Annotated in this window: 108 protein-coding genes, 2 tRNA genes, 1 other RNA gene and 1 pseudogene (1 of these 112 cut by a window edge); 64 read left to right on the top strand and 48 right to left on the bottom strand. The window is 65.4% G+C overall.

The annotated features are described in order from the left end of the window. Positions 1–149: 149 nt before the first annotated feature. Together CH273_RS06010 and CH273_RS06005 are read left to right on the top strand one after the other, a co-directional pair. On the top strand, positions 150–818 hold the full coding sequence (locus CH273_RS06010) for a TVP38/TMEM64 family protein (protein WP_230596763.1): 669 nt from the start codon (positions 150–152) through the stop codon (positions 816–818). Next, on the top strand, positions 815–1,426 hold the full coding sequence (locus CH273_RS06005) for a CDP-alcohol phosphatidyltransferase family protein (protein WP_032395323.1): 612 nt from the start codon (positions 815–817) through the stop codon (positions 1,424–1,426). Before CH273_RS06010 ends, CH273_RS06005 begins: the two co-directional genes overlap by 4 nt. On the opposite strand, the gene CH273_RS06000 is transcribed toward CH273_RS06005, so the two are convergent. Next, positions 1,380–2,834: a dihydrolipoyl dehydrogenase family protein gene (locus CH273_RS06000; protein WP_032395322.1), complete on the bottom strand. Its 1,455-nt coding sequence runs from the start codon at positions 2,832–2,834 to the stop codon at positions 1,380–1,382. The two genes, CH273_RS06005 and CH273_RS06000, sit on opposite strands and share 47 nt — an antisense overlap. Before the next feature lie 63 nt (positions 2,835–2,897). On the opposite strand from CH273_RS06000, the gene CH273_RS05995 reads away from it, so the two are divergent. Continuing rightward, the gene (locus tag CH273_RS05995) at positions 2,898–3,548 is read left to right on the top strand and encodes a class I SAM-dependent methyltransferase (RefSeq protein WP_032395580.1); all 651 of its coding nucleotides are present in this window, start codon (positions 2,898–2,900) and stop codon (positions 3,546–3,548) included. 116 nt (positions 3,549–3,664) lie between these two features. After that, complete coding sequence (gene arr / locus CH273_RS05990; protein ID WP_032395579.1) at positions 3,665–4,093, top strand: NAD(+)--rifampin ADP-ribosyltransferase; 429 nt, start codon at positions 3,665–3,667, stop codon at positions 4,091–4,093. A 149-nt stretch (positions 4,094–4,242) separates the two neighbouring features. Here the strand turns inward: arr and CH273_RS05985 are convergent, their stop codons facing one another. Both CH273_RS05985 and CH273_RS05980 read right to left on the bottom strand, forming a co-directional pair. Further along, positions 4,243–4,965, bottom strand: coding sequence for a mycothiol-dependent nitroreductase Rv2466c family protein (locus CH273_RS05985; RefSeq protein ID WP_032395321.1), 723 nt, complete (start codon positions 4,963–4,965; stop codon positions 4,243–4,245). 64 nt (positions 4,966–5,029) lie between these two features. Beyond that, the gene (locus CH273_RS05980; protein ID WP_179273014.1) at positions 5,030–5,938 is read right to left on the bottom strand and encodes a LysR family transcriptional regulator; all 909 of its coding nucleotides are present in this window, start codon (positions 5,936–5,938) and stop codon (positions 5,030–5,032) included. A gap of 137 nt (positions 5,939–6,075) precedes the next feature. Here CH273_RS05980 and CH273_RS05975 point away from each other — a divergent pair, with 137 nt between their 5' ends. Both CH273_RS05975 and CH273_RS05970 read left to right on the top strand, forming a co-directional pair. Continuing rightward, positions 6,076–7,491 carry an MFS transporter gene (locus CH273_RS05975; protein WP_032395319.1) on the top strand — a complete coding sequence of 472 codons (1,416 nt, stop codon included), beginning with the start codon at positions 6,076–6,078 and terminating at the stop codon, positions 7,489–7,491. Next, the gene (locus tag CH273_RS05970; protein ID WP_032395318.1) at positions 7,488–8,234 is read left to right on the top strand and encodes a 3-hydroxybutyrate dehydrogenase; all 747 of its coding nucleotides are present in this window, start codon (positions 7,488–7,490) and stop codon (positions 8,232–8,234) included. The genes CH273_RS05975 and CH273_RS05970 overlap by 4 nt, the downstream gene beginning before the upstream one ends. 199 nt (positions 8,235–8,433) lie before the next feature. Here CH273_RS05970 and CH273_RS05965 read toward each other — a convergent pair. Next, positions 8,434–8,521 (bottom strand) — tRNA-Ser (locus CH273_RS05965). Positions 8,522–8,616: 95 nt separating this feature from the next. On the opposite strand from CH273_RS05965, the gene ffs reads away from it, so the two are divergent. Next, positions 8,617–8,711: signal recognition particle sRNA small type (gene ffs / locus CH273_RS05960), an RNA gene on the top strand. 53 nt (positions 8,712–8,764) lie between these two features. Then, positions 8,765–10,051, top strand: a complete 1,287-nt coding sequence (locus CH273_RS05955) for an aminotransferase class I/II-fold pyridoxal phosphate-dependent enzyme (protein ID WP_032395317.1) — start codon at positions 8,765–8,767, stop codon at positions 10,049–10,051. 54 nt (positions 10,052–10,105) lie between these two features. Here CH273_RS05955 and CH273_RS05950 read toward each other — a convergent pair whose 3' ends face one another. Beyond that, complete coding sequence (locus CH273_RS05950; protein ID WP_032395316.1) at positions 10,106–11,623, bottom strand: DHA2 family efflux MFS transporter permease subunit; 1,518 nt, start codon at positions 11,621–11,623, stop codon at positions 10,106–10,108. Positions 11,624–11,727: 104 nt separating this feature from the next. Between CH273_RS05950 and CH273_RS05945 the strand changes: the two genes are divergently transcribed. Together CH273_RS05945 and CH273_RS05940 are read left to right on the top strand one after the other, a co-directional pair. After that, complete coding sequence (locus CH273_RS05945; protein WP_032395315.1) at positions 11,728–12,399, top strand: TetR/AcrR family transcriptional regulator; 672 nt, start codon at positions 11,728–11,730, stop codon at positions 12,397–12,399. A gap of 185 nt (positions 12,400–12,584) precedes the next feature. Continuing rightward, the gene (locus tag CH273_RS05940) at positions 12,585–13,835 is read left to right on the top strand and encodes a lipase family protein (RefSeq protein ID WP_032395578.1); all 1,251 of its coding nucleotides are present in this window, start codon (positions 12,585–12,587) and stop codon (positions 13,833–13,835) included. Positions 13,836–13,860: 25 nt separating this feature from the next. On the opposite strand, the gene CH273_RS05935 is transcribed toward CH273_RS05940, so the two are convergent. Further along, entirely contained in the window at positions 13,861–14,190 is a 330-nt protein-coding gene (locus CH273_RS05935; RefSeq protein WP_032395314.1) for a YnfA family protein, read from the bottom strand. Positions 14,191–14,295: 105 nt separating this feature from the next. Here CH273_RS05935 and phoU point away from each other — a divergent pair, with 105 nt between their 5' ends. From phoU to CH273_RS05910, 5 genes are read left to right on the top strand one after another with little or no spacing between them, the layout of a single operon-like run. Continuing rightward, positions 14,296–14,949: a phosphate signaling complex protein PhoU gene (gene phoU, locus CH273_RS05930; protein ID WP_032395313.1), complete on the top strand. Its 654-nt coding sequence runs from the start codon at positions 14,296–14,298 to the stop codon at positions 14,947–14,949. A 37-nt stretch (positions 14,950–14,986) separates the two neighbouring features. Beyond that, the gene (locus tag CH273_RS05925) at positions 14,987–15,790 is read left to right on the top strand and encodes a transglutaminase-like domain-containing protein (RefSeq protein WP_052049483.1); all 804 of its coding nucleotides are present in this window, start codon (positions 14,987–14,989) and stop codon (positions 15,788–15,790) included. A 35-nt stretch (positions 15,791–15,825) separates the two neighbouring features. Further along, the gene (locus CH273_RS05920; protein ID WP_032395311.1) at positions 15,826–16,401 is read left to right on the top strand and encodes an HhH-GPD-type base excision DNA repair protein; all 576 of its coding nucleotides are present in this window, start codon (positions 15,826–15,828) and stop codon (positions 16,399–16,401) included. A gap of 51 nt (positions 16,402–16,452) precedes the next feature. Further along, a complete protein-coding gene (locus tag CH273_RS05915) occupies positions 16,453–18,846 on the top strand; it encodes a helicase-associated domain-containing protein (protein WP_032395310.1) in 2,394 nt (797 codons plus the stop codon). 44 nt (positions 18,847–18,890) lie between these two features. After that, a complete protein-coding gene (locus CH273_RS05910; protein WP_032395577.1) occupies positions 18,891–21,191 on the top strand; it encodes a DNA polymerase III subunit gamma and tau in 2,301 nt (766 codons plus the stop codon). Positions 21,192–21,203: 12 nt separating this feature from the next. On the opposite strand, the gene CH273_RS05905 is transcribed toward CH273_RS05910, so the two are convergent. Further along, complete coding sequence (locus tag CH273_RS05905; protein WP_032395309.1) at positions 21,204–21,440, bottom strand: hypothetical protein; 237 nt, start codon at positions 21,438–21,440, stop codon at positions 21,204–21,206. A gap of 232 nt (positions 21,441–21,672) precedes the next feature. Between CH273_RS05905 and CH273_RS05900 the strand changes: the two genes are divergently transcribed. Further along, positions 21,673–22,884 (top strand): acetyl-CoA C-acetyltransferase, encoded by a 1,212-nt coding sequence (locus tag CH273_RS05900; protein ID WP_032395308.1) that lies wholly within the window; start codon positions 21,673–21,675, stop codon positions 22,882–22,884. A gap of 9 nt (positions 22,885–22,893) precedes the next feature. After that, entirely contained in the window at positions 22,894–25,029 is a 2,136-nt protein-coding gene (locus CH273_RS05895) for a 3-hydroxyacyl-CoA dehydrogenase NAD-binding domain-containing protein (protein WP_032395307.1), read from the top strand. Between the two features lie 64 nt (positions 25,030–25,093). On the opposite strand, the gene CH273_RS05890 is transcribed toward CH273_RS05895, so the two are convergent. The 5 genes from CH273_RS05890 to fadD5 form a co-directional block, all read right to left on the bottom strand. Continuing rightward, positions 25,094–25,756: a GntR family transcriptional regulator gene (locus CH273_RS05890; RefSeq protein WP_045198309.1), complete on the bottom strand. Its 663-nt coding sequence runs from the start codon at positions 25,754–25,756 to the stop codon at positions 25,094–25,096. Between the two features lie 12 nt (positions 25,757–25,768). Then, positions 25,769–26,941 (bottom strand): cation:proton antiporter, encoded by a 1,173-nt coding sequence (locus CH273_RS05885; protein WP_032395306.1) that lies wholly within the window; start codon positions 26,939–26,941, stop codon positions 25,769–25,771. Between the two features lie 19 nt (positions 26,942–26,960). Next, complete coding sequence (locus tag CH273_RS05880; RefSeq protein ID WP_032395305.1) at positions 26,961–27,443, bottom strand: cation:proton antiporter regulatory subunit; 483 nt, start codon at positions 27,441–27,443, stop codon at positions 26,961–26,963. A 68-nt stretch (positions 27,444–27,511) separates the two neighbouring features. Then, complete coding sequence (mihF, locus tag CH273_RS05875) at positions 27,512–27,826, bottom strand: integration host factor, actinobacterial type (protein WP_008712632.1); 315 nt, start codon at positions 27,824–27,826, stop codon at positions 27,512–27,514. A gap of 246 nt (positions 27,827–28,072) precedes the next feature. Then, a complete protein-coding gene (fadD5, locus tag CH273_RS05870; RefSeq protein WP_032395304.1) occupies positions 28,073–29,629 on the bottom strand; it encodes a fatty-acid--CoA ligase FadD5 in 1,557 nt (518 codons plus the stop codon). A 183-nt stretch (positions 29,630–29,812) separates the two neighbouring features. On the opposite strand from fadD5, the gene CH273_RS05865 reads away from it, so the two are divergent. Next, on the top strand, positions 29,813–31,015 hold the full coding sequence (locus CH273_RS05865) for a TetR/AcrR family transcriptional regulator (protein WP_032395575.1): 1,203 nt from the start codon (positions 29,813–29,815) through the stop codon (positions 31,013–31,015). 11 nt (positions 31,016–31,026) lie between these two features. Here the strand turns inward: CH273_RS05865 and CH273_RS05860 are convergent, their stop codons facing one another. Both CH273_RS05860 and CH273_RS05855 read right to left on the bottom strand, forming a co-directional pair. Then, complete coding sequence (locus CH273_RS05860) at positions 31,027–31,923, bottom strand: oxygenase MpaB family protein (RefSeq protein ID WP_032395303.1); 897 nt, start codon at positions 31,921–31,923, stop codon at positions 31,027–31,029. Between the two features lie 2 nt (positions 31,924–31,925). Continuing rightward, positions 31,926–33,422, bottom strand: coding sequence for an aldehyde dehydrogenase family protein (locus CH273_RS05855; RefSeq protein ID WP_032395302.1), 1,497 nt, complete (start codon positions 33,420–33,422; stop codon positions 31,926–31,928). A gap of 122 nt (positions 33,423–33,544) precedes the next feature. Between CH273_RS05855 and CH273_RS05850 the strand changes: the two genes are divergently transcribed. Then, entirely contained in the window at positions 33,545–34,687 is a 1,143-nt protein-coding gene (locus CH273_RS05850) for an acyl-CoA dehydrogenase family protein (RefSeq protein WP_032395301.1), read from the top strand. Positions 34,688–34,693: 6 nt separating this feature from the next. Then, complete coding sequence (locus tag CH273_RS05845; RefSeq protein WP_032395300.1) at positions 34,694–35,332, top strand: GntR family transcriptional regulator; 639 nt, start codon at positions 34,694–34,696, stop codon at positions 35,330–35,332. On the opposite strand, the gene CH273_RS05840 is transcribed toward CH273_RS05845, so the two are convergent. Next, the gene (locus tag CH273_RS05840) at positions 35,321–35,929 is read right to left on the bottom strand and encodes a TetR/AcrR family transcriptional regulator (protein WP_032395574.1); all 609 of its coding nucleotides are present in this window, start codon (positions 35,927–35,929) and stop codon (positions 35,321–35,323) included. The genes CH273_RS05845 and CH273_RS05840 overlap by 12 nt on opposite strands. Positions 35,930–36,021: 92 nt before the next feature. On the opposite strand from CH273_RS05840, the gene CH273_RS05835 reads away from it, so the two are divergent. Next, positions 36,022–36,840: an oxygenase MpaB family protein gene (locus tag CH273_RS05835; protein WP_032395299.1), complete on the top strand. Its 819-nt coding sequence runs from the start codon at positions 36,022–36,024 to the stop codon at positions 36,838–36,840. Positions 36,841–36,849: 9 nt separating this feature from the next. Here CH273_RS05835 and CH273_RS05830 read toward each other — a convergent pair whose 3' ends face one another. Genes CH273_RS05830 through CH273_RS05820 form a run of 3 tightly spaced genes read right to left on the bottom strand, consistent with a single transcriptional unit; the run spans position 36,850 to position 40,126 of the window. Then, the gene (locus tag CH273_RS05830; protein ID WP_032395298.1) at positions 36,850–39,216 is read right to left on the bottom strand and encodes an FdhF/YdeP family oxidoreductase; all 2,367 of its coding nucleotides are present in this window, start codon (positions 39,214–39,216) and stop codon (positions 36,850–36,852) included. Between the two features lie 48 nt (positions 39,217–39,264). Further along, a complete protein-coding gene (locus CH273_RS05825; protein ID WP_032395297.1) occupies positions 39,265–39,525 on the bottom strand; it encodes an acyl-CoA-binding protein in 261 nt (86 codons plus the stop codon). 16 nt (positions 39,526–39,541) lie between these two features. After that, positions 39,542–40,126, bottom strand: a complete 585-nt coding sequence (locus tag CH273_RS05820; RefSeq protein ID WP_032395296.1) for a TetR/AcrR family transcriptional regulator — start codon at positions 40,124–40,126, stop codon at positions 39,542–39,544. A gap of 23 nt (positions 40,127–40,149) precedes the next feature. Between CH273_RS05820 and CH273_RS05815 the strand changes: the two genes are divergently transcribed. Then, positions 40,150–41,082: an oxygenase MpaB family protein gene (locus CH273_RS05815; protein ID WP_032395295.1), complete on the top strand. Its 933-nt coding sequence runs from the start codon at positions 40,150–40,152 to the stop codon at positions 41,080–41,082. A gap of 29 nt (positions 41,083–41,111) precedes the next feature. Further along, positions 41,112–41,894: an alpha/beta fold hydrolase gene (locus tag CH273_RS05810; protein WP_032395573.1), complete on the top strand. Its 783-nt coding sequence runs from the start codon at positions 41,112–41,114 to the stop codon at positions 41,892–41,894. Between the two features lie 52 nt (positions 41,895–41,946). Here CH273_RS05810 and CH273_RS05805 read toward each other — a convergent pair whose 3' ends face one another. Beyond that, positions 41,947–43,263: a class I SAM-dependent methyltransferase gene (locus CH273_RS05805; protein WP_032395294.1), complete on the bottom strand. Its 1,317-nt coding sequence runs from the start codon at positions 43,261–43,263 to the stop codon at positions 41,947–41,949. Beyond that, a complete protein-coding gene (locus tag CH273_RS05800) occupies positions 43,260–44,705 on the bottom strand; it encodes an FAD-binding oxidoreductase (protein WP_052049479.1) in 1,446 nt (481 codons plus the stop codon). The genes CH273_RS05805 and CH273_RS05800 overlap by 4 nt, the downstream gene beginning before the upstream one ends. A gap of 256 nt (positions 44,706–44,961) precedes the next feature. Here CH273_RS05800 and CH273_RS05795 point away from each other — a divergent pair, with 256 nt between their 5' ends. Further along, positions 44,962–45,396: an SRPBCC family protein gene (locus CH273_RS05795; RefSeq protein ID WP_032395571.1), complete on the top strand. Its 435-nt coding sequence runs from the start codon at positions 44,962–44,964 to the stop codon at positions 45,394–45,396. Here CH273_RS05795 and CH273_RS05790 read toward each other — a convergent pair. Further along, a complete protein-coding gene (locus CH273_RS05790) occupies positions 45,393–46,055 on the bottom strand; it encodes a hypothetical protein (RefSeq protein WP_230596761.1) in 663 nt (220 codons plus the stop codon). The two genes, CH273_RS05795 and CH273_RS05790, sit on opposite strands and share 4 nt — an antisense overlap. 110 nt (positions 46,056–46,165) lie before the next feature. Here CH273_RS05790 and CH273_RS05785 point away from each other — a divergent pair, with 110 nt between their 5' ends. The 3 genes from CH273_RS05785 (at position 46,166) to CH273_RS05775 (ending at position 48,257) form a co-directional block, all read left to right on the top strand. Beyond that, entirely contained in the window at positions 46,166–46,504 is a 339-nt protein-coding gene (locus tag CH273_RS05785; RefSeq protein WP_032395293.1) for a YbaB/EbfC family nucleoid-associated protein, read from the top strand. A gap of 9 nt (positions 46,505–46,513) precedes the next feature. Continuing rightward, positions 46,514–47,122, top strand: a complete 609-nt coding sequence (gene recR, locus CH273_RS05780) for a recombination mediator RecR (protein ID WP_032395292.1) — start codon at positions 46,514–46,516, stop codon at positions 47,120–47,122. A gap of 97 nt (positions 47,123–47,219) precedes the next feature. Continuing rightward, positions 47,220–48,257 (top strand): hypothetical protein, encoded by a 1,038-nt coding sequence (locus tag CH273_RS05775; RefSeq protein ID WP_052049475.1) that lies wholly within the window; start codon positions 47,220–47,222, stop codon positions 48,255–48,257. Between the two features lie 20 nt (positions 48,258–48,277). Here CH273_RS05775 and CH273_RS05770 read toward each other — a convergent pair whose 3' ends face one another. From CH273_RS05770 to CH273_RS05760, 3 genes are all read right to left on the bottom strand, one after another. Beyond that, positions 48,278–48,982, bottom strand: coding sequence for a type 1 glutamine amidotransferase (locus CH273_RS05770; RefSeq protein WP_032395291.1), 705 nt, complete (start codon positions 48,980–48,982; stop codon positions 48,278–48,280). Continuing rightward, on the bottom strand, positions 48,975–50,237 hold the full coding sequence (locus tag CH273_RS05765) for a Mur ligase family protein (RefSeq protein WP_032395568.1): 1,263 nt from the start codon (positions 50,235–50,237) through the stop codon (positions 48,975–48,977). The genes CH273_RS05770 and CH273_RS05765 overlap by 8 nt, the downstream gene beginning before the upstream one ends. Positions 50,238–50,321: 84 nt before the next feature. Beyond that, positions 50,322–51,218: an EamA family transporter gene (locus CH273_RS05760; protein WP_032395567.1), complete on the bottom strand. Its 897-nt coding sequence runs from the start codon at positions 51,216–51,218 to the stop codon at positions 50,322–50,324. A gap of 72 nt (positions 51,219–51,290) precedes the next feature. Here CH273_RS05760 and CH273_RS05755 point away from each other — a divergent pair, with 72 nt between their 5' ends. After that, complete coding sequence (locus tag CH273_RS05755; protein ID WP_032395290.1) at positions 51,291–52,202, top strand: LysR family transcriptional regulator; 912 nt, start codon at positions 51,291–51,293, stop codon at positions 52,200–52,202. Here CH273_RS05755 and CH273_RS05750 read toward each other — a convergent pair. From CH273_RS05750 to CH273_RS05740, 3 genes are all read right to left on the bottom strand, one after another. Next, positions 52,171–52,548, bottom strand: coding sequence for an SHOCT domain-containing protein (locus CH273_RS05750; protein WP_032395289.1), 378 nt, complete (start codon positions 52,546–52,548; stop codon positions 52,171–52,173). The two genes, CH273_RS05755 and CH273_RS05750, sit on opposite strands and share 32 nt — an antisense overlap. 134 nt (positions 52,549–52,682) lie before the next feature. Beyond that, positions 52,683–54,494 (bottom strand): 2-isopropylmalate synthase, encoded by a 1,812-nt coding sequence (gene leuA / locus CH273_RS05745; protein WP_032395288.1) that lies wholly within the window; start codon positions 54,492–54,494, stop codon positions 52,683–52,685. A 151-nt stretch (positions 54,495–54,645) separates the two neighbouring features. After that, positions 54,646–56,322, bottom strand: coding sequence for an FUSC family protein (locus CH273_RS05740; RefSeq protein WP_143546178.1), 1,677 nt, complete (start codon positions 56,320–56,322; stop codon positions 54,646–54,648). Between the two features lie 149 nt (positions 56,323–56,471). Between CH273_RS05740 and CH273_RS05735 the strand changes: the two genes are divergently transcribed. Together CH273_RS05735 and CH273_RS05730 are read left to right on the top strand one after the other, a co-directional pair. Further along, positions 56,472–57,737: an aspartate kinase gene (locus CH273_RS05735; protein ID WP_032395287.1), complete on the top strand. Its 1,266-nt coding sequence runs from the start codon at positions 56,472–56,474 to the stop codon at positions 57,735–57,737. 3 nt (positions 57,738–57,740) lie between these two features. Next, complete coding sequence (locus tag CH273_RS05730) at positions 57,741–58,763, top strand: aspartate-semialdehyde dehydrogenase (RefSeq protein ID WP_032395286.1); 1,023 nt, start codon at positions 57,741–57,743, stop codon at positions 58,761–58,763. Between the two features lie 54 nt (positions 58,764–58,817). On the opposite strand, the gene CH273_RS05725 is transcribed toward CH273_RS05730, so the two are convergent. Further along, positions 58,818–59,888, bottom strand: coding sequence for an ABC transporter ATP-binding protein (locus CH273_RS05725; RefSeq protein ID WP_032395285.1), 1,071 nt, complete (start codon positions 59,886–59,888; stop codon positions 58,818–58,820). Positions 59,889–60,005: 117 nt separating this feature from the next. Between CH273_RS05725 and CH273_RS05720 the strand changes: the two genes are divergently transcribed. The 3 genes from CH273_RS05720 (at position 60,006) to CH273_RS28100 (ending at position 64,104) form a co-directional block, all read left to right on the top strand. After that, a complete protein-coding gene (locus CH273_RS05720; protein WP_032395284.1) occupies positions 60,006–61,817 on the top strand; it encodes a multicopper oxidase family protein in 1,812 nt (603 codons plus the stop codon). Between the two features lie 107 nt (positions 61,818–61,924). Then, positions 61,925–62,326 (top strand): DUF6855 family protein, encoded by a 402-nt coding sequence (locus CH273_RS05715; RefSeq protein ID WP_032395565.1) that lies wholly within the window; start codon positions 61,925–61,927, stop codon positions 62,324–62,326. Positions 62,327–62,373: 47 nt separating this feature from the next. After that, positions 62,374–64,104 (top strand): HNH endonuclease signature motif containing protein, encoded by a 1,731-nt coding sequence (locus CH273_RS28100; RefSeq protein ID WP_032395283.1) that lies wholly within the window; start codon positions 62,374–62,376, stop codon positions 64,102–64,104. Between the two features lie 30 nt (positions 64,105–64,134). Here CH273_RS28100 and CH273_RS05700 read toward each other — a convergent pair whose 3' ends face one another. Then, positions 64,135–65,055: a polysaccharide deacetylase family protein gene (locus CH273_RS05700; RefSeq protein WP_230596759.1), complete on the bottom strand. Its 921-nt coding sequence runs from the start codon at positions 65,053–65,055 to the stop codon at positions 64,135–64,137. 200 nt (positions 65,056–65,255) lie between these two features. After that, positions 65,256–65,468 (bottom strand): annotated as a pseudogene (locus tag CH273_RS05695) (CGNR zinc finger domain-containing protein); the annotation flags it as partial. A 127-nt stretch (positions 65,469–65,595) separates the two neighbouring features. Between CH273_RS05695 and CH273_RS05690 the strand changes: the two are divergent. The 11 genes from CH273_RS05690 (at position 65,596) to CH273_RS05640 (ending at position 77,150) form a co-directional block, all read left to right on the top strand. After that, complete coding sequence (locus CH273_RS05690; protein ID WP_032395282.1) at positions 65,596–66,192, top strand: TetR/AcrR family transcriptional regulator; 597 nt, start codon at positions 65,596–65,598, stop codon at positions 66,190–66,192. Further along, on the top strand, positions 66,189–67,697 hold the full coding sequence (locus CH273_RS05685; protein ID WP_032395281.1) for a flavin-containing monooxygenase: 1,509 nt from the start codon (positions 66,189–66,191) through the stop codon (positions 67,695–67,697). Before CH273_RS05690 ends, CH273_RS05685 begins: the two co-directional genes overlap by 4 nt. Continuing rightward, positions 67,694–69,385 carry a GMC oxidoreductase gene (locus tag CH273_RS05680; protein WP_032395280.1) on the top strand — a complete coding sequence of 564 codons (1,692 nt, stop codon included), beginning with the start codon at positions 67,694–67,696 and terminating at the stop codon, positions 69,383–69,385. Before CH273_RS05685 ends, CH273_RS05680 begins: the two co-directional genes overlap by 4 nt. Further along, positions 69,385–70,020, top strand: a complete 636-nt coding sequence (locus CH273_RS05675; protein ID WP_032395279.1) for an acetoacetate decarboxylase family protein — start codon at positions 69,385–69,387, stop codon at positions 70,018–70,020. The genes CH273_RS05680 and CH273_RS05675 overlap by 1 nt, the downstream gene beginning before the upstream one ends. A 52-nt stretch (positions 70,021–70,072) precedes the next feature. Beyond that, positions 70,073–70,507: a Fur family transcriptional regulator gene (locus CH273_RS05670; RefSeq protein ID WP_032395278.1), complete on the top strand. Its 435-nt coding sequence runs from the start codon at positions 70,073–70,075 to the stop codon at positions 70,505–70,507. A 91-nt stretch (positions 70,508–70,598) separates the two neighbouring features. Further along, positions 70,599–72,131, top strand: a complete 1,533-nt coding sequence (locus tag CH273_RS05665) for a catalase (RefSeq protein ID WP_082322454.1) — start codon at positions 70,599–70,601, stop codon at positions 72,129–72,131. A 144-nt stretch (positions 72,132–72,275) separates the two neighbouring features. Beyond that, positions 72,276–72,749, top strand: a complete 474-nt coding sequence (locus CH273_RS05660; RefSeq protein WP_032380678.1) for a Dps family protein — start codon at positions 72,276–72,278, stop codon at positions 72,747–72,749. Positions 72,750–72,853: 104 nt separating this feature from the next. Further along, positions 72,854–73,543, top strand: a complete 690-nt coding sequence (locus CH273_RS05655) for an HAD family hydrolase (protein WP_032395277.1) — start codon at positions 72,854–72,856, stop codon at positions 73,541–73,543. Beyond that, positions 73,540–75,339 carry a glycoside hydrolase family 15 protein gene (locus CH273_RS05650; protein ID WP_032395276.1) on the top strand — a complete coding sequence of 600 codons (1,800 nt, stop codon included), beginning with the start codon at positions 73,540–73,542 and terminating at the stop codon, positions 75,337–75,339. Before CH273_RS05655 ends, CH273_RS05650 begins: the two co-directional genes overlap by 4 nt. Positions 75,340–75,368: 29 nt before the next feature. Then, positions 75,369–76,169 carry an SDR family NAD(P)-dependent oxidoreductase gene (locus CH273_RS05645; protein ID WP_032395275.1) on the top strand — a complete coding sequence of 267 codons (801 nt, stop codon included), beginning with the start codon at positions 75,369–75,371 and terminating at the stop codon, positions 76,167–76,169. A gap of 9 nt (positions 76,170–76,178) precedes the next feature. Continuing rightward, the gene (locus CH273_RS05640; RefSeq protein WP_032395274.1) at positions 76,179–77,150 is read left to right on the top strand and encodes an LLM class F420-dependent oxidoreductase; all 972 of its coding nucleotides are present in this window, start codon (positions 76,179–76,181) and stop codon (positions 77,148–77,150) included. Positions 77,151–77,200: 50 nt separating this feature from the next. Here the strand turns inward: CH273_RS05640 and CH273_RS05635 are convergent, their stop codons facing one another. The 5 genes from CH273_RS05635 to CH273_RS05615 form a co-directional block, all read right to left on the bottom strand. Continuing rightward, entirely contained in the window at positions 77,201–77,956 is a 756-nt protein-coding gene (locus CH273_RS05635; RefSeq protein WP_032395273.1) for an ABC transporter permease, read from the bottom strand. Continuing rightward, positions 77,953–78,699 (bottom strand): ABC transporter permease, encoded by a 747-nt coding sequence (locus CH273_RS05630; protein WP_032395272.1) that lies wholly within the window; start codon positions 78,697–78,699, stop codon positions 77,953–77,955. Before CH273_RS05630 ends, CH273_RS05635 begins: the two co-directional genes overlap by 4 nt. Beyond that, positions 78,696–79,598 carry an ABC transporter ATP-binding protein gene (locus tag CH273_RS05625; protein ID WP_032395271.1) on the bottom strand — a complete coding sequence of 301 codons (903 nt, stop codon included), beginning with the start codon at positions 79,596–79,598 and terminating at the stop codon, positions 78,696–78,698. The genes CH273_RS05630 and CH273_RS05625 overlap by 4 nt, the downstream gene beginning before the upstream one ends. A gap of 86 nt (positions 79,599–79,684) precedes the next feature. Beyond that, positions 79,685–80,125 (bottom strand): SRPBCC family protein, encoded by a 441-nt coding sequence (locus CH273_RS05620; RefSeq protein WP_032395270.1) that lies wholly within the window; start codon positions 80,123–80,125, stop codon positions 79,685–79,687. Positions 80,126–80,148: 23 nt separating this feature from the next. Beyond that, a complete protein-coding gene (locus tag CH273_RS05615; RefSeq protein WP_032395269.1) occupies positions 80,149–81,075 on the bottom strand; it encodes a LysR family transcriptional regulator in 927 nt (308 codons plus the stop codon). A 139-nt stretch (positions 81,076–81,214) separates the two neighbouring features. Between CH273_RS05615 and CH273_RS05610 the strand changes: the two genes are divergently transcribed. Continuing rightward, positions 81,215–82,180, top strand: a complete 966-nt coding sequence (locus CH273_RS05610; RefSeq protein WP_032395268.1) for an NADP-dependent oxidoreductase — start codon at positions 81,215–81,217, stop codon at positions 82,178–82,180. Between the two features lie 129 nt (positions 82,181–82,309). Here the strand turns inward: CH273_RS05610 and CH273_RS05605 are convergent. Then, a tRNA-Pro gene (locus CH273_RS05605) sits at positions 82,310–82,383 on the bottom strand. A 17-nt stretch (positions 82,384–82,400) separates the two neighbouring features. Continuing rightward, positions 82,401–83,369, bottom strand: coding sequence for a metallophosphoesterase (locus tag CH273_RS05600; protein WP_032395561.1), 969 nt, complete (start codon positions 83,367–83,369; stop codon positions 82,401–82,403). 155 nt (positions 83,370–83,524) lie between these two features. Here CH273_RS05600 and CH273_RS05595 point away from each other — a divergent pair, with 155 nt between their 5' ends. Continuing rightward, positions 83,525–83,989 (top strand): GatB/YqeY domain-containing protein, encoded by a 465-nt coding sequence (locus CH273_RS05595; RefSeq protein WP_032395267.1) that lies wholly within the window; start codon positions 83,525–83,527, stop codon positions 83,987–83,989. A gap of 66 nt (positions 83,990–84,055) precedes the next feature. On the opposite strand, the gene CH273_RS05590 is transcribed toward CH273_RS05595, so the two are convergent. Beyond that, on the bottom strand, positions 84,056–86,404 hold the full coding sequence (locus CH273_RS05590; protein WP_032395266.1) for a penicillin-binding protein: 2,349 nt from the start codon (positions 86,402–86,404) through the stop codon (positions 84,056–84,058). 294 nt (positions 86,405–86,698) lie between these two features. On the opposite strand from CH273_RS05590, the gene CH273_RS05585 reads away from it, so the two are divergent. Continuing rightward, positions 86,699–87,022 carry a WhiB family transcriptional regulator gene (locus CH273_RS05585; RefSeq protein WP_008712729.1) on the top strand — a complete coding sequence of 108 codons (324 nt, stop codon included), beginning with the start codon at positions 86,699–86,701 and terminating at the stop codon, positions 87,020–87,022. A gap of 44 nt (positions 87,023–87,066) precedes the next feature. Here CH273_RS05585 and CH273_RS05580 read toward each other — a convergent pair whose 3' ends face one another. From CH273_RS05580 to CH273_RS05570, 3 genes are read right to left on the bottom strand one after another with little or no spacing between them, the layout of a single operon-like run. Further along, a complete protein-coding gene (locus CH273_RS05580) occupies positions 87,067–88,197 on the bottom strand; it encodes an ArsA family ATPase (protein WP_032395265.1) in 1,131 nt (376 codons plus the stop codon). Beyond that, on the bottom strand, positions 88,194–89,201 hold the full coding sequence (locus CH273_RS05575; protein WP_032395264.1) for an ArsA family ATPase: 1,008 nt from the start codon (positions 89,199–89,201) through the stop codon (positions 88,194–88,196). The genes CH273_RS05580 and CH273_RS05575 overlap by 4 nt, the downstream gene beginning before the upstream one ends. A gap of 45 nt (positions 89,202–89,246) precedes the next feature. Further along, a complete protein-coding gene (locus CH273_RS05570; protein WP_052049470.1) occupies positions 89,247–90,602 on the bottom strand; it encodes a wax ester/triacylglycerol synthase domain-containing protein in 1,356 nt (451 codons plus the stop codon). A gap of 47 nt (positions 90,603–90,649) precedes the next feature. Here CH273_RS05570 and CH273_RS05565 point away from each other — a divergent pair, with 47 nt between their 5' ends. Then, a complete protein-coding gene (locus tag CH273_RS05565) occupies positions 90,650–90,817 on the top strand; it encodes a DUF4177 domain-containing protein (protein WP_094609297.1) in 168 nt (55 codons plus the stop codon). Between the two features lie 4 nt (positions 90,818–90,821). Further along, a complete protein-coding gene (locus tag CH273_RS05560) occupies positions 90,822–91,280 on the top strand; it encodes a RidA family protein (RefSeq protein ID WP_032395261.1) in 459 nt (152 codons plus the stop codon). Positions 91,281–91,347: 67 nt separating this feature from the next. Here CH273_RS05560 and CH273_RS05555 read toward each other — a convergent pair whose 3' ends face one another. Then, entirely contained in the window at positions 91,348–92,202 is an 855-nt protein-coding gene (locus tag CH273_RS05555) for a Gfo/Idh/MocA family protein (RefSeq protein ID WP_032395260.1), read from the bottom strand. Positions 92,203–92,260: 58 nt separating this feature from the next. Here CH273_RS05555 and CH273_RS05550 point away from each other — a divergent pair, with 58 nt between their 5' ends. After that, the gene (locus tag CH273_RS05550) at positions 92,261–93,052 is read left to right on the top strand and encodes an MBL fold metallo-hydrolase (RefSeq protein ID WP_032395259.1); all 792 of its coding nucleotides are present in this window, start codon (positions 92,261–92,263) and stop codon (positions 93,050–93,052) included. Here CH273_RS05550 and CH273_RS05545 read toward each other — a convergent pair. Beyond that, complete coding sequence (locus CH273_RS05545; RefSeq protein ID WP_027494494.1) at positions 93,049–93,723, bottom strand: Crp/Fnr family transcriptional regulator; 675 nt, start codon at positions 93,721–93,723, stop codon at positions 93,049–93,051. The genes CH273_RS05550 and CH273_RS05545 overlap by 4 nt on opposite strands. Before the next feature lie 267 nt (positions 93,724–93,990). Beyond that, the gene (locus CH273_RS05540; protein WP_032395258.1) at positions 93,991–94,260 is read right to left on the bottom strand and encodes a hypothetical protein; all 270 of its coding nucleotides are present in this window, start codon (positions 94,258–94,260) and stop codon (positions 93,991–93,993) included. Positions 94,261–94,352: 92 nt separating this feature from the next. Between CH273_RS05540 and nth the strand changes: the two genes are divergently transcribed. The 4 genes from nth to marP are packed head-to-tail and all read left to right on the top strand — an operon-like array spanning position 94,353 to position 97,676. Next, on the top strand, positions 94,353–95,120 hold the full coding sequence (gene nth, locus CH273_RS05535) for an endonuclease III (protein WP_032395257.1): 768 nt from the start codon (positions 94,353–94,355) through the stop codon (positions 95,118–95,120). A gap of 50 nt (positions 95,121–95,170) precedes the next feature. Then, on the top strand, positions 95,171–95,779 hold the full coding sequence (locus CH273_RS05530; RefSeq protein ID WP_052049547.1) for a TlpA family protein disulfide reductase: 609 nt from the start codon (positions 95,171–95,173) through the stop codon (positions 95,777–95,779). A 23-nt stretch (positions 95,780–95,802) separates the two neighbouring features. Beyond that, positions 95,803–96,489, top strand: coding sequence for an NUDIX hydrolase (locus tag CH273_RS05525; RefSeq protein ID WP_032395560.1), 687 nt, complete (start codon positions 95,803–95,805; stop codon positions 96,487–96,489). Then, entirely contained in the window at positions 96,486–97,676 is a 1,191-nt protein-coding gene (gene marP / locus CH273_RS05520; protein ID WP_032395255.1) for an acid resistance serine protease MarP, read from the top strand. The genes CH273_RS05525 and marP overlap by 4 nt, the downstream gene beginning before the upstream one ends. Here marP and CH273_RS05515 read toward each other — a convergent pair. Both CH273_RS05515 and CH273_RS05510 read right to left on the bottom strand, forming a co-directional pair. Beyond that, entirely contained in the window at positions 97,673–98,605 is a 933-nt protein-coding gene (locus CH273_RS05515; RefSeq protein WP_032395254.1) for an alpha/beta fold hydrolase, read from the bottom strand. The genes marP and CH273_RS05515 overlap by 4 nt on opposite strands. Positions 98,606–98,626: 21 nt before the next feature. Beyond that, the gene (locus tag CH273_RS05510; protein WP_032395253.1) at positions 98,627–99,121 is read right to left on the bottom strand and encodes a phage holin family protein; all 495 of its coding nucleotides are present in this window, start codon (positions 99,119–99,121) and stop codon (positions 98,627–98,629) included. Positions 99,122–99,368: 247 nt separating this feature from the next. On the opposite strand from CH273_RS05510, the gene CH273_RS05505 reads away from it, so the two are divergent. Together CH273_RS05505 and CH273_RS05500 are read left to right on the top strand one after the other, a co-directional pair. After that, the gene (locus CH273_RS05505; protein ID WP_045200857.1) at positions 99,369–100,739 is read left to right on the top strand and encodes an MFS transporter; all 1,371 of its coding nucleotides are present in this window, start codon (positions 99,369–99,371) and stop codon (positions 100,737–100,739) included. Between the two features lie 152 nt (positions 100,740–100,891). After that, entirely contained in the window at positions 100,892–102,736 is a 1,845-nt protein-coding gene (locus CH273_RS05500; RefSeq protein WP_032395252.1) for a glycosyltransferase family 39 protein, read from the top strand. Positions 102,737–102,777: 41 nt separating this feature from the next. On the opposite strand, the gene acs is transcribed toward CH273_RS05500, so the two are convergent. Further along, entirely contained in the window at positions 102,778–104,721 is a 1,944-nt protein-coding gene (gene acs / locus CH273_RS05495; protein WP_032395558.1) for an acetate--CoA ligase, read from the bottom strand. A 444-nt stretch (positions 104,722–105,165) separates the two neighbouring features. On the opposite strand from acs, the gene CH273_RS05490 reads away from it, so the two are divergent. The 5 genes from CH273_RS05490 to CH273_RS05470 all read left to right on the top strand — a co-directional run bounded on the left by CH273_RS05490 (position 105,166) and on the right by CH273_RS05470 (position 111,252). Then, positions 105,166–106,788 carry a peptide ABC transporter substrate-binding protein gene (locus CH273_RS05490; RefSeq protein ID WP_032395251.1) on the top strand — a complete coding sequence of 541 codons (1,623 nt, stop codon included), beginning with the start codon at positions 105,166–105,168 and terminating at the stop codon, positions 106,786–106,788. Between the two features lie 147 nt (positions 106,789–106,935). Beyond that, positions 106,936–107,859 (top strand): ABC transporter permease, encoded by a 924-nt coding sequence (locus CH273_RS05485; protein ID WP_032395250.1) that lies wholly within the window; start codon positions 106,936–106,938, stop codon positions 107,857–107,859. Continuing rightward, on the top strand, positions 107,852–108,790 hold the full coding sequence (locus CH273_RS05480) for an ABC transporter permease (protein WP_094637965.1): 939 nt from the start codon (positions 107,852–107,854) through the stop codon (positions 108,788–108,790). The genes CH273_RS05485 and CH273_RS05480 overlap by 8 nt, the downstream gene beginning before the upstream one ends. A gap of 1 nt (position 108,791) precedes the next feature. Beyond that, positions 108,792–110,465, top strand: a complete 1,674-nt coding sequence (locus CH273_RS05475; RefSeq protein WP_032395249.1) for an ABC transporter ATP-binding protein — start codon at positions 108,792–108,794, stop codon at positions 110,463–110,465. Positions 110,466–110,505: 40 nt separating this feature from the next. Continuing rightward, positions 110,506–111,252: a hypothetical protein gene (locus CH273_RS05470; RefSeq protein WP_032395248.1), complete on the top strand. Its 747-nt coding sequence runs from the start codon at positions 110,506–110,508 to the stop codon at positions 111,250–111,252. A 441-nt stretch (positions 111,253–111,693) separates the two neighbouring features. Here the strand turns inward: CH273_RS05470 and CH273_RS05465 are convergent, their stop codons facing one another. Next, on the bottom strand, positions 111,694–112,539 hold the full coding sequence (locus CH273_RS05465; protein WP_230596757.1) for an HAD family hydrolase: 846 nt from the start codon (positions 112,537–112,539) through the stop codon (positions 111,694–111,696). 335 nt (positions 112,540–112,874) lie between these two features. Here CH273_RS05465 and ssd point away from each other — a divergent pair, with 335 nt between their 5' ends. The 3 genes in view from ssd to CH273_RS05450 are tightly spaced (each overlapping or abutting the next) and all read left to right on the top strand, a layout consistent with a single transcriptional unit that may run on beyond the window. Next, positions 112,875–113,990, top strand: a complete 1,116-nt coding sequence (ssd, locus tag CH273_RS05460; protein ID WP_082322453.1) for a septum site-determining protein Ssd — start codon at positions 112,875–112,877, stop codon at positions 113,988–113,990. Beyond that, the gene (locus tag CH273_RS05455; protein ID WP_032395247.1) at positions 113,987–115,171 is read left to right on the top strand and encodes a TadA family conjugal transfer-associated ATPase; all 1,185 of its coding nucleotides are present in this window, start codon (positions 113,987–113,989) and stop codon (positions 115,169–115,171) included. Before ssd ends, CH273_RS05455 begins: the two co-directional genes overlap by 4 nt. Continuing rightward, positions 115,168–115,343: the beginning of a type II secretion system F family protein gene (locus CH273_RS05450; RefSeq protein ID WP_032395246.1), read on the top strand. 604 nt of this gene lie beyond the right edge of the window; the window shows 176 of its 780 coding nt (coding positions 1–176); its start codon is at positions 115,168–115,170; its stop codon lies beyond the right edge, outside the window. Before CH273_RS05455 ends, CH273_RS05450 begins: the two co-directional genes overlap by 4 nt.

The raw sequence follows: 115,343 nt of genomic DNA, 5'->3' as shown, positions 1-115,343 counted from the left end.
ATCACCGTGGGCCTCCAGATCAACCGAAGCAGCCGTCGACGACGCTGCCCTCACCACCGTAATCGGTCGAATGAGACAACCGCTGAACACGCGGGCAGACCGGCCGTGTGCACAATGGAGCGTGAACCGTCGGACGAGAGGCACACACCGTGACGCAGGACCGCCCGACGCGTCGCCGGCGAGGCACGACCCTGAAGTTGCTCGGGGCCGCCGTGGTCGTCGTCGCTCTGGTGATCGTGCTCGGCACCGTCGACCTGCCCGATCCGTCGTACATCCGAGACCGAGTGGCGTCGGCCGGGCCCTGGGGCATCGCGTTGTTCGTCGTGCTCTACGCCGTCCTGTCTGCTACTCCGTTCCCTGCCAGCACGTTGACCATCGCGTCGGGACTGCTGTTCGGATTGGCGGTGGGTGCAACCGTTGTGGTGTTCGCCGCCACGATGGGGGCGTATCTCGGGTATTGGGGAGCGCGGGCGCTGGGCCGAGGGCAGGTGGCCCGCACCGAATGGGACAGGCTCCGCCGGCTCGACGCCATGCTCGGCCGTCGGGGATTGCTGTCGGTTCTGCTCGTGCGTCTGGTGCCGCTGCCGTTCTCGCTGGTCAACTACGCGGCCGGAGTCAGTGCGGTGGGTCAGCGCGACTACGTGGTGGGCACCATGATCGGCATCGTGCCCGCGACCGTCGCCTACACGGCACTCGGGGCCTACGGAACGTCTCCGCTGTCGTGGCCGTTCGCCATCGCACTGCTCGCGGTACTGGCGATCGCGGCCGGTTCGGCCCTGTTGGCGCGACGTCTGGGACTCACCGGAGCTGCCGAATGATCGACAGCTTTCTGCGCCGCCATCTCGAAGGCCCGCTCGATCGCTGTGCCCGCACGCTCGACCGCCCGTCGATCACGCCCGACCGCATCACCGCCGCCGGACTGGTGCTCGGCCTCGGTAGTGCACTGGCGGCCGGCCTGCAGTTCTGGTTGCTCGCGTTGGCATTGTGGATCGTCTCCCGCATCGCCGACGGTCTTGACGGACCCTTGGCCCGTAGGCGCGCGACGGGCTCAGGTGCAGGCGGATTCTTCGACATCACCGCCGATTTCGTGGTCTACGGAACCACCGTGGTGGGCGTCGCGGTCGGTGCCTCGGCCGCATACGACGCCCCGTGGTGGCCGTTCCTGCTGGTGCTGTTGGCGTACTACATCAACGGCACCGCGTTTCTCGCGTTCTCCTCGATCGCCGAACGCAACGGCCGCACCATCGACGACGGCCGCTCGCTGTCGTTCCTCGGAGGCCTGGCCGAGGGTGCGGAAACGATTGCGGTGCATTGCCTCTGGCTGCTGCTGCCCGGTATCTCATGGCAGATCGCGGTAGTCTGGGCGGCAGTGGTTGCAGTCAGTTCCGGCCAGCGAATCCTCGCCGGCTATCGCGCCCTCTCCTGATCCATCTGCTCCGCCCTTTCGCCAGCACGGCCGTTGCCCGCGAGATGACGGGAGAACTCAACTGCGCCTTCACGTCTGCGATCGCCGCGTTCCACGGACCGTCGTTGTACGTCGGATACGGGTGGGTGGCTCCGGCGAGGTCTCGGGTCCTCAGCCCCTGCTCGATGGCGATGATCAGCTCCCCGATGGTCTCGCCCGCTCGCGGTCCGACCACGCAGGCCCCGACGATACGACGCTTGGCGTCGAGCACCAGCGTCGTCGATCCGTTCGTTGCCCCCTCGGTGACGGCGCGGTCGACGTGGTGGTGGTCGAGGGTCTGCAGTCGCAACCCGCACTGCCTGGCGGTGCGCACATCGATTCCGGCCGAGGCGATCTCGGGATCGGTGAACGTCACTCGTGGAGTTCCCGTGGTACTCACCTTTCGCCGAAGGCCGAGGACTGCATTGCTCGCGGCCAGACTGCCGTGCACGCCTGCGGTGTGCGTGAACTGCGGATGACCGGTGAGATCCCCGGCCGCCCAGATGCGAGGATTGGTGGTCCGCAGATTCTCGTCGACCTGTACGAATCCGTTGTCGCTCAGAGCCACTCCGGCCGTGTCCAAGCCGAGTGCCGCGGTGCGCGGCGTTCGTCCGGTGGCGATCAGAACCCGGTCGAATCCGAGTTCGACGCCCGTGTCGGTGGTGGCCGAGCCGTCGTCGATGCGGACGACGGCGGTGGAGGTCAGGACCCGCACGCCCTCGTCCGTGAGGGTCTGAGTCAGTACGGACGAGGCCGACCGGTCCTCGCGGGGAAGGATCGTGGCCGACCGCCCGACGAGGGTCACGTCCGACCCGAGACGCGAGAATGCCTGCGCCATTTCGCAACCCACCGATCCGGCTCCCACGATCAGGAGTCTCTGCGGTAAGTCCGTCAGATCCCAGAGGGTGTCGCTGGTCAGGTAGTCCACGTGCTCGATGTCGTCGATTGCCGGCACCGTGGGATGCGCGCCGGTGGTCACGATCGCCTGACCGAAATGCAGTATCCGCGTTCCGACTCTCACAGTGTTCGGACCGGTGAAGACCGCGTCGCCGCTGATCACGTGTACTCCGGCCTCGGTGAGGGCCGCCGGTGAATCGATCGGCGCGATCTCGGCGATCGCACCGTGCACGTGCCGCATCACGCGCGCGAAATCGACGCGCGGCGGTTCGGTGTCGATGCCGAAGCGAGGCGCGGATCGAACCGTCGCGGCCACCGAGGCCGCCGCGAGCAATGCTTTGGACGGAACGCATCCGGTCCACAGGCAGTCGCCGCCGGTGCGGTCACGCTCGATCAGTACGACACGTACACCGAAGCCCGCCGCGGTCTTCGCTGCCACGATGCCGGCGGTACCGCCGCCCACGACAACCACGTCGGCACGGTTCTCGGGCACACTCGAAGACGAACGACGGATTCCCATACCTCCCACTATGCCTGCGCCTTGGAGAGACCCGAGATGAGACGACCGACCAAGTACACCGTCTCGGCGCGCCTGTACGACGTGATCTCCTTCGAATGGCCGGTGTATCGCGCCGGGCGGGAGGCGGCGCTCGAGTTGCTGAATCTGCCTGCGGGGAGCCATGTTCTGGACCTCGGCTGCGGGACGGGGCTGAATTTCGCGGGGCTGCAGCGAATGGTCGGCCCGACCGGCTCGATCACCGGAGTCGACGCCAGCCCGCAGATGCTCGAACAGGCCCGACGGCGAGCCGACCGGTTCGGTTGGGGCAACGTCACGCTCGTCGCAGCCGACGCCACCGCCCTGACGTCCGCGGATCTGGGGGAACAGGCCCCGTTCGATGCGGCCCTGAGCACCTACGCGCTGTCGCTGATGACGCCATGGCAGGCGGCCCTCGAGGCGATGATCGCGGCGACGAGAGTGGGCGGCGTCGTGGCTGTCGTCGACATGCAGCGTCCCGTCGGATGGTCGGCGGGGTGGACCCCGCTGGCGAAACTCGCGTGTCGACTCGGTGGGTCGGACATCGAGGCTCATCCGTGGACGGCGATGACGCCACTGCTGCAGGATCTTTCGGCCCGCGCTGTCCGCGGAGGCCACATCCAGATTCGCGTCGGGACTGTCGGCTCCCGTCTCGCAGAGCCGAATTACTGAAGGTCGCACAACTGTCGTTGCCTTCAGTGTATCGCCGGGTAGGGGGCTTGCGGCAAGACCCCGTCGGCGGTGCACACTCTTCCGGCTACCGACACGGAGGAGTTGTGATGGCAGACATGGCCGATACACCGGAGCGATTTCGCGTACACGAGTCCGGTGCCTACTTTCATGGCACGAAGGCCGATCTCGAGGCCGGTGACTTCTTGGTCCCCGGCTATCGCTCGAATTACCGTCCCGAGCACATCTCGAACTACGTCTACATGACCAAGGTGCTGGACGGCGCTGTGCTCGCGGCGGAGATGGCCGTCGGCGAGGGGAATCCGCGGGTCTACATCGTGCAGCCGACCGGCAGTGTCGAGGACGACCCGAACGTCACGGACAAGAAGTTTCCCGGCAACCCGACCCACTCCTATCGCAGTGCAGAACCGGTACGCATCGTCGCGGAGATGACCGACTGGGTCGGTCATTCGCCCGAATACCTGCAGCGTTTCCGAGACGGTCTGGAGGCGTTGCGGCGAACGGGAACTGCCGTTCTCTACGACTAGGCGACACTCTCCGGTGATTTTTCGCCCGGGCCGAGGTTCACCCGATCACGACGGCACGGGCGTTGCGGTCACCTGATCGGAGCCGATTCGCCGAGAGTCTGCGAAAAGCGTTGGGGTGAAAACAAACAACGAGCAAGCCGGCCGCACCATCACTTCTTCTGGCGTCGGCTCCCGCCGTGCCAGTCCTGGACCACGCCCGCTTCGTCGTCCTGCACCCCGAGGGCCTTCAACTGAGGAAGCTCACGCAGACTGCGCTTCATCTCGGCGAAGCCGGGGAACCGAGCGAGGCCGATCACGTTGTCCCACAGTGCTACTGCCTCTTCGTCGCTGGGGAGTCGGCTGATCACCGGGCCGAAGAAGGCAACTCCGTCCGGCGGCTCGAAGGCGATGATGGGTGTGCCGACGTCCTTGCCGGTCAGTGACAGTGCATGATCGGTTTCGGCTCGGATCTCCTCGTCCAGAGACGAGTCATCCAGTGCTGCGGTGTGACGGGTGGGTAGCCCGAGTTCTTCGAGGATCGGCCCGAGGAATTCCGCGGTGCCGCGATGTCCGTGGCTCGCAGCGTCGTCGGGCACCACCTCGGTGTCGAAGATGTGCGTGCCGAGGGCCTCGTACAGTGGCCCGATCGCGTCCGACCCGTGCTCGCGACGAATGTCGGCGGCAGCCCGCAACAGTCGCAGACCTGCGGTGTGACCGGCCTCGTACTCGGGTGGAAAGTGCGCGTCGTAATCGATGTGCGAATTGAGCAGCCGCAGCGAGATGAACCGCCAGTCGACGGTGTAGTCGCGTTGGGCTTGGACCTTGCGGACCCATTTGCTGGTCATCCAGGCGAACGGGCACACCGGATCGAAGTAGAAGTCGATATCGGCCATCGAGGGGACGCTCCTTCTGGGACGGAAGTTCCGTGTGGTCGACGGTATACCCGCGCCGACGCTGTCAGTTCTCGCCCAACAGAGCCGCGCGCTGCTCGTTCACCACCGCGCGGATGGCGTCGACCACCGCCGACACCTCCGGCCGTCGCAATGTTTCGCTTCGGGTGACGAGCCAGTAGGTCAGTTTCACCGCGATGGCGTCGGGCAGGATTCGTTGTAGGTCGGAGTGGCGGTCGGCCATGAAGCACGGCAGCAGTCCGATGCCGGCCGAGGCGCGGGTCGCCTCGACGTGGACGAAGACGTTGGTGGAGGTGACCGATTCGCGCATCGTCGGGGTGAAGTTGGGGGCCAGATCGAGATCGTCGACGTGCAACATGGAGTCGATGAAGTAGATGAACGGGTGCGCGGAGAGGTCGGCCGGCACCTGCGGAGTTCCGTGGTCCTTCAGATAGGCCTCGGAGGCATAGAGGCCGAGTAGATAGTCCCCCAGCCGGATGGCCTCCGCGCGGTGCACCTGCGGTTGGCCGACGACGATCTCGATGTCCAGGCCCGATCGCTGCTGCGATGCCCGTCGGGTGACCGCGACGATCTCGACGCTCACCCGCGGGTGAGCGCGCTGCACCCGCGCCGCGGCCGGGGCCGCGATGTAGGCACTGAATCCGTCGGTGGCCGAGATGCGTACGACGCCCTCCAACGCACCCGCGTCGCTCGAGACGAGGGTGCGCAGCGCGTCCTCGACGGCCTCGGCAGCGGCCAGCGCGCCGCGGCCCAACTGCGTCAGCTCCCAGCCACCGGCACCCCGCGTCAGGACCCGGCCACCGAGGGTGTCCTCGAGCGCGGCGATGCGTCGGGAAATGGTCGTGTGGTTGATGCCCAGGTCGTCGGCCGCAGAACTGTAGCGACCTGTTCGACTGACAGCGAGCAGCACCAGCAGGTCGTCTGCACTGGGGATCTTCGCGCCACCGAGCGTCATGTCTGCAGTTTTGCAGATCCGACCTGCGTTCATGGCTCTTGCGCCGAGAAACATCTGCACCAATACTCAGAGCAACCCGCCAATGTGTGGTCTGTCACAACAGTGACCATCGAGTGCCGAGTAACACAGGAGAGTCAATGAGCGTCGATCAGCCGCTGGCAGAACGGTCCGAACCGGACCCCGATGCCACCCCCGCAGGCCTCAAGAAGGTCGTCGGGGCATCGATGGCAGGCACCATCGTCGAGTGGTACGAGTTCTTCCTCTACGGAACCGCCGCGACACTGGTGTTCAGCAAGATCTTCTTCGCCGCCGGAACCAGCGAGCTCGACGCCATCCTCGCTGCCTTCGTCACCTACGCCGTCGGCTTCGTCGCACGACCATTGGGTGGCATCGTCTTCGGCCACTACGGCGACAAGTACGGCCGCAAGAAGTTGCTGCAGTTCAGCCTCGTCCTCGTCGGCGGAGCCACGTTCCTCATGGGCTGCCTGCCGACCTTCGAGGCGATCGGCTACTGGGCACCGGCCCTGCTGGTGACCCTGCGATTCATCCAGGGCTTCGCCGTCGGCGGCGAATGGGGCGGCGCGGTTCTCCTTGTCGCAGAACACAGCCCCAACAAGTCCCGCGGATTCTGGGCCAGCTGGCCGCAGGCAGGCGTGCCCGCAGGCAACCTGCTCGCCACCGTCGCTCTGCTCGTCCTGACGACCACCCTGTCCGACGAGGCCTTCCTCAGCTGGGGCTGGCGCGTCGCGTTCTGGCTCTCTGCCGTCATCGTTTTCGTCGGCTACTACATCCGCACCAAGGTCTCCGACGCTCCGATCTTCCTCGAGGCCCACAAGCAGGCCGAGGTCATCAAGGCCGCGTCGTACGGCGTCTTCGAGGTCGTCAAGCGTTACCCCCGTGGCGTGTTCACCGCGATGGGCCTGCGCTTCGGTGAGAACGTCATGTACTACCTCGTGGTCACCTTCTCGATCACGTACCTCTCGGTGGAAGTGGGAACGGATACCTCCACGATTCTGTGGTGGATGCTCATCGCCCACGCGATCCACTTCTGCACGATTCCGTTGGTGGGCAAGCTCGCCGACCGCGTCGGGCGTCGCCCCGTCTACTTCGCCGGTGCCATCACCGCCGCGACGTGGGGCTTCTTCGCCTTCCCGATGATGAACAGCGGACACAACGTCGTCATCATGCTGGCCATCATCATCGGCCTGATGTTCCACGCCTTCATGTACGCCACGCAGCCGGCCATCATGGCCGAGATGTTCCCGACGCGGATGCGCTACTCCGGTGTGTCCCTCGGCTACCAGGTCACCTCGATCGTCGCCGGTTCGCTGGCCCCGATCATCGCGGTGAAGCTGCTCGACGTCTACGGCTCGTCCGTGCCGATCGCGGTGTACCTCGCCGTGGCCTGCGCGATCACCGTGGTTGCCGTCGTCATCGCAAGGGAAACAAAGGGACTGGCGCTCGAAAGCATCGACATCGCCGACGCCAAGAACCTGGCCACCGAGGCCGAGCTGGCCAAGGCTGGTCTGCTCGATCAGAATGTGAAGCAGTGACCGACCTGACCGGACGCTCCGCCCTCGTCACCGGGGGAGCGTCCGGCATCGGGGCCGCGTGTGCACGCGAGCTCGCCGGCCGGGGCGCACGCGTCACCGTCGCCGATGTGAACGACGTTGCCGCAAAGGAATTGGCGTCGGAGATCGGCGGTGACGTCTGGTCGGTGGATCTGCTCGACACCACCGCTCTCGACGACCTCCGATTGGACGTCGACATCCTGGTCAACAATGCGGGCATTCAAACCGTCGCACCGATCGTCGACTTCGACCCAGGCGCGTTCCGCAGAATTCAGACCCTGATGGTCGAGGCTCCGTTCCTGCTCATCCGAGCTGCCCTGCCGCACATGTACTCTCGCGGCTTCGGTCGAGTGGTCAACCTGTCTTCGGTACACGGACTACGGGCATCGGAATTCAAGGTCGCCTACGTCACCGCCAAACATGCACTCGAAGGCATGTCGAAAGTGACGGCCCTCGAAGGTGCCGCCCACGGTGTGACGAGCAACTGCGTCAACCCGGGATACGTGCGCACGCCGCTGGTCGAGAAGCAGATCGCCGACCAGGCCAAGGCACACGACATCCCCGAGGACGAAGTACTCGAAAAGGTCCTGTTGACCGAGGCTGCCATCAAGCGACTCGTCGAACCCGCCGAAGTCGCCTCACTGGTGGGCTGGTTGACCTCCGAGCACGCAGGCATGGTCACCGGAGCGTCGTACACGATGGACGGTGGTTGGTCGGCTCGATAGTCCGCGCCCCGCGTCAATGGACCACTGCACACGTCTGAGCGTGTCAATGTGCCATCGACGCGGAATCGTGAACTGGGTGGATGGACCCTTGCACACGTCTGACCGGTGCAAGGGTCCATTGACGCGAACCAGGGCGGGCGGGTGAACGGACCCATCCCGAACAGCAAGAAGCCCCCGTGACGTGTCACGGGGGCTTCTCTGGCGGAGGATAGGGGATTTGAACCCCTGAGGGCGTTAACCCAACCCGCGTTCCAGGCGAGCGCCATAGGCCACTAGGCGAATCCTCCGTGGGGAAGCTTACCCGGTTACCCCCACCATCTCCCAAATCGGGAGGCGCGAAGGGTGGTGATGTGTTGCCCGACGGGAGGCGGCTACACTTCCTAACGGATCCCGCGCGGCGCGCATCCTGTGAACTCCCCCAGGGCCGGAAGGCAGCAAGGGTCAATGGGCTCTGCCGGGTGCGCGGGGTCCCCTTTATTCAGTGGCAGCAACACTGTCCGGGGAACCCAGTCACCGAGAGGCCGCTCCGCATGTCAGCGCAAACCCAGTTGGGTCTGATGAACCATGAGGAGCTTGCCTCCGAGCACGAGCGGCAGAGCGCGAAGTACACGCAGCTCAAGACCGAGAATCTGAAGCTGGATCTCACCCGCGGCAAGCCGTCACCCGAGCAGCTCGATCTCGCTGCCGAGCTGTTGACGCTCCCGGGCGCGGACTACAAGGACGGCAACGGCACCGATTGCCGCAACTACGGTGGGCTCGCGGGCCTGCCGGAACTGCGCGCCATCTTCGGTGAACTGCTCGGCATCCCGGTGAAGAACCTGCTGGCCGGCAACAATGCCAGCCTCGAGATCATGCAGGACCTCGTGGTCTGGGCGCTGCTGCACGGTCTGCCCGACTCGCCGCGAGCCTGGTCGGCCGAGCCGAACGTGCGCTTTCTGTGCCCGGCTCCCGGCTACGACCGGCACTTCGCGATCACCGAGAGCTTCGGCATCGAGATGATCTCTGTTCCCATGGGACCCGACGGCCCCGATGTGCACGAGATCGCCAACCTGGTGGCGTCGGACCCGCAGATAAAGGGCATGTGGGTGGTGCCGAACTACGCGAACCCCACCGGCGCGGTCTACTCCGAGGAAGTTGTGCGAGCGCTGGCCACGATGCCCACGGCTGCACCGGACTTCCGACTGTTCTGGGACAACGCCTACGCGGTCCATCCGTTGACCGAGGAGTTCGCGCCGTCGTACGACGTGCTCGGCATGGCGGCCGAGGCAGGCTTCCCCAACCGCGCGTTCGTGTTCGCGTCGACGTCGAAGGTCACGTTCGCCGGTGCGGGCGTCAGCTTCTTCGGCAGTTCCGAGGAGAACCTGGCCTGGTACCAGAAGCATCTCGGCAAGAAGAGCATCGGGCCGGACAAGCTGAACCAGCTGCGGCACCTGCGTTTCTTCGGTGACGCCGCCGGCGTGCGGGCCCACATGGCCAAGCATCGCGAGATCCTGGCCCCGAAGTTCGCTCTGGTGCAGCAGATCCTCGAAGACCGTCTCGGTGCGTCGAAGATCGCGTCGTGGACCGAACCCAAGGGCGGCTACTTCATCAGCCTCGACGTGCTCGAGGGCACGGCCGCTCGGTCGATCGCGCTGGCCAAGGACGCCGGAATCGCGCTGACGGCCGCCGGCTCGGCCTTTCCGTACGGTAAAGATCCGGAAGACAAGAACATTCGCCTCGCCCCGAGCTTCCCGTCGCTCGGTGAGCTGGAGAAGTCGATGGACGGAGTCGCGACCTGCGTACTGCTGGCCGCGACCGAGAAGCTCCTCGAAAGCTAGTGGTGTGGTTATGCGCCCCCTGAGGCGCATAACCACACCACTGCGCGTAGCGCACTAGTGCCCGACGACTACCGCACCTTCGGGAGCCGACGGTAGCGGTCCCTTCTTCAGCAGCGTGGCCGACAGCACTGCGCCGAGCAGGAAGATTCCCGACGCCCACCAGAACGTGGTGGTGTAGCTGGCGATCTCGGCGTTGGCCTGCAGCAGAGCCGCGTCGGTTGCCGTCGCCATGTTGGAGCTGACGTAGCTGGTGGCGGCGTTGGCAGCCACTGTGCTCAGGAGCGCCGTGCCGATCGAGCCGCCCACCTGCTGCATCGTGTTCACCGTTGCCGATGCGACGCCGGAGTCGTCCGGGTCGACGCCCGAGATCGCGCCCTGCATGGCCGGTGCCATGGTGGCACCGAGTCCGAGGCCCATGATGACCAGGCCGGGCAGGATGTGCGTGACGTAGCTGCTGTCGATGTCGATCTGCGTCAGCAGTCCCATTCCGACCGAGGCCACGATCAGGCCGGTCGTCATCAGGATGCGCGGCCCGAAGCGGGGGAGTATCAGCGCCGTCGACAGTGTCGCGGTGAGGATCAGCGACGCGATCATCGGCATGAACGCGAACCCGGTGGTGATGGGTGTGTACTTCAGGGTGTTCTGCAGGTAGTAGGTCAGGAACAGGAATACCGCGAACATGCCTGCGCCGGTGACGAATACGGCCAGGAACGATCCCGCACGGGTGCGATCGAGGACGATGCGCAGCGGCAACAGGGGGTGCTCGACGCGCATCTGGATGGTCACGAACACCGCGAGCAGAACGACACCAGCGGCGAGGAATCCGAGGGTGACCGAGTTGCTCCAGCCGTCGGACTCGGCGTGTGCGAAGCCGTAGACGATCGAGAACAGTGCAGCCGAGACCGCGAGGGTGCCGGGGATGTCGAGCTTCGGCCGGACGTCGACCTTGTGCTTGGCCAGGAAGAGGAACCCGCCGACGAAGGCGAGTGCAGCGAAGATCAGGTTGACGTACAGGCTCCAGCGCCAGTTGGCCCATTCGGTGAGCATGCCGCCGAGCAGCAGGCCGAGTGCGCCGCCGCCGCCTGCGATGGCACCGAAGATGCCGAATGCCTTGGCGCGTTCCTTGGTGTCGGTGAAGGTGGTGGCCAACAACGACAGGGCCGCGGGGGCCAGTAGTGCGCCGAAGAGACCCTGACCGGCGCGAGCCGCGACGAGCATGCCGAAGTTGACGGCCGCGCCGCCCACCGCCGACATCAACGCGAAGCCGACGAGGCCGATGAGGAAGGTGTTGCGGCGACCGAAGAGGTCGCTGAGCCGTCCGCCGAGCAGCAGCAGGCTGCCGAACGCGAGGGCGTATGCGGTGACGACCCAGGAGCGATCGGCGTTGTCGAACCCCAGGTCGAGCTGGGCAGCGGGGAGTGCGATGTTCACGATGGTCGCGTCGAGCACGACCATGAGCTGGGCCAGGCCGAGCGTGGCGAGAATCAGCCATCGATTCCTATGCGCACGTTCGTCCGCCGGTGTCGTGGTCGACGTCGCGTCGCCCACGTTCTCCGATGAAAGGGTGGTCATGGTGTCCTCGGTTCGACTATGCGGAGGTGTATCCTCCGGTTGTAGAACAAGGTAGCAGCGAAGTGGAGGACTGTCCTCCGCTTATCGGGTGAAACGGACATCGAATGAGTGTGAGAGCCGACACATCGGCAGCGAAGCCCCTCCGTGCGGACGCCGAACGCAACCGTCGACGCATCGTGGACGCGGCGCGCGAACTGTTCGCCTCACGCGGAATCGACATCACACTCGACGACGTCGCTGCCCACGCCAAAGTGGGTGTCGGAACCGTCTACCGACGGTTCTCCTGCAAGGAAGAGTTGATCGACGGCGTCTTCGAGCAGCGACTCGAAGACATGCTCGCGACCGCGGAGCGCGCACTCGAGGCCGAGGATCCGTGGGAGGGGCTGGTGCAGTTCCTGGCCGAGGTGTGCGAGGGGATGTCCTCCGACAGGGGACTCGGTGAGGTCGTCCTCGGCTCGGACGAAGGCTGTCGCGGCATCGCTCGGGTTCGTTCGCGTATCGATCCGTTCTTCGAGAAGATCGTCGAGCGAGCGCTCGCGTCCGGGCAGCTCAGGTCCGATATCGCGGTCAACGACTTCTATCCGGTGCTCGGCATGATCGGCGCGAGCGTCGAATTCTCCAGCGCCGTCGATGCGACCAACTGGCGTCGCTACTTCACCGTCCTGCTCGACGGTCTGCGGGGCGACGGTGTCCCGCGCTCGGCGCTTCCAGGGCGTCCCTTCACCAGCGACGAGGTCGACATGGCCAAGACGGCGATGCATCGTCGTCGACGCTGAGTGAACTGGGTCCACGTCACGAAACCCTTTGCGTTGTGCGATCGATCACGTAGGGTCCCTAACGGAATTGAGTGCTACCCGATGTACCGCTTACTCGGGGGCTGGGGATCGACGTTGGGGGATTCGAGTTGCGTTCGACGCGTGTCATTTTTTCGGCAGTAGCGGTATCCGCGGTGCTCATCGGTATGACCACTCCGATTGCATCTGCAGCCCCGGGCTCCGGATCGTCGACGGGTTCCACCGTCGAATCGGACTTCTACGTACCGCCGAGCCCGCTGCCCGCAGGCTCCCCGGGTGATGTGATCCGGTCCGAGCCGTCGCATCTCGCTCTGTCGGTCCCCGGAATCGGTGGCCCTCTGCCCGGCGCGGCAACGCGAATCATGTACCGCAGCACCGACTCCAACGATGCGGCCAATGCCGTCACGGGCACGTACATCGATCCTGCCGCACCGTGGACCGGGCCGGGCCCGCGTCCGCTCGTCGTCCTCGCTCCAGGAACCCAGGGCCAGGGCGATCAGTGCGCGCCATCGAAGATGCTCAACAACGTCATCACCTACACCCCGCCGCTCGGCTTCATGGTCGAGTACGAGGTACTCGCCGCATACTCCCTGCTGTCGCAGGGATACGGCGTCGTCATCACCGACTACGAAGGCCTCGGCACTCCCGGTGCGCACACCTACGTCAACCGCGCCTCGGAAGCGCACGCTGTGCTCGACGCCGCCCGCGCAGCGCAGAACCTGCAGGGCACCAAGATCTCCGCGGACGGTCCGGTCGCGGCGTACGGCTACTCGCAGGGCGGCGGAGCAGCGGCTGCTGCTGCGGAGATCGCCGGAGAGTACGCACCGGAGATCGACCTCGTCGGCACCTATGCGGGCGCACCCCCGGCGGATCTGAAGGCGACCCTCGAGCAGGTCGACGGCACCATCCTGACCGGCGTGATCGGCTACACCCTCAACGGTCTGCTCAATTCCGATCCCGGTCTGCAGCCGATCGTCGACGAGAACATCAACGACGCAGGCAAGGCCATGCTGAACCTGGTGGCGAATCAGTGTGTGGGAGAAACGATTCTGAACGTCGGGCTGCACCGCACCAACGAGTACACCAAGACCGGCGAGCCGCTCTCGGTTGTACTGGACCGGCTGCCCATCGCCGCGGACATCCTGGCCAAGAACAAGATCGGTGAACGCACGCCCAACGCTCCGGTGCTGATCCAGTCCGGTACGTCCGACGACATCGTGCCTCACGGACAGGCCGTCGGGCTGGCCGGCGACTGGTGCGGCAAGGGTGCCACCGTGCAGCTGAGTGCCGCGCAGGTTCCGGCAATCGTGCCGGGTTCCGGTGCCGGACACCTGATTCCGGACCTCCTCGGTCTCGGCGAGGCGCAGAACTGGATCAAGGATCGGTTCTACGGAGTGCCCGCGCCGTCCAACTGCTGATCTGCCGAAGTACGGCCCGCGCGGGTCAGCGCGGGCCGTACATGATCACCGCCACGCCGATCAGTGCGATCGACGATCCGGCGATGTCCCAGCGATCGGGTCGGAAGCCGTCGGCCACCATTGCCCACAGCAGTGACCCTGCAACGAACACACCGCCGTATGCCGCCAGGATCCGACCGAAATTGGCGTCGGGCTGCAGCGTCGCCACGAAACCGTAGGCACCGAGGGCGATCACGCCCGCTCCCGCCCAGAGCCATCCGCGATGTTCGCGGACCCCCTGCCACACCAGCCACGCCCCGCCGATCTCGAACACGGCCGCAACCGCGAACAGCATGACCGACTTCACAATGTTCATGCGACAAAGGCTCCCACAGCCCCGACCTGGTGTAGAAAGATGCCTTTGGGGGTACAGGCCTATAGGCCCCGCGTCGAGGGCCGAGTCGGTAGAGGTGAGTTTCACATGCGGGACAGTTACACGGAGACGCTCGATTCCTTGGCGTCGAACCTGTCCGAAATGTCGAGAATCGCCGAAAAGGCAATGGTCGACGCCACCCGTGCACTGCTGACCGCCGATATCGTCATGGCCGAGCAGACCATCGAATACCGCGAGGAGATCGATACCCTCGCCGCCGAGTGGGAGCACGGAGCATTCGGCTTCCTGGCCCTGCAGGCACCGGTCGCCCACGATCTACGACGCGTCGTCTCCGGGATCAACATCGTCGCCGACCTACAGCGGATGGGCGGACTCGCCGTCCACGTCGCAGAGCTGGCTCGCCGCCGCCATCCCGCGCACGTACTTCCGCCCGAGGTCGAGGGAGTGTTCGAGGAGATGGGCCGGGTTGCCGTCGCCCAGGCAGCGGCCACCCAACGCGTGCTGGAAACCCGAGACGCCGAACTCGCAGCCGACCTCCGGATTCAGGACGAGGAGATGGACGCGCTGCACCGCAGCCTGTTCATGCTGACCTCCGCACCCGATTGGCCGCACGGTGTGCCGGCCGCAGTGGACATCACGCTGCTCGGACGCTTCTACGAGCGATACTCGGACCACACTGTCGAGGTCGCCAAACGCGTCATCTTCCTGGTGACCGGCGATCGCCCCACCGACGAGTCATAGTCTGCGCGAACGGCTCGAAGATGGCAGGATCGGCACGATGAAACGTGACGTCTCTGCGTACCTCGATGTCGACGTGACCGAGGCCAGCACCCTCGAGTTCCAGATCGCAATCGCACCTCATCCGGGAACCGATGTGTGGGAAGCACTCTCGTTCACACTCGACGGTCAACCGATCGAGGCGCAGGAGATCAGCGGCGCTCACGGCACCCGCATCCACAAGATCCACGCCGACGTCGGCAAGCTCGAGGCGTCGTATTCGGCAACCATCTACGGCAACACCGAGCCTGCTCCGGTCTCCGACTACGACCTCTCGCTCTACCTGCGGCCGAGTCGATACTCCGAAGCGGACAAGTTCTTCGGTTTCGCGGCAACGGAATTCGGTTCCTACCCGCCGTCGGAGAAGCTGCTCGCGGAGGTCTCGTCCTGGGTCGGTGCCCGTCTGAGCTACGTCCCGGGTAGCAGCGACCCCATCGACGGCGCGGTCGACACCCTCCTCGCCGGAGCCGGAGTCTGCCGCGACTACACCCACCTCGTGGTGGCCCTGCTGCGTGCGGTCAATGTCCCCGCTCGCCTGGTCGCGGTGTACGCACCGGGCTGCGATCCCATGGACTTCCACGCGGTCGCCGAAGCATTCGTCGAAGGCCAATGGCGAGTGGTGGACGCGACGTGCCTCGCACCTCGATCGACCCTGGTGCGCATCGCCACCGGACGCGACGCATCCGACACCGCCTTCCTCGACAACCACGGCGGATCGATCATCCTCAACAGCGCCGTCGTCGGAGCCGTCGTCGACGGACCACTGCCCTTCGACGACATCACCCAGCTGGTCTCGATCACCTGATCGCACGAGTACACGCGCGTGGCAGGATCGAGGCCATGTCTCGCACACTGCACCTCGTCGGCGATCCCGAGGCCGATGCACTGCTCGCCGAGGATCCGTTCGCGCTGTTGATCGGCATGTTGCTCGATCAACAGGTACCGATGGAGTCGGCGTTCGCAGGCCCCAAGAAGCTCGTCGACCGTCTCGGTGACCTGAAAGTCGACACCGTCGCCGACGCCGATCCCGAGGAATTCGCGGCCCTGTGCGCGCAGACCCCGGCCGTCCATCGGTTCCCGGGTTCGATGGCCAAGCGCATCCAAGGGCTGGCGGCGTTCCTGGTCGAGAACTACGACGGAAAGCCGCAGGAGATCTGGACCCGCGACGATCCCAACGGTGCCGAAGTGCTGAAACGACTAAAGGCCCTCCCCGGCTACGGCGATCAGAAGGCCCGCATCTTTCTCGCGCTGCTCGGTAAGCAGATGGGCGTCACGCCCGACGGCTGGCGCAAGGCCGCCGGACCGTACGGCGACGACGGAGCGCGTCGATCCATCGCCGACGTGGTGGACGAGAAGTCGTTGCTCGAGGTGCGCGAGTTCAAGAAGGCGGCGAAAGCGGCAGCCAAGAACAAATAAGTCTGTCGGTGCCGGTCGTTACAGTGACCAGAACTTTCACCGGGGGGCGAGATGACCGACAGTATCGGGACGTACGAGGGCTGGCTGGCGTCTCTCGACGAGGACGCACTGACCGATCTGCTGCACCGTCGGCCGGACGTGGCGACCGACCCACCACCGCGCTCGTTCGGCTTGCTCGCGCAGTTGCTCGAAGCCCCGTCTCGGGTGTCGATGCTGCCGCGTCGACTCGACAGCGGTGCGCTCGCTCTCCTCGAATTGTTCGCGCTGATGGGCGATCTGAGCCGCGCGGAGATCGGGCACTGGGCGAGTGAGGGGTCGATCAACGAGACACCACACATCGATGCAGCTCTGGCCACACTGACGGCCCACGGGTTGATCTGGCCGAATTCCTCACTCGGCGCAGGCACTGTCGAATACTCACCCGTCGACCTGTCCGGGGTGTTCTCGCATCCGTTCGGACTGGCCCGCAGGCAGCGAAAGCTGTTCCTGCACTGCGCAGTCGAGCAGGACAGGGTGGCTGTGCTTGCGCTCCTCGGTATCGACCCGACGCTCGAGCGAGCGGCGCGCGCGGACTCCGTTGCCACTGCCATGACACCCGAACGTATTCGGGCACTGTTCGACGGCGGGCCCGAGGAGATGCGAGCGATGTTGTCTCGCTTCGTCGATGGCAAGCCGGTGTCACTGATCTTCGATGTTCCTCCGACTGCAGGCGCGGCCGCATTCGAGCGGGGATTGTTGTATCGACTCGACGGGCATCGCGTCGAGATGCCGTTGGAGGTGAGCATCGCCCTGCGAGGGGAGCGGTGGCGTCTGCCCATCGAACTCACGCCGCCGACATTCGACACCCGAGTGCTCTCGCACGACGACGTGCGGCGCTCACGTTCGATCGCCCTGCTGCAGTTCTGCGAACACACGCAGGCGTTGCTGACGGCCATCGACGCCGACGGCCTGACGACGATGAAGACCGGTGGCGTCAGTGCCAAGGGGATTCGGTCGCTGACGAGCAGGCTGGGATTCGCCGACGAACACGACACCGCGTTGATGCTGATGCTGGCCCGCGAAGCCGGACTGCTGGCCGAACGCGGGAAGACCGGAATCGCGTTGACCTCGGCGTACGAGACGTGGTCCACGAGCACGCGGGCCGAACAGGCGGCCACATTGCTGACGGCATGGTGGAGTTCGCCCTTCACGCCCACCCACCGAGTGCCCCGTGCGTCCCAGAAGACCGTTCCCGTTCTCAAGAAGATGCTCGACGACCCGGCGGCAGCGGACCTGCGTGCGACGGCGCTGACGGCTCTGCTGCGATACGAGGACGCCGACGCGCCGGCGACGGTTCTGCATGGTTCGGAGGATTTTGCCCGGTATCTGGATTGGCACATCCCGGTCGTCTCGACCAGCGCCGGGGCCGGTCACGTGCACGCGCTGTGGCTCGAGGCCGGTCGACTCGGGGTACTGGCCGACGGTGCGCCGACCGATCTGTGCCGCACCCTCACCGAGTTCCCTGCGGGTCGAGACGGCGACCCTCGCGAGATCCGCGCGGCTCTGACAGCACAGTTGCAGGACATGGCCGGGTGGGTTCCGTTCTCCGTTCGGCTGTTGCCCGATTCCACGGCGGTGGTGACCGGACCACCCAGTACCGAGGTGGCGTCGATACTCGGCTCGGCGGCGCAGCCCGAGTCGAGGGACGTCGCATCGGTCTGGCGTTTCACCCCGGCGACCATCCGGGGTTTCTTCGACACCGGCGGCACCGGCGAGGAGTTGATCGATGCGTTGACCGCGATGGCCGACACCGAGTTGCCTCAGGCACTGGACTACACGATCCGAGACTGCTGGCGCAGCTACGGCGCACTGGCCGTGAGGCGGATCCCGTGCGCGATCGTCTCCGAGGACGTCGTGCTGCTGACGAACATCGAGACCGACGAGTCACTGGCCGTGCTGCAGTTCCAGCGCCTCGCTCCCACCGTCCTGGTCAGTTCGGCCACGCCCATCGACACCATCGCCGTGCTTCGCAGGCACGGATACTCCCCGGTCCGGCACTCCGACACCGGGCAACTCCAACTCGACTGCGCGCCTCGAATCCGCGCGGGGGAGACTCGGGAGATCCATCGTGCCGTCCACCCGGCACGGCACCGCCGCGAACCACGCGAGCTCGCGCGGCTCCTGCTGGCCGGCGGCGACGGAGCCGTCGACGAGGCACGAGTGCGGTCTGCACTCGATTCACACAGCCGGTTGCTGCCGCGTGAGCTGGATCTGTTGACCGACGCCGCAGCGCGCGGCACACCCGTCTCTATCGACTACCAGAACTCCAGAGGAGCCATCGTTCGGCACGCGATCTCGGATGCGCTGCAGGACGGCCACTGGCTGCACGCGCTCTCGGAATCGACCGGCAGCCGCGAGAGCTTCGCCATCATGAACATCAGAGCGGTGTCCACCGGTCCACAATGACCGGCGATGCAACTGTGTCCGTGGTCGCCGGTACCCTTTCGGGCGTGGCCCTCTACCGGAAGTACCGTCCCGCGACGTTCGCCGAGGTCGTCGGTCAGGAGCACGTCACCGAGCCGATCAGCGTGGCGTTGGACAGCAACAGAATCAATCACGCGTACCTGTTCTCCGGGCCGCGTGGCTGCGGAAAGACCTCCTCGGCGCGCATCCTCGCTCGATCGCTGAACTGCGCCGAGGGTCCGACGTCGACCCCCTGCGGGGTGTGCAACTCCTGCGTCGCCCTCGCACCGGGCGGACCCGGCAACTTCGACGTCGTCGAGATGGACGCGGCCAGCCACGGTGGCGTCGACGATGCGCGAGATCTGCGAGACAAGGCCGTGTACGCCCCGGCCGAATCGCGCTACGTCATCTTCATCATCGACGAGGCACACATGGTGACCCCGGCGGGCTTCAACGCGCTGCTCAAGGTCGTCGAGGAGCCACCAGAGCACCTCGTCTTCATCTTCGCCACCACCGAGCCCGAGAAGGTGCTCCCCACCATCCGCTCGCGTACCCACCACTACCCGTTCCGGCTGCTCGCGCCGTCGACGATGCGCGGTCTGCTCGAGAAGATCTGTGGCCAGGAACAGGTTCCGGTCGAGGATGCGGTCTACCCGCTGGTCATCCGCGCCGGCGGAGGTTCGCCCCGTGACTCGCTCAGCGTCATGGATCAGCTCCTGGCCGGAGCCGGACCCGAGGGCGTCACGTACCCGCGCGCACTCTCGCTTCTCGGCGTCACCGACGTCGCACTGATCGACGAAGCGGTCGACGCGTTGGCCGCGGGCGACGGCGGCGCACTGTTCGGCACCGTCGACAAGGTGATGGACGCGGGCCATGACCCACGCCGCTTCGCCATCGACCTCCTCGATCGCATGCGAGATCTGATCCTGATGAAGGCCGTGCCTGACGCCGGAGAACGCGGTCTGGTCGACGTTCCCGGCGACGTCCTCGAGCGACTGCGTGACGAGGCCGATCTGCTCGGTTCGGCGACACTGACTCGGTACGCCGAGATCGTGCACTCGGGCCTCGGCGAGATGCGCGGTGCCACGGCCCCGCGTCTGCTGCTCGAAGTGATGTGTGCCCGAATGCTGCTGCCCTCGGCGTCCGACGCGGAATCGGCGGTGCTGCAACGACTCGAACGCGTCGAGCGCCGCCTGGACGTCACCCTTCCGGCGGGGGAGCAAGCAGCCGTCGCCCAGGCAGCCGCAGATCCGACGCGACCGCAACTGCAACCCACCGAGGAACCCGCGCCCTCGGGTCCGGCACCGGTGAGCAAGTTCGAACGACCGTCGCAACGTCCACCGGCCGCAGAGCCGGCAGCGCCCGCACCGGCACCTGCTCCAGTGGCGCCCGCACCCGCTGCCTCGATTCCCACACCGGCACCGGAGCCTGCACGACCCGAGCCGGCCCCGATACCCGAGCCCGCTCCGACACCCGAGCCCGCTCCCACACCCGAGCCCGCTCCGAACCCCGAGCCCGCTCCCACACCCGAGCCCGCTCCGAACCCCGAGCCCGCTCCCACACCCGAGCCGACTCCGGAACCGGTTTCGGCATCACAGGAACCGGCCCCCGCTGCCTCGGTTTCCCACGAAGATTTTCCGCCGGAGCCCGAGGACGATTACGGCCCCGAGCCGGATCCGGTGTTCGAGTCGGAACCGGAACCCGTGGCGGCGCCCGCCGCCGTGTCGAGCGAGCCCGACGCAGCCGCGGTTCGAGCTGTGTGGTCCGAGGTGCGCACGAAGGTACGAGACCGCAGCCGGACCGTCGAGGTGATGCTCTCCGGTGCCTCGGTGCGCACCGTCGAGAACGGCACCATCACGCTCGGTCACGACTCGGCACCGCTGGCCAAGCGGCTGGAGGAACCGCGCAACGCCGACGTCATTCGCGACGCTCTGCGTGACGTATTCGGGGTCGAATGGTCGGTGGTGTGCCTGGTCGGTGCGGCGGCACCGCCGGAACAGTCATCAGCAAAAAAAGATGAACCGGCAGCGAAACCCGCGTCGCTGCCGAAGTTCTCGAGGCCGAGCCAGGCAGGGGCTTCCCGTCCCACGTCGGACGGGTTCGGATCAGCGGGCGATGGATCCTCGGCCGGCATCGGGGCGGACGACATTCCGATGCCCGAAGCGCCGGACTATCCCGACGAGCCCGAGCCGGTAGGGCCACCGCCACCGGAGACCCCGGAGGACGAGGAAGAGCTGCTCAAGGCCGCGGCCGAGCCTGCCGATCCGACGGTTCGACGCGATCCGGAGACCGTCGCGATGGAGCTGCTGGTCAGCGAACTGGGAGCGGTACCGCTCAAGGAGACCTGATCGACGGGTGATTCAGCCGACGGTGAGGTCCTCGTTGTCGGCGAACACCAGGCGTCCGCTGTCGAGGGCCACGGCCCAACGCCGTGCCACCGCCCAGTCCCGTGAGGTGGTCTCGGGTGTCTGGACACCGAAGTCCTCGACGATCGCCCCGGTCTCGCACGTGTCCTGAGCAGCTTCGTCGTCGGTGCCGGTGGTGTGAATGCGTACTTTGACGCGAGCGCCCACGGTCAATTCGTTGTTGGTTTCCATGGAGGTCTTCTTCCGCGCTCGGTAGATCTGATCTATCGGAGTGTCCCACGCTCAGGTCGTTCAAACCTGAACCTTCGCGTCGGTCATGTACAACGCTCGTTTCGGTCCTTACGCCGGATCCATCGCCCGCCCTACTGTGGCATGAGCTGAGGTCTGTCATGGCCTCGCACCGACGCGGTCGGCCGGCACGGCGACCGCAAGAAGATCGAGTATCTGGAAGGAACTGCGCGCTGTGACTACAGAGGCATTCATTTACGAGGCCATCAGGACTCCCCGAGGCAAGGGAAAGAACGGCTCCCTGCATTCGGTGAAGCCGATTTCCCTGGTGACCGGTCTGATCGACGAGCTTCGTCGACGGTTCCCCGACATGGACGAGAACCGGATCTCCGACCTCATCCTCGGCGTGGTCTCACCCGTCGGAGATCAGGGTGCCGATATAGCGCGCACGGCGGTGCTCGCAGCGAAGATGCCCGACACCGTCGGCGGCTTCCAGCTCAACCGCTTCTGCGCGTCCGGTCTCGAGGCCGTCAACCTGGCTGCACAGAAGGTGCGCTCGGGCTGGGACGAGCTCGTCATCGCCGGTGGCGTCGAGTCGATGTCGCGTGTGCCGATGGGCAGTGACGGCGGCGCGTGGGCCATGGACCCCGTCACCAACTACGACACCTACTTCGCCCCGCAGGGCATCGGTGCCGACCTCATCGCGACGATCGAGGGGTTCAGCCGCGAGGACGTCGACGCATATGCCGTCCAGTCGCAGGAGCGCGCCGCCGCAGCGTGGTCGGGTGGCTACTTCGCCAAGTCCGTCGTTCCGGTCACCGACCAGAACGGCCTGCTCATCCTCGACCAGGACGAGCACATGCGTCCGGGTAGCACCGTGGAATCGCTCGGCAAGCTGAACCCGGCCTTCACCGGTATCGCGGCCATGGGCGGATTCGACGATGTGGCGCTGCAGAAGTACCACTGGGTCGAGAAGATCGATCACGTGCACACCGGCGGAAACAGCTCCGGCATCGTCGACGGCGCAGCACTCGTCCTCGTCGGCAGCGAGCAGGCCGGTAAGGATCTGAACCTGGTTCCGAGGGCGCGCATCGTCGCCACCGCAACCAGTGGTGCCGATACGACCATCATGCTGACCGGACCCACCCCGGCGTCGAAGAAGGTTCTCGCGACCGCGGGCCTGACCGTCGACGACATCGATCTCTTCGAGCTCAACGAGGCGTTCGCCTCCGTGGTGCTGCGCTTCCAGAAGGATCTCAACATCCCGAACGAGAAGCTCAACGTCAACGGCGGTGCCATCGCCATGGGCCACCCGCTGGGAGCGACCGGAGCGATGATCACCGGCACCGTGCTCGACGAGCTCGAGCGCCGCGGCGGCCGGTACGCCTTGATCACCCTGTGCATCGGCGGCGGCATGGGCGTCGCCACCATCATCGAGCGAGTCTGAGGTATTACGATGTCTGACAACATGATTCAGTGGGACCAGGACGCCGACGGTATCGTCGTTCTGACGATGGACGACCCCAACCAGGGCGCCAACACGATGAACCAGCTGTACAAGGATTCGATGGGAGCGACCGTCGACCGCCTCGAGGCCGAGGTCGACTCCATCACCGGCGTCGTGATCACCTCCGCCAAGAAGACGTTCTTCGCCGGCGGCGATCTGCACACGCTCATCGCTGCCAAGCCCGAGGACGCTCAGCAGGTGTTCGACGAGGTGCAGGAAGTCAAGGGCCAGCTGCGTCGTATCGAGAAGCTCGGCAAGCCGGTCGTGTCCGCCATCAACGGCGCAGCACTCGGCGGCGGACTCGAGATCGCGCTCGCGACTCATCACCGCATCGCGGCCGATGTTCCCGGCGTCCAGATCGGTCTTCCCGAGGTTTCCCTCGGCCTGCTGCCCGGCGGCGGCGGCGTCGCCCGCATCACGCGACTTCTCGGCATCCAGACCGGCTTCATGACCGTGCTCGCGCAGGGCACCCGGTTCCGTCCGGCGAAGGCACTCGAGATCGGTCTGATTCACGAGTTGGTCGGCAGCATCGACGAATTGGTGCCCACCGCCAAGGCCTGGATCAAGGCCAACCCCGAGGGTGGCGTCGCACCGTGGGATGTCAAGGGCTACAAGATCCCCGGCGGCACGCCGTCCAATCCGAAGCTCGCACAGATCCTGCCCGCATTCCCGTCCAACCTGCGCAAGCAGATCAAGGGCGCTCCGATGCCTGCACCGCGTGCGATTCTCGCGGCGGCGGTCGAAGGTGCGCAGGTCGACTTCGACAACGCGTGCACCATCGAGTCGCGGTACTTCACCGAGTTGGTCACCGGCCTGGTGTCCAAGAACATGATTCAGGCGTTCTTCTTCGATCTGCAGGCGATCAACGCCGGCAAGTCCCGTCCCGACGGCATCGAGAAGACCACCTTCACCAAGGTTGCGGTTCTCGGCGCAGGCATGATGGGCGCGGGCATCGCGTACGTGTGTGCCAAGGCCGGAATCGACGTGGTGCTCAAGGACGTTGCTCTCGAGGCGGCGCAGAAGGGCAAGGCGTACTCCGAGGCCATCGAAGCCAAGGCACTCTCGCGTGGCAAGACCACCCAGGAGAAGTCCGACGCTCTGCTCGCGCGGATCCACCCGACGGCCGACGCCAAGGACGTCGAAGGCGCAGACCTCGTCATCGAGGCTGTCTTCGAGTCGGAAGAGTTGAAGCAGAAGGTGTTCCAGGAGATCGAGGACCTCGTCGATCCGACGGCGTTGCTCGGTTCCAACACCTCGACGCTGCCCATCACGAGCCTCGCTCAGGGCATCAAGCGTCAGGAAGACTTCATCGGAATCCACTTCTTCTCACCCGTCGACAAGATGCCGCTGGTGGAGATCATTCGCGGCGAGAAGACGTCGGATGCGGCCTTGGCCAAGGCATTCGACCTGGTGCAGATCATCAAGAAGACCCCGATCGTCGTCAACGACAGTCGCGGCTTCTTCACCTCGCGTGTGATCGGCACGTTCATCAACGAGGCCATTGCGATGCTGGGCGAGGGCGTCGAGCCGTCGACCATCGAGCAGGCCGGTCTGCAGGCCGGTTACCCGGCTGCGCCGCTTCAGCTCTCGGACGAACTGACGCTCAACCTGATGCAGAAGATCCGCAAGGAAACCTACGACGCCCTCATCGCCGCGGGTCAGACTCCTCCCGAGGATCCGGCCGGTGCCGTCATCGACAAGATGGTCGACGAGTTCGAGCGTCCGTCGAAGGCCAAGGGTGCGGGCTTCTACGAGTACGAGGACGGCAAGCGCACCGGACTGTGGCCCGGACTGCGTGATGCGTTCAAGTCGGGTTCGGCGGACATCCCGTTCGAGGACCTCAAGGAACGCATGCTGTTCATCGAGGCCATCGAGACGCAGAAGTGCTTCGACGAGGGTGTGCTGAACACCACCGCCGACGCCAACATCGGCTCGATCTTCGGCATCGGCTTCCCCGCCTGGACCGGAGGCGTGCACCAGTACGTCGTCGGCTACCCGGGAGGTCAGGCCGGATTCGTCACTCGTGCAGACGAATTGGCGAAGAAGTACGGCGATCGCTTCCAGGTTCCTGCCTCGCTGCGCTAGTGCCGAGGCAGTGGTGCGATCGAGTGCCCCCGGTGGCACATAACCGCACCACTGCCGAAGGCATCTACCCGCGATGCGCGATCAACCTCTCGGCGCCGTCTGTGAATTGTTGCTTCATCAATTCGCAGGCGGCGTCGATGTCGTTTCGAACGAGTGCCTCGATGAGTTCCTCGTGGTTGCGGACGGCCGCTCGGCCCCAGTCACGATCGGTGGCATAGAGGCGGGTGGGTGTGTAGCGGGTGGCGTTGTTGAGAAACCACGCCAGTTTCGCCGAGTCGGCGAGTCGGTTGAGGACGCGGTGGAACTCGAACTCGCAGTTCTCCACATCCTCCGGCCTGCCGTTCTCGACGGCCACGGACAGCAGTGCGGTGAGTTCGGCGAGTCGGTCGAGTTCGGCCTCGGTGATCTTCGGTGCTGCGCGGCGCACCAGTTCGACGGCGATCTGGCCCTGCAACCAGAAGATGTCGACGATGTCGTTCGGCGTCAGCGGCGAAACCTTGTAGCCGCGATGCGGGACGAGTTCGACGATGCCCTCACCCCGCAGCGTCAGCAGTGCCTCGCGGACGGGAGTGACGCTGACACCGAGTTCTGCGGCGGTCTCGTCGAGTCGGATGAAGTCGCCCGGACTCACTTCGCCGGACATGACGAGGTGCCGGACGTGGCTGGCCACCTCCTCCGACAGCTGCGGCCGTCGGCGCAGAACCGATGCTCGACGCTTGTCCACCATTCCGAAAGCCAATCACACGGCGGGCTTCGCGCGAAGGAGGACCTGCGCGACCGGTTCGACGACTCGGGCCGCAATGGGCCCCAGGATTGCCATCAGCAGCACGTATGCCGTCGCCAGAGCCGCGAGTTCGCCCTCCACCGCGCCTGCGGCCACGGCCAGTCCGGCGATGACGATGGAGAACTCGCCCCGCGCCACCAGTGCCGCACCGGTGCGCAACCGGCCAGGTCGTCCGATTCCCTGACGGCCCGCCGCCCACCAGCCGGTCGCGACCTTCGTGGCTGTCGTCGTGACCGCGAGCACGACGGCCCAGCCGAGCACGGGTGGGATGGTCGCCGGGTCGGTGGCGAGTCCGAACACCACGAAGAACATCGCGGCGAAGAGATCGCGCAGTGGCTCGAGCACGCGGGTGGCGTTGTCGGCCGTCGACCCCGAGATGGCGATACCGAGCAGGAACGCGCCGACGGCGGCCGAGACCTGCAGTTCCGACGCGATGCCGGCCACCAGCAACGCGGATCCGAGGACCTTGAGCAGCACCACTTCGCGGTCGGGGCTGTCGAGTACTGCGGAGACGAGGTTGCCGTAGCGCAGTGCGACGACCAGCACGACGGTGAGGACGAACAGTGAGATGCCGAGCGCTTCGAGTCCGCCCAGGAAGCTCACCCCGCTGAGGACCGCGGTCAGGATCGGCAGATAGATGGCCATCGCCAGGTCTTCGAACACCAGAATCGACAGCACAACGGGGGTTTCGCGGTTTCCCAGTCGGCCCAGATCGGTGAGGACCTTGGCGATGATGCCCGAGGACGAGATGTACGTGACACCGCCCATCACCAGCGCTCCGACTCCGCCCCAGCCGAGCAGAAACGCGACCACTGCACCCGGTGCGAAGTTCAGCACGATGTCGACCAGACCGGCCATCCAGGATCGGCGCAGACCGGTGACGAGTTCGGCGGCGGTGTATTCGAGTCCGAGCAGGAGCAGCAGCAGAACGACGCCGATCTCGCTCGCGATCTCGCTGAACTCGTCGATGCCGCTGAGATTGACGATGCCGCCGTTTCCGAACGCGAGACCGCCGAGCAGATAGAACGGGATGGGGGAGACACCTATTCGACCCGCCAGACGAGCGAGTAGTCCGAGAACGAAGAACACTGCACCCAGCTCGGTGAGGGCAAGTGCGCTCTCGGCCACTGTTCAGCCCCGACTGATCTCAGGCATTGCCGAGCAACTTGGCCGCTGCGTCCAGTCCGTCCGCGGTACCGACGGCGACCAGTAGGTCACCTGCGGCCAGCGTGAAGTCGGGGGTGGGGGACGGTTGAACCTGACCGGCGCGCATGACAGCGACGACCGATACCCCGGTTTTGGTGCGCATGGCGGTGTCGCCGAGTGTGCGGCTGACGAACCGAGAGTCGGCGCGAATGGGAAGCCGACGGGTGTTGATTCCGGGAAGGTCACGATGCTCTTCCCCGAGCTGAGCGATGAGTTGCGGCGACCCGAGCAGATTGCCCAGGGCCGCCGCTTCCTCATTGCTCAACGTGATGGATTCCTGCGTCGCATCGGGGTCGTCCTTGCGCGAGACGATCAACTCGTTCACGCCGTCCTTGCGGGTGATGACGCCTATGCGACGCCCGGAAGCGAGTGCGAAATCCTTTCGCACTCCGATTCCCGGCAGCAGGGTCACTTCGACGTTCATGGTCGAAATGCTAGCCCTGCAGGCAGCGCATTATCGAAGGATCGGGCGTGCAGCCCGACCCGTCTCGATCAGGATGCGACGGCAGCCAGGAGGGCTTCGCGCTGGTTTGCGCCGAGGCCACCGATACGGCGGGTATCGGCGATGGACAGCTGCTCGAGCAGCTGTGCGGCGCGCACGGAACCAACACCCGGCAGGGCCTTGATCAGGGCGGACACCTTGGTCTTCTTGACGATCTCGTCGTTCTCCGCCTTGGCGAGAACGTCAGCGACGCTGAGTTCGCCGGACTTGACGGATGCGAGCAGCTTCGACCGCGCAGTGCGTGCCTCGGCCGCCTTGGCCAGCGCCGCGGTGCGCTGTTCCGGTGTCAATACTGGTAAAGCCATGGCCTGTTCTCCTCGATTGTGGTGACCCGTCGCTCGTTGACAGGTCTCGACCCTCTTGCATCGTGCCTGGTGGCTCTTCCAATCTAACCGAACAACACGGCTGTCATTCCGGTCGAGCCACCGAACCTTCCCAGCCAGGCTACGTCCTATCCGATTCGGGGTGTGCCCCGACCAGCACTTCGGCCCCGTGTCGGCTCTCGAAGGGCGTCGTGTACCGGACATGTCCGACGCCTCCCTGCCGGCCTCTCAGGCAGGTGCAGGCGAGTAGGTCTTCCTGAGTGCGACCTTGACCACCTTGCCGCTCGCGTTGCGTGGGAGGGCGTCGACGACGACCAATTCCTTGGGGTGCTTGAACCGCGCGAGATGGTCGCCGAGCCACACGAGAAGCTCGTCGAGAGTCAGGTCGGGGGTGTCGGGGGAATCGTGCAGTGCGACCACCGCGACGGGCACCTCGCCCCACCTGTCGTCGGGTCGGCCGATCACTGCGGCCTCGAGGATTCGGGGGTGGGAGAACAGGACGTTCTCGACTTCGGCGCAGTAGATGTTCTCACCGCCGGAGATGATCATGTCCTTCTTGCGGTCGACGACGAACACGAAGCCTTCCTCGTCCTGGCGTACGAGGTCGCCGGAGTGGAACCAGCCGCCGTGGAACGCGTCCGCCGTCGCGTCGGGGTTCTCCCAGTATTCGCGCATCAATGTGGGCCCTCGATAGACGATTTCGCCGATCTCGCCCTGCGCCACGTCGTTCATCTCGTCGTCGACGACGCGTGCTGCGACGGTCGGGACGACGCGTCCTACCGAGCCGAGTTTGCGAAGGGCGTCGACGCCGTCGAGCACACAGGTGATGGGCGACATCTCGGTCTGCCCGAACACCGCGACGTTCATCGCACCCGGGAACGTGTCCGACATCGCGCGCAGAACGGTGTCCGATGCCGGGGCGGCGCCCCAGGAAATGACCCGCAGGGCAAGTTCTCTCGGGTTGGCGGCCTGCTCGGCGCACATCGCCTGCCACTGCACGGGAACGAGAAAGAGGTTGGTGACACGTTCGGCGGCGAGTACGTCGAGCAGGGTGCCCGGATCGAATGCCCCGACCGGGTGGACGACGGTGGGAATCCCGAGCAGCAGGCTCGGCGCGAGGCTGCCGAGTGCGGCGATGTGGAACATCGGTGAGGCGCAGAAGCCGACCTCGTCGGTGGCGCTCATCTGCAGTGCCCGGACACAGGTGAACGCCTGCGCCTGCATGTTCGCGTGTGTCAGTACCGCGCCCTTGGGCCTTCCGGTGGTGCCCGAGGTGTACATGATCAGTGCCGGGGCGTCGTCCGGCACGTCGACGGGGTCCGCCGGTTCGGCGGTGGACAGCAACGTCTCGTACGCGTCTCCGGCGACGATGATTCCGGTCAGTGAATCACTCTGCGCTACAACTGCTTCGGCCAGTGGAGCGAGCGTCTCGTCGGAGATCACCAGGGACGAGCCGCTGTTCTGCGCGAGAAAGGTCACCTCCGGCGGAGTCATCCGGAAGTTCACCGGGACGGCGAGTGCGCCGAGCGCGTTGATCGCCAGGACCGCCTCGAGATATTCGGGGCGGTTGAGCATCACGATCAATACCCGGTCACCGAATCCGATTCCGCGGCTCTGCAGCGCGCCCGCGAGCCGCGCGACGCGGTCGTCGAGTTCGCGCCAGCCGATCGATCGCCCCTGAAACCGAAGCGCCACTGCCTCGGGCTGCATGAGGGCGTGCCGTCGAACGTGGTTGTTCCAGTTGTTTCGGTTGGACAATCCGGGTTCGTTGGGGTGAGCGGCCATCGCCGGTTCCTCTCGTCAGCCGTATGAGCGGGGGATCGAATGTGATGCAGCTTACAGACTGCGGGCCGCTTTGTCCGGAACTCTGTTGACTGCATTTCAGCAGGTCAATGACGTATTAAGTTTGTGATCATTCGCATCGATCCCGCTACTATGAGCACTCGAGACGACCGGCGAGGTGAGGCGATGAGCGAGACGAGTGCCACGGAGCCGCGGCGTCGGCCACGGAATCGGAAGTCGCAGATTCTGGTGGCCGCGGCCGAGGCATTCAGCGAGAGCGGCTATCACCCCGTCGGAATCGAGGACATCGCTGCCACCGTCGGTATTTCCGGGCCCGCGCTGTACCGGCACTTCCCGACCAAATACTCCCTGTTCGTCGACACCGTCATGCGGATGACCGACTCCTTGGTCGCGGCAACGGATCCGGCCGTCATCGATCCGGTCGTCGACGATGTGGAGGATCCACAGTCCCGGATCGACGCGGTCATCGGTGCCATCATCGCCACCACCATCGACAATCGCCGCACCGGTGGGTTGTATCGATGGGAGGGACGCTATCTCGTCGGTTCGGACCGCGAACACCTACGGCGAGCGTTGCGCACGGTGCACGAGCGAGTGACGGTGCCGTTGCGACAGCTTCGCCCCGATCTGTCCGAGGCGGACGCCGCTCTGCTGGCCACGGCGTCGATCAGTGTGGTCGCCAGCATCACCGCGCATCGATCGGCATTGTCGGCCAAGCAGATCGAGGAGTCGATGCTCGCTGCCGCACGGTCGGTCCTGCGGACCGAACTTCCGCAGCAGGGCAGCGAATCGCCCCACCGCGACTGCGTGCTCGAGCATGCATCGAAACGGGAAGAGCTGCTGCACCATTCGATTCGGCTGTTCTATCTGCACGGGTACCACGAGGTGGGCCTCGACGACATCGGCGCAGCAGCGTCCATCACCGCCTCGAGCGTGTACCGCCACTTCCCCAGCAAGGCCGAGCTGCTCGAGGCCGCGTTGCATCGTGCCAACGCCCAGCTCACCGACACCCTCGCCGGCGCGCTCGAGCACTCGAACTCCCCGGTCGACGCCGTGCGGACCTTCGCCAGGCTGTACACCGAATTGACCTTCCGGCAGGGCGAACTGGTGGCCGTGTACTTCGCCGAGATCGGAAATCTACCGGCCGATCGGCGCGCGACACTACGCCGGATTCAGCGCCACAACGTCGACGGCTGGGCGCAACTGCTGCGTGAGGCCCGCCCGAACACGAGCGTGGTGGTCTCACGATTTCTGATCCACGCCGCTCTCGGGTTGGTCTTCGACGTGGGTCGGACGGTGCGGTTCGAGCGGTCCGACCGAACAATGGCGCGGGTACAGCAGACGATGACGGCGGTACTTCTGGGATGAACCCTCCGCGTTCAGGCCGGATTCGGCACAGCGGAGTACGGGCATGCTTCGGTGCCCAGATCTCGGGGGCGGTAGCCGACGGGATAGCCGGGGTAGGTCCTGTTCGACGCGTCGGCGGTGGCCCGAGATCGCGTTCGCTTGGGTAGGAACCGCTCGACGCGGGCCCTGGCGCGCAGAGCCCGCACGGCCACCCGCTCGACCGTCGGTGAGCCTGCAGGGAACCCGAAGGCACCGGCCATCCGGTCGTCCAACAGTGCGAACACTCCCTGCTTCACTGCGGGGGTCAGTGCAGCGGGGTACCAGGAGCAGTACAGATCCAGGGTGTACGTGCCGATCCGACGATTGTCCTCGGTGAAGCGGAACGTCCGCTCCTCGTAGTCGAGCTTGAACTGCGCGAACTCGGTGTATGACTCGGGAATGTTCCTGATCCCCATTCGCTTTCCCACTTCGCGGTAGAAGTGGAACGTCGCGAGTCTTTCCTTGGGGTGCAGGCGACGCCATCCGTAGGTGTCGATCCACTCGATCGGCTCGTAGACGAACGTCGTCAACACGTAGAGCATGTCGTCGTTGGAGATGTCGTACTGCCCGTGCATTCGGTTGACCATCCGAAGCGACTCGCGCCCCCGCTCGGAGTCGTATCCGTGCTCGAGAAGTTCGGCCATCAACAGCGAGGTGTCGTCGTATCGCTTCTGCGGTCGGTTCTCGAATTCGCCGGTCTCGGCCAACAGCGCCGAGATGGTCGGCACGCAGTAGGTACGGAACAGCGCGAACTCGAGTGAACGCTGGTAGTCCCACGGGAACTCGTAGCCGGCCGTGATGCGGTGGATGGTGTGACAATCCCGCACCGGGTCGAGTTCCTCGATGCGTCGAAGCCAGCCGAAGCGCCCCTTCTTCGGCGTGATGTCCATGGTCAGCCCCGTCCGTGCCGAAGCTTCAGTGCCAGCACGGAGAGCTTCATGTTTCGCGCTTTGCGCTTCATCGTCAGCAGATTGATCGGAGCTGCGAAACTCTGCACGGTCAACGATTTGACGGTGCTGAACTCGCGCAGGCCGTCGGCCCCATGGATGCGGCCGAATCCCGAGTCGCCCGTGCCGCCGAACGGCAGCGCCGGAACACCGGCGAATCCGAGGACCGAATTGACCGTCACGACACCACAATCGAGCTTCTCGGCGGCGCGCCTGCCCACCGCTCCGTCCTGGGTGAACACCGATGCGCCGAGTCCGTACTTGGACGCGTTGGCCCGCTCGATGGCCTCGTCCAGATCGCGAACCTTGTTGACCACCACGGTCGGACCGAAGGTCTCCTCGGTGATCGCCGTCGAATCCTCGGGTACGTCGGTGAGAACCACCGGGTCGATGTACGGCCCGTGCAGCGACTCGAGGCCGCCGACGACGGCCTTGCCGCCCTTGGCCAGAGCGTCCTCGATCTGGCCTCGCACGATCTCGCTCTGTTTGCCCAGTGTCATCGGGCCGTAGGACGAGGTCTTCGTTCCGCCGGGCTTCAGCGCTTTCACCGCGGCGGTGAATTCACCGACGAACCGGTCGTACACCGGAGCCGCGACGTAGATGCGTTCGACGCCTGCGCAGGTCTGCCCGGCGTTGCCCATCGCCCCGAACGTCGCGAATTCCACTGCGGCAGCGATGTCCGCGTCTGCGTCGACGAGCATCGCGTCCTTGCCGCCGCACTCGGCGACGAGTGGGGTCAGCGACTTCGCGCAGGTTGCCATGACCTTCTTGGCGGTGGCGGTGGAGCCGGTGAACGCGATCTTGTCCACGCCGGATTCGACGAGGGCGGTACCGGTGGATCCGTCGCCGGTGATGGTCTGGAACACCGGGTGCGGAGCGGCCAGTGACTGCCACTTCTCGGCCAACCAGGTGCCGACGCCCGGCGTCAGTTCGCTCGGTTTGAACACGACGGTGTTGCCTGCGGCGAGGGCGTACGCGATGGAACCCATCGGTGTGTAGAGCGGGTAGTTCCAGGGGCCGATGACTCCGACGACGCCGAACGGTCGGTATCCGACGTAGGCCTTCTGGTTCACCGCGAGCAGGCCCGATCCGACCTTGCGCTGCCGCAGAATCTTCTCGGCGTTGCGGGCCGCCCAGTCCAGGTGTTCGACGCCGAGCATGACCTCGAGCAGCGAGTCCTCGTCGGGCTTGCCGGTTTCGGCGGCGATGACGGCGGCGAGGCTCGGGGCGTCCCTGGCGATGGCGGACTTGAATTCCAGCAGCCATCGTTTGCGTCCGACGAAGCCCTGTACGTCCCACCAGCGTGCGGCCGACCGGGCTCGAGCGACGGCGATGTCGACCTCTGCGGGGCCCGCGATCGGATACGTGGCGAGTGCGACACCCGTTCGGGGATCGAGGCTTTCGAAGCTGCTCTCGGTCGTTCGTTCGATCTGGTCCGTCATGGGCTCTATCCTCCAGCGGATCGCATCACATATATTTGATGTGATTCAATGTTGTCCAGGACACACTATGCGTCGTGTCCGGTTGCGACAACCCCCGCTGCCTCGACGTGCAGGAGCAATTCATGAGCATCGATCTCACTCGGGAACAGACCGCCTTCGCGCAGGCGGTTGCGTCGTTCTGCGCGAAGGAGGCCGGCACCAGGGCGCAGCGGGACGCGCTCACCGAGCACGGCGCGCACAGTCACAACCAGGCGATCTACGACAAGATGGCCGAGCTGGGCTGGTTGGGCGCGATCATCTCCGAGGAGCACGGCGGAGCGGGCGGCAGCACCGTCGATCTGTGCATTCTGCTCGAAGAGTCCGCGAAGGCCATGGCTCCCATCGGCGGCATCGGCCCCACCTTGATCACCGGTGCGGCCTACGAGAAGTTCGGCACGCCGGCGCAGAAGGACACAGTTCTCGGTGGCATCGTCGCCGGCCGAAGCTACTCGATCTCCATGTCCGAGCCCGAAGCCGGCTCTGATGTGGGAAATCTGACCTGCCGCGCCGAGAAGACCGACTCCGGCTGGCTGATCAACGGCCAGAAGACCTGGTGCTCGAATGCGCATTTCGCCGATCGGATCCTGCTCGTCGCACGTACGGGCAGAGAAGGTGGCAAGCACGAGGGTCTGACAATGTTCGACGTCCCGGCCGATATCGAGGGCCTGAACATCGTCGGCATCGACACGATGGGCGGCAAGGAAGTCAACGACCTCTACTTCACCGACTGTGCACTGCCCGAGGACGCGGTGGTCGGAGTGGAAGGTCAAGGATGGTCGCAGCTGATGACCGGCCTGAACATCGAGCGCCTGATCCTGGCGGCGATGATGCTCGGCACTGCGCAACGAGCGTTCGACGACACACTCGACTTCGTCACCCAGCGAAAGCAATTCGGCAGGCCCGTCGGGACGTTCCAAGCACTGCGACATCGCATCGCCGATCTGGCGACCGAGATCGAATGCGGACGGCTGCTGGTCTACCACGTGGCTCGGTTGGTCGACGAGAACCCGACGAAGCTGTTCCCGCGAGAAGCCTCGATGGCCAAGCTCAAGCTCACCGAGACCGCGAAGAAGGTGGCCCTCGAGGGCATGCAGATGATGGGCGGCTACGGTTACGCCACCGAATTCGACATGGAAAAACACGTGCGGACGACTCTCGTGTCCTCGATCTACGGCGGTACCAACGAGATTCAGCGTGACATCATCGGCAAGACGTACGGACTCTAGGCAGTCGTGCTGCATCGCCGCCCGCAGCTCTCGGAGGACGTCGCCGCAAGTATTCGACAGCAGATCGTCACGGGCGTACTGACACCGGGCACCTTCGTGCGCATCGACGATACGGCGGGCGAGCTCGGGGTCAGTGCCACTCCCGTGCGAGAAGCATTGGTGGCGTTGCGCGGTGAAGGTCTGGTGGAACTGGTGCCGCGTCGGGGCTACCGGGTCAACGAGTTGACCGAACGCGACATCGAGGACATCTTCTGGTTGCAGGGCACGATCGCGGCAGCGTTGGCCCGCCGCGCCGCGCAGCACATCACGAACGAACAGATCGAGGCGCTTCGCGCCGTGAACGATCGATTGCGTGACGCCGTGGCCCGATCCGACTTCGAATCGGTGGAGTCCTGCGAGTTCGAATTCCACAGGTACATCAACAGATTCGCCGGAGGAACCAAGCTGGCATGGTTTCTCCTCGGTGCCGTGAGATACACACCCTCGCGGCTGTATGCGTCGAACAGGCAATGGGGTGAGCACGCGGTCCGCCATCACGAACAGTTGATCGAGGCATTCCGGCGGCGCGACGTCGAGCTCGTCGGTGACCTGACGTGCCGGCACTTCCTCTCCGGAGCCGAGCTGGTGACCCGGCTAACGGGGTGATGCGGCCAGTAACAGCTCGGCGCAGCGGACGACCACGGCCTCCTCGTCCATCTCGAGTTCGCCGCCGAGCCACGCAGTGAGCACCTGAGCGAATCCGCCGACGACGAAATAGGTTGTCAAATCGAGATCGTGGTCTCCGGTCGTGCCGTAGAACTCGGTGGCCTGAGTGGCGAGCAGACGGGCGAACATCTTCGTCGACTCGGCCCGTTTCGCCACCACGATGTCGCCGACCGCAGTGGCGGAGAACAGGAGGAACCCACGGCGGGGATCGTCCGCGACCGCGCGCACGATCGCACGAATTCCGGCGTGGACCCGTTCTCGGGCGTCCCTCGGTGCTGCGGCGACCGCGTCGAGTGCGATGGCTGCGACCTCCTCGACGACGTGGTCGTACACGGCCTCCATGAGCGCACTCCGGTCCGCGAAACTCTCGTAGAAGTAGCGGCTCGCGACGCCGGCCCGGCGGCACACCCCTCGAACCGTCAAGTCGGGCTTGGCAGTTCCGAGCAGATCGAGTCCGGTCTCGATGAGGATGCGTCGACGGTCGGCGACTCGGGCCGAACCGTCCACGCCGCCGTAGGTACGGGGTGAATCGGGCATGAACACATCTTGACACCGCTCGGCACCCGCGCCTAGCTTGATCTGAACACGCACGTACTCAGATTGCCGCCAGAGGAGGGCTCGACTGCGTCATGACTGTCGACAACGACCTTCTACGCAAGTCCATGACCGGCTTCGGCCTGCTCGCCGGTTCGGCGAACGTCATCATGCAACTCGGGCATCCCGCCGTCGGATACGGGGTTTTCGAAAGCCGCGTGGAATCCGGGCAGATCAACCGGCACCCGATCAAGCGCACCCGAACGACGTTGTCCTACCTGGCGGTCGCGGGTATGGGAGACGATCGGACCAAGGCCGCGTACCGGAAGGCGACCAACAGATCTCATGCCGCCGTGCGCTCGACGGCGGACAGCCCGGTGAAGTACAACGCCTTCGACCCGAACCTGCAGCTGTGGGTCGCGGCGTGCCTCTACCGAGGGTTCGAGGATGTGTATGTCGCCTTGTACGGGCCGCTCGATCCGGACGACGCGGACGAGATGTACCGGTCGTGTCACGTATTCGGATCGACACTGCAGATGCCGCCCGAGATGTGGCCCACCGATCGATCGGCGTTCGAGAAGTACTGGGAAGCAGCACTGGACGACATTCACATCGACCCGACGATCCGGCGCTACCTGCACGGCATCGCCTCGGCAACGTTCGCCCGACCCGCAGTGCTGCACCCGTTGATCGGGCCGTTCTTCCGTTTCGTGACCACCGGATTCTTGCCCCAGCGTTTCCGAGACGAGATGGAACTGCCGTGGGATCCGGTCAAGCAGAGACGGTTTGCGCTTGTTCTGCGCAGCGCGTCCCTGCTCAACCGGATGTTGCCGCCCGCCGTTCGTGCACTCCCGTTCAACCTTCTACTGCACGACGTCCGGCGACGGATGCGCTCGGGCCGGGCGCTGGTCTAGCTCGAGGCCTCAGCTGAGGTGGTGCGGCTGCGGGTGCGACTTGTGCCCCTCGTCCGATCCCTCGTCGTCCTGGTGACCGTTCACCGTGCCCTGCACGCCCGTCCCCGCCGGAACCATCGAGATGATCACCGACTTCGAGGTGGGGCAATTGCTCTGCAGCGCAGTCGAGTCCAAGGGAATCAGTGGATTGGTCTCCGGGTAGTACGCGGCAGCCGATCCCCGAGGGGTGTCGTACTCGACGATGCGGAACGACGGCGCGCATCGTTCCACGTCGTCGTCGTCCCACTTGGTGATCAGATCGACCATGTCACCGTCGCGATAGCCGAGAGACGAGATGTCCTCGCGGTGCACGAAGATGACGCGGCGGCCGTTCTCGATACCGCGGTACCGATCGCTCAGGCCGTAGATGGTGGTGTTGAACTGATCGTGGCTACGCAGGGTCTGCAGTATCAGGTGGCCCGGCGGAACCTGCAGCACGTCGATCGGCGAGACCGCGAATTCGCCTCGACCGCTCTTGGTCTCGAAGGTCCGACTGTCGCGCGGTGGGTGCGGAAGGACGAAACCGCCGGGGCGTCGAACATTGACCTCGTAGCCCTCACACCCGGCGACGACGCGGGAGATGTGCTTGCGGATGTTGCGGTAGTCGTCGCGGAAACCCTTCCAGTCCAGGCCGTACCGATCCCCGAGCGTGGCCTCGGCGATACCGCTGACGATGGCGACCTCGGAACGAAGGAACTCGCTCGCGGGCTTGAGCGGTCCGCGAGAGGAGTGCACCGAGCAGGTGGAGTCCTCGACCGAAATCCACTGCTCGCCACTGGCTTGCACATCCTTCTCGGTGCGGCCCAGGGTCGGCAGGATCAGTGCGGTGTCGCCGCACACCAGGTGCGAGCGGTTGATCTTGGTGGAGATCTGCACCGTCATCCGCATCGACCGAAGGGCCAGGAAGGTGATGTCGCTGTCCGGGGTGGCCTGGACGAAGTTGCCGCCGAGACCGAGGAAGAAGTGCGCCTTACCGTCACGCATGGCTCGAATGGAATCGACGGTATCGAGACCGTGTTCGCGAGGTGGCTCGAAATCGAACTCCTGCGCCATGGCGTCGAGGAAGGCCACCGGCGGGCGCTCCCAAATTCCCATCGTGCGGTCGCCCTGCACATTGGAGTGACCGCGGACCGGAAGCAGTCCGGCGCCTGCCTTACCGATGTTGCCCTGGGCGAACGCGAGATTGGTGACTTCCTTGATGGTCGCGACGGCATTGCGGTGCTGCGTCAGGCCCATGGCCCAGCAGAAGACAGTGCCCTTGGAGTCGCGCAGCATCTCGGCGGCCGCGGTGATCTGCGCTACCGACAACCCGGTCACCTCGGTGACGAGATCCCAGTCGACCTCCGCGACATGTGCCTTCCACGCGTCGAAACCGACGGTGTAGTTGTCGAGGAACTCGTGATCGAGTGCGTCCCACTCGACCAGCAGCGAGCCGATGGCCTGGAACAGGGCGAGATCGCCGTTGAGCTTGATCGGAAGGTGCAGATCCGACAGGTCCGTTCCCGGTCCCACCATGCCGCGCGGAGTCTGCGGGTTCTTGAAGTTCAGCAAACCCGCTTCGCGAAGCGGGTTGATGGACAGAATCTTTGCGCCGTTCTGCTTCGCCAGCTCGAGGGCGGAGAGCATGCGCGGGTGGTTGGTGCCGGGATTCTGACCGGCGAGGATGATCAGTTCGGCGTTGTGGACGTCGTCGAGCGTGACGCTGGCCTTGCCGATACCGATGGACTCCTGCAGCGCGATGGACGTCGACTCGTGACACATGTTGGAGCAGTCGGGCATGTTGTTGGTGCCGAATGCCCTGGCGAACAGTTGGTAGGTGAACGCGGACTCGTTGGAGGCGCGGCCCGAGGTGTAGAAGATGGCTTCGTCCGGGCTGGCAAGTGACTTCAGCTCGTCGCCGATCAGGCGGAACGCCTCGTCCCACTCGATCGGTTCGTAGTGCGTGCCGCCGGGCCGCTTGATCATCGGATGCGTGATCCGGCCCTGCTGGCCGAGCCAGTGCTCGGTGTGACCGTCGAGCTCGGCAATGCTGTGCTGCGCGAAGAACTCCGGGGTTGCCCGGGTCGTCGTCGCCTCCTCGGCAACGGCCTTGGCTCCGTTCTCGCAGAACTCCGCTGCGTGCCGATGGCCCGGATCCGGGTCCGGCCACGCGCAGCTCATGCAGTCGAAACCCTCGGCCTGGTTCAGCTTGAGGAGCGTCTGCGCGGTGCGCTTGGGCCCCATGTGCCCGAGTGCTCGCTTCATCGACACCGCGACAGCGGTGGCACCTGCGGCATGGGTCTTCGGCTTCTCGATATCGAGCTCGGCCTCGTCGACGTCGCTGTCGGTGCGTCTCATGCGGGTCCCTTCGTTGCGTTACCCCCGCACTCGACCATAGCCTTCGGCTCAGCCGGCGAGGAGTTCGGTCACCAGATCCACGTACTGCTGCTTCGCCGAATCCTGGCTCGTGCCTTCGAGCTTCGCCCAGGCATCGAACTTCGCACGGTTCACCATGTCCAGTCGTCCCGGCCGCTTACCCGAGACGTCACCGATCGAACCCTGCTTGTAGAGCGAGTACAGGCGCAGGAGGTCGTCGTTGCTCGGCTTGGACGTGAGCTTCTTGACGTCCACCTGCGCGTCGGCGAACGACTGGTCGAGATCGGACATGGAAGAACTCCTTCTGCTAGAGGTGGTGCCATCCTTGCACGGCAGCATCGGAAACAAGCCGAATGCAGTGCGCCACGAGGGCTTCGCCGGTGACGGCGAGCGTGCCGTCGAGACAGCCGATGAACAGGGCAGTCAGCGCCCCGACGGTTCCGACGGCGATCAGCTGTCGGTCGGCGGAGTCGGGCAGTTGGGCGTGCACCAGTTCGACGAAGCCCGGCAGCAGGTCGAGTCCGCGTCGGCTGAGCGCAGGCTCGGCCAACGGTGCGATGAGCAGAACCCGTCCCGTTCGTGGTTCGTCGATGATCAGTTCGACGAATGCGCGCACGGGCGCGGCGATGGTGTCCTCGGGGGTGGTGGCCGTCGCGACGGCGTCGATCAACGTCTTCTGGGCTCTCGATCCCACCCAGGCGTACACGGCCCGGACGAACGCGTCGCGATCGGAGAAGCTCTCGTAGAAGTACCGCTCGGTCAGCCCGGCGGTACGGCAGACGGCTCGCACGTTCACTGCCGGTCCGTCGGGCGCGCCGAGGAGTTCGACCCCTGCGGCGAGCAGTTTGTCGTACCGCTTGGATCTGCGTTCCTCCAACTGTTGACTACGCATGTTGTCAACTCTAGTGTGACAACATGCGTAGTCAGTCCGATCGACCCGTTCCGCTCGGTCCCGACTCACTCACCTGGAAGTACTTCGGCGACTGGCGGGGCATGCTGCAGGGCATCTGGGCAGGGTCGATGCAGAACATGCATCCAGGGCTCGGAGCCGGGGTGGAGCAGCATTCGACGTTCTTCGACGAGCGCTGGCAGCGCCTGTATCGATCGTTGTATCCCATCGGCGGGGTCGTGTTCGATGGGGATCGGGCCGAGGAGACCGCACTGCAGGTCCGCGGATATCACACGAACATCAAGGGAATCGACGCCAAGGGCCGCAGGTACCACGCGCTCGATCCCGACACGTTCTACTGGGCACACGCCACCTTCTTCATGGGCACCGTGCTCACTGCAGACCACTTCATGGGCGGCCTGACCGAGGAGCAGAAGGTCACTCTGTTCGACGAGCATGTGCAGTGGTACCGGCTCTACGGCATGAGCATGCGGCCGGTACCCGCAACCTGGCCCGAGTTCCAGAAGTATTGGGATCACATGTGCCGAAACGTGCTGGAAGACAACATGGCTGCCCGAGGTGTGCTCGACCTGTCGAAGCTGGGACCACCGCCCTACGCAGCCTGGCTGCCCGAACGAGTGTGGGCGGCGCTCAGGCGACCGGTGGCGAGGCTGTTCGTCTGGATCACCGTCGGGCTCTACGACCGGCCGGTGCGTGAGCTGCTCGGCTACGGCTGGTCCGCTCGGGACGAGAGGCGTTTCGCGCTGTTCGGTAAGGCGGTGAACCTCGTGTTCGGGTTGGTGCCGCCGCGACGACGACTGCACCCGCGCGGCCGCGCCGGATGGGACCGCGTCACGGGTCGGATCGGGAGAACGGCACCGCTGGTGCACACGCCGGCGCGGAATCTGCCGCCGGTGGAACGTCGTTCGGACCCCTCGCACTACAGCCCGAATGTGTAGAACCACCGGCCGTGGGTACATGGCAGTTCATGTACAACTCCAGAACCGGATCCGGTAAGCCGCTGGTCCTCGTGCACGGTCTCGGTTCCTCGCACCGCAACTGGGACCCCATCGTCCCCGCCCTGGCCGCGCATCGAGAGGTCATTGCCCTCGATCTGCCCGGATTCGGGCAGACTCCGCCTCTGTCGGAGGTGTCGATCGAGACGCTCACCGATGCGTTGCGTGCGTACCTCGACGACGAGGGACTGTCCGACGCAGACCTCGTCGGTAGTTCGATGGGCGCGCGCATGGTCGTCGAGCTCGGTCGCCGCGGCCATCGCGGTTCGATGGTGGCACTCGATCCCGGTGGGTTCTGGAACGACCGCCAGGTCAAGATCTTCGGAGCCACGATCACCGCGTCGCTGGCCCTGATGAAGAACGTGCAGCCACTGGTGCCGTTCCTGGCCGGCAACCCGGTGACCAGAACGGCTGCGCTGGCTCAGTTCTCGGCTGCGCCGTGGAAGCTGCCGAGTGGATTGGTCGAGCGGGAGCTCAAAGGCTTCTCCACCAAGACCTCACCCTCGCTGGACGCCGCACGTAAAGCCTTGATCAACGGGCCCAAGCAGATCGGTGCGCCGAAGGGGACGTTGCAGGGTTCGCTGCTCATCGGCTGGGGTCGCCAGGACAAGGTGACGCTGCCCAGCCAGGCGAAGGTGGCGCTGGAGCGATTCCCCGACGCCACCCTGCACTGGTTCGAGAAATGCGGACACTTCCCGCACTGGGATCAGCCGACCGAGACCGCGCGGGTCATCCTGCGGGCGACCGGTCGCTAGCTCCCATGTGAGTGGAACTTCGTAGCCTGCTACGAAGTTCCACTCACGGGGCTCAGCCGTTCCACCACGGCCGCAGGGGGACGTTCGCCTGACCCTTCGGCCCGAGTTTGACCGCCAGAACCTGGTGCAGCTGAACCACATTGCGCTCGAATCCCAACCGGGACCCGGCCATGTACAGGCCCCAGACGCGGGCTGTTCCCTCACCGGCTTGGGCGACGCACGCATCCCAGTTCTCGACGAGGTTCCGGCACCATCCGGCGAGGGTCAGCGCGTAGTGCTCGCGCAGGTTCTCCTCGTGTCGCACCTCGAGTCCGACGTCCTGGATCTCGGTGATGATGCGGCCCGAGCCGGTGAGCTCGCCGTCGGGGAAGACGTAGCGGTCGATGAAACTGCCTGCCTTGGCATGCGCGCGATTGTCCGGCCGGGTGATCGAGTGATTGAGCAGTCGGCCTCCGTCCCGCAGCTTGGACTGGATGAACGCGAAGTACGACGGGTAGTTGTGCACGCCGATGTGCTCGGTCAGTCCGATGGACGAGACGGCATCGAAATTCGTTTCGGGCACGTCGCGATAGTCGGAGAAGCGCACCTCGGCGAGGTCGGAGAGACCCTCGTCGGCGATGGCCTTCTGTGCCCACGACGCCTGCTCCTGAGAGAGCGTCACGCCGATGACCTTGACGCCCCTGCGCGCGGCGTAGCGCACCATCGAGCCCCAACCGCAGCCGATGTCGAGCAGACGATCACCCGGCTTCAGTCCGAGCTTGTCGAACACCAGACGGTACTTGTTCTCCTGCGCCGCTTCCAACGATTGATCTGCGCTCTCGAACGCCGCACAGGTGTAGGTCATCGAGGGGCCGAGCACCATCTCGTAGAAGGCATTGGACACGTCGTAGTGGTGGTGGATCGCTTCTGCATCCCGAGTCTTGGAGTGGCGCAGACCCTCCGCGATGCGACGCCACCGCGGAATCGCCTCCTGAGGCGGGGGAGCTATGGGCCGCAACACATCCCAGCCGAGCGAACGGGCGATCGACGTCAGTGTCATCGCCGAGGGGCGACGGAAGTGCAGTTCGTCTCCCATCAGTGCCAGCAACTCGTAGGGATCGCCCGGATGAACGCCCGTTGCTTCCAGATCACCCGAGACGTACGCGCGCGCCATGCCGAGATCGCCGGGAGCGGTTGCGAGATAAGTGGTTCCGCGAGGGCTCTTGAGATTGAGGCCGATTCTCGCGTCCTCGGGTCCTGCGGTGCTGCCGTCGTATGCGGTGAAACGCAGTGGGATGTTGCCGTCGGAGATCAGTTCCAGAATCTCGGAGATCTTGAGCTTCTGGGCACCGCTCACCGTGCGATTGCCGGAGTCCTTGAACGTCGTCATCTGCGTTGCACCGCCTTCGAGTACAAATCCAACAATCGGGATTCGGGATCGTATTTCTTCTTGAGCTGTGTGTATCTCTCGCCGCCGTACAGCACGGCGAATTCATCCTGGGTGTAGTAAGCATCCGAGTACAGCGATTTATGCCCGTCGAACTCGGTCACCTTCTTCTCGATGGCGCGGTTCGCGGCACCCTCGGGTTCGCCTGCAACGATCGGGACCGACGACCAGAAGCCGATGTTGACGTAGGTGCGTTTCGGTTCGAGTGGATACAGCGGCCACGGCCGGGCCGGATTCGCACCTGGCGCGGCAGGCTCGCGAAGACGCAACGGGCACAACCACAACGGCTCGATCGGGATGTTGTCGAGGAACCACGCCACGAAGCCGGCGGTGTGTTCGATCGGAACCTCGACGTCCTGCACGACGCGTTCGCGTGGCGGATTTCCCTTGCGCTTCTCGAGTCGGTCGGCGATGTCGTACTTGCGATCGAAGCCGATGAGCTTCCAGTAGAAACTACTGCGCCGGTACTTGCGTGGCCAGAAGCGTCGAATTCTCGGGTTCTGTGTTCCGAAGGCCCGAGAGCACCAGAACCAATCGGTGTCCCAGCGCCACAGGTAGTCGTGAACGGTGAGGCGGTCGGTCTTCGGTGTGTCCGACGCGTGCTGGATCGAGCGATAGAAGATGTCGGCACCGGTGTAGTCGCTGACCGGTCCCGGTTCGTCGGTCTGAACGCCGAGGGTGAGGTAGCTTTCGTCGGCGCTGAACACCACACCGTCGAGGTACTGAACCTCGATGCCGTCGTACTCGCGCTGTTCGACGATGGTGTCCATCGTGGACTGGAGGGTGTCGAGATCGTGAAATCTCAGGTGGCGCAACGCGACATACGGCAGCACGGGTTCGAGCTGAATCCGCAGTCGAGTGGAGTAGCCCAAGGTGCCGTACGAGTTGGGAAAGCCCCAGTAGAGATCCGAGTGTTCGCCCTCCGGTGTTGCGGTGACGATCTCGCCGCTGCCGGTGAGTACGTCGATCTCGAGCACCGATTCGTGGGGAAGTCCACTACGAAACGACGTCGACTCGATACCGAGTCCGGTGACGGCTCCACCGAGGGTGATTGTCTTGAGCTGCGGGACGACGAGGGGCGCGAGACCGTAGGGAAGCGTCGCGTCGACCAGGTCCTCGTACGTGCACATGCCGGCGACATCGGCTGTGCGCGAGTCGGGATCGACGGAGATGACCTTGCTCAGGCCCGACACGTCGAGCCCCGGGGTGGTGGTGGTCGTCCTGGCCCGGAACAGGTTGGACGTCTTCTTCGCCAGACGCACCGTCGCATCGGTCGGAATGGCGCGGTAGCTGCGAAGCAGCTGCTCGACACCCGACCGGTGCGCTGCGTAACCGCTCTCCCTCGGTTCTGGCCGTCGTCCGAGGAGAGCATTCACTGAAGCCACATTCAGACGCTATATCTCGTACCGCACGGTATCCACCGGCATCGGCGTCCGACCGGTGAAACTTCACGCAACTGTTGCCGAATCCGGGTGAGGAATCGGAGTAAATCGGACAAATGGTTGCGTCATGCATGTGGTTTGCGCCTCCAGAATTGTTCTGTGAAGCGCATCACACATGAGTCGGCGCGATGTCGAACGTGGTCCCGGAGAGAGGCAGGATGGATACACATCCCGTCCGCTAGAGAAGGAGTACGTCTTCGTGGCTCAGGTCAGTGCATCCAGTTCCGCCACCATCGCTGCCACACCGGATCGGGTGCTCGCCGCGCTCGCCGACTACGAGACGGTGCGCCCACGCATCCTGCCCGAGCAGTACCGCGACTACGAGGTGGTCCAGGGCGGGCAAGGAGACGGAACCGTGGCCACGTGGACCTTGCAGGCCACCGAGAAGCGAGTGCGCAACGTCGCCGCGACCGTCACCGTCGCCGGGTCGACCATCACCGAACGCGACGCCAATTCCTCCATGGTCACCACCTGGTCGGTCGCCCCGGAAGGCGCAGGCACCACGGTCACCACGACGACCGAATGGAAGGGTGCAGGCGGAATCGGCGGATTCTTCGAGAAGACCTTCGCACCTCTCGGACTGAAGAAGATCCAGGCCGCGACGCTGGAGAACCTGCGTCGCGAGTTGATCTAGACCCGCTCGAAGTCGGGAGCCTGGATGAGCGCCAGAGTCCCGACCACGACGGTGCGCATCGACCACAGGAACATCCCGTCGGGCCCACGGTCGACCGTGTCGTAGGCCCCGGGCAGGGTGTCGAGGTCGGTGCGCGCCGCGATCGCGTCGTCGTACTCACGATCGCGTCGGGCATCGTTGTAGACCATCTCCGCCAAGGCCAGAGCGTGCTCGACGACGGTGATGACGGCCCAGGTCGCCTGCTTCGGAGTGAGGTCGTAGCGCAGTCGGTAGCGCGTTTGGACGGCGTCGGCCATACGAAGAGCATCGATCGAGCTGGGAGTCAGGCCGATCAGATACTCCGCGATCCCGGGGTTGGAGTGAACCAACTCTCGCATCGCGGATGCGAGTGCAAGCAACGCGTCGTGCATCGATTCGTCGTCGGCGGGGAGTGGCGGGGACCAGCGGCGCAGAATCTCCTCCGCCACGAGGGCCTTGAGGGCGCACAGATCGTCGATGTTGTTGTAGATCGCGACGATCGAGACGCCCAGGCTCTCGGCCACCGACTTCACCGACACCTTCGGCAGCGTCAGCGCAATACCGGCCTCGGCCATGCTCGCCGGTGTCACGCGTCGCACGCGAGGGGAACGGCTTCCCTCGGGGCTCGTCGCTGCACGCATTCGAATATGGTAGGCGTCTCAGTTGTGAAGCATCCTCAGCTGTGTGGCGCGGCACCCGTGAAATGCCGTGCGACTACGCTGGGGTTCGACCCACGCGAGAGGACGGCACAGTGCAACCCGGTGAACAGCCCGACATGGCATCGATCCTGCAGCAGGCCCAGCAGATGCAGCAGCAGTTGATGGCGGCGCAGGCCGAGATCGCGGAAACCGAAGTGACCGGCCAGGCGGGCGGCGGACTCGTCGTTGCCACCGTCAAGGGAACCGGTGAGGTGGTCGGCCTGACCATCGATCCGAAGGTCGTCGATCCCGACGACGTCGAGACTCTGCAGGATCTGGTGATCGGTGCGATCGCCGATGCGTCGAAGGCAGCTCAGAACGTAGCGAGCGAGAAGCTCGGCCCTCTCGCCGGTGGTCTCGGCGGCGGCTCACTCGGACTACCCGGCTTCTAGGCGAGAAGAGTGTACGAAGGTCCGGTTCAGGATCTGATCGACGAACTCGGCAAGTTCCCCGGGGTCGGTCCGAAAAGCGCTCAGCGCATAGCCTTTCACCTCCTCGGCGTCGAACCTCCCGAGGTGGACCGGTTGATGCGCGCGCTGCAACGCATTCGTGACGGTGTGCAGTTCTGCGTCGTGTGCGGCACGGTCTCGGACAAGGAACTGTGCCGAATCTGCTCGGACTCGCGGCGTGACCGATCCATGATCTGCGTCGTCGAAGAGCCCAAAGATGTTCAGGCCGTGGAACGTACGCGAGAGTTCAAGGGCCGCTACCACGTGCTCGGTGGGGCGCTCGATCCACTGAACGGAGTGGGACCGGATCAGCTGCGTATCCGAGAGTTGTTGACTCGCGTGGGAACTCAGGACGACGGTATCGACGTCACCGAGGTCATCATCGCCACCGACCCCAACACCGAGGGCGAAGCAACGGCCACGTACCTGGTGCGCATGATGCGTGATTTCCCCGGCCTGGCCATCACCCGCCTCGCGTCGGGCCTGCCGATGGGCGGAGACCTCGAATTTGCCGATGAACTGACGCTGGGCCGCGCTCTGACCGGACGTCGACGAATGTGAGTGCCTGCGGCAGTGGTGCGGTTAAGTGCCCTGGGTGGCACCTACTCGCACCACTGCGCGCAGCGCACCTGTCGGACCCTTGATGCATCATCCCGCCATGGAAAACGACGGTGTCCGGATACCGCAGTCTGTTCTCGATGCTCAGCACGGGCTGGTGACCTCAGTTCAGCTCAGCGCATGGGGGTTCACTCCGAAGGCCATCCGCCACCGCGTCGAGACCGGCCAATGGCTGCGAGTGTTTCGGAACGTCATCTGTGTGACGAATGGTCCACTCAACCGGGAGATGGAGTTGCATGCCGCACTGCTCTATGGAGGCGGCCGCGCGATACTGAGTCACAACACCGCCGCGCACCAGTGGGGGATGCTGCGAGAGTCCGCCGGGCCAATCCATCTGACTGTGCCGCGCGCGTGCTCTGCCATCAGTCAACCGCCGACGATGCGTCACGTGCTGAGACGGCCGACATCGCTGAGCAACGCATGTATCCATCCAGGTGTTGTGGTGCATCGTTCGTTGGCCATCGAACACATCGGTGTCGACACCGATCCGCGTCGGACGAGCAAAGAAGACACAGTCTTGGACTTGGCTGTGTCCGCTCCGACGGCGCACGAGGGGGCAGCTGCTTTCGTCTCGGCAATGGCGAACGGGCGAGTCTCGGTCTCGGCGATGCGTCGAAAAATCGAACTGCGGCGGCCAAGGCGGTACAAGAAGATCCTGCTCGACGCCCTGACACTTCTGGCGGGTGGCGTCCAGTCCGTTCTAGAGTTTCGGTACGCAACCGATGTCGAGCAGGCACACGGGCTGCCTTCCGGGGCCCGTCAAGCACCCCATCACGTTGGTGATCGGGTGCTGTTCGAGGATGTCGAATATTCGGAAGGTGGTCTTATCGTTCGCCTCGACGGTCAGCAATTCCACTCCGCAAGGAATGTCAGATTTCGAGACCGGCTGCGAGATAACGCTGCCGAGCTCAGTGATCGCCCTCGGCTGGTCTATGGGTGGCAGGAGGTGTCCACCGACCCGTGTGGGGTATACAGCGAGGTCCGTGACGTTTTGGTGCGGGAGGGCTGGACGGATGCGTCGTACCCGTGCGAGAAGTGCTGCGCAGTGGTGCGGTTGAGTGCCGCCCAGGCCACTTGACCGCACCACTGCCGCAGGCACTACCGGAGCCGCTCCTTGCGGAGTTGCGCAACCTCGGGCAGCTCGAGTGGAGCGAGAGTCGTACCCAATGCGCGCTCCAGTAGATAGTCCGCCAACTCCGGGTTTCGGGCCAGTACCGGTCCGTGCATGTAGGTGCCGATCACGGACCCTTGCACGACGCCTTCACGTCCGTCGCCGACACCGTTGCCCACACCGTGGGTGACCTTGGCCAAGGGGGATGCATCCAGGCCGAGAGTCGTTCCGCCGCGATGGTTCTCGAAGCCGGTGAGCTTCTGAGTGAGGCCGTCGAGTGCAGGCTCTGTGACGACCTCACCGATGGACCGAGTTGCCTGCGGTGCTGTGGTCACGTCGAACAGGGAGATACCGTCCACGCGTTCACCGGCGGAGGTTTCGTACCAGTGACCGAGGACTTGGATCGCGGCACAGATGGCGAGCACCGGCACCCCACGGGCAGCCGCGTTCTGCAGTCCCGGGTAACGGGTGAGGTGACGGGTCGCGAGGCGTTGGGCCGAATCCTCGGCTCCGCCAAGGGTGTACACGTCGAGTGAATCGGGAACCGGGTCGTTCAACGTGATCTGTACGACCTCGGCGTCGATGTCTCGCATCCGTAGTCGCTGTCGCAGAATGAGCGCGTTGCCGTTGTCGCCGTAGGTGCCCATCACGTCGGGCAGGACGAGGCCGATGCGAACGGTGGACTCAGACATCTTTCACCTCACGTGCCAGCGCTCGCCCGAGATCGCGGAACGCGGTGTAGTTGGCCAGCACTTCGACGCGTCCCGGTGGGCAGGACGCGATGGCCCGCAACGGATCTGCGATGGTGGTGTGCTGTGAGCCGGCGTACAGCAGACGCACCCCGAGGTCGGTCGCGCGCTCACCGGCGGCCACGACGGCGACGTTCTCGAAGTGCTCGAAGCGGACGTCCCACAGCCACGACAGGTCTTCGCCGTCGGGTACCTGACCGTTGACGGCGATGACGAGACCGTCGCAGGTGGGATCGATCATCGACAGTGCTTCCTGCCAGCCGGCGGGGTTCTTCGCGAGAAGCATTCGGACGGAATGCGATCCGTACTGGACGGTGGAGTAGCGCCCGGCCACCTCGTCGACGCTCGACGCGGCCGCGACCGCATCTTCCGCGCTCGCGCCCAAGGTCACCGCGGCGGCGACGGCCTGAGCTGCGTTGCCGCGGTTGGCTTTTCCGGGCAGAGACAGCGTCATCGGTAGGACGAGTCCATCGGGTCCGTAGAGATTCTCGTCGTCGAGCCACCAATCCGGCGTCGGACGCTTGAAGTCACTACCGGTGCTGTACCAATGCTCGCCGTCCCACACGATGGGTTCGCCGGTACGCGGGCAGCTGACCGAGTCGCCTGCCCATCCACCACCGGCCGCGACCCAGACGACGTTCGGTGCGTCGAAGGCGGCGGAGGTGACGAGGACGTCATCGCAGTTGGCGATGACGACGGTCTCGGGGTGCCGGGCCAGGCCTGCGCGCAGCTTGCGTTCGATCATGTTGATCTCGCCCACGCGGTCGAGCTGATCGCGACTGAGGTTGAGCAACACGATGGCCGCAGGATCGACGGCGTCGGACACATGGGGGACATGCAGTTCGTCGACCTCGAGAGCGGCCAGCTCGGCATCGAAATTGGCGTGCAGTGCGGCGACGATGCCGGCGTCCATGTTCGCGCCGTCGGCTTGGGTGGCGACGTCGCCGAGGGTGGCCAGCGCCGCAGCCGTCATTCGGGTGGTGGTGGACTTGCCGTTGGTTCCGGTGACGATGACGGTGCGTCGACCTCGGCCCAGTCCGCCGAGGATGTCCGGGTCGATCTTGAGTGCGATCAATCCGCCGATCATCGATCCCTTGCCCCGGCCTGCCTTGCGGGACGCCCAGGTCGCCAGCTCCGCCGCACGCAGTGCCACGCGGCCACGCGCGCTGATACGTCTGCGCTCACCCACTTCAACCATCCGCCGAGTCTGGCACAGAAGAGCGTGCAGTTTCACGTCGGCGGTGGCTCCCCCGGGTCGTTCCGCGGGCTCCACTCCTGCCCCTCACACCGGTACTTTCTCCAGCACCTCGACAGGCCGCCGAACGGCCATACCCCAGAGACATCCCCCGATGACGACCACGCCACCGATCAGCGCGAGCACCGATGGGTTCTCGCCCAGGAAGATCCAGGCACCGGCGATGCCGACGACGGGAACCAGCAGCGAGAACGGCGCGACCAGTCCAGCAGGGTTGCGGCTCATCAGAATGCTCCACAGGCCGCTGCCGACGATCGTGGCAGGGATCACGATGTAGGCCAACGCAACCAGGCCGGGCCAACCCTGCGGGCCGAACGAAGCGGCCAACGCCTGCCAGCCGATGCTCGGACCCTCGACCATCGCCGACAGCGCCAGCATCGGCACCGGCGGCACGACGGTCATCCACAGCATCAGCGTCATCGGCGATTCGGACTTCGCGAGCCGATTCCCCAGGTTGCCGAACGCCCAACCGAGTCCAGCGAGCAGGGTGAGGATCACCGGGAGCAAGGTGGCGTTCTGAGCGCGATCCCACCCGATCAGCACCATGCCGAGCACGGCGATTCCGATACCGATCGCTTGCCTGCGGGTGACGTGTTCGCGGAGCAGGATTGCGCCGAGAACGACCGTGAACGGCGCGGACGACTGCAGCACGAGCGACGCCAATCCGGTGGGCATACCGGCCGCCATCGCCGCGAACAGGAAGGCGAACTGGAGAAACCCGAACCCGAACCCGTAGAGCAGCAACCACTTCAGAGGCACCTTGGGGCGGGGAACGAACAGTACAACGGGGACGGCGATGACCAGGAACCGCAGCGCGGCGAAGAAGAACGGCGGGAAGTGATCGAGTCCGACGCGAATGGCGAGAAAGTTCAGTCCCCACAGTACGACGACGGTCAGTCCGAGGAGGCGGTCGCGGGTGCTCATGCCGTCCATCGTGACGGCGGCAAATGATCAGCACAATCGAATATATCCGCAGTAATAGTTAAGATTTACTACATGAACGTGGAGCGGCTCCGGATCCTCCGAGAACTGGCAGACCGGGGGACCGTCGCTGCCGTCGCCCAGGCGCTGTCCATGACGCCGTCGGCGGTGTCCCAGCAGCTCAAGCTGTTGGTCAAGGAGGCGGGGGTGACACTCCTCGAACCCGACGGGCGTCGACTTCGGCTCACCGACGCCGGGCGCGCGTTGGTGCTCAGGACCGATGATGTGTTCACCGCCCTCGCCCGCGCCGCGGCCGAGATGGATCGATACCGGGCGTCCCCGCGGGGACGGGTCCGAGTTGCGCTGTTCCCGTCCGGTGCCGCGCTGCTGCTGCCCGGGTTGCTGACGCGGTTGGCGAACTCGGACGTCGACATCGACGCCCGAGACGAGGACCTGCCCGCGTCCTCGGTGCCGGAACTGTTGGCGGATTACGACGTGGTGCTCACGCACCGCGACGACCGAGCGCCGACGACCGCGGGCCCGCGCATCGAGGTCACGACCCTGATGCGTGAGCCCATCGATCTGGTGTTGCCACCCGGTCATGTTCTGGCACAACAGGAATCGATAGACCTTCGGGATCTGGTCGACGAACGATGGATCAGTGTTCGCGGCGGATTCCCGGTCGACGACGTACTGCTCTCGGTGGCCGCCGCCACCGGCGTCGAACCGCGAGTGATGCAGCGAGTGAACGACTTCCGCGTCACCGAGACGTTGGTGGCGGCCGGGCACGGCGTCGCGTTGATGCCGCGCTATGCCGTCGTCCATCCGGGACTGGTGCGCCGAGAACTGTCCGGTGTGCGGGCGGGTCGCATCTACGAGCTCGCGACGCGACCCGACGCCCATCGGCTGCCGGCGATCGCGGCAGTGCTCGACGCGTTCAGGGCCGAAGCGACGTTCAGGACAGGGCTTTGGCCTTCAGCGTCCTGAACTCGTCTTGGTCGATGGTTCCGTTGTCCAGCAACACCTTTGCGTGGGCAATCTCTTCCGACGCCGACCTCCCGGCCACTTCCTTGATGTACTCCTCCTGCTGGTCCTTCGCGTGCTGCAGGGCAGCAACTTGCCGCTTGGCCATATTGCTGCCGTTCACGATGAGATAGACCAGCGCGGTCAGGAACGGCGCAACGATCAGAAAGAACACCCACAGGGCCTTGACGACCCCGGATGTCTTGTGGTCACGGAAAAGGTCTCCGATGATCGAGAACATGACCATCAGATACGCGACGAACGCGAATCCGACGATGAGAAGCCAAAGAAAATCCCAGAAAGAGTCCATGGCGAAACTTCCATTCCCTCAAGGTGCCCCGACAGCAGAGTTATTGTCCCACGCGCAGTGTCGCCTCGATGCCGATAAGCAGCGAAAAGCCGCCCATTCGCAAGGAATGGGCGGCTTTTCGTCGAGCCGGGGATTTACTTCAGCGCGCGGTTGACGGCCGAGACCACGGCGCGCAGTGACGCGGTGGTGATCGACGTCGCGATGCCGACGCCCCACACGGTGGTGGCCACACCGGACGGTGAGGTGACCGAGGCCTCGACGTAGGCCGCGGCCTGAGCGTCGTCGCCCGCGGACATGGCGTGCTCGGAGTAGTCGAGGACGCTGACGTCGTAGCCTATGGTCGACAGCGCATCGACGAACGAGGCGAGTGGACCGTTGCCGGATCCGGAGATCTCCTGCTCGACGCCGTCGACCTTGACCGTCGCGGTGATCGTGTCGGTTCCGCCGTCGACCTCGGCAGCCTGCACCGACTGCTTGATGCGCTCGAGCGGACGGATCGGCGTCAGGTACTCCTCGGCGAAGACGTCCCACATCTCCTTGGGCGAGACCTCGCCGCCCTCACCGTCGGTGATGCGCTGGACGGCCTGGGAGAACTCGATCTGCAGTCGACGCGGCAGGTTCAGTCCGTGATCGGACTTCATGATGTACGCGACGCCGCCCTTGCCGGACTGCGAATTGACACGGATGACGGCCTCGTAGGTGCGACCGACGTCCTTCGGGTCGACGGGCAGGTACGGAACCTGCCAGGTGACGTCACCGATGTCCGAACCCAGTTCGTCCGCAGTGACCTTCATCGCGTCCAGGCCCTTGTTGATGGCGTCCTGGTGGCTGCCGGAGAAGGCGGTGTAGACCAGGTCGCCGCCGTAGGGGTGGCGCTCGGCGACGGGAAGTTGGTTGCAGTACTCCACCGTTCGACGGACCTCGTCGATGTTGGAGAAGTCGATCTGCGGATCGACACCGCGGGTGAACAGGTTCAACCCGAGCGTGACCAGGCATACGTTGCCGGTGCGCTCACCGTTGCCGAACAGGCAACCCTCGATGCGATCAGCACCGGCCTGGTAGCCGAGTTCGGCTGCCGCAACACCGGTTCCACGGTCGTTGTGCGGGTGCAGCGACAGCACGATGCTGTCGCGACGGTCGAGGTTGCGGCTCATCCACTCGATCGAGTCGGCGTAGACGTTGGGTGTCGCCATCTCGACGGTGGCAGGCAGATTCAGGATCAGTGGCTTGTCGGGGGTGGGATCGATGATCGCGGTGACCGCGTCGCACACCTCTTTGGCGTAGGCGAGTTCGGTGCCGGTGTAGGACTCGGGGGAGTACTCGTAGCGCCAGTCGGTATCGGGGAACTTGGCTGCTTCTTCGAGCACCTTGCGGGCACCGTCGGTGGCGATCTTCTTGATGACGTCACGCTCGGCACGGAACACCACGCGGCGCTGCAGGATCGACGTCGAATTGTAGAAGTGAACGATGACGCTGCGAGCGCCCTCGCATGCGACGAACGTGCGCTCGATCAGCTCGGGACGGCACTGCGTGAGTACCTGGATGGTGACGTCGTCGGGGATCGCGCCGTCCTCGATGATCTCGCGGACGAAATCGAAGTCGGTCTGACTGGCAGACGGGAAGCCGACCTCGATCTGCTTGTAGCCCATGCGCACCAGCAGGTCGAACATGCGGCGCTTGCGGGCCGGGCTCATCGGATCGATCAGCGCCTGGTTGCCGTCGCGCAGATCGACTGCGCACCACTGCGGCGTCCGGTCGATGATCTTGTCCGGCCACGTGCGGTCGGGGAGGGTGATGGGCTCCACTTCCTCGGCGAACGGCCGATAACGGAAGGTGGGCATCGAGGAGTTCTTCTGGGTGTTCCAGGCGGGCTGGTCGCTGGGAGCGGGCCGCGAGGGCGGGGTGATGGTGCGAGATCCCGAGGTGAATGCGTCGGCTGGTGACATGGTCTTCGTCTCTCCGTACAGATCAGAGCAATGTGTTCGACCGGCGCAACGAACCCCGCGACGGGAAGCCAGTCTGGTCTCAGACCCCGTCGCGGCTGTTAAGAAGGAGAGCTCGCAGCATGGGCTGAGTGTACTACCGCCTGCCGACGGCCTACCCCAGGGTTGACGAGTGGAATTCTGTGACCGCCGTGTCGAGTCGACGTTGCCAACGTTCGATGTCATCCGTTCGTCCGACGTCGGTCATCGTCCAGCAGTGCGCGAGGAGTTCGTATCCGAGCCGATCGACCTCGGCATGTTGCGACCACACCCCATGCGTCCAGGTTCGATCGTTGTGCGCGGCCTCGGCCCCGGCCAGAGCGGACCCGACGAGCTCGAACTGGACGTCGCGCCGCATGGCGAGAGCTGCCGGCGCGGCCACGTCCTCGGTCCGCAACACCGTCAGCAGATGCGTGCCGAGCGTCAGAACTCGGCCGTCGGACCACAGCAATGTGCGACGGAATGCCCCGGGGAGCAGCAGCCACAGCGCCGCGAATGCGAAGGCCACGCCCACCGTCGTCTCCACGATCCGGTCGACGACGATGTCCTCCAGCACAGCCCCGGGATGCGTCAGTGTGCCCATCAGCAGAGCGAGCGGGGTGATGAACGTGACGGCCAACCCGTAGTTCCGCGCCACCGACACCTCGATCGCGAACTGCAGCACCATCAACACCACGATGACGGCCAAGCCGGTCAGCGGGGAGAGATAGATGGCCGAGAACAGGGCGACGCCGGCAAGGGTTCCGCCGAGCCGCTGCAGTCCCCGGTAGGTGCCGTGCACCCGATCGGGACCCTGCTGCAGCACCAGGACGGCACCGAGGATCGCCCAGTCCGGTCGGCTCAGGCCCAGTGCGACGCTGACCCCGCCCGCGGCCGCTGCCGCGCAGAACACGCGCACGGCCGTGGACGCCGCATGAGAATCCCGATGCAGCGAGCGCCGCAATCGATACCCGAGGCCGGGCCGAGCCAGCGGCAGCTGATCGGATACGAAGTCGACCGCCCGATCCGGATCCGCCCGCACGGCCGTTGTCGCAGCGAAGGCCCGGTGCGCGTCGAACAATCTCTGAACCAGCGCCGGCCTCGACGACAACCGTGCGGCACCCGCGTCGTATACGGCAGCCCAGGCCGCGTGCAGACGCGCCGCCGCCGCATGACGATCGGCGGCAGACGCCGTCGGCGAACTCGTGTATCTCTCGATCGCGCCCACCGCGGCTCCGACGGCCTCGCGCTCGGGTCCTCGTGGATCCCACAGCACTCCGGACATCGACACCACCAGCGCCGACGCGACACCGACAGCCGCACATACCGCTCCGTGAGCGGCGCTGACGCCGGCTCCGGGAATGTACGACGACACCGCGCACACCAGGACGAAGAAGAACGCCCCCGGCGGTCCCAGTCGCAGCGCGGCGATGACGTAGACCGCGACGAGAGCGAGGAGCGAGAGCAGGGTCACCGGGATCATCCGCGCCCATCCGGTGCTTCCGAGATCGAGCGCCATCTGCCCGGCCGTCGCGCCGAGCCACACCGAGGCCACCAGAGCGCCGCCCGCGGTCAGGACGACCCACCATCGTGACCGGTAGGGACGGCCCTCGCCGTAGATGACGGCGAAACTGCCCGAGACCACCAGTAGGGCCTCGGTATGGAACCCGAGAACCCACGCCGCGATCGCGGGGACGCCGAACGCCAGAGCCGAGCGCAGTCCGCCCGGCCAGCGACGCCCGACGGCGGGGAGCCCGAAGAGCACCCGCAGACCTCGAGGGGGTGGCGGCGGGCGATGCTCGGGAAGGGTCACCCGACAATGTTAGGACAGGCGTATCCGCAGGCGAGCCCCCCTAAAGTCCCAGCTCGGAGCTACCCGGGCCACCGCTCGGGGTGCCGGATCGGTAGGGTAACCCCGGAACAATCGCCCGATTGTCGGCTATCCAGCGGAGGTAAACACGCGTGGCTCTCATCGTCCAGAAGTACGGTGGATCGTCGGTGGGGACCGCCGAACGCATCCGACGCGTCGCTGAACGGATCGTCGAGACCAAGAAGGCAGGCAACGACGTCGTCGTGGTCGTGTCGGCCATGGGCGACACCACCGACGAACTGCTCGACCTGGCCCAGCAGGTGTGCCCGGCCCCGCCGGCCCGCGAGATGGACATGCTGCTCACCTCGGGTGAACGCATCTCCAACGCGTTGGTCGCGATGGCCATCCACTCGCTCGGTGCCGAGGCCAGGTCGTTCACCGGCTCGCAGGCGGGCGTCGTCACCACCAGCGTGCACGGCAATGCCAAGATCATCGACGTCACCCCGGGACGCGTGCGCAGCGCACTCGACGAGGGTTCGATCGTGCTCGTCGCCGGATTCCAGGGCGTCAGCCAGGACAGCAAGGACGTCACCACGCTCGGTCGCGGAGGTTCGGACACCACCGCCGTTGCGCTCGCCGCAGCCCTGAACGCCGACGTCTGCGAGATCTACACCGACGTCGACGGCATCTTCACCGCAGACCCGAGGATCGTGCCCAACGCCCGGCACCTCGACACCGTCTCGTTCGAGGAGATGCTGGAGATGGCTGCCTGCGGCGCGAAGGTGCTCATGCTGCGCTGCGTCGAATACGCCCGTCGCTACAACGTTCCCGTTCACGTGCGCTCGTCGTACACCACGAAACCCGGAACGATCGTCTCCGGATCTATGGAGGACATTCCAGTGGAAGAAGCAATTCTCACCGGCGTCGCACACGATCGCAGCGAGGCGAAGGTCACCGTCGTCGGCTTGCCCGACACTCCCGGTTACGCCGCCAAGGTCTTTCGCGCCGTGGCGGACTCGGAGATCAACATCGACATGGTGTTGCAGAACGTGTCCAAGATCGACACCGGCAAGACCGACATCACCTTCACCTGCCCCAAGGCCGACGGCCCGACGGCAGTGGAGAAGCTCACCAAGCTGCAGGCCGAGATCGGCTTCGCGCAGGTGCTCTACGACGATCACATCGGCAAGGTCTCCCTCGTCGGTGCCGGCATGAAGAGCCACCCCGGCGTCACCGCGACGTTCTGTGAGGCCCTCGCCGACGCCGGCATCAACATCGACCTGATCAGCACCTCGGAGATCCGTATCTCGGTGCTGTGCAGCGACACTCAGCTCGACGAAGCAGTACGCGCGCTGCACGCCGCCTTCGATCTCGGTGGCGACGAAGAAGCGGTCGTACACGCAGGAACAGGACGATAGAAGATGACCACAGTTGCAGTCGTAGGAGCCACCGGCCAGGTCGGTGCCGTCATGCGAACCCTGTTGGAGGAGCGCAACTTCCCCGCCGACACCGTTCGATTCTTCGCCTCCGCTCGCTCGGCCGGCAAGAAGCTGCCGTTCCGGGGCGAGGAGATCATCGTCGAGGACGCGTCCACCGCCGACCTCACCGGAATCGACATCGCGCTGTTCTCGGCCGGTGCCACGCTCTCTCGCGAGCAGGCCCCGCGATTCGCCGCAGCTGGTGCCACCGTCATCGACAACTCGTCGGCATTCCGCAAGGACTCCGATGTCCCGTTGGTGGTCAGCGAGGTCAACCCCGAGGCAGCGAAGAACCCGCCCCGCGGCATCATCGCCAACCCGAACTGCACCACCATGGCCGCCATGCCGGTGCTCAAGGTGCTGCACGACGAAGCCGGCCTGCAGCGTCTGATCGTCTCGAGCTACCAGGCCGTCTCCGGTAGCGGACTCGCCGGTGTCGAGGAACTCGTCACCCAGGCCCGCGCCGTCATCGGCGACGCCGAGAAGCTGGTGCACGACGGCTCGTCGGTCGATTTCCCGGCCCCGAACAAGTACGTCGCGCCCATCGCCTTCAACGTCCTGCCGCTGGCCGGTGCGCTGGTCGACGACGGATCCGGCGAAACCGACGAGGACCAGAAACTGCGCAACGAATCGCGCAAGATCCTCGGCCTGCCCGACCTGCTCGTCAGCGGCACCTGCGTCCGCGTACCCGTGTTCACCGGACACTCGCTGTCGATCAACGCCGAGTTCGCCAACCCGCTTTCGGTGGAGCGTGCCCGCGAACTGCTCGCGTCGGCACCGGGCGTGTCGTTGGTCGACGTGCCGACGCCGCTTCAGGCCGCAGGCAAGGACGACTCTCTTGTGGGTCGTATCCGCCAGGATCCGGGCGTTCCCGACGGCCGCGGACTTGCACTGTTCGTCTCGGGCGACAATCTGCGCAAGGGTGCCGCTCTGAACACCATCCAGATCGCCGAACTGCTGGTCTGACCTCGTGCGCGTCGTGCACAGCCGGAGCTACGCACGACGCGCACGGCGGGGTGGTCAGTTCAGGCGACGGCCCTCGGCAGAGGCGTCGAAGATGTGGGCGTGGGCCTCGTCGATGCGGACGTGAACGCGATCGCCCTTCTCGGGCGGGCTGCGCCAATCGGCCCGAGCCACAATGGTTTCGGTCCTACCGTTGATGTCTGCGCGGCCGAACACGAACGCCTCGGAGCCGAGCTCCTCCACCACGTCGATCTCAAGAGCGATTCCGCTGTCGGCAATCTCGATGTGCTCGGGCCGAATACCGAACATCACCTCCGTGGCCGACCCGAGAGTCTGCCGCGGAACCGGAACCACCTGATCGGCCAGGCGGACACCGCCGTCGGTGACCGGAGCGCGGAACAGGTTCATCGACGGCGAGCCCATGAACCCGGCGACAAACGCATTGACCGGGGTTCGGTACAGCTCACGCGGGGTGGCGCACTGTTGCAGCACACCACCTTTGAGCACCGCGACCCGATCGCCCATCGTCATGGCCTCGACCTGATCGTGAGTGACGTACACCGTCGTCGTCCCGAGCCGGCGCTGCAGCTGAGCGATCTGCGTGCGCGTCTGCACCCGAAGTTTGGCGTCGAGGTTGGACAGCGGCTCGTCCATCAGGAACACCTGGGGTTGGCGAACGATGGCGCGCCCCATGGCAACCCGCTGACGTTGGCCGCCCGAGAGTGCCTTGGGCTTGCGATCGAGGTACGGCTCCAGGTCGAGCAGCTTCGCAGCCTCCTCGACCCGAGTACGAATGTCCTCCTTGTTCGCCTTCGCCAGCTTGAGGGCGAACCCCATGTTCTCGGCGACGGTCATGTGCGGGTACAGCGCGTAGTTCTGGAACACCATCGCGATGTCGCGATCCTTGGGTTCGGAGTTGGTGACGTCCTTGCCGCCGATGAGGATGCGGCCGGAGTTGACCTCTTCGAGCCCCGCGAGCATCCGGAGCGACGTCGACTTGCCACAGCCGGACGGACCGACCAGAACGAGGAATTCACCGTCCTCGATGTGCAGGTCGAGCTCGTTCACCGCGGGGGCGTCGGAGCCGGGAAACAGCCTGGTCGTACGCTCGAACGTGATAGTTGCCATGACGAATTAGATCCCTCCACCGGCAGGAACGTGCCGGACGATCCGAGTGTGGGGTGACGGCGGGAGCCGACGGGCACATAGTATGGCCCCAATCACAACGAGGAGAGAGGTGGCCGGGTGAGCGGCTCTGTGTCCAGACGAACCGCCCTGCGAGGGCTGGCCGTGGCCGCAGTGGCCGCCGGTGCTGCCGCACTCCCGGTGGCGTCGACGACGCGCCGCGCGCTGGCCGACGACTTCCTCCGGGGCCAGAGCCCCCTGCTGTTCCATTCACCGCTGCTGACGCCGTTCCGGGACGAACTGCCGCGGTTGCCGCTGATCGGCGGCACGGAGATCTCGCTCGACGCGCACAGCTCCACCCACGCCTTCCACGCCGATCTACGGCCCGCGCCCACCTTCGGATACGGCGAGTGCGACTACCTCGGCCCCACCATCGAGTCGCAGACCGGCCAGCCCTGGACGCTGAAGTACTCCAACACCACCGCAGGTAACCCGCTCGCCGCGGACATCGACACCTCGCTGCACGGGATGAGCGAGATGGACCGCACGATGACGCCGACGTCGCTGCACCTGCACGGCAGCATCACCGAGCCGGCGAGCGACGGGCACTCCGAGATGCTGGTGCGCCCGGGCGAGTCGATGACGCACAACTTCCCGGGACTCAACGACGCCGCGGGACTGTGGTACCACGACCACGCCATGTCGATGACGCGCATCAACGTCTATGCAGGCTTGCTCGGCATGAACCTCGTCCGTGATCGGTGGGACACCGGCACATCCGACAATGCGCTCGGTCTGCCCTCGGGTGAGTTCGAGTTGCCGCTGGTGCTGCAGGAAAAGATCATGAATCCCGACGGCAGCATGAGCATCCGCTCCAATATCACCGTGCCGCAAGGCAAATGGGAAGGCGGCGGCACCGGAGACGTCGGCGTCGTCAACGGCAAGATCTGGCCGACGATGGAAGTCGCCCGGGGTATGTACCGTCTACGAGTCGTCAACGCCGGGTCGTACAGCGTGTGGAACCTGTTCTTCACCAACAGGCTTCGCTTCTGGGTCATCGGAAACGACGGTGGATTGCTCGACGCCCCGGTGGAAGCCACCAGCATCCGGCTCGCGCCTGCCGAGCGCGCCGACATCCTCGTCGACTTCGGTGCCGTCGAACCGGGCGCACTGATCGAGCTGCTCAACGACGAGCCGCCACCGGCGCAGGCCGCGTCCCTCGGAGCGGTGCCGATGCCACTGTTCTGCCAGTTCCGCGTCGCGTCCGCAGCCGGGTTCCGCGGCGGGATGCCGTCATTGCTGCGCGGCGGGAAGGGACAGCCGGATGTGTTGCCGCCGTTGCCGACCCCCACGTTCACGCGAACGGTCACGGTCAACCAGCCGTCCGGTGGGCTGAACCTGGACATGACGCTGATGAACCTGAACAACCTGCGGTACTCGGACCCGGACATCGAGATGCCCGAGCAGGGGACCGTGGAGATGTGGAACATCGTCAACACGACGGTCGAGCCGCACCCGATTCACCTGCACCTGGCGCACTTTCGGACATTGGGACGCATCCCCATCGACCTCGCCGCGTACCAACGCGACTTCCCCCGGCCGACATTCGGTACGAGATGGGCTCCGCCGGTGGAGAGGTTCCTCACCGGTCCATCGGTGCCGCCGGCGGCGTGGGAAGCCGGGTGGAAGGACACCGTCAACACCTACCCGGGCACCGTCACGCAGATCCTGGTCCGATTCCCGACGGCCGACGAACTCGGCTTCGACCCCGACGCCACCTTCGCGGGACCGGCTGCGCACCACGGCGGTCACGACATGAGCGGTCATGACATGGGTGGGGCGAGCGAGCTTCAGGGCTACATGTGGCACTGCCACATGCTCGATCACGAGGACCACGAAATGATGCTGCGGTACCGCACCGTCGCTCCGTGACGTAGTTTTTCCGAACCTGTCCGGGGCCGGGAGTTGGTTGCGTTCACCGTCCGGGCGGCTCACACTGACCCTGCCGCGCGCACTCGACAATGGAACGGACCTCGGCCATGACCAGCGGAACCAAATCCGAGCCCTGGGCACTCACCACCGCCCCCGGTACTTCCGAATACACCATGTACCGCGATCCCGACCACGAGCCACCCGCCCTCGTATGTCAGGTGGGGTCGACGACCCTGCGATACCGCATCGAGGCGGTCGAGGATCTGCACGCGTGGCTCACCGAACGTGCCGACTGGGTGTTGCTCGGTGCCGCGGACGAGAAGAAGACGGCTGCTCCTGACACGGTCGAAGCGTGGGGGCGCTCAGAAGACAACCCGGTCGGCGGTTGGTACGGGCTCAGGAATGGATACCGCGGCAGGTTCGGGATGTACCTGCCGCCGCTCCTCGAAGAACTCGGCCTGGCCGAGCTCACCCACAACGCGCGGAACAACAGCATGCGTGCGTTGTAGCGGAGACACCGAGAAACCTGTCGGTGGGTGGGTATAGCTTTCGTGGGGTGAAGGCATGGGGGGGTGTGTTCGAGCTCGGGGATCAGGAATTGGTCTCCGAGCTCGCCGACGTGTCTTGCCACGAAAACGCCTTGGCCGCAGTGAGATTGATACTGCTCGCCGAGATCGACCGGCGTGGCTTGGCGATGAAACTCGGGCAGTCCTCCGTCACCCGCTGGTACGCGAAGTCGGTGCGCATCACCGACGGATCCGCGGCGCGTCAGATGGAACTCGGGCAGTGGCTCACCCAGTGGCCGATCGTGCTCGACGCCCTCGCAGGTGGTGAGATCCATGCTGCGCACGCGTCGGCGATCGCCGACGGCTACGCCACCGTCGTGGTCGCCGACCCCACCCTCGACGAGCAGCGCCGCGACGCCGTCGTCGCGGAACTGCTCGAGACCGCGATGCGCGGCACCGCCGGGCAGGTCACCGCACGAGCGCAGGCCTTGGCGCATTCTGCGGCGGAGGACGCGCGAGCTCGACGTGCGCAGGCCGAGAAACAGCGACGAGAACGGGAGCGGGAACAGGCGAGCCGAACCGATGCCAGTGGTTCGAATGATGCCGGTGGCTCCGGTGACGCAGGTGGCCCGGGTGATGCAGGTGGCCCGGGTGATGCAGGCGGCTTGGGTGATGCAGGGCCCGAACCTGTTTCGTCGGGGCCGCCGCCGGTACCGGTGTCGGAGAACCCGAACCTGAACCGATTCGATATCCATCCTCTGGCCAACGGGCGTTTTCGCGTCGGCGGCGACGTCGACCGGATGCTGGCCGAGAAACTGCTCACCGCCCTGTCGCCGTTGACGGCTCCGCGGCCGGGCCCGGGCGGGGAACGCGACCCGCGCAGTCCGTCGAAACGCCGGGCCGACGCACTCGATCGGATTCTCGACCGGCACCTACGCGGTGGCACCCGCGGGTCGGCGGGCGGGTCGCGGGCGTCGGTGCACCTGATCGTTCCGCTGCGCGACCTGCTCAGCGACCGCGAAGAGAAGCAAAACGACGGCGCAGCAACGGGTTCGGCAACACACAGCGCCGACGGCGCTACCCAATCCGGTGATAACGACGCCGGTGCTGACGGCGGTCGCCGCGTCAGCGAGAGTGCTGTTGGCGACGGTTCACGAACCGATGACACCGACGCCGGTCCCGATCGAGCCACCGGCCGCGGTCAACGCGCCAGAGCGAGTTCTGGTGCCGGCGACCGTTCATGCACCGGTGACTCTCCCGAGAGTCGTGTCGGTCGCAGCACCGACGGTAGTGACGCTGCCGGTGGTAGTGATTCCAGGGAGAGGTCCGTTCCCGAGCCTGGCGATGCGGACTGGCCGTTCCACCTCGACTGGACCGGCCCGATCAGTCGCTCCCTCGCCGAACTTCTCACCTGCGACGCAGACCTCACCCCGGTGATCGTCGACCACCAGGGCGTCCCGCTCGCGCTCGGGCGCACCACCAGACTCGCCACCGACGACCAACGCATCGCCCTGACCATCCGCGACCGATGCTGCGTCATGTGCGGCCGCCCCGCACAGTGGTGCCACGCCCACCACGTGAGGTTCTGGGAACACGGCGGCAGAACCGACCTGAACAACCTCGCGCTGGTCTGCGGCGAATGCCACCGCCTCGTCCACCACGGCCACTGGCAACTGCTCATGGGCGACGACGGACACCCCTATGCCATCCCACCCGAATCCATCGACCCCACACGACAACCCATCCCCAGCTACCACCGACGACAACGCCGCGCAGCCTGACCACGCGTCAGCTGCGACCCTTCGACTCGACTATTTGTCCCCGGCGGTCGTCGGCGGGGGTACGAGGCTGCGGTAGTGCGCTGCGATCTCGCCCGGTGTTGTGAACCAGACGCCGCCGCCGTTGTCGGTCATGTGCTGCAGCGCCGCGCGGAACCGTCGAAGTCGATAGGGCTGGCCGGTGAGGAAGGTGTGCAGCGAGATCGCGAGCACCAATGGTTGGCGCTCCGCGTTCTCCTTCGATTCGTCGAAACTGTCGATGATGTTGCGCTCGAACGTCGTTGCAGTCTGGTGATGGTGGACGAACACCGGTAGGTCGTTCACCTCGTGCGGGTACGGGACACTGAGCAACGGCCCGCCGCGGGTCTTCAGCCACACCGGCTGATCGTCGATGGGCCAGTCCAGCGTGTACTCGTAGCCGCGTTCGGCGAGAAGGTCCTCGGTCACGCGGCTGGGGTTGGCACCGGGGCTCATCCAACCCCGAGGCGGGGCACCCTCGTGACGCTCGATCGCGGAGGTGACCTCGTCTATAGAGCGCCGTTCGTCGTCCTCGTTCTGATCGTTGGGCTGTACGGCGTTGGTTCGGCCGTGCGCGACGACCTCGGCATCGAGGGCGCGGAAGGCCTCGATCAGTTGCGGGGCATGCTCGTACACCTCGGTGTTGACGAGCACGGTCGGGCGAATGCCGCTCTGCTGCACCGTCTCTGCGATTCGAAACCCACCGACTCGGTTGCCGTACTCACGCCACCCCCAGTTGTAGGTGTTGGGCTGGTCCATCGCGGGCGTGTATCCGAGGCCTGGTTCGCCGTCGTCGTACGGAAAGTGCTCGCAATTGACGGCCACGTACACCGCGAGGCGCGCACCGCCCGGCCAGTCGAACTGTGGACGATCGCCGATGGGGGAGTAGTCGAAGCGTCCGTGAGAGGCGAGGGGCATGGCCGCAGAATTGCCCACGGTCGTTTCCTGCAAACCAACTGCGTCGATTGCGAATTCGGTGGATGGACATCTCGGGCAGTCCGGTTGCCGCCCGTAGTGGTGCACGTGATTCCAGCGCAACGATCGAACCGCGACGGAGTTCGTTGCCCCGGTTCGGCGTCGTCCAGATTGCGGTGGCTACCGATGCTGCCCGGGTTGCCTCGAGAAGGGCGAATCCTTCGGCGGTCAGTGGGAATGCTTTGTCGGTTGGCGGCAAATCGGGCTTTCTTCTGACGGTTTCCGCAGGTGTTCATGTCGCACCATTTCCGGCTGCGGCTTTGGCTGGTGTCGAAGAACGCCGCTCGGCAAGTTGGCGATGCGCACAGTGCCAGCCTTCCGTCCCGCTCGCCGGAGATGATGTCGATGGCGTCGTCGGCGATGACGCCCATGGCGTGAAAACACTGCTCTGTAGCGCCAGGACCGGCGGGTGGATGCGTCCAGGCACGGCTGCGCCCGCCGATCTCGACCAACTTAAAGTCAGGCTGGACTGTTTGTTGATTTAGCGCTACTGTACAAAGTGTGACTACCGACACAGGGCTCGACGGCGCAGCGCCTACCGAGCGCCGGACCCAGGCCGAACGCACCGCGGGCACTCGGGCGAAGCTGCTCGACGCCGCGATCGACTGCCTGGTCGAGCTGGGCTTCGCCAAGACCAGCACCCAGGAGATCGCCCGGCGTGCCGGTGTCTCCCGCGGTGCACAGCTGCACCACTTCCCGACCAAGGAATCCCTGCTGATCGCGGCCGTCGAGCACCTGGTCGATCGTCGTCTCTCGGAGATCCTCGAAGCCGAACCGGACCCCGAGCGAGGGCCCGAGATCCTCGCCGACGCATTCTCCGGTCCCCTCTTCCACGCCGCGCTCGAGCTGTGGGTGGCGGCCCGCACCGATCCGGCCCTCCACGAGGCGATGATTCCGCTGGAGCGGCGCGTCGCCGAGGCCATTCAGGGCGGTGCCCAGATCGTCATGGGTAGTCGGATGTCTCCCGAATCCATCGAGCTCAGTGTCGAACTCGCCCGCGGACTGGCCGTCTCGGCGCTGTTCCGTACTCCCGAAGCCGACGCGCAACTGCGCGGGCGGCTCCTTCCGATCTGGTCCGAAAAGGTGATGGACGCGTGAACGCAACACTTCCCGAACAACTCGACGTGTTGGTGGTCGGAGCCGGTTTCGCGGGCTTGGCCGCGGTGGCCAAGATCCTCGCCGCCGACCCGAGCGCCGACGTGACCGTCATCGAACGCGCGTCCGACGTGGGTGGGACGTGGCGCGACAACACCTACCCCGGGTGTGCATGCGACGTGCCGACCTCGCTGTACTCGTTCTCGTTCGCACCCAGTCCCAAATGGAGTCACACCTTCGCGCGGCAACCGGAGTTGTTCGACTACCTGCGTTCGGTGGTGGATCGTCTGGACCTCAACGATCGCATCGTCACGAACTGCGAACTTCGGTCCGCGACCTGGGACGAGGCGACCAAGCGATGGTCGGTGCAGACGTCTCGCGGGTCGGCGAGCGCCAGGGTGTTGGTCGCTGCCACCGGGGCACTGTCCACTCCGAAGATCCCGGACGTCCCGGGCATCGACACGTTCGCCGGCACCGTGTTCCACTCCGCCACCTGGAATCACGAGCACGACCTCACCGGTGAGCGGGTCGCCGTGATCGGCACCGGAGCCTCGGCCGTGCAGTTCGTACCCGAGATCGTCGACCGCGCCGAACGGCTCACCGTCTTCCAGCGCACTCCCGCATGGGTGATTCCGCGCCTGGACCGCACCATCGGCCGGCTCGAAAGAACGGTGTACGAAAAGATTCCCGCGGCCCATCGCGCGGTGCGCGGTGTCATCTACGGCTACCGCGAGGCCTACGTCACGGTGCTGGCGGACAATCCGTGGATGCTGCCCGCGGTGAAGGTGTTCGCCAAAGCCAACTTGAAGCGGCAGGTCAAGGATCCCGCGACGCGGGCCGCTCTCACCCCCGATTACGCACCCGGGTGCAAAAGGCTTCTGCTGTCCAATGATTGGCTGCGGACGTTGGATCGTCCCGATGTCGATCTCGTGACGTCGGGTCTGGCGTCGGTGACCGAGAACGGCGTCGTCGACGCCTCGGGCCGCAATCACGAGGTGGACACGATCATCTTCGCGACCGGGTTCACCCCCACCGAGCCGCCGGTGTCCCATCTGTTGCGCGGCAACGACGGTCGGACGCTGGCGGAGCACTGGGGCGGTAGTCCGCAGGCACATCTCGGGACCACCGTCGCAGGCTTTCCGAACCTGTTCCTGATGTACGGCCCCAACACCAACCTCGGGCACAGTTCCATCGTCTACATGCTCGAGTCGCAGGCCAATTACGTGGTGTCCGCGCTGAACGAGATGAAGAATCGGAGGGTCGCGGCCGTCGAGGTCGACGAAGCCGCTCAGCGCCAGCACAATTCGTGGGTCGACTCCGCGCTCGACGGCACCGTCTGGAATGCCGGTGGCTGCTCGAGCTGGTACCTCGACGCCAACGGCCGCAACTCGACGATGTGGCCCACCTACACGTTCAAGTTCCGCAACAAGACGCGCGAGTTCGACGTCGCGAACTATCGGCTCGCGTCCGACACTCTCGAATCCGACCACGAGGTGGTAACAGCATGAGCGACTACGACGTATTGATCATCGGTTCCGGTTTCGGCGGTAGTGTCGCCGCATTGCGTGCAGTCGAGAAGGGCTACCGGGTGGCGGTTCTCGAGTCCGGTCGCCGATTCGAGGACGACGAACTGCCGAAGACCAGCTGGCGTCTACGAAAGTATCTGTGGGCTCCGGCCCTGGGTTGCTATGGGGTGCAACGTATTCACCTGCTGCCCGATGTGCTGGTGATGGCGGGGGCCGGCGTCGGCGGAGGGTCGCTGAACTACGCGAACACGCTGTACCAACCGCCGGCGAAGTTCTTCGAGGATCCGCAGTGGGGTTCGATCACCGACTGGCAGCGCGAGCTGAACCCGTACTACGACCAGGCCCGCCGGATGCTCGGCGTCGAGACCAACCCGACCATCACCGCCTCGGACAAGGTGATGAAGGAGGTGGCGGAGGACATGGGCGTGGGGGACACGTTCACCTCGACCCCGGTGGGCGTCTACTTCGGTGACCGCGGCAAGACTGCACCCGACCCGTTCTTCGGTGGTGCAGGCCCCGAGCGCACCGGGTGCACCGAGTGCGGAGCGTGCATGACCGGCTGCCGCGTCGGGGCGAAGAACACCCTCGTCAAGAACTACCTGTATCTCGCCGAACACGCAGGCGCGCATGTTCTTCCGTTGACCACGGTCGTGGACGTGCGCCCGAACGGCGCAGGCTACGACGTGGTGACGCGACGGACGGGCGGGAAGCTGCGTCGCAAGGAGAAGACGATCACCGCCGATCAAGTGATCTTCTCGGCCGGCACCTACGGCACCCAGAAGCTGATGCTCGCGGCCAAGGAGAAGGGCTCGTTGCCTCGGCTGTCGGAGCGGATCGGCTCGCTCGTGCGCACCAACTCCGAGGCCGTGCTCGCCGCGACCGCCAGGGGCCGCGAGGTCGACTACCACGAGGGTGTGGCGATCACGTCCTCGTTCCATCCCGACGATCACACCCACATCGAGCCGGTGCGATACGGCAAGGGCAGCAACGCCATCGGCCTGTTGCAGACCGTACTCAGCGACGGCGGCGGCAAGATGCCACGCATCCTCAAGACCCTCGGCGTCGCGTTGCGTCATCCCGGCGCTGCGGCGCGCAGCCTGTCGGTCCATCGGTGGTCGGAGCGCACCGTCATCGCACTGGTGATGCAGACCGACGACAACTCGCTCGAGCTCGGATCCAAGAAGGGGCCGTTCGGACGTCGCCTCACCAGCAGGCCTGGTGCAGGTGATCCACCGCCGCAGTGGATTCCGCAGGGGCACGAGGCCATTCGTCTGCTCGCGGACAAGATCGGCGGCGATCCGGGCGGATCTATCGCCGAGATCGTCAACATTCCGATGACCGCGCACTTCCTCGGTGGCTGCGCGATCGGTGACTCGCCGCAGACCGGGGTGATCGACGGGTACCAGCGGGTCTACGGCTACGAGGGACTGCACGTGCTCGACGGTTCTGCCGTCAGCGCCAACCTCGGCGTCAATCCGTCCCTGACGATCACCGCCCAGGCCGAGCGCGCAATGGCGTTGTGGCCCAACAAGGGTGAAGCCGATCGGCGACCCGCGGTGGGATCGGGGTATCAGGAGATCGCACCCACACAGCCGGTGCACCCGGTGGTGCCGGTGTCGGCCCCGGGTGCCCTGCGGCTCCCGCTGACCGTCGTGGGGAGGGATCGATGATGTGGAGTGTCACCGAATCCGAGACCGAGCGCACCGATTGGCCGATCAGCCCGGCAGCGCCGTGGCCGGCGAATGTCCGCGCCACGATCTGGTGGCATCGGGCCCGGTCGTCGGAGTTCGCGCCGGCCGGAGCGAAGACGCTGCCGATCACGATGTGCATGATCGTCGACTACACCACCTCGCCGGTCGGCCCGTACCGCGAGATCCTGGCGAGCCCGGCCCTGCGCCGGGACGTCGGACGCGTTCCGCGGATGGCGGTGCCGTTCATCGCCGTGGATTCCGCGACGTCGGTGCACGGCGGCCGGACCAACTGGCACCTGCCCAAGGTGCTGGCCGAATTCGAGGGCGACGTGCTGGGCGAGGCCGGGGCGAGCGGCGACGAATGGTCGGTCCGGACGACGTCCCGCGGCGTCGGACCGCAGTTCCCGATGCTCGGCTCGATCGGTTTCGCGCAGCCGGTGCCCGGCGGATCGGCCGTGGCCATCGCGAGTCTGAGGGGCAAGGCCAGGGTGGCCCGCGTCGAGGTGGATGCCAAGGGCCCTACGTTGAGTCGCTGGATGCCGTCGGGCACGCATTTCGGGTTGCAGATCGTGTCGGGGTCGATGCGGACCGGTGAAGCGCGCCTGGTCGGATAGCGACGACCCCGCTTTTCTTGACTTAGTCCAGATTAGGGGCATACTGGAGTACATGCAGCTCACCGAACGCGTCGACCTCGCAGCGCAGTTGCGCTCGGTGGGTCTACGCGTCACCGGACCCCGAGTTGCAGTTCTGGATGCGGTCACAGCCCGACCGCATTCGGACGCCGACGACATCGCTGCCGCCGTTCGCGAGAGCGGCGGCTCGGTGTCGACCCAGGCCGTCTACGACGTGCTCAGGGCCTGCGTCGACGCAGGTTTGCTGCGTCGCATCGAACCTGCGAGTTCGGCTGCGCTGTACGAGAGCCGGACGGCGGACAATCATCACCACCTCGTGTGCCGGGAATGCCACGCGGTGGCCGATGTCGACTGCGTCGTCGGAGCAGCGCCGTGTCTCGTACCCGAGGACACGCACGGATTCGTCGTCGACGAAGCCGAAATCGTCTTCTGGGGTTTGTGCGGCGACTGCACGAGGCATTCCGTCTAGTACTGCGGTCCAGCGTACGGCCGCTCGGTTTCACCGATTTTCGAGAAGCAGCCCCTTCTCGAACCCGATTCAGCCCTTCAGGAGGCTTCGTATGACCAAGCCGATCACCAACAAACCGACTACCAGCAACTCGGGAATCCCCGTGCCCAGCGACGATCAGTCGCTGACCGCCGGAACGCAGGGTCCGATTCTTCTGCACGATCACTACCTCATCGAGAAGATGGCGCAGTTCAACCGTGAGCGGGTCCCGGAGCGCGTCGTGCACGCCAAGGGCGCAGGCGCGTTCGGTGAACTCGAGATCACCGGAGACATCAGCAAGTACACCAAGGCGAAGGCGCTGCAGCCCGGTGCCAAGACCGAGATGCTGGCGCGCTTCTCCACCGTCGCCGGCGAGCAGGGCAGCCCCGACACCTGGCGCGACCCGCGCGGCTTCTCGCTGAAGTTCTACACAGAGGAAGGCAACTGGGACCTGGTCGGCAACAACACCCCGATCTTCTTCGTCAAGGACCCGATCAAGTTCCAGGACTTCATCCGCAGCCAGAAGCGCATGCCCGACTCCGGTCTGCGCGACAACAACATGCAGTGGGACTTCTGGACCCTTTCGCCCGAGTCGGCACACCAGGTGACATGGCTCATGGGTGACCGCGGCATCCCCAAGTCGTTCCGCCACATGGACGGATTCGGCTCGCACACCTACCAGCTCATCGCCGAGGACGGCACGAAGACCTGGGTGAAGTTCCACTTCAAGACCGACCAGGGGATCGACTACCTGACACAGGACAAGGCGGACGAGGTCGCGGGTACGTCGCCCGACCATCACCGTCAGGACCTGTTCGGATCCATCAAGAACGGCGACTTCCCCAGCTGGACCCTCAAGGTGCAGCTCATGCCGTACGACGAGGCCGAGAACTACAAGTACAACCCGTTCGACCTCACCAAGGTCTGGTCGCAGAAGGACTACCCGCTGATCGAGGTCGGCAAGATGACCTTGAACCGCAACCCGGAGAACTTCTTCGCGCAGATCGAGCAGAGCTCGTTCGAGCCGTCCAACACCGTGCCCGGCATCGGCTTCAGCCCCGACAAGATGCTGCTCGGACGCGTCTTCTCCTACGCCGACGCGCACCGGTACCGCATCGGAGCGAACTACGCGCAGCTGCCGGTCAACGCCCCGAAGTCCGAGGTCAACTCGTACTCCAAGGACGGCAACATGCGGTACTCGTTCAACTCTGCGGAAACGCCCGTCTACGCGCCGAACTCGTTCGGCGGCCCGTCGGCGGACACGAACAAGTACGGCGACGACGGAGCGTGGGACTTCGAGCCTCGTTTCGTGCGTACCGGGTACATCGAGCACCCCGAAGACGGCGACTTCGTGCAGGCCGGAGCCTTGGTCCGCGAGGTCATGGACGACGCGCAGCGTGAGCGTCTCGTCGGAAACATCGTCGGACACGTCCTCAACGGCGTGAGCGAGCCCGTTCTGAGCCGGGTGTTCGAGTACTGGACCAATGTCGATGCCGAACTCGGCAAGAAGGTCGAGGAAGGCGTTCGGTCGCAGCAGAACGAGACCGCACCGACCACCGGTGCAGGCGCAGTCGACGATCCTGCCGACGAGGCCGCCAAGGTCTGATCCGACCGGTTCTGGGATCGGCGTCACAGCGACGGTGGCGCCGATCCGGAACAATGCGCGTCGACCTGCCGTTGTGCAGTACAGACGAAAGCACAATAATGGCGTGCGATGCACACCGTCGTCCAACGGCAGGGAGGCCACATCATGACGAACCCCATCACCAGTACCCTCGACGCAGGTCAGCAGAAGATCGCCGGCGACGCACTCCAGGGAACCGTGGTCGATCTCATCGACCTCTCGCTGATCGCGAAGCAGGCGCACTGGAACGTGATCGGTAAGAACTTCCGGTCGGTGCACCTCGAACTCGACGAGTTGGTCACGGCCGCACGTGAATTCACCGATCAGGCCGCCGAGCGCGCCACCGCCATCGGGGTCAGTCCCGACGGCCGTGCAGCCACCGTCTCCTCGACGGCGGGCACCAAGGGCTTCGGTGCCGGGTGGACTCAGGACAGCGAGGTCGTCCCCGCGGTCGTCGACAACATCGCCGCGGTTGTCGAGCGTCTTCGCGGACGCATCGCCGACACCGGCGAAGCCGATCCGGTGACCCAGGACCTGCTCATCGGCATCACAGCTCGGCTCGAGCAGCTGCACTGGATGTGGCAGGCCCAGGCCAGCTGACGTTTCTTCTCCACGACAGGCCCCTCGCGTACTGCGGGGGGGGGGGGCCTGTTGCTCTCGTCCGACGATTGTTTGCCCGCACCACCCCCGGGTATCCGACGCTCATGCCTGTCCCCACACCGACTGTCGGTGCAGTTCTGCTCGACATCGACGGCACCCTCGTCGATTCCAACTACGTACACGTCGACGCCTGGTCGCGTGCGTTTCGTGAGGCGGGCCACGAAGTGCCGTCGTGGCGCGTTCATCGAAGCATCGGCATGGACGGGTCGAAGTTGCTGGAGACACTCGTCGGCTCGTCCGACAGTGCACTGGCGCAAGAAGCGAAGAAGCTGCACGGCGAGTACTACGCCGAGGCCTCGTCCGATCTCGAAGTGCTGCCGGGTGCCCGGGAACTGTTGGCGGACTTGAGTACCCGTGGAGTGACCGTAGTGCTCGCAACATCGGCTCCCGAGAGCGAACTGTCGACGTTGCGAGATCTGTTGGACGTCGAAGATTCGGTTGCTGTCGTCACGTCCGGTGAGGACGCAGAGGTCGCCAAGCCGGAGCCCGACATCATCGCGGTGGCTCTGGAACGGGCAGGCGTCGAGGCTGTCGACGCGGTGATGGTCGGCGACAGTGTGTGGGACATCGAGTCGGCCGGGCGCGCGGGCGTCCGCGCCATCGGCGTGTTGAGCGGCGGAATCTCGCGCAGCGAATTGCTCGACGCGGGCGCGGCAGCGGTGTTCGACGACCCGGCCGATCTGCTCGAGCACGTCGAGAGCAGCCCGATCTTCGCTGGAAAGGCACGTGCTTGAACGACTTCCGAAAGCCGTACCCCCGGGTGGACGATTATGTCGCCATCGAAAGTTACGGAGCCATCGGCGACGGCCGAACCGTGGCGATGATCGCGGACGACGGCCGCATCGACTGGTTTCCGGTGCCCAACCTCGACTCGCCGCCGCCGTTCGCAGCATTGCTCGACGCGCCACACGGCGGCTACATCGAACTGACGCCCGTGGAAGAGTTCACCGTCCAACGCGAATTCGTCCCAGGGACAAACGTGCTGAGTACCACGTTCCGCACCGACTCCGGTTCCGTGCGCATCACCGACTCGTTGAACACCGGGGTCGCCGGCCGGCTCCCGTGGGTGGAGTTGGCCCGTCGCGTCGAGGGTCTCGACGGCACCGTCGAGCTGAGGTGGTCCGTCGCGCCGGGCACCATGCTCGGCATCGCGTCGCCGTGGGCGTACGACACCGAGCACGGCACCGTCCTGCGGGTCGACGGATTGACCTTGGCGGTGCGGACTCTGGGCATCGAGAACGTGCGCGTGGCCGACCGCGACATCGGTGGGGTCGTCTGCACGCAACCGGGTTCTCGGCATGTGCTGGGTGTGGTGGGCACGGAGAACGAGCCGCTGCCGTTGCCCGATCCGCAGCATCTCGACGAGGGGATCGATCGGACCATCGACAACTGGCGTGTGTGGTCCGACGAGTTCTCGTACGAGGGTCCGTGGGCAGAGCATGTGGCTCGCAGCGCGCTGGCCCTGAAACTGTTGCTGCACAGTCCGTCCGGTGCCATCGCCGCCGCCGCGACAACCTCGCTACCCGAGAACCGGACCGGTGGCAAGAACTGGGACCACCGCTACGCCTGGGTTCGCGACGCCGCGTACACCATTCGCGCTCTGCAACGGTTCGGTCTTCGTGAGGAGATCCACGCCGCGGTGGCGTGGCTGCTGAGGGTCATCCGTGTTAACGATCCGTTGGTCAACGTGTTCTACACCCTCGGCGGTGAATTGCCGGGTGGCACCGAACAACCCGACGTTCCCGGTTGGCGGAGCATCGGGCCGGTGGTCAACGGAAACGCCGCGGCGGACCAGCTGCAGTTGATGATCTTCGGTGATCTGTTCTCGATCATTCGGCAGTACGTCGACGCAGGAAACATCCTCGATGCGCAGACCGGTCGGCTGCTCGCGACCATCGCGGACGAGGCGTGCGATTCGTGGCAGCGCAAGGACGCCGGGATCTGGGAGCTCGAGGACGAGCAGCACTACACCAGTTCCAAACTGGGCTGTTGGCAAGCGCTGGACTGCGCGGTGCACTTGGCCGAAGCGGGGGAGATCCCGGGCATACCCGATCGGTGGAAGGCGGAGAGAGAACGCATCCGCCACTACGTCGAATCCGAATGCTGGTCGGACGAGCGCCAGGCCTATCTCGCGTACCCGGGTGCGGACGGGCTCGACGCGTCGGTGCTGCTGGCAGCCGAGATGGATTTCGATCGTGGAGAACGTCTTTCGTCCACCATCGATGCTCTCGTCGAAGAACTCGGTGCCGGACCGCTGATGTATCGATACAGCGGGGTGTCCGAGGAAGAGGTGACCTTCGTGGCCTGCGCCTTCTGGCGGGTGTCGGCGCTCTCCTGCGTCGGTCGAGACGACGAAGCCACAGCCCTGATGGACCAGCTGGTCGAGCTCTCGAACGACGTGGGGTTGTACAGCGAAATGATCGATGCTTCGGATGGATCGTTTCTGGGTAACTTCCCGCAGGGCTTGAGCCACCTGGCCCTGGTGAATGCGGCGCTGACCATCGCGCGCTCGCACGACGCCACAGCCTGACATCAACCTCTAGCGCAAAGTGGGATCGTATGGATCTGGGAATCGACGGTAGAACAGCGCTGGTGACCGGGGCCGACTCCGGCATCGGTTGGCACACGGCGAAAATGCTGTTGGCCGAGGGCGTTCGGGTCGTCATCAGCGACAAGGATCAGGACTCGCTCGACGCCGCCGCGGCCGAACTCGCGGCAGCGGAGGGCCGGTTGTTCGCGTTCGCTGCGGATGTGACCGACACCGAGGCCGTCGAGAAATTGGCAGTACAGACGCAGAAGGCAGTGGGCGACATCGACATTCTCGTTCAGTCCTCGGGCGTGACCGGAGCGCAGGGACTGTTCCACGAGATCGACGAGGAAGGGTGGCGGTCCACCCTCGACATCGACCTGATGGGCCCGGTCCGCCTGCTGCGGGCATTTCTGCCTGCGCTACGCCGCGGCGGTTGGGGACGCATCGTGCTGTTGACATCGGAGGATGCCGTGCAGCCCTACGACGACGAATTACCTTATTGCTCGGCCAAAGCCGGGGTTCTGGCTCTGGCCAAGGGTCTCTCGCGCAGCTACGCGTCGGAGGGACTACTGGTCAACGCCGTCTCTCCCGCGTTCATCCACACCCCGATGACCGACGCGATGATGGACAAACGCGCCGAGGAGAAGGGCACCGACCGCGACGGTGCCGTCGAGAGCTTCCTCGACGAGGAGCGTCCGTACATGGAACTCGGACGTCGAGGCGAGCCCGAGGAAGTCGCCTCGGTGATCACCTTCCTGTGCTCGGACCGCGCCAGCTTCGTCAACGGATCGAACTACCGAGTCGACGCCGGCTCCGTCGCAACTATCTAGGAGACACATATGACCAATTTCGGATACACCTTGATGACCGAGCAGAGCGGCCCGAAAGAGTTGGTGCAGTACGCCGTCGGTGCCGAGAAAGTCGGCTTCGACTTCGAGGTCAGCAGCGATCACTACTCACCGTGGCTCTCGTCCATGGGCCACTCGCCGTACGCCTGGACGACTCTGGGCGCGGTGGCTCAGGCCACCGAACGCGTCGAGCTGATGACGTACGTGACGTGCCCGATCATCCGGTACCACCCCGCCGTCGTCGCGCAGAAGGCTGCGACGTTGCAGATCCTGGCCGACGGACGCTTCACCCTCGGGCTCGGCAGTGGTGAGAACCTGAACGAGCACGTCGTCGGCGAGGGTTGGCCGTCCATCGACAAGCGCCAGGACATGTTCGTCGAGGCGCTCGAGATCATCCGCGCATTGCACGCCGGTGGCTTGGTCACGTACGAGGGCAAGCACTTTCGCGTCGACTCCGCCCGGATCTGGGACCTGCCCGAGGGTGGCGTGCCGATCGGTATCGCCGCCGGTGGTGAGAAGGCGGTGGCGCGGTTCGCGGAGTACGGCGATCACCTCATCGCCACCGAGCCGGATGCCGGTCTCGTCAAGGCGTGGTCCGACAACCACGAGGGCCCGGCGCGGTCCATCGGCCAGATCCCCATCTCCTGGGACCCGGACAAGGACGCGGCCATCGATCGCGCACACGATCGATTCCGCTGGTTCGCCGGTGGCTGGGCCGTGAACGCCGATCTTCCGACGACGGCCGGTTTCGCCGGCGCGACCAAGTTCGTGCGGAAAGAGGATGTGGCCGACACGATTCCGTGCGGACCGGACCTGGACGCGATCGTCGAGGCCGTGAAGCCGTACTGGGAGGCCGGTTACACCGACATCGCCCTCGTGCAGGTGGGCGACGAAACCCAAGAACGGTTCCTCGCCGAGGCCGCAGGCCCACTGTTGGAGAAGCTGCGCGCTGCATCCAGCTGAGCACAAGCGACGAGACCCCGATCGAGACCGTCGATCGGGGTCTCGCGCTGTCACCGAACGTGGATGTCTCTGCGGTCGAGTGCCCTGCCGGTCACTGCGACGACTACGACAGTGAGTAGTGCCGTGGCCGTCAGCACCGACAGTGCGGAGCCGGTCGTGAGCGAACCCGAGTCACCGAAAGTGCCGGAGGCCAGTTGGGTTGCGCGAGTTGCCAGTGCATAGGGCGACACGAAGATTGCCTCGGTCACCTCGGCGGTGAGGAGGAACACCGATATACCGGCCCCGACGAGAGCGATGGCAATCGGCACCGCGAACGACCTGATCGCCATCGACAGACCGGATTGCAGAGCCGCCACCGGAAGCGAGCCCACCACGACGAGTGCACTGGTCACGAAGAGCTCGGAAGGAAGCATGCCGTCGAGCGAGAAGACGACCTTGCCGACAACGACGACGGTTGCCAGCATGACGACGTTCATGGCCGCAGTCAGTGTTGCCACCACCGCCGTCTTGGCGATCACGATGCGTAACGACGGCACCGGCCCACTCATCAGGGCATTCCAGTTCCCTCCTCGGTGTTCGGATTTCCACGCCAGCGAGGCCAGTACGGAAACGCCGAGTGCGAGTGGGAACAGTCCGTAGAACACGACTGTGCGCAACCACAACGTGCGCCATCCCTCTGCCAACTCTGCGCCCGACGCGATCGTGTTGAACGTTCCGACCCCCGCGATGATCAGAGGGAGGAGAACGACGACCGCCCATGCCTGCGAGCGCCTGAGCTTGATCATTTCTGCCGAAAACGCATTCATGCTCGTACCTCCTGTCGATCGAGTCGAACGGTCATGAGCCAGAACAACACTGCCCCGACAACTCCGAGAGCGACGATGCTGACGTAGGACGGGTTCAGTGTCACCACCTGCTCGCCTCGGTAGTCGGCGGCGGACGCCGAGGAGTAGTACCCCCACGGCGTCAGGTGTGCTGCCCAGGAAGGGAATCCGGAGGCGCAGATCGCGATGACGGTACCCACGATGCCGATTCCCAGCGCGACCAGTTGGTTGTCCACTCGCGCCGAAATCAGCAGGTGGAGTGCAAGTATTACGATGTTCACCGTCACCGCCGCCGCCGTGTAGCCCAACCACAGACCGGCAGGCAACGGTTGCGTCACCCCGATGGCGGTCCCCAGAAATACACCTGCAGCGCTGGCCGCCACCGTCGCGCCACCGACGACGAGGCCCGTCGAGACGAGCTTCGCCCGCACGAGGGCTCCGCGGTCGGCTCCAGTGGTCTGGTTCAGTAACCAGCCGTTGGACTGGTGCTCGACTTCCACTGTGCGGCTTGCCATCACTGCGATCAGCAGTGGCGACGCGATGGGGACGGCAAGGGACAGCCCGGCCAGTGGCAGTGCCCAGGAGACCGCGGTCGAATCGTTCGACGTCGCCGCGGTGAGAGCGCCGACGAAGGTCAACCCTACGATCGCGGCGACCAACAGTGCGGCGATCGCGCCGATGTGCAGGTGCCTGAGTTTGGCGAATTCGTTGCGTACGGTCGTCACAATCGGCCGCCCTTCGTCAGGTTCATGAATACGTCCTCTAGTGACTGATCGTCGCGTCGAACGCCGTAGACGCCTGCGTTTGCGCCGACGAGCTCCGCCACCACCTGTGCGATACCACGATCGTCGATGCCGGAGAGCCTCAACGTGTGGTCGTCGACCTGCACCGGGATCTTCTGTTGCAGAATCGAACTCGCGCGGCTGGGATCGATCGCGTCGATGAGCACGTCCGGAGTGGAGGCGGCGAACAGCTCGTCGCGGGTGCCTTGGAAAATCAGGCGGCCCTGGCTCAGGATTCCGAGCATGTTCGCCGTCTTGTCGATCTCGCCGAGCAAATGGCTCGAGACCATCACTGTCACACCGTGTTCGGCGAGATGACGGAGCAACCCTCGGATCTCTTCGATGCCGGCCGGGTCCAAGCCGTTGGTGGGCTCGTCCAGGATCAGAAGTCGTGGTTCGCGCGCGAGTGCCATCGCGATGCCCAGGCGCTGTTTCATTCCCAGCGAGTAGTTCTTCACCTTCTTGTCGAGGTGTTCCTGCAGACGGACGGTGGCTACTGCCCGCTCGATCTGCTCGGCGCGCAATCCGAGAGAGCGCTGCACGATACGAAGGTTCTCCGCACCCGTGAGATGTCCGTACCCGGGCGGAGCTTCGATCAGTGATCCGATGTGCGAGAGCACTTCGCGGCGGGTGCCGTGATTCACCGGCCTACCCAGGATCTCCACCTCACCCGAGGTCGGTCGAATCAGGGACAGCAGCATTTTCATGGTCGTCGATTTGCCCGATCCGTTCGGACCGAGAAAGCCGTAGACGCAGCCCTCAGGAATGCGAAGGTTCACGTCGTCGACGACGGTATGCGTGTCGTAGCGCTTGTCGAGGCCGTGAGTTCTGACGATGTCCATGCCTCGACTCTGGCGCGTCGATCATCGGGAGTCGTCGCACGAGAGTATCGAGATCCTCATACTCGAGGATGACGCCGCACGTACCTCTACGGCGCCAGGCGCGACAAATTCTTCGAGATGCTCGACGTCAGTGCCTTACCGACGATCGCAGCGAGTCCGGGGACGGGCGCGTCGAATCCGATCGTGTAGTCGAGCTCGGTGCCGCCGTCGGTGGTGGGCGTCAACTTCTGCACGCCCCAGTGGCCGCGTAACGGACCGCCCTTGGTGATGCGGTACTCGATCAGCGAATTCGGCTCGGAGGTGATCGTCGTTTCCTCGAACGCCGGTAGCGGGCCGAGTTTGAGACTGCGGGTTGAGCCGACTCCATTGCGTGAGGTGTCACCGTCCCGAACCCGGCGGATCTTGGCCATGAACAGCGGCCCGAGGTTCTCGTGTTCGGACAGTGCCGCGAAGACGACCTCGGGCGGTGAGGAGAACCGATGGGTGACATGAACGCGGGTGGGGGTCGGCATGGTGGTGAGATCCATTCGCTCGGGGTGGCAGAGTCGACTCACAGTACGCCGAGTGCGATCTCCAGCGGCTTCACCGCTGCCCGAACATGGTTTCTCAGCCACTGTGCCTGCGCATCCTCGTCGGAGCGGCGATGCCAGCGTAGTTCGACTGTCGCCAAGGGTAATTCGACCGGTATCTCGTGCCAGCGGATCGGGACCCGGCGCTCCGCGAGGTGTTGTGCGACCACCCGCGGCACCAAGCAGATCAGGTCGTCCTCCAACGCGAGGAGGGTGGCCACCGCGTACGTCGGTACGACGGCGACCACGCGTCGGGACCTACCCTGACGCAGCAATGCGTCGTCGAGTGGTCCCCGCGAGAGGCCGCGTCGGGACGCGGATATGTGGGGATACGCGCACAGGTCGTCGAGGGTCAGTTCGTCGACGGTGGCCAGTGCGGAACTCGCGGAGACCAGGGCGACGAAGTGGTCGACGAAGAGCTGTTCCGAACGCATGTCCGGTGGCGGCGGATCGGCAACGCCGATGTCGAGGTCGATCGCGCCGTCACGGAGCGGTTCGGGGGCTTTGGAGTCTTGGGCCACAAATCGCACGGTCACGTTCTGGGCCTCTGCAGCGACGCGCCTGATCAGCCTGGGGGCAACCACTGGGGTGAGACCGTCGTTGATGCGAACAACGAAAGTCCTTTCCCACGTGTGTGGTTCGCCCGACGCGGAGTCTGCGCGTAGGCCGGCGGCCAGATCCAGCACCGTCCGAACTCTCGGTGCTGCACGGAGGGCAAAAGGCGTAGGTACGACGCCCCGGCCTGCGCGGACGACGATCGGATCTTTCATCGCATTTCGCAGCCGAGTCAGCGCGCGGCTGGTGGCGGGAATCGACAGGTGCAGACGAGCCGCTGCAGCGGACACGCTGCCGGTATCGATGACTGCTGCGAAGACCCGCAACAGGTTGAGATCGATCTCGTCGCTCATCAGGCCTCCGAATAGTTGCGTCTCACGCAAAAATAATCTGCATAACTTGCAGTAGACATCATGCCAGCGTGAGGCTTCAATCGTTCTACGACTGCAGCGCCCTCAGCGGCGCCCCCTCAGCGTCACGAAAGAGAAGAACATGGCCAGAATCATTCGACCCACCACCTACGGCAGCCCGGACGTCCTCGGTGTCGTGGAGGCACCGATTCCTGCACCTTCCGACGACGCAGTAGTGGTTACGGTGCGCGCAGTCGGCGTCAACCCCATCGATTGGAAGCTGTACAGCGGTGCGTTCCACGAAGTCGAAGACGAACATCTCGATTCGGCCGGAGTCGGATCCGAGCCCCTTCCGCAACTGGGCCTCGAATGTGCCGGCGTGGTGAGCGCCGTCGGCCGGGACGTGACCGATGTGCGGGTCGGCGACGAGGTCGTTGTCTACCCGGTCACCGCCGCTTACGCCGACTACGTCGTCGTCCAGTCGGACTCCCTGTTCGCCAAGCCGTCCGCGATGCCGTGGCCCGAGGCAGGGGGACTCATGTTGACCGGCACCACAGCAGCTCATGCACTCCACGCCGCCGGTGTCGGTTCGGGGGAGACCGTTCTCGTGCACGGCGGCGCGGGAGGCGTCGGCCTCATGGCCGTGCAATTGGCGCAGGCCCTCGGCGCGGCCGTCGTGGCCACCGCAGCGGAGCGAAACCACGACCTGTTGCGGAGCCTGGGCGCAACACCGGTAACCTACGGTCCGGGTCTGGTCGACCGGGTCCGCAATGCCGTTCCGAAGAAGATCGATGCGGCACTGGATCTCGTCGGCACCGACGAAGCCCTCGATTCGTCACTCGAACTCGTCGGGGACCGTCGTCGCATCGCATCCATCACCGGATCCGCCCGTCGCGCGGAGGCGGGAATCAAGGTGTTGGGTTACGGGCCGGGGGAGGATTCGGGTGCTGCGTTCAGAGCTGCCGCACGCGGTGAGCTCATCGAGAAAGTGAGGAGCGGAGAACTGCGGGTCATCGTCGACGCCACTTACCCCCTCGATCAGGCGTCACTCGCCCACGAAGCCGGGCTGGCGGGACATGCGCCGGGGAAGCTGATTCTGGTCCCCTGACACGGCGTTCCCCTGAGACGGAAGTACCTCTGAAGCGGCAGAGGGGCTCCGAAACGGCAGCGCCTGTGAAACAAAAGTGGCCCTGGTCGGATTTCTCCGGCCAGGGCCACTTTCTGGTCTGTCCAACTGTCGGGGTGGCGGGATTCGAACCCACGACCTCTTCGTCCCGAACGAAGCGCGCTACCAAGCTGCGCCACACCCCGTGTACCGCTGCAGAAGTCTAACTCACGACTGCCTCGGAACGCGAAACGCCCTCGTCGGAGACGTTTTTCGGACCCATTCTCGGGGCCGGAGTCAGCGTGATGAGGGTGGCCTCGGGCCTGCAGCAGAACCGTGCAGGCGCGTACGGTGACGTGCCGATGCCCGCGGAGACGTGCAGTTGGGTGTGTGCGCCCCACTTGGACGGCCCCTTGACGCGCGAACGGTCGATCTCGCAGTTGGTCACCAGGGCACCGTAGAACGGCAGGCACAGCTGGCCCCCGTGGGTGTGACCGGCGAGGACGAGGTCGTAGCCGTCCTGGGCGAACTTGTCCAGCACGCGTGGCTCCGGCGAATGGGTGATGCCCAGGCGCAGGTCTGCCAGCGGGTTCGGCTGGCCGGCGATGGTGTCGTAGCGGTCGCGCTTCAGATGCGGATCGTCGACGCCCGCCGACGCGATTCGCACCCCGGCAACCTCCAGTTCGCGGCGTACGTGCGTCACGTCCAGCCAACCCCGCTCGGAGAACGCGGCGCGCAGATCGCGCCAGGGCAACGAGTCGCCGGTGGTGCGCTTGTGATTCTTGTCGAAGTACTTGAACGGGTTCTTCGGCTTGGGCGCGAAGTAGTCGTTGCTGCCGAACACGAACAGACCCGGCCTGGCCAGCAGTGGCCCCAGCGCCTGTACGACGCTGGGCACTGCGCGCTGGTGCGAGAGGTTGTCTCCGGTGTTGACGACCAGATCGGGGTCGAGTCGGTCCAGCTCACGCAGCCAGTTCTGCTTCATCCGCTGGCCGGGCATCATGTGCAGATCGCTGATGTGCAGCACGCGGAGCGTCGCCGAACCCGGCTCGAGCACCGCCATGGACGTCTCGCGCAGCGTGAACGCATTGCGCTCGATGAGTGTGGCGTATCCGACCCCGAGCGCGGCGGCTCCTGCCGTCCCGATCACCGAACTCTTCAGCGGTGACGCCCTGACGGCATCTCGCGCCAGCTCTGCGGCAGAGCGCAGTTGCGTGGAGGCACTGCGCAGTTGCGTCGAGGTGCGGAGAAACGAGGGACTGAATTGTGCGGACACCTCATCCACGATACGGCAGCAACCGGATATGGACGTGCGGGCCGACGACTGCGCCGCGTAGCGTTTCCGCCATGTCCGAACTCAAGGCCCGCCTCCGTACCGACCTCACCGCAGCGATGAAGGCGAAGGACAAACTCCGCCTGGCAACGCTGCGCATGATTCTCGCCGCCATCCAGACCGAGGAGGTCTCCGGCAAGGAGGCCCACGACCTGACCGACGACGACGTTCTCAAAGTGCTTGCCAAGGAAGCGAAGAAGCGCGGCGAGTCGGCCGAGATCTACACGCAGAACGGCCGCGGCGAACTCGCTGCGAACGAGCGCGCCGAGGCGCAGATCATCGACGAGTACCTGCCCACGCCGTTGACCGACGAGGAACTGGCGAACATCGTCGACACCGCCATCGCGCAGGTCGCCGAGGATCTCGGGGAGCGACCGGCGATGAAGCAGATGGGTCAGGTCATGAAGATCGCGTCGGGACTCGCCGCGGGCAAGGCCGACGGATCGCGCCTGTCGAAGGCTGTCAAAGACCGCTTGTAGTGCGCTCCGCGCAGTGGTGCGGTTGCGTGCCCCTTGGGGCACATAACCGCACCACTGTCGTAGGCACTACCGAGGAACGGTGATACCGGGGATCGCCGGGATCTGGATTCCCGGCGGCAGGTCCGGAATCTGAATGTTCGGCAACGAGGGCGTCGGGGCGGGGGCAGGCCGAACCGAACCGTCACTGACGTAGATCGTGATGTTCGACCCGGGGACCGCCGAGCCCGACGGCGACGTCGACACCACGGTGCCGCGGGCCGCCTGGTCGGCCGTGGTGGCCACCGTCACCTGGAAGCCCGCACCCTGCAGGGTCGCGGTTGCAGACGACTGGCTCTGGCCGGTGACGTCGGGTACCTGGCCGTTGGCCGAGCCGCGGACGTACTTCTGGTCGACGGGTGGCAACGAGACGGGTCCGAAATTGTTGGCGATCGGGCTCATCGCGTCGAACCACGTCCTGGCCGGTTCGTTACCGCCGTACAGGTTTCCGGACCCGCAGGGCCGCAGCGGGAACGAGCAGATCTCGCTGGGTGTCGGAGAGTCGCCGTAGGTGTAGACGGCCGCGGCGTAGTTGTTGGTGAAGCCGAGGAAGCCGGACGACCGGTGCGACTCGGTGGTGCCGGTCTTGCCGGACATCGGCAACGTCCAGCCGACCGATCCTGCGGCGGATGCGGACGTGCCGCCTGCCTGGTCGTCCTTGCTCATCGCGTTGGCGAGAGTGTTGGCCAGTCCGGGCTCGACGACCTGCTCACAGGCCTGCTGGGTGACGGGAACGGGCTTGCCTTCGCGATCGAAGACCGAGTCGATCGGGGTGGGCGGGCACCACTTGCCGCCGGAGGCCAGCGTGGCGGCAACGTTGGACAGCTCGAGGGGGTTCACCCAGGTGGGTCCGAGGGTGAACGAGCCGAGGTTCTGGTCCTTCTGGAAATCGGCCATGGACTGGTCGGTTCCCGAGGAACCGGGGTTCGTGTACGAGCGCAGGCCGAGGCGGACGGCCATGTCGACCGTCGGGGTGACCCCGACCGACTCGATCAGCTTGACGAACGCCGTGTTGGGGGACTGGGCCAAGGCGTCGGTGATGGAGAGGGCGGGCGGGTAGTTGCCGGCGTTCTCGACGCAGTACGTCGCTGCCGGGCAGTTCCGTGCTCCGCCGTCACCGACGCCCTTGACCTCGACACGACGCGGAACCTGCAGCGTCGCGCTGGTGCCGAGTCCGCGTTCCATCGCCGCGGCGGTGGTGAAGATCTTGAAGATCGAGCCCGCGCCGTTGCCGATCAACGAGTACGGCTGCGGCTGCACGGTTTCGTCGGCATCGGCGTCGAGTCCGTAGGTGCGGCTGCTGCCCATCGCGAGGATGCGGTGTTGATCCTGTCCCGGTGCGACGACGTTCATCACCGTGGCGACACCGTCGAGCGAGGGGCTGGTGTTGCCGACCAGGGCGGCCTTGGTGGAGTTCTGCACCGAGGGATCGAGCGTCGTGCGGATGAGGTAGCCGCCCTTGTCGATCTGCTCCCGGCTGATGCCTGCGTCGGCGAGGTACTGCAGTGCGTAGTCGCAGAAGAATCCGCGGTCACCTGCTGCGATGCATCCGCGGGGCAGGGTCTGGGGGACCGGTAGTACACCGAGCGGCTCGGACTTGAGGGCAGCGAGCTCGTCGGCGCGTTCGGGGAGGTTCTGGATCATCGTGTCGAGCACGGTGTTCCGGCGCTCGATCACGCCCTCCTCGTTGGTGTACGGGTTGAGCGCCGAGCTGGACTGCACCATGCCCGCGAGCATCGCGGCCTGGACGGCGCTGAGCTGGCTTGCGTCGATGCCGAAGTAGGTCTGGGCCGCGTCCTGGATGCCGAAGGACGCGTTGCCGAACGGCACCAGGTTGAGGTACCGGGTGAGGATCTCGTCCTTGGTCAGTTCCTTGTCGAGCGTCAACGCCATGCGGATCTCGCGGATCTTGCGGGCGGGGGTCGTCTCGATGGCTGCGCGGCGCTCGGCGTCGGTCTTGGCCACCACGAGCAGCTGATAGTTCTTCACGTACTGCTGGTCGATGGTGGATGCGCCCTGCTCGACCTGCCCACTGGTGGTGTTGGTCAGGAACGCTCGGAGCGTGCCCTGCCAGTCCACACCCTGGTGCTCGGCGAAGCGGCGGTCCTCGATCGAGACGATGGCGAGTTTCATCTCGTTGGAGATCTGGTCGCTCGGCACCTCGAATCGACGCTGCTCGTACAGCCAGGCGATGGGCGTGCCGTTGACGTCCGTCATCGTCGAGACGGCAGGCACTGCGCCTTCCACCAACTCGGCCGAGACGTTGTCGACGGTATCGGCGGCGCGGTTGGAGGCGTACCCGAACCCGCCGGCCAAGGGGAACATCACGCCGGCGAGCAATGCACCGGCGAGTGCTGAACATCCGGCGAGCTTCGCCACGGTTTTTCCAACTGACACAGAGCACAGCGTACGTGGGTACCGCTCGGACCGGCAGAGGCCTGCATGCGCTGTGTGCTGCGCCCCTGCTCGGGACGGCCGTACCAGAAATGTGACCTCGCCGTCTTGCATTCGGGGCTCGCGTTACCTAAATTATGAACACGGTGTGATTCGCATAACACTTGATAATGAATGTGGGGCAGCTCCTAGAATTTGTGCTTCGACCGACGAGGTACAAACCGCTTCGAGCCTCCGGGACGTCCAGTGAGGACGTCCGCAACGCAAAGGGGTATCCGCATGCACACGACAACAGCGCCGACGCGACTCGATGTAGAAGAAGCAGAGGCACGCATCGCCTGGGTGTCGCACGCCCGTTGCAAGGGCACTGACCCGGACCAGCTCTTCGTCCGGGGTGCAGCGCAGCGCAAGGCCGCCACCATCTGCCGGCACTGCCCCGTGCTGATGCAGTGCGGTGCGGATGCACTGGACAACCGCGTCGAGTTCGGTGTGTGGGGTGGCATGACCGAACGCCAACGCCGGGCGCTGCTCAAGCAGCACCCCGAGGTCGACTCCTGGTCCGAGTTCTTCGAGACCCAGCGTCAGCAGCAAGCAGCTATCTAGCCAATGCCGGGCACGGCTGACCCGGCCCGTGCGGGTCAGCCGATCTAGCCCTTGCGGGTCAGCTGATCGGCCACTGCGCGCAGCGCAGCGAGGTCGGAGACCTCGAACGGCAGCGACGGCACACCGACGATGGGCACCCGGGGGTGCGCACCGGTGAAGCGTCGAAGCAACCGCACCTCCCGCGCTGCCGTGACCGCGCGCTGGGCGTGGATTCGGAGGACGGCAGCGGTCAGGTCCGCGCCGGGGTCCTCGATTCGATCGAGCAGATCTGCCGCCGTCGCTGCGTGATCGGCCTGCACCGTCGACAACGTCGGGTGCGTCCGGTTCACCACCAAGCCGGCCAGCGGCATCTTCTCCGCGGACAACCGCTCCACGAAGAACGCTGCCTCGCGAAGTGCATCCGGCTCTGCGGCAGCGACGACGAGGAAGCTGGTGCCGTCCTCGCGTAGCAACTGGTAGGTACGCGTCGCCCGCTCGCGGAAGCCACCGAACATCGAATCGAGCGACTGAACGAAAGCCGATGCGTCGGAAAGCATTTGGCTACCGATCACGGTGGACACGCCGCGCATGGCCAAGCTCATCGCGCTGGTGACCACGCGGGTGATGCCGCGACCCGGAGCGGTGAGCAGTCGGATGAAACGGCCGTCTAGGAACGAGCCGAGTCGCTGCGGCGCATCGAGGAAGTCCAGTGCGTTGCGCGACGGCGGAGTATCCACCACGATCAGATCCCACGACGAGTCGAGGGACAGCTGCCCTAACTTCTCCATCGCCATGTACTCCTGCGTGCCCGAAAACGACGACGCCACAGTCTGATAGAACGGATTGGCCAACACCTGCTCGGCCTTCTCCGGCGTCGAGTGCTCGATGACCATCTCGTCGAAGGTGCGTCGCATGTTCAGCATCATCGCGTGCAGTTCACCCTTGGCGCCGGCACCCAACTTCACCGGCTGCGGGCTGTTGTCGAGATCGCCGAGACCGAGTGCCTGAGCCAGGCGGCGGGCCGGATCGATCGTCAGCACCACCACGCGCCTGCCCTGCTCGGCGGCGCGCAGCGCCATCGCTGCCGCGGTGGTCGTCTTGCCGACACCGCCCGCCCCACAGACGACGACGATTCGCGACGTGGGATCGGTCAGAATGCGGTCGACATCGAGTTCGGTTGCTACTGGTCGCGTCATCGGACACCCTGTTCTGCGAGCTTGGCGGCGATCTCGTACAAGCCGCCGAGATCGACACCGTCGGCCAACATCGGCAGCGACATCCGCGCGACGTCGAGTTCGTCGAGCGTGGTTGCGCTCTCCACCTGAGCCGAGAGCGTCGCCGCATGCTCGATCGATTCGGTGAGCAACCCCGCGAAGTCCGCTTCGGACAACGTGATTCCGGTCTTGGCGAGACCGTCCTGGATGGCGACGGCATCGATCTCGCCCCCGGCGATGGCGTCGAGGGACTCGGCAGGCAGGTACGTCGGTTCGGTGCGATTGACGATCACCGTGCCGAGCCGAAGATCGGCCGCCTCCAGCTCGCGCACAGCGTCGGCGGTCTCCTGGACCGGCAGCGCCTCGAGCAGCGTCACCAGGTGCACGACGGTGTCGGCCGAGTGCAGCAACCGCACCACGCCCTCGCTCTGTGAACGAACCGGTCCGCCCTTGGCGAGATCTGCCATGGCCTTGGTGACGTCCAGAAAGTTTCCGATGCGGCCGGTCGGCGGCGAGTCGACGACGACCTCGTCGTAGATGCGGTTGCCCTTCTTGTCGGTCCGCACCACACATTCCTTGACCTTGCCGGTGAGCAGTACATCGCGCAGACCGGGTGCGATGGTCGTCGCGAACTCGATGGCACCGATCTTGCGCATCGCGCGGCCGGCGAAGCCGAGGTTGTAGAACATCTCCAGGTATTCGAGGAACGCGGTCTCGATGTCGATCGCCAGTGCGTAGACCTCACCGCCGCCGTCCGCCGAGGCGACCCGCGTCTCCTGCGGCGGAAGCTGGGGCACGTCGAAGAGCTGCGCGATGCCCTGTCGGCCCTCGACCTCGACCAGCAACACCCGTCGACCGCCTGCCGCGAGCGCCAGCGCCAATGCGGCAGCGACCGTCGTCTTGCCGGTGCCACCCTTACCGGACACGAAATGCAGCCGCGCGGCATCTGCCTTCGCCGGCCATCCCTCTTCGTTCGCTATACCCACACCCCGACCATATAGAGGTCGTCCCCGGGCGTCCGACCGAAGTCTCTAACTCTGCCCCGAGTGTCGGCGGAGTCGGTCGACCAATTGCCGGGTGTAGCCGTCGAGATCCGGAACTGCGTCGGGACAGGCGACCATGGCAACCGTCACCACAGAGCCGATGCCGAAGATCCCGTGGTTGAGACACCGGCCGTCTTCGAGGAACGGAAAGCCCGCCGAGAAGCGCGAAACGGCACCGCACAGCTCGAGATTCGCGCGGCCACGGTCGACACTGACCACGGTTGTCTGAGCCCCGACGCGTGACGGAGAGCGGTCGCGTTTTCGGAATCGACGTCCCTGGACGAATCGGACGATCGGCGCGGGCACCCGCTCGTCCGCTCGCGAGATGCGAAGCAGTGGCGCGGCCGTCACTCTGGCTCGTTCGACTGCGAGCGACCGAGTGATCAGCTCGGCCCGCTTCTCGAGATCGGGTTCGCCGACGTGGAGATCGACCGTTCCGACCACCGCGCGATTCGCTGCAGGCCACTCCGTATCGCGAGGCAGGACCATCGGGACGAACGCCGACACGATGCCTCCGGTCTCGGACAGTGTCCCGTGACCGTCGCCGAGATACCGATCGAGGCACGGGCCGACGGCGCAGAGAGCGGACACCGTCAACGACGCGGCACCCACGCGGACCTCCGTCGCCTGCATAGGCACTATCCGGACGACTCGATACGGCCCCACGGCCCGGTTGATCGACGTGGCGGGCACCGCAGGCGGACCGGGCGTCGTACCCCGGTAGGCGCGAATCGCGCGGCGGGCCTCCCACCGCGATCGCGCGAGATCCACCGGTGCCCGGACCACCGCACTCAACACGCCGGCAACGGGGTGCTCCCGCTCGGGTTCGGTCTGCGGAGACGGTGCCGCGCCTGCCGAGGACTGTGCCTCGAACAGTGCGCGAACCATCTTCGAGACGCCGAGGCCATCGGTCAGGGCGTGTCCGACCTGCAGTATCACCACCGTGACCGCTCCCTGCACCAGCGGAGCAGAACCGACTCCGCGCACCACGTGCGCGTGCCAGGAGTGGTCTCTCGGATCGAGACGAGTACGGAGCAGGTCGCCCATCAAGGCCTCGAAATCGGCCCAGGGAGCACCGCCGAGATCGTGGTCGGACATCCGTTCGGACACCGGGGACGTGTCGGGTACCCATCGCGGGTAGTCCAGGTTCAGCGGTGCCTCCCGAAGCCGTAGCCCCAGGCCGGGAACGAGGGGCACACGGGTTTCCATGTGCGCGACGACCTCCTCGAACGAGGGCGCGGCGCGATCGACCGAGTCGAACACCGTCAGGGAGAACTGGTCTCGAGAATCACCGAGGTTGCGCGCGAAGTGATAGATGGCGTCCTTGATATCGAGCCGACCCATGCGACGACTGTAGTTCCGGCACCGCGTGGGCGATAGGCTCGACAGTCATGAGCGAAAAGATCATCTGGGAGTACTTCACCGCACCGGTTCTGATTCATGCCACCAAGCAGATTCTCGACAACTACGGCTCCGAGGGCTGGGAGCTCGTCACGATCATGGCGGGGCCCAACGGCGGCGACACGTTGGTCGCGTACTTCAAGCGTCCGAAGGCCTGAGCGCGTGGCGAACTGGAGCGAACGACTGTCCGAGCTGGGCATCGAGCTGCCCGACGTCGTCCCGCCGCTGGCGGCCTACGTCCCGGCGGTGCAGGTGGGCTCGCTCGTCCACACCTCCGGCCAGTTGCCGATCGTGGACGGAAACCTGACGTCCGTGGGCAAGGTCGGTGCCGACGTCACCGCTGAGGACGCCACCGCTGCGGCACGCATCTGTGCCCTGAACGCGCTCGCCGCCGTGCACGCGCTCGTTGGCATCGATTCGGTGGCCCGGGTGATCAAGGCGGTCGGGTTCGTCGCCTCCGCACCGGGATTCACCGGTCAGCCCGGGGTGATCAACGGGGCGTCGAACGTCATCGGTGAGATCTTCGGCGATGCTGGCAAGCACGCACGCTCGGCCGTGGGTGTCGCCGAACTGCCCCTCGGTGCTTCGGTGGAAGTGGAGCTCATCGTCGAACTGCGCTGACGCGCAGTGGTGTGGTTGTGTGCTCTCTGGGGCACTCAACCACGCCACTGGGGCGTAGCCGCACATGTCACTGCGGCGTAGCCGCACTGATCACCTTCTGTAGGTGCAGGCCTCGGTGTACCGAGCATTCGTGATCGACACCCTTGTCGACCGACTCGAGGAATTCGTCCAGCAGGACGGCGAAGCAGTCGGTCGACGAGGTCGATCGATCGGTGAGTGTCTCGACTCCGTCGGTGCCGCTGAGTTCTATCCGCATCAGAGACGGCATGATCGGCGTCCGCAGGGACAACTGCACTGTGCTGCGGGCTCCGCCTTCGTGTTCGAGCAGCACCGTCCAACTGTCCGACGCCACCTCTCGGTGCGAGTAGGCAACGCGCGCAATGGTTCCCAGCGCTGCATCGAGCAGATCGAACACGTGTGGTCCGATGTCGAGGATCGCCCCGTCGTCGTGTCGCCACTGGGAGTTCGCGTACGCCCCGCCGAGGACGGCACCGGAAAACCAGGTTCCCGAGCCCGCGGCCCACGCGCGACCGGCGGCCGCGTCGAGGAATCGCCTTGTCTCCGGGGCGAATCGGAGGGTCAGCGTCACCATCGAGCGCACGCCCGCTGCCGTCACCGCCGAGGCCAGTTCCTCGGCCTCGGCCACTGTTGCGGCAATCGGCTTGTCCAGCAACACATGTTTGCCTGCCTGGACCGCGCGGAGCGCGTACCCGGCTTGCACGGCCGGTGGTACCGCGAAGGCCACCGCGTCGACCGCGCTCAGCAGGGCTTCGAACGATTCGAAGACCGGTGCCCCCATCTCGGCCGCCGCCTCGGGCCGTCGGGCCCACACTCCGGCGAAGTCGACGGCGGGATGAGCGAGCAACGAGGGGGCTTGAGTCTTGCGGGCCCAGGGGCCCGCTCCGACGAGTCCGATCTTCATAGGTGTCGACGGTAGTCCGCATGGACACGAGCTGGGGTCGGCGACCTACAGTGTTTCAATGGCCGTTTCGAATCCCCAGCATCCCGCGTACGGACTACGCCGGCAGGTGACGCCGACCGCGTCGGTTCTGCTCGCCGACAACCCGGGCAAGATGACCCTCGACGGAACCAACACCTGGATTCTCCAGGCACCGGGTTCCGAGGAATGCATCGTCGTCGATCCGGGGCCGAAGGACCGAGCCCACCTCGACGCCGTCGCCGCGTCGGGCACGGTGGTGCTGACCCTGGTGACCCATCGCCACGCCGATCACACCGGCGGGCTGAAGCGTTTTCACCGAAAGACGGCGGCTCCGGTGCGCGCGGTCGGGGAGAAGTTCCTGCACGGGGACGGCGCTGCTCTGGCCCACGGCGAGGTCATCGAGGCCGCGGGTCTTCGGATCGAGGTTCTGCACACGCCGGGTCACACCGCGGATTCGGTGAGTTTCGTGCTCGACGACGCGGTCCTGACGGGAGATACCGTCCTCGGCCGCGGCACCACGGTGCTCGACCCGAAGGACGGCTCGCTCGCGGATTATCTGCAGTCGTTGGACCGGCTCGAAGCGGCCGGTGCGGGGAAGACCGTGCTTCCCGGTCACGGGCCGGAGTTGCCGGACACCGCCGAGGTGGCGCGGGCGTATCGCGCTCACCGTCGGCAGCGGCTGGATCAGGTTCGCTCGGCGCTCGCCGAACTCGGCGAGAACGCGAAACCGATGCAGGTGGTACGCCACGTCTATGCGGACGTGGACAAGAAGTTGTGGCCTGCTGCGCGGATGTCGGTCAAGACGCAGCTGGCCTACCTCCGCGAGAGCTAGCGAGCTCGGCGTGCCAGACGCTCGGAGTCCGAGATCAGCACGGACTTGCCCTCGAGGCGCAGCCATCCGCGGTGTGCGAAGTCGGCCAGTGCCTTGTTGACGGTCTCGCGAGAGGCGCCGACGAGCTGAGCGATCTCTTCCTGCGTCAGGTCGTGGGTGACGCGCAGCGAGCCCGCTTCCTGGGTGCCGAAGCGCTGGGCCAGCTGCAGCAGCGCCTTCGCGACGCGTCCGGGAACGTCGGTGAAGATGAGGTCGGCCAGGTTGTTGTTGGTGCGACGCAACCGGCGGGCCAGCACGCGCAGCAACTGCTCGGCGATCTCCGGGCGCTGATCGATCCAGTCCTTGAGCGCAGCTCGATCCATGCTGACCGCGCGCACCTCGGTGACCGTGGTGGCCGAGGACGTACGGGGGCCGGGGTCGAAGATCGACAGCTCGCCGAACATGTCCGACGGTCCCATGATCGTCAGCAGGTTCTCGCGACCGTCGGGGGAGCGTCGCCCGAGCTTGATCTTGCCGGAGACGATGATGTAGAGCCGGTCTCCGGGCTCGCCCTCGTTGAACACGACGTGTCCGCGGGGGAAATCGACAGGCTGCAGCTGCTTCGTCAGTGCCGCAACCGCAGAGGGTTCGACTCCTTGGAAGATGCCGGCCCGTGCCAGGACGTCGTCCACTTGCGCTCCTTTTGGGATGTCGGTGACGCGGCAACCCGCACCACCGAAAGCGTTTGTACACAGTTCGTGCCATGCACCGAACTGCGGTGCAGTTCAGGCGTCGACGCCGACCAGATGATCAAACACAACAATTACCTCAGGGGAGTCTACTTCGAGTCGGTGGAAACCGAGTGATCGACGCCACCACAGGTTGCCAGAGGTCTCGGGTGTGTGTTCCCGTTCACCTGAAATTCATCGAAATTACGACCAATGGGACGAAACGTGCGCTCAGCTGGCTCGTTGGTCGACCATGCCGTCGCGCGTGTCGACGGTCCGCGGCGGGGTCTGGCGGCGTTTGCGGGTGTTGAATCGGGCCAGTGCGTGCGGGAAGCCCTCGTTCGCCAGAGTGGCGACCTCGGACGTGCTCGCCTGATCGAGGAACTCCTGTACTTCCTGCTCTCGGACGCCGAGCTTGCTGAGCCGGAACTCGACGCGTTCCATCGCGAGTGCGAAGAGCATGAGTAGTACCGGAAAGAGCACCACGGCGAGTCCTTGCATACCGGCCAGTTAACACCGAAAAGGTCTCGATACAAACACAGCCCACTCCTGCCGCGAGGAACGTTACGCATTCTTGTCCGTACAGTTGTGGAGTGGATTCGACAGCTCCGAAACGCCCCGACGTGCGCAAACGCGAAGAGACGCACCTCGGGCTCGTGCGCCGAGCTCGGCGGATGAACCGGACGTTGAACACTGCGTTCCCACACGTGTACTGCGAACTGGACTTCACCACGCCCCTCGAACTCGCCGTCGCGACCATCCTGTCCGCGCAGTGCACCGACAAGCGCGTCAACATGGTCACCCCGGCACTGTTCGTGAAATACCGCACAGCACGCGACTACGCCGAGGCGGACCGCACCGAGCTCGAGGAGTACATCCGCACCACGGGGTTCTACCGAAACAAGGCGAACTCACTGATCGGACTCGGACAGAAGTTGCTGGAGAACTTCGACGGCGAGGTGCCCGCGACGTTGAAGGATCTCGTCACCCTTCCCGGGATCGGCCGCAAGACGGCCAACGTCGTGCTCGGCAATGCCTTCGATGTTCCGGGAATCACCGTCGACACCCATTTCGGACGGCTCGTGCGGCGGTGGCAGTGGACCGAGGAGGAGGACCCGGTCAAGGTCGAGCACGCCGTCGGCGCACTCATCGAACGCAAGGAGTGGACGCTGCTCTCGCATCGAGTCATCTTTCACGGTCGACGCGTCTGCCACGCTCGTACACCCGCATGTGGGGTGTGCGTCCTCGCCAAGGACTGCCCGTCCTTCGGCACCGGTCCGACCGACCCCGCCGCTGCGGCCGCGTTGGTGAAGGGCCCGGAAACCGACCACCTCCTCGCCCTTGCCGGAATCGTGCCGTGAACAGATCTGCTCTGCGGTGGTCACTGGTCGCTCTGATCCTGGTGGTCGGGATGGTCTACGCGCTGTGGCCCCGAAGCGACGCGCCGACCGCCCAACCCACGGACTCTCCCGGCCTCGGGCAGCGGGCACCGGGCACGGACGAGCGTCGCGCAGCCGACACCGCCGAGGCCCTTGCCCCGCTGCGGCGCGACGCAGGTCTGACCCCATGTCCGACGCCGTCGGGTGCTGCATCCGGTCCGCTGACCGGCGTCACCCTCGAATGCATCGGCGACGGCTCGTCCGTCGATCTCGGCCAGGTGCTGGCGGGCCGACCGGCGCTGCTCAACATCTGGGCGTACTGGTGCGGGCCCTGCGCCGAAGAGCTGCCCTATCTGCAGCAGTACGCCGAACGGGCGGGCGAGAAGATCGAGGTCCTGACGGTGCACAACGACGCCAACGAAGCCAACGGCCTGACTCGGCTCACCGACTACGGCGTCACTCTGCCCGGCGTTCAGGACGGCGCGGGCAGAGTCGCCGCCGCCGTCGGAGCGCCCAACGTGCTGCCCGTTTCCGTTTTGATATCTGCGGATGGCACTGTCGCCAAGGTGCTGCCACAACCCTTCCGGAGCGTCGACGACATCGCCGACGCCGTCCGCGTCAACCTCGGAGTCGACTCGTGACCGCACCCGACTGGCTCGGGCGCATGATCGACGTCGCAGGCAGGGCGGGCGGACTCACCGACACCACCGGCACCAACCCCGTGCTGCAGCGTCAAGCGCCGCCGTCCGACCGGCCGCGGTCCGCAGCCGTGCTGGTGCTGTTCGGCGGCACACCCGTCGCCGATCCCGGTGCGCCCGGCGGACTGCCTGCCGACGCCGACGTCCTGCTGACCCAGCGTGCATCGACACTGCGAGATCACAGCGGGCAGATCGCCTTTCCCGGCGGAGCCACCGACCCGGGCGACGACGGCCCGATCGGCACGGCACTGCGGGAGGCGCAGGAAGAGACCGGGCTCGACCCGGCAGGCGTCGTCCCGTTGGCGACGATGCCGGGAATCTACGTTCCGCCCTCGCGCTTCGACGTGGTTCCTGTGCTCTCGTACTGGGAGCGGCCGACCCCGGTTCGCGTCGTCGATCCCGGCGAGACCGAGAGAGTGGTGCGAGTTCCGTTGCGCGAGTTGCTCGATCCGAACAACAGATTCCAGGTACGCCACCCTGCGGGATACCAGGGTCCCGCGTTCGCTGTGCAGGGCATGCTGGTGTGGGGCTTCACGGGCGGTATCCTGGCGGGTCTGCTGGCTGTATCGGGCTGGGAGCCCGAGTGGGACACGGGGGACATACGCGATCTGGAGGCCAGCTTGACTGCGGTAGGAGCGAGGCTCGATCGGTGACAGGTTCAGGGTGGGTCGATATCGCGGTGGTTGCCATCGCACTGCTGGCGGCGACGTCGGGATGGCGGCAGGGGGCGGTGGCGTCGGCGCTGGCGTTTCTCGGTGTCGTGCTCGGGGCCGTCGCCGGCATTCTGGTGGCACCGCACGTGCTCGAACACGTCGACGGTTCGCGGACGCGGGTGTTCGTCGGAATCGCGCTGATCGTGGTGTTGGTGATCGTCGGTGAGGTGGCCGGCATGGTTCTCGGTCGGGCATTGCGCAGCGGAATCCATTCGCGCGCAGCACGATCGGTCGACAGCACCATCGGTGCCGGGTTGCAGGCCGCAGCCGTTCTCGCGGCCGCGTGGCTGCTCGCCATTCCGCTGACGTCGTCCTCGCAGCCCGAGGTCGCCAGCGCTGTGCGCGGCTCGACGGTTCTGGGCAAAGTCGACGAGGTGGCGCCCGACTGGTTGCGTCAGGTGCCCAAGGAATTCTCGGCGCTGCTCGATACGTCCGGGCTTCCCGACGTCATCGGACCGTTCGGACGCACTCCGGTCGCGAATGTCGCCGCACCCGATTCCGGGATCGCAGCTGGACCGATTCCGGTGCAACTGCAATCGAGCGTCATCAAGATCAACGGCATCGCGCCGAGCTGCCAGAAGGCGTTGGAAGGTTCGGGTTTCGTCGTCGGATCGGATCTGGTGATGACCAACGCGCACGTCGTCGCAGGCACGTCCGAGGTGACGGTCGATTCGCCCAACGGACCGCTCGACGCCGACGTCGTGTTGTTCGATCCGGAAGAAGACGTTGCCGTGCTTCGGGTTTCGGAGCTTCAGGCCCCGGTCTTGCCGTTCGCGCCGGCACCTGCCGAATCCGGAACCGACGCCATCGTGCTCGGCTACCCCGGGGGCGGGCCGTACACGGCGAGCCCGGCGCGCATCCGCGAGATCATCAACCTCAGCGGACCGGACATCTACCGCACCGGCACCGTCCAACGCGAGGTCTACACCGTCCGCGGATCGGTGCGGCAGGGCAATTCCGGTGGACCGCTGGTCAACTCGTCCGGTGAGGTACTCGGTGTGGTGTTCGGCGCGGCGGTCGACGACCCCGACACCGGATTCGTGCTGACCGCGTCGGAGATCGCGGACGAGCTCGCGCAGAGTTTCGATGCCCCGGTGCCGGTGGGCACGGGCGACTGCATCGTCTAGCGCTCGCGCACGACCCGCAGGATCTCCTCCGACACCACGTCGGGGGATTCCTGGTGCACGTAATGCCCCACGTCTCGCACTGTTCGACGCGTCAGCCCCGGAGCCCAGTGCCGATCTCTGTCGAGGGTGGTGGGCAGGACGTACGGGTCCAGGTCGCCGCTGATCTGCGCGACGCGAATCGAGGTGCGGACGTCCACGGCGTCCATGAAGCGGCGGCCGTCGGAACGGAACTGACTGCGGAACGCCCAGCGCTGATATTCCAGTGCGCAGTGCGCAGCCCCCGGAATACGGATGGCCGACCGCATCTTGGCCGTGGTGTCCGCGAAATCCTCGGTGCGCTGCCACGCGTTCCCGGCGCGGCTGCTCATCAGTTCTTCCACCGCGACACCGCCTCGACGCGTCAGCAGCCTCTCGGGGCGCAGCGGAACCTGGTAGCGAACGAAGTGGGGCAGCAGGGCGGCGCGTTGGGCTGAGTCCTTCAACACGGAGCGACGCAGAGAGATGGGATGCGGCGCGTTGACGAGCACCATCGAGTTCACCAGGCGGGGGTGCAGCGCTGCACTGGCCCAGCAGACGAGACCGCCGTCGGCGTGGCCGACGAAGGTGGCGTTCGGGTAACCGAGTGCTCGAACCAGGCCGACGATGTCGCCCGCCAGGGTCCACCCGTCGTAGCCGCGTGGAGGTTTGTCGGAGTCACCGTATCCGCGCAGGTCGACGGCAATGGCGCGAACACCCGACCGCGACAGTGCCTCGAGTTGGTGTCGCCAGGAGTACCAGAAGTCGGCGAAGCCGTGCAGCAGAACCACCAACGGTGCGTCCGGTGCGTGTTCGCCGACCTCGACGACATGGAACCGAATTCCGTTGGCGTGGATGTCGCGGTGAATCCACCGTCCCGGATATCGGACCGTGGACGGATCGGGCTGATTCATACTGCTCGACTCGCCGGGCTACTACTTCTTGTAGCCGGGAACTCCGGGGATGGAATCGTGCTGGTTCGGCAGCACCGTCGACGCCTGCTTGAGCGAGTCGATGGTCTTCTCGGGCTTGCGCAACTTCTTGACCCTGCGGTATCCGAGGAATCCGAACAGCGCCGCCGCCAACACCATGACGGCGAACACGATCAGGAATGCCGCCCAGCGGTAGAGCCACACGTCCAGCAGTTCGGCGGCGAAGAAGAAGAAGAAGAACGAGCTGAACAGCAACACCGTCAACGCGATGATGAAGAAGACGCTGCCCTGCAGTCCCTTCTTGACCTCGCCGGTGACCTCGGCCTTGGCGAGGGCGACTTCGGCGCGTACGAGCGTCGAGACCTGAGTGGTGGCGTCCTTGACGAGGTTTCCGATGCTGGCGCTACCAGGGGTGCGGGCATCGACATCGGTCAGAGGTATCGACGAAATCGTGTTCGGGACGCCGTTGCCGTATCCCTTGTCATTGCTGACGCTCAACTCTCGACCCCTTGTAATTGCTCTGCTCGGTGTTGTGCGGAAGATCGTATCGACAGTAGTGCCTAGATAGCAGATTAACTGTTTCCCGCTAGTCGAGCGACGCTCGGCTGTCGTGGCCGGGTACCTCCGCGTCCGCGAGGGCAAACACGACAATGTTGCACGAACCGGCAACGAACAGCCCCGGGGCGTGAAATTCTCAGGTGTTCATCAGGTAATTTGCAGGGAACTTCCCCCTTCAGGAGCATTCGTGAGTTCAGCACACGCCGTCACCGCCGACGGTGCCATTCCCGCACCCCAGGTGCCGCGGTCGCGCATCGTGATCGCCTCGATGGTCGGCACGTCCATCGAGTTCTTCGACTTCTACATCTACGCCACCGCCGCAGTGCTCGTCTTCCCGCGTCTGTTCTTCCCCGCGGGCAACGACACCACCGCTCTGCTGGCGTCGTTCGCGACCTTCGGCCTGGCGTTCATCGCGCGGCCCGTCGGGTCGATTCTGTTCGGCCACTTCGGCGATCGCATCGGACGCAAGGCGACGCTCGTCGGCTCCCTGCTGACGATGGGTGTCGCGACGTTCGCGATCGGGCTGTTGCCGACGTACGCCGCGGTCGGCCTGTGGGCTCCGGCTCTGCTGGCGATCATGCGCTTCACCCAGGGCGTCGGTCTCGGCGGCGAGTGGAGCGGTGCAGCGTTGCTGGCCACCGAAACCGCCAAGCCGGGCAAGCGAGCGTGGGCGGCGATGTACCCGCAGCTGGGCGCGCCGATCGGCTTCTTCTTCGCCAACGGCATCTTCCTGCTCATCGTCATCGCGACGGGCTACGACTCCGTGAACTCGGGCACCGATCACGCGTTCCTCACATGGGGTTGGCGAATCCCGTTCCTGCTCAGCGCCGTCATGGTCATCATCGGCCTGTACGTGCGGCTCAAGCTGGAGGAGACGCCGGTGTTCAAGCTGGCCGTCGAGCGGGGCCAGAAGGTCAAGACCCCGCTGGCGCAGGTGTTCAAGACCAGTTGGCGTCAGCTGATCATCGGAACGTTCGTCATGCTCGCCACCTACACGCTGTTCTACATCATGACCACGTGGGTGGTCAGCTACGGAACGGGCAAGGTGGCCGACGTCAACGGCCCCAAGCTGGCCATCCCGTACACCGACTTCCTCGAGCTCCAGCTGATCGCGGTGCTGTTCTTCGCGGCGCTGATTCCGGTGGCCGGACTGCTGGCCGACAAGTACGGCCGTCGCCCCACGCTGATCGTCATCACGTCGGCGATCGTGCTGTTCGGTCTGTCGTTCCACTGGTTCGCAGATCCGGCGTCCGCCTCGGCAGGCAAGATGCTGGTGTTCATGTGCGTCGGCCTCGGGCTGATGGGCCTGACCTTCGGACCGATGAGTGCCGTTCTGCCCGAGCTGTTTCCGACGAACGTTCGGTACACGGGCTCGGGAATCTCGTACAACACCGCGTCGATCCTCGGTGCCGCAGTGGCACCGTTCATCGCCACCTGGCTGGTGAGCAGCTACGGCGTCGGCTGGGTGGGCGTGTACCTCGCCATCGCCGCAGCGTTGACGCTGATCTCGCTGATCATCATGAAGGAAACACGAGATCAGTCGCTCGACAGCGTGTAGAGCGGCTGCGCCGCACGTGAGCGGAAATTCGTAGCAGGGGTCGAATTTCCGCTCACGTGGGTCCGCTCGTTTTCGTCCGCTGCGACGATTGACGGGCGATTGTCAGCAACTTGATCGCACATCCTCAGGATCGGGGGCAACAGTGATCGACTGTGACCGTCCTCGAACGCGACATCGCTCGCCCGCGCTGGGCAATGCCCACTCTCGCCGCCCTTCTCGTTGCGACCGCAGGGGCCTACGCCCTCGATCTGAACCGCGAGCACTGGGGTAATTCCTTCTACGCAGCCGCCGTTCAAGCCGGCTCGGTGAGCTGGAAGGCCTTCCTCTTCGGTTCGTCCGACGCCGCGAACTCCATCACGGTGGACAAGCCGCCTGCGTCGCTGTGGATCATGGAACTGTCCGTGCGGATCTTCGGCCTCAACTCGTGGTCGCTGCTGCTACCGCAGGTGCTGATGGCTGTGCTGAGCGTGGGAATCATGTACGCGATCGTCGCCCGTCGATTCGGCTACGGGGCCGCATCGATCGCGGGTGCGGTATTGGCGACGACGCCGACCTTCGCCCTGATGTTCCGCTACGACAATCCCGACGCCCTTCTCACCCTCACCTTGTTGGGGGCAGCGTGGGCGATGCTTCACGCGCTCGAGGACGGGCGAACTCGATGGTTGGTGCTCACCGGAGCTGTTGTCGGCCTGGGGTTTCTGACGAAGCAACTCCAGGCGTTCCTCGTCGTGCCGGCTCTTGCCGGGACGTACGCGGCCTTCGGTCCACCGAGGCTCGGCGTTCGACTTCTCCAGCTACTGGCGGCCGGTGCGGCGGTGCTCGTGACGGCCGGGTGGTGGGTCGCGATCGTCCAGTTGGTTCCGGCTGCCGACCGGCCGTGGGTCGGCGGGTCGAAGACCGACAGCATTCTGGACCTGACGTTCGGCTACAACGGCCTGGGCCGACTGACGGGAAACGAACACGGCGGCGTCGCGGAGTCGTTCTCGGGCAGTGCAGGCCCGGCCGGGCACGGCGCGCAGACGGGCATCACCCGCTTGTTCGCGGCCGCCCAGGGTGGTCAGATCTCGTGGCTGATTCCGGCTGCGCTGGTGCTCGTGGTGGCGGGAATCATCATGCGCGGCACAGCTCCTCGACGGGACTTCGCTCGCGCCTGGTTCGTGATGTGGGGATTGTGGCTCGTCGGGTGCTCGCTGGTGTTCAGCTTCATGTCGGGCACCTTCCACTCGTACTACACGATCGTGATCGCGCCGGCGATCGCCGCGATCGTCGGCGCTGCCCTGCGTGAACTGTGGGTGCGACGCGAGAGAGTTTGGGGGCGTGTGATTCTCGCGCTCGTTTCGGCTGTTACCACGGCAACGTCGTTCGTCTTTCTCGCCCGCACTCCCGACTTCGTGCCGTGGCTTCGCTGGGTCGTGTTGGCAGCGGGAGTGATCGTGGCCGTCGCGCTGCTGTTCCGGGGATCTCGGCAGGCATCGATGGCGTTGGGAGCAGTCGCTCTGGCTGTCGCGTTGGCGGGGCCGGTCGCGTATGTCGCCGACACTGTCGTCACCCCGCACAGTGGGGGAGGTCCATCGGCGGGCCCCTCGATTCCGTCCGAGGCGGCAGGGTCCAGAACCGGAGTGCGCGACGACAGTGCCGGGCACTCGACGCACTTCAGTGCCCAGGCACCGGACGACGAACTGACCGGGCTGCTCGAATCCGGTGCACAGCACTACACCTGGGTGGCGGCGACGATCGGATCCAACGCCGCCGCGGGCCTACAGCTCGCGACCGACGACCCGGTGATGCCGGTGGGCGGGTTCTCCGGAACCGACCCGTCGCCCACGCTCGACCAGTTCCGGGCCGACGTGGCAGCCGGGAAAATCCACTACTTCATCGCCGGCAACGACAAGAACCGACCGTCGGCGATCGATGATTGGGTGACAGCGACCTTCACACCCGAAACCGTCGGCGACTACACGGTGTTCGATCTGAGCGGCTGCGCCGCATGTGAGTGAAACTTCGTAGCAGGCTACGAAGTTTCACTCACATGGGAGCGCTAGCGACCCTTCGTGATCGCCTCGAACACCTTCGGGTCGACGAGGGTGGACACGTCGCCGAGTTCGCGACCCTCGGCCACGTCGCGCAGCAGGCGACGCATGATTTTGCCCGATCGGGTCTTCGGCAGCTCGGGAACGATGGAGATCTCCCGCGGCTTGGCGATCGGCGAAATCTCCTTGGAGACCTGAGCTTTGAGTTCGGCGATCAACGCATCGCCGGTGTTCTCCTCGCCGCCGCGCAGGATGACGAACGCGACGATACCCTGCCCGGTGGTCTCGTCGGCGGCACCGACCACTGCGGCCTCGGCGACACTGTGATGGCTGACCAGGGCCGACTCCACCTCGGAGGTGGAGATGCGGTGGCCGGAGACGTTCATGACGTCGTCGACGCGGCCGAGGACCCACAGGGCACCGTCCTCGTCGTACTTGGCGCCGTCACCGGCGAAGTACCAGCCCTCCTCGGCGTAGCGCGACCAGTACGTTTCCTTGTAGCGGTCCATGTCGCCCCAGATGCCGCGCAGCATCGACGGCCACGGCTCGTCGAGGACGAGATAACCGTTGCCGCCGTTGCCCAGTGGCTTGGCGTCGTCGTCGACGATCTTGGCGGAGATACCGGGCAGCGGGGCCATCGCGGAGCCCGGCTTGGTGGCGGTGACGCCGGGCAGCGGGGAGATCATGATCGCGCCGGTCTCGGTCTGCCACCAGGTATCGACGATCGGTGCGCTGCCGCCACCGACGACGTCGCGGAACCAGCGCCACGCCTCGGGGTTGATCGGCTCGCCGACGGAACCGAGCAGACGGATCGAGGACAGATCGTGGGCCTCGGGGATTTCCTTGCCCCACTTCATGAACGTGCGCACGAGGGTGGGAGAGGTGTAGTAGATCGAGACCTTGTACTTCTCGATGACGTTCCAATGCCGGTGCTCGTCGGGCGAATTGGGCGTTCCCTCGTAGACGACCTGCGTGGCGCGGTTGGAGAGCGGGCCGTAGACGATGTAGGAGTGTCCGGTGACCCAGCCGATGTCGGCGGTGCACCAGTAGACGTCCTTGCCTGCCTTGTGGTCGAAGACGTTGTGGTGGGTGTACGAGGTCTGCGTCAGGTAGCCGCCGGAGGTGTGAATGATGCCCTTGGGCTTACCCGTCGTCCCCGAGGTGTAGAGGATGAACAGTGGATGCTCGGCGGGGAAAGGCTGTGCCTCATGCTCTTTCGATGCCTTCGCGACGGTCTCGTGCCACCACAGATCGCGTCCGTCGGTCCAGGCGACGTCGGAGTCGGTGCGCTTGACGACGAGGACGTGTTCGATCGAAGCCGCCCCGTCGACGGCCTCGTCGACGGTGTCCTTGATGGGGGCGGGCTTGCCGCGTCGCCACTGGCCGTCGGTGGTGATGACGAGCTTGGCTTCGGCGTCGTCGATGCGTGAGCGCAGTGCGGTGGCCGAGAAGCCGGCGAAGACGACCGAGTGGGTCAGGCCCAGGCGTGCGCACGCGAGGATCGAGACGATGGCCTCGGGGATCATGGGCATGTAGATCGCGACGCGGTCGCCGGAGGCGAGGCCGAGTTCGGTCAGGGTGTTGGCGGCCTGGCTGACGTCTGCGAGCAGATCGGAGTAGGTGACGTCGCGGCTGTCGCCTGGCTCGCCTTCCCAGTGGATGGCCACCTGGTCGCCGTGTCCGTCGAGGACGTGGCGGTCGACGCAGTTGTAGGCGACGTTGAGCTCGCCGTCGGCGAACCACTTGGCTACGGGGGCGTCGGACCAGTCGAGTACTTCGGTGAACGGGGTGTGCCAGTGGAGTCGGCGAGCCTGTTCGGCCCAGAAGCCGAGTCGGTCCTCCTCGGCGGCGGCGTAGAGCTCGGCCCCGGCGTTCGCCGTAGCCGTGAACTCGGCCGACGGCGCGTAGGAGGCAACCGCGGTCTCGTCGGTTCCGGAGGTACTGGTCGTCATCTCGAATAGCTCACTTTCGTCCGGTGCATTTCGCTCATGAAACTGCACTCCCGTGCCTGTCTCGAGCCCCTTGTGAGGGTAGTCACATGTGATGGCGATCGCACCGTTGCAATCGCCTGCAACCCCCTGATCTGCGGTGATCGGTAGTTTCTGCACGCTGGGCGGTCATCGGGGCCGTCGGCGTTGACCCGTGGCGACGAGGATGTCCGAACTGTGAGAAATCGACTTGCCGAAACGTTTCGATCATGTTTCCGGCTTACTCACGGGTCAGCAAAAGTTGGGGGAGTTCACATGTTCGTTTCAGGATGTGTCTAAAGTCCATCCCATCAGATCGTTGGAACGGCCCACCTGCCGTGCCATGCGGTCGCCCACGAATCCCCGGGCGTCGCGCCCGAGGAACTGAGCACGGATGACCCCGTGTTCACATCTGGATGGAGGATTTTCTTGCGTATCAAACGTGCCGCGGTCGTCACCACGGCTGTGCTGATGAGTGCGAGCCTGCTCGCCGCCTGTGGCGGTGGAGGCTCGAGTTCCGGTGGCAGTGCCGACGGGATCTACAGCATCTACATCGGTGAGCCGGAGAATCCGCTGGTTCCCGGTAACACCACCGAGAGCGAAGGCAGCCAGGTCCTTGAGGCCCTCTTCACTCCGCTGGTCACGTTCAACGACGAGGACAACAGCGTCGAGTACAACGGCGTTGCCGAGTCCGTCGAATCCGAGGACAACACCACCTGGACCATCAAGCTCAAGGACGGCTGGACGTTCCACGACGGCACCCCCGTCACGGCCGAGTCCTACACCAAGGCGTGGAGCTACAACGCGTTGAGCACCAACGCATTCGGTGCCTCGTACTTCTTCGAGAACATCGAAGGCTACGCGGATCTGCAGGGTAGCGACACCGCCGAGCCCGTCGCAACCGAACTGAGCGGTCTGAACGTCGTCGACGAGACGACCTTCACCGTCAAGCTCACCGGACCGTTCGCCATCTTCCCGCTCACGCTGGGATACACGGCATTCGACCCGCTGCCCGAGGCGTTCTACGCCGACCCCGATGCATACGGTGCCCGCCCGATCGGTAACGGCCCGTTCAAGGCCGACTCGGACTTCGTTCCGGGACAGGGCTTCACCGTCACCAAGTACGACGACTACAAGGGCGACAACCCGGCTCAGTCCGCAGGCGTCAACTTCAAGGTCTACACCGAGCTGAACACCGGCTACAACGATGTTCAGGGCGGCGGACTCGACGTCATGCTCGATCTGCCCGAGGATGCGTGGGCCACGGCTCGTGACCAGTTCGGTGACCGCTACGGCGAGCGTGCGCGTCCCGACATCACGTCCCTCGGTTTCCCCACCTACGACCCGCGCTTCCAGGATCCGAGGGTGCGCAAGGCATTCTCGATGGCCATCGATCGTCAGGCCATCGCCACCGCGATCTTCACCGATACCCGTACCCCGGCAGGATCTTTCGCCTCGCCCGTCGTCGACGGATACCGCGAGGACGCCTGCGGTGCGAACTGTGAGCTCAACCCGGACGAGGCCAACCGTCTGCTCGACGAGGCCGGGTTCGACCGCAGCCAGCCGGTGGACCTGTGGTTCAACGCCGGTGCGGGCCACGATTCGTGGATGACCGCCGTGGGCAACCAGTTGCGTGACAACCTGGGCGTGAACTACGCACTGCGCGGCGACCTCCAGTTCGCGCAGTACCTGCCGCTGCAGGACGCCAAGGGAATGACCGGCCCGTTCCGCTCGGGTTGGATCATGGACTACCCGTCGATCTACAACTTCCTCTCCCCGTTGTACTCGGCAGCCGCAACCCCGCCGGCAGGTAGCAACTACGTCTTCTTCAACGACCCGGCATTCGACGCCGCGTTGGCCGAAGGCAACAACGCTGCAGATATCGACACGGCAACGGCGGACTACCAGAAGGCAGAGGACATCCTGATCGACCAGATGCCCGCTACCCCGCTGTTCTACGGCCTGAACCAGGCTGTGTGGTCCGATCGCGTCTCCGACGTCAAGATCGACAACCGAGGCAACATCGTTCTCGAGGACGTCGTAGTCAGCTGACGATAAATTCCGGTGGGTGGCAACCATGCGTGATCGGTTGTCACCCACCGGGTCTCGTTCAACCGTGGGTCGGATACGTCTCACGCCGACCTGCGCCGGCAAGACCCGAGGCGCAGGTTCGTCCCTTGTTCAAGGAGAAGACACACAGTGGGTCGCTACATCACTCGCCGATTACTGCTGACGATTCCCGTCCTGATCGGCTCCTCGTTCTTGATCTTCGCGATGGTCTACGCGCTACCGGGTGATCCCATCCGCGCCCTCGCTGGAGATCGTCCCCTCGCCCCCGGCGTCGTCGCCCAGCTGCGAGACGAGTTCAACCTCGACGACAACCTGTTCGTGCAGTACTTCAAGTACATCGGCGGCTTCTTCCAGGGCGACTTCGGCACCGACTTCTCCGGTCGTCCCGTCCTCGACACCATCGAGCGGGCACTTCCGGTCACGGTCCGATTGACCATCGTGGCCGTCGTCATCGAAACCGTCATCGGTATCGCCGCGGGTGTGCTCGCCGCCCTCAAGCGCGGATCGTTCTTCGACAACCTGGTGCTCATCTCGACGACGCTGCTGGTGTCGGTGCCGGTGTTCGTTCTCGGCTTCATCGCCCAGTTCACCCTCGGTCTGAAGTTGGGCCTCTTCCCGATCTCGGGCATCAACGACGGCTGGTCGAGCTTCCTGCTCCCCGGCCTCGTGCTCGCATCGCTGTCGATGGCCTACGTCGCCCGGTTGACCCGGACGTCGGTCGCCGAGTCGATGGCCGCGGATTACATCCGCACCGCGAAGTCGAAGGGAATCAGCAACCGGCGCATCATCTTTCGGCACGCCCTGCGCAACTCGCTGATTCCCGTCGTCACCTTCATCGGTGCCGACGTCGGTGGCCTGCTGGGCGGTGCCATCGTGACCGAGACGGTGTTCAACCTGCCAGGTCTCGGCCGCGCGATCTACGACGGTCTCGCCCGTCAGGAAGGTGCCGTCGTCGTCGGCATCGTCACGCTCTTCGTGTTCTTCTACATCTTCTTCAACCTCGTGGTGGACGTTCTCTACGCGGTTCTCGATCCAAGGATTCGCTATGAATAAAGAAGATTCGAGCGCAGCTCAGCACGCCGCAGACGAGGGCCTGCCCGGCAACGTCATCACCGGCGAGGCCGTCGAGTTGGTCGGTCAGGCCAGCCTGTGGGGCAATGCGTGGAAGTTCCTGCGGAAGAGCCCGTTCTTCATCATCGGCACGTTCCTGCTGTTGGTGCTGTTGGTGATGGCGGTGTTCCCGCAGCTGTTCGCCCGCGGCATCGATCCGCGCGTGTGCTCGCTGTCCGATTCCCGTCAGAGTCCCAGCGCTGCACACTGGTTCGGCACCGATGTCCAGGGCTGCGACTACTACGCCAACGTCATCTACGGTGCGCGGATCTCGCTGTCGATCGGTGTGCTCTCGGTCATCGGTGTGCTCATCATCGGCGTCCTGATCGGTGCTCTCGCCGGGTACTTCGGCGGAATCACCGACAGCATCCTGGCTCGCTTCACCGACGTGTTCTTCGGAATCCCGCTGCTGCTCGGTGCCCTGATCCTGCTCACCGTCACGGCCCAGCGCACCATCTTCACCGTCTCGCTCGCCCTGGTGGCCTTCGGCTGGATGACGGCGATGCGATTGGTTCGATCATCGGTGATCTCGATCAAGAACAGTGAATACGTCCAGGCTGCACAGGCATTGGGGGCGTCGACCTACCGCATATTGGTGCGACACATCCTGCCCAACGCTCTGGCTCCGGTGATCATCTACGCGACCATCTCGGTCGGTACGTTCATCGCGGCCGAGGCGACGCTGACCTTCCTCGGAATCGGATTGCAAGCTCCCGAGATCTCCTGGGGCCTGCAGATCAACCTCGGTCAGAACGTGTTCCTGACGGCACCGCACCTGGTGCTGTTCCCGGCCGCGTTCCTCTCCGTCACGGTGTTGGCGTTCATCATGCTCGGCGACGCACTCCGTGACGCACTCGATCCGAAACGGAACTGACATGAGTATTGCGAAGGACACCGTTCTGAGCGTGACCGATCTGACGGTCGAGTTCGAGGTCGACAAGGTCTGGCGCAAGGCGGTCGATACCGTCTCGTTCACGGTCGCCTCCGGCGAGGTGCTGGCCATCGTCGGTGAATCCGGCTCCGGCAAGTCGACCACCGCCATGGCCGTCCCGGGTCTGCTGGCCGATAATTCGCGGGTGTCGGGCAGCATCAAGCTGGGTGAGAAGGAACTGGTCGGGCTACCCGAGAAGCAGCTCGCACCCATCCGCGGCAAGAACGTCGCGGTGATCTTCCAGGAACCGATGACGGCGCTCAATCCGGTGTACTCGATCGGCTGGCAGATCACCGAGGCCATTCGGGCACACACTTCGCTGTCGAAGAAGGAAGCCAAGGCGCGGGCCGTCGAACTCCTGAAGCTCGTCGAGATGCCGGATCCGGAGACGCGGGTCGACTTCTACCCGCACCAGCTCTCCGGTGGTCAGCGTCAGCGCGCCATGATCGCCCAGGCACTGTCCTCGGATCCGTCCCTGCTGATCGCGGACGAGCCGACCACGGCTCTGGACGTGACGGTGCAGGCCGAGATCCTCGACCTGATGCGAGACCTGCGTAACCGAATCGATGCGTCGATCGTGCTGATCACCCACGACATGGGCGTGGTGGCCGACATGGCCGATCGCATCGTGGTGATGAAGGACGGCGTCATCGTCGAAACCGATGCTGCGCAAACTATTTTCAAGAACGCGTCGCATCCGTACACGCAGCAGTTGCTCGCCTCGGTTCCGCACCTGGGCAGCAGCATCGAGGCCGTGACCGCCGGGAGGATCGCCGAGCCGAGTGCCGTCGAGGAGACCCGGGCACTGAGCATCGTCGACGGTGTCATCGAGTATCCGGGCCGCACCGTGTTCCGGGCCGTCGACGGGGTCAGCCTCGACATCGAGATGGGTGAGGTCGTCGGGCTCGTCGGTGAATCGGGCTCGGGTAAGTCCACGATCGGCAAGGCCGTGGTGGGACTGAACAAGCTCACCGGCGGCTCGTTGTCGATCGCAGGGGTCGACATCACCAACCTGTCGAATCGCGAACTGCGGTCGGTGCGCAGCAAGGTCGGCATCGTGTTCCAGGATCCGGGTTCGTCGCTGAACCCACGCTGGCCGATCGGACAGTCGATTGCCGAGCCGATGCTGTTGCACACCGAGCACAGTGCTGCAGAGCGGAACCGCAAGGTCGAGGAATTGCTCGACCGGGTCCACCTGTCGCGGACCATGCGCAACCGCTATCCGCACCAGCTGTCCGGCGGTCAACGTCAGCGAGTCGGTATCGCGCGGGCACTCGCCCTGGAGCCGACGCTGCTGGTGGCCGACGAACCGACGTCTGCGCTCGACGTGTCAGTGCAGGCCAAGGTGCTCGAGCTGTTCAAGGAACTCCAGCACGAGTACGGGTTCGCATGCCTGTTCATCAGTCACGACCTCGCTGTCGTGGAGGTGCTGGCCAAGCGCATCGCGGTGTTGAACAAGGGCAAGCTGGCCGAGTTCGGTACGACGGACCAGATTCTGCGTCGTCCGACCAACGAGTACACCAAGCGGTTGCTCGCGGCTGTTCCAGTGCCGGACCCGGCCGAACAGGCCAAGCGTCGTCAGGCGCGCGCCGAGCTGTTGGCGGCAGGAGCGAAGTAGGCGACAACGCCGAGTGGGGGAGGGGGTACCGTCGTCTGTCGTGACGGACCCCCTCGCCCCGCTGCTGGAACTACCTGGAGTTCTCGACTCCGCCGAACGTGCGCGCGACGCTCTGGGCGCGGTGCACCGGCACAAGGCCAACCGTCGAGGATGGCCGGCCACCGCCGCCGAGGCCGCGGTCCGTGCGGCTCGCTCGTCGTCGACGCTCGAGGGCGGTTCGATGGATTTCCCCCGCGAGGGCGAAGAAGGCGACCCCATTCTGGCGGGTGCCCTGCGAGTCGCGGCCGCCCTCGACGGTGATGCGCTGCAGAACACGGTCTCGACGTGGAAGCGCGCACCGCTTCAGACCCTCGCACGACTGCACCTGTTGGCCGCAGCCGACCTCGTCGACGACGCCTCCGAGCTCGGCCGTCCCCGCAGCGATGCAGGTGTCGGCGAGCGACTCGACCTGCTCGCTCAACTGGTGACCGGCGGAACCTCTGCACCGGCACCGGTGATCGCGGCGGTGGTCCACGGTGAACTGTTGACGCTCAAAGCTTTCGGATCGGCCGACGGCATCGTTGCGCGGGCTGCATCGCGACTGGTGGCAGCGTCGTCGGGATTCGACCCCCACAACCTGGGAGTGCCGGAGGTGAGCTGGATGCGTCGGGCGAATGCCTACCGAGACGGCGCGACGGGGTTCGCGGAGGGTACGGCAACCGGCGTCGGGAGTTGGGTGATCCTGTGCTGCGGGGCATTCGAAGCCGGTGCGGCAGAAGCGACTTCGATTGCCGAAGCTGCTCAGTAGGAGTTGTGAGCACGTAAAAGGGCGGCGAGCGGAGCCTGCAGTAGTGAGCATATAAAAGGGCGGCGAGCGGAGCCTGCAGTAGTGAGCATATAAAAGGGCGGCGATGCCGACTTGCGTCGACGTCGCCGCCCGTTAGCACGGAGCGCCTGGTTACCAAGCGTGCACAGGTGGGCTGTGATGGACTACCACGTGGCCTCGGCGAGAATTCGACGGTGATGAGGTCATCCCTGCAACCGGTGCAGGGTTCTTGCTGATCACTGACGAATGTCGCAGGCCCACAGCGCTTCTGCCATTAGGTGGCAAGCTCCGCGTGGGTGCCGGTGTCCGTGCTGGGAATCCCGGTCGGGAGAGCGAATCTTCTCTTCCGATTCGTTCTTGGCCTTCCGTTCTTCCGTACGTCATTTGTACCCCGTGACGCTCCTCACATCAAGGGGTTGGACGTCATCTTTTTCTTCGGAGCAGTCCGTAGGTGATCGCGCCGGCCGCGAGAGCGCTGAAACCTGCTGCGGCGCTTGCTGCTACGGTCTTGCCCGACGGGGTCTGGATTCGTGATCGCAGCGAGACCGGGTTGGAGAAGGTGAGAATCGGCCATCCGCGGGAGGCCGCTTCCTTGCGCAGTGCACGATCGGGGTTGACGGCCGTGGGATGCCCGACTGCGCGCAGCATCGGCACGTCGGTGATCGAATCCGAGTACGCGTAGCTCGACGCCAAGTCGTAATCATGTTGCGCGGCCAGGGAGTTCATGGCGTCGACCTTGCCCTCGCCGTAGCAGTAGAAGTCGACCTCGCCGATGTACTTGCCCTCCACGGTCACCATCGTCGTCGCCATGCTGTGATCGGCCCCCAGCAGCTCGGCGATGGGGCGCACGATCTCGTCACCGGACGCCGAGACGACCACGACGTCGTGTCCACGGAGCTTGTGGTCGGCGATGAGATCGGCGGCTTCGGCGAACACGAGGGGGTCGACGATGTTGTGCAGCGTTTCGGCGACGATTGCTCGCACCTGTTCGACGTCCCAGCCTGCGGTCATGCTCGCGATGTGTGCGCGCATGCGCTCCATCTGGTCGTGATCGGCTCCGGAGAGCAGGAACAGAAATTGTGCGTAGCTGCTCTTGAGGACTGCGCGCCGGTTGATGAGTCCTTGGTCGAAGAACGGCTTGCTGAATGCCAAAGTGCTGGACTTGGCGATGATCGTCTTGTCGAGGTCGAAGAATGCCGCGACGCGCGCTGTGCGTCGGCCGGCCGGGACGTCGTCGTTGCTCGCGCTCTGGGTCACGTTTGTCACCATAGTGGCCGGTGGTGACCGTTGGATGTTGCGCGGTGCCACTGGCGGACTCGGTTCGACGCGGTCGAGAAAAGCCGACGGTTGAACTTGCAAACAAGGACGTCCACGGGTGTAGTATTTTCTACGAGCCCGGTTCATTCCGGGCGGTGTTCAGCCCGACCCCCCGGGGCTGAACCAGACGACCCTCGCCTCCTCCCCCCCCTGGCGAGGGTCGTCCTCTTTTCCGGGGTAGGGCAAAAACTGGTACAGCAGTACCGGTATTCATCCACAGGCCCGAATCTATCCACATTTCCCCAAGTCGCGCGCATCTCGAGCAGATTCTCACGCACGCTTGGCGCATGGAAACGGACTCGCGGCAGCGGACCACGCACCCGGCAGTGACGATGTCGATCGAACTTCGCGGACTGCGCGAGGATGTCTACCGAATCGCCGCGGCCGCGGATTGTGTTGTGGAAGAGCAGAACTTACTGGTCGGTATCGGCTCGACACGTTCGATGTGGGACCGTTGCGGAATTATTCTGGTCGACTTCGCGTCCGCAGAGACGGCACTGTCGACGGGATTTCCGAGACGCGCGGGCGTCATTCTGGTCACGGCCGCACCGCCGACGCTCGACGATTGGCGAATCGCCACATCGCTCGGTGCCGAGCATGTGATCGCCTTGCCGTGGGACGAGGACGCACTCGTGCGGATACTCGGCGAACCCGCGTCGGCACCATCCGGAGACGGCGGCGTGATCGCTGTGGTCGGCGCTCGCGGTGGCGCGGGCGCATCCACTTTCGCGGCCGCACTCGGACTGTGCAGCAGCCGTTCGGGTCGACGTGCCCTCGTGGTCGAGGGCGACCGGTACGGCAGCGGCCTGGACCTGCTGCTCGGTTGGGAGAACGCTCCAGGTCTGCGGTGGTCCGGCTTGGTCGTCGAGGGCGGCCGAGTCTCCGCCGACGCTCTGCACGGGGCCCTGCCCTCCCGCTCCGGAATGTCGGTGCTGGCACTGGGCCGAGCCGATGGCCGAGGTATCGGACTCTCTGCCGTCGCAGTGGCGGCTGTACTCGATGCAGGACGCGCAGCGGGCGATCTCGTGGTGTGCGACGCCCCGCGTCATCCCAGCGACGTCTCCGACGCTCTGTATGCCGCGGCGGACCTCGTCACGCTGGTACTTCCGGCCGAGCTGCGCGCCGTGACGTCGGCCGAGGCGGTGGCCGCGCACGTGGTGGATCGAAATGCCAATGTCGGACTGGTCGTTCGCGGGCCGGCTCCGGGTGGGCTGAGGGCCGACGACATCGCCGTCGCCCTCGGGCTTCCGCTGTTGACGTCGATGCGTGCCGAGCCTGCACTGGCCGAGCGCCTCGAACGAGGAGGTCTGGTGCTGGGCCGTCGTTCGCCGCTGGCCGCAGCAGCCGACGCCGTGCTCGGTACGTTCGCGCACAAGCCCGGTGGGCAGCGGAGGGCGGCATGAGCGCCGTCGTCACCGCGGATCTGCTCGACCGCGTCCGCGATCGTTTGGCTGCATCGGCCGACGCTCCGGTTCCCGCCACCGTCGCCGCAGCCATCCGAGCGGAAGCAGGCGGGGTCATCGGCGACACCGATATGCTTGCGGCCCTGAGGATTCTGCAAACCGAGCTGACCGGCGCGGGGCCGTTGGAGCCGCTGCTGTCCGAACCGGGAGTCACCGACGTACTGGTCACCGCACCGGATCAGGTGTGGATCGATCGCGGGCGCGGACTCGAGCGCACCGGAGTTCGTTTCGTCGACGAGGCTGCCGTTCGCAGGCTCGCGCAACGGCTCGCCCTCTCGGCCGGCCGTCGTCTCGACGACGCGCAGCCCTGGGTCGACGGCCGACTGCCCGGCGTCGGGCAGGGAGCGTTCGGCGTCCGCTTGCACGCTGTGCTGGCACCGGTGGCGAGCGGAGGAACGTGCGTGTCGCTCCGGGTGCTGCGACCCGCGACGCAGGGACTCTCCGCTCTCCGTGCATCGGGAGCCGTGACCGAGGACGGGTACGAGCTGCTGCGTCGAATCGTGTTCGGTCGCTTGGCTTTCCTGGTCGTCGGCGGCACCGGGGCAGGGAAGACGACCCTTCTTGCTGCGCTGCTGGGCGAAGTGGATCCGTCCGAACGGATCGTCTGTGTCGAGGACGCGGCCGAGCTGGCACCGGCCCATCCGCACGTTGTTCGTCTCGTGGCCCGCGCACCCAACGTCGAAGGCGTCGGCGAGGTGTCGGTGCGGCAGCTGGTGCGTCAGGCCTTGCGAATGCGACCCGATCGTCTCGTGGTCGGTGAGGTGCGCGGGGCCGAGGTGATCGACCTGATGACGGCGCTCAACACAGGTCACGACGGCGGAGCCGGAACCATCCACGCGAACTCCCCGGCGGAGGTGCCCGCCCGGCTCGAAGCCCTTGCTGCACTGGGCGGAATGGGTCGAGACGCGCTGCACAGCCAACTCGCCGCGGCGGTTCAGGTGGTGTTGCACGTCCACCGCAGCGCCGACGGTACCCGACGACTGCGTGAGATCGGAATGGTCGACGTCGATCCCACCGGGCGTGTCCACATCGCTCCGGCCTGGTCGGTGGCTGCCGACGCGACGCCGGGTCGGGGTCGACTCCTCGAACTGCTCGATCGCCGCTGCGGTGACAACCGGTGACGGCCGCGCTCGTGGTCCTTGCTGCAGCAGTCGTACTGTGGCCGAGCAGCTTTCGTCGGTTGCCGCGGGAGGCACGAACGGCGTCGAGCGCGCCGCGATGGTTGATGCCGACCGGCTGCGCTCTCGTCGTGGCAGGGACGGTGTGGTGGTTCGGCGGGTTCTGGGCCGTGAG

Source organism: Rhodococcus sp. 05-339-2 (genome assembly GCF_002258965.1).
Classification (GTDB): domain Bacteria; phylum Actinomycetota; class Actinomycetes; order Mycobacteriales; family Mycobacteriaceae; genus Rhodococcoides.
Note: the sequence above shows the minus strand (reverse complement) of the source record. Positions and strands in the feature narration are given on the sequence as shown.

Bases quoted from the DNA above. Each gene is read 5' to 3' on its own strand.
- CH273_RS05920 (WP_032395311.1), top strand. From the start codon at position 15,826: ATGTCTCGCACACTGCACCTCGTCGGCGATCCCGAGGCCGATGCACTG.
- CH273_RS05810 (WP_032395573.1), top strand. From the start codon at position 41,112: ATGTACAACTCCAGAACCGGATCCGGTAAGCCGCTGGTCCTCGTGCAC.
- CH273_RS05655 (WP_032395277.1), top strand. From the start codon at position 72,854: ATGCCTGTCCCCACACCGACTGTCGGTGCAGTTCTGCTCGACATCGAC.
- CH273_RS05985 (WP_032395321.1), bottom strand. From the start codon at position 4,965: ATGGCCGATATCGACTTCTACTTCGATCCGGTGTGCCCGTTCGCCTGG.
- CH273_RS05775 (WP_052049475.1), top strand. From the start codon at position 47,220: ATGGAAAACGACGGTGTCCGGATACCGCAGTCTGTTCTCGATGCTCAG.
- CH273_RS05570 (WP_052049470.1), bottom strand. From the start codon at position 90,602: ATGGGTCGGCTCGATATCAAGGACGCCATCTATCACTTCGCGCGCAAC.
- CH273_RS05855 (WP_032395302.1), bottom strand. From the start codon at position 33,422: ATGACGGACCAGATCGAACGAACGACCGAGAGCAGCTTCGAAAGCCTC.
- CH273_RS05840 (WP_032395574.1), bottom strand. From the start codon at position 35,929: ATGCCCGATTCACCCCGTACCTACGGCGGCGTGGACGGTTCGGCCCGA.
- CH273_RS05585 (WP_008712729.1), top strand. From the start codon at position 86,699: ATGCACACGACAACAGCGCCGACGCGACTCGATGTAGAAGAAGCAGAG.
- leuA (WP_032395288.1), bottom strand. From the start codon at position 54,494: ATGTCACCAGCCGACGCATTCACCTCGGGATCTCGCACCATCACCCCG.
- CH273_RS05680 (WP_032395280.1), top strand. From the start codon at position 67,694: ATGAGCGACTACGACGTATTGATCATCGGTTCCGGTTTCGGCGGTAGT.
- fadD5 (WP_032395304.1), bottom strand. From the start codon at position 29,629: ATGGCCGCTCACCCCAACGAACCCGGATTGTCCAACCGAAACAACTGG.
- CH273_RS05890 (WP_045198309.1), bottom strand. From the start codon at position 25,756: ATGGTGGACAAGCGTCGAGCATCGGTTCTGCGCCGACGGCCGCAGCTG.
- CH273_RS05565 (WP_094609297.1), top strand. From the start codon at position 90,650: ATGAGCGAAAAGATCATCTGGGAGTACTTCACCGCACCGGTTCTGATT.
- CH273_RS05950 (WP_032395316.1), bottom strand. From the start codon at position 11,623: ATGACCACCCTTTCATCGGAGAACGTGGGCGACGCGACGTCGACCACG.
- CH273_RS05805 (WP_032395294.1), bottom strand. From the start codon at position 43,263: ATGACGACGTTCAAGGACTCCGGCAATCGCACGGTGAGCGGTGCCCAG.
- CH273_RS05815 (WP_032395295.1), top strand. From the start codon at position 40,150: ATGCGTAGTCAGTCCGATCGACCCGTTCCGCTCGGTCCCGACTCACTC.
- CH273_RS05615 (WP_032395269.1), bottom strand. From the start codon at position 81,075: ATGAGCGACGAGATCGATCTCAACCTGTTGCGGGTCTTCGCAGCAGTC.
- CH273_RS05475 (WP_032395249.1), top strand. From the start codon at position 108,792: ATGAGTATTGCGAAGGACACCGTTCTGAGCGTGACCGATCTGACGGTC.
- CH273_RS05825 (WP_032395297.1), bottom strand. From the start codon at position 39,525: ATGTCCGATCTCGACCAGTCGTTCGCCGACGCGCAGGTGGACGTCAAG.
- CH273_RS05760 (WP_032395567.1), bottom strand. From the start codon at position 51,218: ATGAGCACCCGCGACCGCCTCCTCGGACTGACCGTCGTCGTACTGTGG.
- arr (WP_032395579.1), top strand. From the start codon at position 3,665: ATGGCCGATACACCGGAGCGATTTCGCGTACACGAGTCCGGTGCCTAC.
- CH273_RS05625 (WP_032395271.1), bottom strand. From the start codon at position 79,598: ATGGACATCGTCAGAACTCACGGCCTCGACAAGCGCTACGACACGCAT.
- CH273_RS05555 (WP_032395260.1), bottom strand. From the start codon at position 92,202: ATGAAGATCGGACTCGTCGGAGCGGGCCCCTGGGCCCGCAAGACTCAA.
- CH273_RS05865 (WP_032395575.1), top strand. From the start codon at position 29,813: ATGAGCGAGACGAGTGCCACGGAGCCGCGGCGTCGGCCACGGAATCGG.
- CH273_RS05935 (WP_032395314.1), bottom strand. From the start codon at position 14,190: ATGAACATTGTGAAGTCGGTCATGCTGTTCGCGGTTGCGGCCGTGTTC.
- acs (WP_032395558.1), bottom strand. From the start codon at position 104,721: ATGACGACCAGTACCTCCGGAACCGACGAGACCGCGGTTGCCTCCTAC.
- CH273_RS05770 (WP_032395291.1), bottom strand. From the start codon at position 48,982: ATGTCTGAGTCCACCGTTCGCATCGGCCTCGTCCTGCCCGACGTGATG.
- CH273_RS05580 (WP_032395265.1), bottom strand. From the start codon at position 88,197: ATGACGCGACCAGTAGCAACCGAACTCGATGTCGACCGCATTCTGACC.
- CH273_RS05620 (WP_032395270.1), bottom strand. From the start codon at position 80,125: ATGGATCTCACCACCATGCCGACCCCCACCCGCGTTCATGTCACCCAT.
- CH273_RS05895 (WP_032395307.1), top strand. From the start codon at position 22,894: ATGTCTGACAACATGATTCAGTGGGACCAGGACGCCGACGGTATCGTC.
- CH273_RS05790 (WP_230596761.1), bottom strand. From the start codon at position 46,055: ATGCGTGCAGCGACGAGCCCCGAGGGAAGCCGTTCCCCTCGCGTGCGA.
- CH273_RS05515 (WP_032395254.1), bottom strand. From the start codon at position 98,605: ATGAATCAGCCCGATCCGTCCACGGTCCGATATCCGGGACGGTGGATT.
- CH273_RS05830 (WP_032395298.1), bottom strand. From the start codon at position 39,216: ATGAGACGCACCGACAGCGACGTCGACGAGGCCGAGCTCGATATCGAG.
- CH273_RS05610 (WP_032395268.1), top strand. From the start codon at position 81,215: ATGGCCAGAATCATTCGACCCACCACCTACGGCAGCCCGGACGTCCTC.
- CH273_RS05635 (WP_032395273.1), bottom strand. From the start codon at position 77,956: ATGAATGCGTTTTCGGCAGAAATGATCAAGCTCAGGCGCTCGCAGGCA.
- CH273_RS05750 (WP_032395289.1), bottom strand. From the start codon at position 52,548: ATGGACTCTTTCTGGGATTTTCTTTGGCTTCTCATCGTCGGATTCGCG.
- CH273_RS05645 (WP_032395275.1), top strand. From the start codon at position 75,369: ATGGATCTGGGAATCGACGGTAGAACAGCGCTGGTGACCGGGGCCGAC.
- CH273_RS05725 (WP_032395285.1), bottom strand. From the start codon at position 59,888: ATGGCAACTATCACGTTCGAGCGTACGACCAGGCTGTTTCCCGGCTCC.
- CH273_RS05715 (WP_032395565.1), top strand. From the start codon at position 61,925: ATGACCAGCGGAACCAAATCCGAGCCCTGGGCACTCACCACCGCCCCC.
- CH273_RS05675 (WP_032395279.1), top strand. From the start codon at position 69,385: ATGTGGAGTGTCACCGAATCCGAGACCGAGCGCACCGATTGGCCGATC.
- CH273_RS05730 (WP_032395286.1), top strand. From the start codon at position 57,741: ATGACCACAGTTGCAGTCGTAGGAGCCACCGGCCAGGTCGGTGCCGTC.
- CH273_RS05755 (WP_032395290.1), top strand. From the start codon at position 51,291: ATGAACGTGGAGCGGCTCCGGATCCTCCGAGAACTGGCAGACCGGGGG.
- CH273_RS05880 (WP_032395305.1), bottom strand. From the start codon at position 27,443: ATGAACGTCGAAGTGACCCTGCTGCCGGGAATCGGAGTGCGAAAGGAT.
- CH273_RS05455 (WP_032395247.1), top strand. From the start codon at position 113,987: ATGAGCGCCGTCGTCACCGCGGATCTGCTCGACCGCGTCCGCGATCGT.
- CH273_RS05670 (WP_032395278.1), top strand. From the start codon at position 70,073: ATGCAGCTCACCGAACGCGTCGACCTCGCAGCGCAGTTGCGCTCGGTG.
- CH273_RS05540 (WP_032395258.1), bottom strand. From the start codon at position 94,260: ATGCAAGGACTCGCCGTGGTGCTCTTTCCGGTACTACTCATGCTCTTC.
- CH273_RS05995 (WP_032395580.1), top strand. From the start codon at position 2,898: ATGAGACGACCGACCAAGTACACCGTCTCGGCGCGCCTGTACGACGTG.
- CH273_RS05595 (WP_032395267.1), top strand. From the start codon at position 83,525: ATGTCCGAACTCAAGGCCCGCCTCCGTACCGACCTCACCGCAGCGATG.
- CH273_RS05765 (WP_032395568.1), bottom strand. From the start codon at position 50,237: ATGGTTGAAGTGGGTGAGCGCAGACGTATCAGCGCGCGTGGCCGCGTG.
- CH273_RS05980 (WP_179273014.1), bottom strand. From the start codon at position 5,938: ATGACGCTCGGTGGCGCGAAGATCCCCAGTGCAGACGACCTGCTGGTG.
- mihF (WP_008712632.1), bottom strand. From the start codon at position 27,826: ATGGCTTTACCAGTATTGACACCGGAACAGCGCACCGCGGCGCTGGCC.
- ssd (WP_082322453.1), top strand. From the start codon at position 112,875: ATGGAAACGGACTCGCGGCAGCGGACCACGCACCCGGCAGTGACGATG.
- CH273_RS05835 (WP_032395299.1), top strand. From the start codon at position 36,022: ATGACTGTCGACAACGACCTTCTACGCAAGTCCATGACCGGCTTCGGC.
- CH273_RS05465 (WP_230596757.1), bottom strand. From the start codon at position 112,539: ATGGTGACAAACGTGACCCAGAGCGCGAGCAACGACGACGTCCCGGCC.
- CH273_RS05850 (WP_032395301.1), top strand. From the start codon at position 33,545: ATGAGCATCGATCTCACTCGGGAACAGACCGCCTTCGCGCAGGCGGTT.
- phoU (WP_032395313.1), top strand. From the start codon at position 14,296: ATGCGGGACAGTTACACGGAGACGCTCGATTCCTTGGCGTCGAACCTG.
- CH273_RS05860 (WP_032395303.1), bottom strand. From the start codon at position 31,923: ATGGACATCACGCCGAAGAAGGGGCGCTTCGGCTGGCTTCGACGCATC.
- CH273_RS05955 (WP_032395317.1), top strand. From the start codon at position 8,765: ATGTCAGCGCAAACCCAGTTGGGTCTGATGAACCATGAGGAGCTTGCC.
- CH273_RS06005 (WP_032395323.1), top strand. From the start codon at position 815: ATGATCGACAGCTTTCTGCGCCGCCATCTCGAAGGCCCGCTCGATCGC.
- CH273_RS05665 (WP_082322454.1), top strand. From the start codon at position 70,599: ATGACCAAGCCGATCACCAACAAACCGACTACCAGCAACTCGGGAATC.
- CH273_RS05915 (WP_032395310.1), top strand. From the start codon at position 16,453: ATGACCGACAGTATCGGGACGTACGAGGGCTGGCTGGCGTCTCTCGAC.
- CH273_RS05550 (WP_032395259.1), top strand. From the start codon at position 92,261: ATGGCCGTTTCGAATCCCCAGCATCCCGCGTACGGACTACGCCGGCAG.
- CH273_RS05925 (WP_052049483.1), top strand. From the start codon at position 14,987: ATGAAACGTGACGTCTCTGCGTACCTCGATGTCGACGTGACCGAGGCC.
- CH273_RS05940 (WP_032395578.1), top strand. From the start codon at position 12,585: ATGACCACTCCGATTGCATCTGCAGCCCCGGGCTCCGGATCGTCGACG.
- CH273_RS05660 (WP_032380678.1), top strand. From the start codon at position 72,276: ATGACGAACCCCATCACCAGTACCCTCGACGCAGGTCAGCAGAAGATC.
- CH273_RS05945 (WP_032395315.1), top strand. From the start codon at position 11,728: ATGAGTGTGAGAGCCGACACATCGGCAGCGAAGCCCCTCCGTGCGGAC.
- CH273_RS05525 (WP_032395560.1), top strand. From the start codon at position 95,803: ATGATCGACGTCGCAGGCAGGGCGGGCGGACTCACCGACACCACCGGC.
- CH273_RS05905 (WP_032395309.1), bottom strand. From the start codon at position 21,440: ATGGAAACCAACAACGAATTGACCGTGGGCGCTCGCGTCAAAGTACGC.
- CH273_RS05640 (WP_032395274.1), top strand. From the start codon at position 76,179: ATGACCAATTTCGGATACACCTTGATGACCGAGCAGAGCGGCCCGAAA.
- CH273_RS05530 (WP_052049547.1), top strand. From the start codon at position 95,171: ATGGTCTACGCGCTGTGGCCCCGAAGCGACGCGCCGACCGCCCAACCC.
- CH273_RS05820 (WP_032395296.1), bottom strand. From the start codon at position 40,126: ATGCGTAGTCAACAGTTGGAGGAACGCAGATCCAAGCGGTACGACAAA.
- CH273_RS05975 (WP_032395319.1), top strand. From the start codon at position 6,076: ATGAGCGTCGATCAGCCGCTGGCAGAACGGTCCGAACCGGACCCCGAT.
- CH273_RS05480 (WP_094637965.1), top strand. From the start codon at position 107,852: ATGAATAAAGAAGATTCGAGCGCAGCTCAGCACGCCGCAGACGAGGGC.